The sequence below is a fragment of the Magnetospira thiophila genome, assembly GCF_054657015.1.
On the sequence record NZ_BAAHXF010000001.1, the window covers coordinates 620964 to 732895 of the forward strand.

Genomic DNA, 111932 nt, shown 5'->3' on the forward strand with positions numbered 1-111932 from the left:
GAATTACCGGCCCGGTCCTTGTATAAGGATCGGGAAGCCTGCTCGTCTTGTTCAAACCTGCTGGAGTCTTTAAGTTCATGTCCATGTCCCCTTTTCGCCCTTCCGCCGTCGATGATGTCCCCACGGCCTGTTTTTCCGTGCATGCCTCCGCCGAAGCGGGTGTGATGTCCCGGGTAATGGAAGTCTTCGCCAAGCGCGGAATGGTGCCGACCACTTGGTATAGCACCCTGCGCACGGCCCACAGCGACGATTTGCAGATCGACGTGCAGATCCGCAACGTGGGGGCGGCGGAACAGGCCAAATTAGCTGCCGCCCTACGCCAGGTTGTCGGAGTCGAAGTGGTATTGACCGCCGACAAGCGCCCTCTGGCGTTGACCGCCTGAGGGTGCCCGGGTGGCCTTGCTGCGACATCTGAAACGCTGCAACACTTGGTCCCCCGAATCCTTTGTGCCTTTTGTGGCGTCTGATCGACAGGTGGGGTGGGTGCATCGCGACTTCATCCCCGTCTGTCAAAATCATCCCGAGGCCTTCGATACCGCCACCGACCGGGTCTCGGTAAACAACAAGTGGTCCACAGTCGCTGACCGGACCCAGGCGGTGGACGCGGCGCTACGCCGGATCGCCGAAAAGGGTCATATTACGGCTTGGCGCGATGAGCCTTTCGCGGCGGTCACGGCACCGGGAGAAGCCCCGCTGCTGTTCATCGAACGGGCGGCGGCAGCGCGCTTCGGCATTCTGGGCATCGGGGTGCATCTCAATGGCTACCGCAGCGCAGCCGATGGTGTCCGGATTTGGATGGCGCGGCGGGCGGCGGATCGCGCTGTTGCCCCGGGCAAATGGGACCAGATCGTCGCCGGGGGGCAACCAGCCCATCTGTCACTGCGAGAAAATTTGATCAAGGAATCAGCCGAGGAAGCCGACCTTCCCGAGTCCCTGGTTCGTCAGGCCCGCCCGGTGGGGGCCATCTCCTACCGCATGCAACGCCCGAACGGTCTGCGGCGGGATATTCTCTACATTTATGATTTGCCCATTCCGGCCAGCGTCGTCCCCCGCAATACGGACGGCGAGGTCGAGTGCTTCGAATTGTGGTCCCTGGCCCAGGTCCAGAACGCCCTCGAAACCACCGAGGATTTCAAATTCAACTGCGCCCTGGTGTTCATTGATTTCCTGATTCGCCACGGCCATCTGCCGCCCGAATATCCGGACTACCTGGATCTGCTGAAGGGCCTGCGCGGCCACGATGGACGGCTGGAATAGCCGTCACGGGGAACAGCTCCAAGAAACCGGTCCTGGACAGGTTACGGTTTTTCGTCCAGCCAATTCTCGCGGATCACCGCCAACCCGCAATTCAGCGCCCGTTGCTCGATGCCGCCCGCTTCCTTGGTCGGCAGGAAGGCGGTAACGGCGATTCGAACCCGCCCCTCGTTGGTCATCGAGAGTCGAAGACGCGGCTCCGGGTCGCGGATGTCGATCCCGGCCCGTTTCTCGATCAATGACATGTAGCGGCGCGCCACCTCCATGTGGCCGGACATGTCGGTTTCAACCGATCCCACCAAGGCCGCGCCAATGGCCTCCACATCGGCGTTGGCATCGGCCAACAGATAAAAGCTGTGGAAGACATAGCGCTTGTAAAATCGCTCATTGGTGACCGGCGTGGTCAGGAACATACTGTTCGGCAGGACGATGGTCCGTCCGGTGAATTCGTAGGCGGCATTGTCCTTACCCAGTTCCTGGATGGTGGTGGACAACAGCGACTGATCCACCACCTCGCCCCGCAAACCGTTGATTTCAATCCAGTCTCCAACCCGCATGGCGGCGCTGCTCGCCTTGAGTACCGAGCCGCTGATGCATAGAATCAGCTCCTTGGTGGCGATGATGATGGCCACGGCGAAGGCGGTCAGGGAGAGCGCGAAAGTGCGCAGGGCCGGTGCCCAGATGAAGACCAGCCCGATGATCAGCCCCAGGACCAACAAGTTACGCATGTTGGACAACAACCTGCGTCGCTGTTCGCCCTCAATGTCCTCGCGGTGGCTCAGGTAGCGGTTGGAGAAAATCCGCACGACAAAAACCGCGATCAACAGGATGATTGTCGCCGCGATCTGATTGACGGCAATACTGTTAAGCAGAATCAATAGGTCTTTGAGATTCAAAAGCCTAAGACCTCTTTTGACCGATCCGACTTTCCTCGCCATGCCACAGGCGATGGATATTTTCCCGATGCCGGGCAAAGGCCAGCAGCCCCAGACCGCCCGCCAGGATGACCGCGTTGGCGTCGGCCAGCAGGTAGGCATAGACCGGCGCGGCCGCCAGGGCGATCAGCGCAGCCAGGGAGGAATAGCGGAACACCGCCGCCACCGCCAGCCAGGTCACGCAGGCGGCCAGCCCCACCGGCCAGGCGAAGGCGAGCAGGGTGCCCAGGGTCGTCGCCACCCCCTTGCCGCCCTGGAATTTCAACCAGATGGGGAAATTATGGCCGATCACCGCCAGCAAGCCGGCGAGCAGGGCGTATTTTTCCGCATCCACGGCTTCGGCCTCGACGGCGTAGCGGAACAGCAGCACCACGATGGCTCCCTTGCCCGCATCCAGAATCAGGGTCAGCAGGGCGGCCAGTTTGTTGCCGGTACGCAGGACGTTGGTCGCCCCGATATTGCCTGAACCCATTTGCCGCAGATCGCCCAGCCCGAAAAGTTTGGCCATGACCAACCCGAAGGGAATGGAGCCCGCCAAATAGCCACACATGGCCGCCAACTGGTGCATCAGGGTGATGGTCGGATAGTCGGCCTGGCCCATGGAGTCTCCTCGGCGGCTAGAATTGATAGACGGTGCGCCCATCGACCACAGTGCGCCGGGGGCGGCCCTGGGTCAGATGACCATCGAAAGGTGAGTTCTTGGATTTGCTGATCATGTCGTCGCGGTCGATCTTCCAGGGTTTGTCCGGGTCGAAAATCAACAAATCCGCCGGAGCCCCCCGAACCAATCGTCCGGCCCGCAGACCCAGCAGGTCGGCCGGAACACAAGTGATCAAGCGCAGCATCTCGATCAAGGTCAGATGCCCGTTGCGGACCAGTTCCAGCGAAATGGGCAACAAAGTTTCCAGGCCAATGCCGCCGAACGCCGCCTGACCAAAGGGCAGCCGCTTGGCCTCTTCGTCCTCCGGCGCATGGTCGGAAGCGATGATGTCGATGGTGCCGTCGCGCAGGCCCTCAATGACCGCCAGCCGATCTTCCTCGGCCCGCAACGGCGGCGACAGCTTGGAAAAGGTGCGATAGTCGCCGACCGCCAGTTCGTTGAGCGAGAAATAAAACGGCGCCGTATCGCAGGTGACCTGCATGCCGCGCGCCTTGGCTTGGCGTATCACATCAATCGCCGCCCCCGTCGTCACATGGCCGAAGTGCAGGCGTCCGCCGGTCAATTCGAGCAGCCGCAAGTCACGCTCAATCATCATCACTTCGGCCTGGGTCGGAATGCCGACCAGCCCCAATCTAGTGGCCATGGCTCCTGCGTTGACCACGCCCTCGCCGGCCAATCCCGGTTCTTCGGGGTGTTGGACGATCAACAAATCGAAGGTGGCGGCATATTGCAGGGCGCGGCGCATGGTCGCCGTATCGGCCACCGGCTTGGTGCCGTCGGTGAAGGCCACCGCGCCGGATTCGGCGAGCAGCCCCATCTCGGCCAGTTCCTTGCCTTCCAGCCCCTTGGTCACCGCCCCATAGGGATAGACCTTGGCCAGGCCGAGCAGGCGAGCCCGGCGGGCGACGAATTCCACCACCGAGACGTCGTCGATCACTGGCAGGGTGTTGGGCAGACAGACCATGGTGGTGATGCCGCCCGCTGCCGCCGCGCGCCCGGCCGAGGCCAGGGTGCCCTTGTGCTCCTCTCCCGGCTCGCGCAGTTGCACCCGCATGTCGACCAGCCCGGGACACAGGATATAGCCTTCGCAATCCACCACCTCTATACCGTCGGGCACCCCGTCGGCAAACAGACCGGGACCAAAATCGGCAATGCTTTCGCCCTCCGCGTAGAGCGCGCCGGGGGCATCCAGACCCGTGGCCGGGTCCATCAACCGCGCATTGACATAAGCGGTGGGGGGCGGGGGAATGTCGGTGACAGCCATCAGGAGACATCCTCGATGGGGGGCAGATTGCCGGTCAACACTTCCAGCACCGCCATGCGCACGGCGACCCCCATTTCCACCTGTTCGCGAATGACGCTGCGTCCGAAATCGTCAGCCACTTCCGAATCGATCTCAACGCCGCGATTCATCGGGCCGGGGTGCATGATCAGGGCGTCCGGCTTGGCCACCGCCAGATTGTCGTAGGTCAGACCGAAAAAGTGGAAATACTCGCGGATCGAGGGGAAGTAGTTGGCCTGCATGCGCTCCCGTTGCAGCCGCAGCATCATGACGATGTCCACGTCCTTGAGGCCCTCGCGCATGTTGGTATAGACCGTCGTCCCCAATTCCTCGACCCCGCGCGGGATCAGGGTCTTGGGCGCGATCAGCCGGACCCGCGCCCCCATGGTGTTGAGCAGGTGGATGTTGGAGCGGGCGACGCGGGAATGCACGATGTCGCCACAGATGGCCACCGTCAGATTATCCAGATGGCCGCGACGACGGCGGATGGTCAGCGCATCGAGCAGCGCCTGGGTGGGATGTTCGTGCGCCCCGTCTCCGGCATTGATCACCGCACCTTGGACCTTCTCGCTGAGCAACTTGACCGCCCCCGACTGGTTATGGCGCACCACCAGCACATCGGGGTGCATGGCGTTCAGGGTCATGGCGGTGTCGATCAGGGTTTCGCCCTTTTTCACCGAACTGGTGGCGACATTCATGGTGATGACGTCGGCCCCGAGCCGCTGCGCCGCCGCATCGAAAGAGGTGCGGGTGCGGGTCGAATCCTCGAAAAACAGATTGATGATGGTGCGCCCACGCAACAAATCGCGCTTCTTGTCGACTTGGCGATTCTGTCGCACATAGCCTTCGGATTTATCGAGGATCAATGAAATTTCGGGTGGGGTCAGCCCCTCGATGCCGAGGAGATGACGATGCAGAAAACTCGCCGGTTCTGTCGATTCGCTCATGGGTCGGCAGTCTACTCCGGCGTTTGGTCTCCGGCAACATGGCGCAGCATGCCCAGTTGCCAGAACAATCGCGCCGCCTTGCGCCCGGGACCGGGGGGCAGGGCGCGCACGATGGCAAGCGCGAGGCCGCCCAACGGGCCGTTTGGCACCAGGGCGACTTTTTGAGTGGCCGCTTTCATGCCTCAAGCATGGGGCACACCCAGCGACGTGGAATACTCGAAATGCAGAGCCTCGTCCGGATAGACCAGCGGACGGATGGCATGGGCCGCCAGGGCCGCATCGGAAAAGCCGCACAGAATGAGCTTCAGCTTATGGTCATAGGTCGCCACGTCGCCGATGGCGAAAATGCCCGGGATATTGGTCGCCATGGTCCCGGTCTCGACGGTGATGTGATGCATGTCCAGGTTCAGGCCCCAGTCGGCGATTGGCCCCAGGTCCGTGGCCAGGCCATAGAACGGCAACAGCACGTCGGCCTCCAGGCGGCGGATGTCGCCGTCCAGGGTCTTGACGTTGACGGCGGCCAGGGTCGCACCCTCTCCCTCCAGGGACTCCAATTGATAGGGCACCACCAGTTCCAGTTTGCCGGTGCCGTCCTCGGACAGCGCCTTTAACCGCTCGGCGCTTTCCGGCGCGGCGCGGAACTTGGGCCGACGATGCACCACATAGATCTTGGCCGCCAATTCATGCAGCGACAGCGCCCAATCCACCGCCGAATCACCGCCCCCGGCAATGACGATGCGCTTGTCGCGGAAGGCCTCGCGGCGGGACACCATGTAGAAGACGCTCTCGCCCTCGAACTGCTGAATGCCGTCCAGCGGGGGACGATTGGGACCGAACGCCCCGGCCCCGGCGGCGACGATCACCGCGCGGGCGTCGATTCGGGTGCCGCGGGAGGTTTCGAGCAAAAAGCGTCCGCCGTCGAGGGGAGTCAGCTTCTCCACCCGCTCCCCCAGATGATAGACCGGATCGAAGGCCGCCGCCTGACGCTCCAGGTTGGCCACCAAGTCACCAGCCTGGATGGCTGGCAGGCCGGGAATGTCATAGATCGGCTTTTCCGGATAGAGCGCCGAAAGCTGACCACCGACCATGTCCAAAGGATCAATGACGTGGCAGCGCATCTTCAGCATGCCGCATTCGAAGATGGCAAAAAGGCCGGTCGGACCGGCCCCGATGATGGCAACATCGGTGGTATGGATTACGGGTTCGGACATCAAGGAGTCTCCTGCATTCGAATTTGCTCCGTAACATGACGACCTCGGCACGACGGATCAAGGATTTACCGCCCTTGCCGCCGCTTGTCCGGACGCGATACATAGAACCGATGAACGAGAACCCCGAGATATTGACCCTCGACCTCGACGACGAGGCCGCCACCTGTCGCCTCGCCGCGCGCCTCGCCGGGCGGGTGAGGCCGGGAGATATCATTGCGTTATCCGGAACCCTGGGCAGCGGCAAGAGCGTCTTCGCCCGCGCCTTCATCCAGGCCCGGGGCTGTCGGGAAGAAGTGCCCAGCCCGACCTTCACCCTGGTGCAGGTCTACGACCTGCCCGGCGGGCCGGTTCATCATTTCGATCTCTACCGGTTGGAACATCCGCAAGACGCCTGGGAACTGGATCTGGAGGACGCCTTCGCCGAGGGAATCAGCCTCATTGAATGGCCGGAAAACCTCGGAGACCTGCTCCCCCAGACCCACCTGGGCCTGCGCCTGGACCTGGGGACCCGCCCCGAACAACGCAAAGCCCAGCTTTCCGGACCGGAAAGCTGGTGCCAACGACTGCGGGATCTATAGTCTATTTCCTGGCGGCACGGCTCATCAGAAAATAGACGAATCCGATCACGATCACCAAAGTAATGGCAACAGTGCCTAGACCATAAAAAAGAGATTCCTCAAAGCTGACAACTTCCGGCATGCCTCTCTCCCCTCGTATGGAGCCGTTGCAAGGAAGGCGATCATAGCATGAAAAGAAGGGTCCGCAAAGGTATTGTTATACTATACACGCTCGACCTCATTGCCCTCCGCCGCGCCGCTGGGTACAAACAATCCATCCACCCTCACACAGGCTTGCATCCCGTGACCAGAGACCAGATCATCGAAACATTTTTGTGCCAGGCCGGGTGGGGCGATGCCGACCGCCGACCGCTGGCCGATGACGCCTCGTTTCGCCGCTACGACCGGATCAGCGGCACCGACCGCCAGGCCGTGCTGATGGATGCGCCGCCGGACCGGGAGGATGTGCGTCCGTTTTTGCGCGTCGCCCGGCATCTGCACGACCTCGGCTTTTCGGCCCCGGCGATTCTCGCCGAAGACCCGCTCAACGGCCTGCTGCTGCTGGAGGATCTGGGCGACGATACCTATACCCGCCTGCTGGCCCGGGGTGCTGACGAGGCAGATCTCTACGCCTTGGCAGTGGATGTGCTGATTGCTTTGCATCGCCAGCCCACGACCAAAGCCCTGTTCCCCGGTCTGCCGCCCTATGACGATACGATGTTTTTGACCGAGGCTTTTTTATTGCCCGACTGGTATCTTTCGGCGGTGCGCGGTCAGCCGACGTCCGAGCCCCTGCGCGACGCCTACCGGGCCGCCTGGGCCGAGGTTCTGCCTCAGGTGCGCGGCCAGCCCGACACCCTGGTGCTGCGTGATTTTCATGTGGACAATCTGCTGCGCCTCTCCGGGCGACAGGGCGTGGCGGCCTGTGGGCTGCTCGATTTTCAGGATGCCCTGGCCGGTCCCCCGGCCTATGACCTGATGTCGTTGCTCGAAGACGCTCGACGGGACATGGACCCGGCCTTGAAGGCGCGCCTGATGGCGCGGTATCTGGCCGCCTTCCCCGATGTGGATCGCACCGCCTTCGAAACCGCCTTCACGGTGCTGGCGGCGCAACGTCATGCCAAGGTGATCGGCATCTTTACCCGCCTGTGCATCCGCGACGGCAAACCGGGCTACCTGGGGCATATCCCCAGGGTCTGGCGCTTGCTGGAGGCGGCCCTGGCCCATCCGGCCCTGGCCCCCGTCGCCCACTGGTTCAAGACCCATTGTCCGCCGCAAGAAAGAGGGATTCCCCCATGTCCGTCCGCCCCAACTTGAACCCCTTATCCTGTGGCATGGTGCTGGCCGCCGGTCTTGGCCTGCGCATGCGACCGCTCACCGAAGACTGCCCCAAGCCGCTGTTGGAAGTGGCCGGTCGGACCCTGCTCGACCGGGCCATCGACCGGTTGATCGAAGGCGGGGTGACCCGGGTGGTGGTCAACATGCATTACCTGGCCGATCAGGTGGCGCGCCAGATGGCGCGGCGCGACGACGTGGAGATCATTCTGTCCGACGAACGGCCGCATCTGCTGGAGACCGGGGGCGGTGTGACCAAGGCCCTGCCCCATCTGTTACCCGGCGGGGAGAATGGGTTTTTCGTCGCCAATTCCGATACGGTGCTGCTCAATGGGCCACATTCAGCCCTGGAACGCATGAACATTGCCTGGGACCCGGAAACCATGGACGCCCTGCTGCTGGTGCATCTGACCGCCCATGCCTTCGGCTATGACGGAATCGGGGATTTTCTGGTGGGTCCAAGGGGTAAACTGACCCGGCGACCGGAAGGAGAGGTTGTCCCGTTTCTGTTCACTGGAGTGCAGGTTCTGCATCCCCGTTTATTCAAAGACCTCCCCGAAGGCCCCTTTTCGCTCAATCTGCTCTATGATCGGGCCATTGCCGCCGGACGGGCCTATGGGATCGTTCATGACGGGGAATGGTTTCATGTGGGCACCCCCGATGCCCTGGAGGAAGTGGAGGATTTCATGGGTCAGCGCTTCCCCAAGAGCCGTCGCCGTTGAACGGCCCCGCGCCCAGGCTCTACACCATTGCCGCCGCCCGGTCCTTCGCCGATGCCCTGGCCGCCGGACTGCGCGACTTTGTCGGTGACTCACCCACCGCCCTCGCCGATACCCTGCTGCTGTTGCCCACCCGGCGCGCCTGCCGGACCCTGCGCGAGGCCTTTCTGCGCCTGAGCGGGGGACAGCCGCTGCTGCTGCCGCGCATGCTGCCCCTGGGCGACGTGGACGCGGACGAATTGGCGCTGACCGCCGAGGAGGGCCTGTCTGGATTCGAGCAGGTGGATTTGCCGCCCGCCCTGTCCACCCTGCGCCGTCAACTGCTGCTCACCCGTCTGGTGCAAGGACTCGAAGGCCCGCACTCCGCTCCCGACCGGGCGGCCCGTTTGGCGGCCGAACTGGCCCGTCTGCTTGATTCGGTGCAAACCGAGCGGCTCGACTTCGAGGCCCTGGAAAAACTGGTGCCTGAGGAATTCGCCACCCACTGGCAACAGACCCTCACGTTTTTATCCATTTTGACCAAAACATGGCCCGAGGTGCTGGAGGCCGAGGGGGCGCTCGATCCGGCCGACCGCCGCAATCGGCTGATGGCGGCCCAGGTCGCGGCCTGGACTCGCCACCCGCCGCCCGGCCCGGTGATCGTCGCCGGGTCCACCGGCTCGGTCCCGGCGACGGCGGACTTGCTGGCCTGCGTGGCCGCGCTCCCCCGTGGCGCGGTGATTCTGCCGGGGTTGGACCGGGACCTGGACGATCCCACCTGGGAGGCTCTGGACCCACCGCATCCGCAATACGGACTGAAGCGGTTGCTGTCCCGGCTGGGCGTCGCGCGGACCGACGTCCCCGACTGGCCAACCCACGAGCCCATTCCCGAAACCTGGCGGCCTGACCGTCAGCGGCTGATCCATGACGCCTTGCGTCCGGCGGCGACCACCGAAGCCTGGCGCGACGGCATGGCACCCGATCCGAAGTTGCTTGAGGGTGTGCGGCGCATCGACTGCCCGACCCCGAAAGAAGAAGCCGCCGTCATCGCCTTGTATTTACGCCACAGCCTGGAGGCGGTGGAGGAGGCACGGACCGCCGCCCTGGTCACCCCCGACCGCGCCCTGGCCCGCCGGGTGGCCGCCGAATTGCGCCGCTGGGGCGTCGAAATCGACGATTCGGCGGGCATTCCCCTCGATCAGACGGCACCGGGCGGTTTTTTGCGCCTCACCGCCCGCATGGTGGCCGAGGATTTCGCCCCGGTCCCCCTGCTGGCGGTGCTCAAGCATCCCCTGGCCTCGGGGGGACAAGAAACCGCCGCCTTCCGGTCGGCGGTACGCAAGCTGGAACGGGAGGTGTTGCGCGGCCCGCGTCCCGAAGGGGGCTTGGACGGCCTGCGCCGGGCCAGCGGCACCGACCATCCTATTATAGACTATTTGGAAAAAAATGCCGCACCGTTGGCCCAACTCTGTGCCGGAGCGCCGCAATCCCTGGTCACTTTGCTGCACGCCCATGTGGCCCTGGCCGAGGGCTTGGCGGCAACCGACAGTCTGGTCGGCGCACATCGGCTCTGGGCCGGAGAAGCCGGGAGTGCGGCGGCGACCTTCATCGCCGATTTGCAGCAAGCGGCGGACGTGATGCTGCCGCTCACCGGGGCGCGCTACGCCGCTTTGCTCGATGTGCTGATGGCCGGACAGGTGGTGCGCCCGCTGGGCGGGAGACACCCTCGGCTGGCCATTCTGGGACCGCTGGAGGCGCGTTTGCAACGGGCCGATCTGTTGATTGTCGGCGGCCTGAACGAGGGCACCTGGCCGCCCGAGACTCCGGCCAACCCCTGGATGAGCCGCCCCATGATGAGCCGCTTCGGGCTCCCATTACCGGAGCGACGGATTGGTCTGTCGGCCCATGATTTCGTGCAATGTTTCTGTGCACCCCGGGTGATCCTGACCCGCAGCCAACGAGTCGACGGCACGCCGACCGTGCCGTCGCGCTGGCTGTTGCGGCTGGAAAATCTGCTGGGCGGTCGCGCTGGGGAATCGGCCCTGCATGGCGGTCAAGACGGCTTGCATTGGCAGGCTCTGCTCGACGAACCGGACGACTTCTCCCCCGGGTCGCCGCCCCATCCGACCCCCCCCGTCTCGGCCCGCCCGACCCGGCTTTCGGTGACCCAGGTGGAAGTCTGGATGCGCGACCCCTATGCCATTTACGCCCGCCATATCCTCAAACTGCGCGCCCTCGATCCGCTTGATGCCGACCCGGGCGCGGCCGATTACGGCACCTTCATCCATGGGGCGTTGGATGCTTTTTTGACCGCTTTTCCGTCTCCCGGCCCGTTGCCCATGGATGCCGAGGCGCAGTTGCTGGCCTTGGGTCGTCAGGCCTTTGGCGATCACATGAACCGGCCCGGAGTCTGGGCTTTCTGGTGGCCGCGCTTCCAACGCATCGCCACCTGGTTCGTGACGGCGGAACAGGCCCGCCGCGCGGCCGGACTTCAGGCCACCTATACGGAAATCAAGGGCCGCATCGAGATCGCCACGCCGACCGGAATCTTTACCCTGACCGCCACCGCCGACCGCATCGACCGGTTGCACGACGGCACCATGGCCCTGGTGGACTACAAGACCGGCACCGTCCCCTCAGCCAAGGAAGTGGCCGCCGGACATGCGCCGCAATTGCCGTTGGAAGGGGCCATCGCCCAGCAGGGGGGATTCGCCACGTTGCCTGCCGCCCCGGTCTCGGCCTTGGAATATTGGAAACTGCGTGGCAGCGCCGACGAAGGCGGCAAAATGCAGTTGGCGGGCAAGGATCCTGTGGCGCTGATCAATGAGGCTCTGGAAGGGCTGCGGGTCCTGGTGGGTACCTATTGTTTCCCCGAGGCGGCCTATCTTTCAGTGCCGCGCCCGGAGGTGGCCCCCCGCTACAGCGATTACGAACATCTGGCCCGCCGTCGCGAATGGGCAACCCAGGATTCCGAGGAAGATTCATGAGCATCGCCGATCCCAACATTGCCCAGGGTCAGGCCGCCGATCCCACCGCGTCGGTCTGGGTTGCCGCCTCGGCGGGCACCGGCAAGACCAAGGTGCTCATCGACCGGGTGTTGAACCTGCTGCTCACCGGGACCGCGCCGCATAAAATTTTATGCCTGACTTTCACCAAGGCGGCGGCGGCGGAAATGGCGACCCGGGTGGCCGAGCGGTTGGGCGACTGGACCCGCGCCGATGCCCCGACCCTGGCCCGGGAATTGACCCAATTGCTGGGCCGCGAGGCTTCCGAAGGCGAGCGCATTCGGGCGCGGCGGTTGTTCGCCCTGGTGCTCGACACGCCGGGCGGTATGCGCATCGAAACCCTGCATGCTTTCTGCCAGTCCATTCTGCGCCGCTTTCCCATCGAAGCGGAGGTGGCGCCGCATTTCTCCGTCATGGATGAGCGTTCGGCAGCGGAAATGCTGCTGATGGCCCGCGAGGAGGTGCTGATTCAGGCGCGCACCGAGGTCGATGGACCCGTGGCCGAGGCCCTGTCGGTGGTCACCGCACGGGTCCATGAAACGCGCTTTCCCGATTTGATGAATGTTCTGTCGGCGGAACGGGGGCAACTGCGACAGTTGTTGGCGCGCCACGGGGACTCGGTGTCCCGAGTGACGGGCGAGATTTATCGCCGCCTGGAACTGCAAGTGGGCGTGACGCCGGATCAGGTGATCGCCCAGGCATGCCGGGACGAAGCTCTGGACCTGCTGGGCCTGCGTTTGGCGGTGAGTGGATTGACCGAAGGGTCAAAAACCGACCGGGACCGCGCCCAGGTGCTGGCCCATTGGCTGGCCCGGGACCTTGACGGACGCCGAGAGGGATTCGCCGACTATCGTCGTCTGTTCCTGACTCAGAACGATGAATTGAAAGCGCAACAAAGCATCGTCACCAAGGCGGCGATCAAGGCGGTGCCGGGCATCGACGTGATCTTGATGGCCGAGGCGCAGCGCATCTTTGAGGTCGATCAACGACGCAAGGCGGCCCTGGTGGCCCAGGCCACCGGGGCGCTGCTCACCCTCGGGGCGACTCTGTTGGACTCCTATGACCGTCACAAGGAACAGCGGGCCTTGCTGGATTACGACGATCTGATTCTGAAGACCCGGGATCTGTTGCAACGACCGGGGGTGGCACCTTGGGTGCTGTTCAAACTGGACGGCGGCCTGGATCATATTTTGATCGACGAGGCCCAGGACACCAACCCGGAACAATGGGAAGTGGTGGCCGCCCTGGCCGAGGAATTCTTCGTCGGTGAAGGCGCGCGGGACAGCCGCCGCACGGTCTTTGCGGTCGGCGATGCCAAGCAATCCATCTACAGCTTCCAGCGCGCCGACCCGGAGGGCTTCGAGCGGATGCGCCGCCAGTTCCGCCAACGGGTCCCGGAAGCCGGGCTGGACTGGCGGGAAGTGGATCTCACCGTGTCCTTCCGCTCCACCCGGGCGGTGCTGGCGGCGGTGGATGGTATCTTTGCCTTACCCACGGCCAAAGCCGGGGTGGCGGCGCCGGAGATCACCGTGCACCATGAGGCCTTCCGCGAACAGGCGGGGGGACTGGTGGAACTCTGGCCGCCGGTGGTGCCGCGCCCGGAGGACCCGCCCCCGGCCTGGAAACCGCCTTTGGAGCGCACCAGCGGCGGCACCCCGCGCAGCCGCTTGGCGGCGCTGATGGCCCGGCGCATCCGGCTGATGCTCGACAGTGAAATCCTGGAGTCCCGGGGCACCCCCATCGTCGCCGGAGATATCCTGGTTCTGGTGCGGCGCCGGGGGGCCTTCGTCGAGGATCTGGTGCGCGAACTGAAGCGCCGCGACGTGCCGGTGGCCGGTGTGGACCGCATGGTGCTGACCGATCAGATGGCGGTCATGGATCTGCTGGCACTGGGGGAATTTCTGCTGCTGCCGGAAGACGATCTGACCCTGGCCACGGTACTCAAGGGACCGCTGGTCGGTCTCACCGAGGACCAACTGTTCGAACTGGCCCATTCCAGAAAAGGCACGCTTTGGACCGCCCTGCGTCAGCGGCAGGCTGAATCGCCTGAATTTGAACAAGCATTTTATTATCTCAGCGATCTTTTGAAGCGAGTGGATTTTGTGCCCCCCTTCGAGCTCTATGCCCAGGTGCTGGGCGCGTTGGGTGGACGACGGGCGCTGATTGCCCGGCTGGGCCGCGAGGCGGAGGACCCGATCAACGAATTCCTGGCCCAGGCCGCCGCTTTCGAACGGGAGCATGTGGCCTCCTTGCAAGGTTTTCTGCATTGGCTGCGGGCTGGCGATTTGGAGATCAAACGCGACCTGGAAAACGGCGACGGCCAGTCGGTGCGGGTGATGACCGTGCACGGGGCCAAGGGGTTGCAGGCCCCCATCGTGTTTCTGCCCGACACACTGCAATCCCCGCGACAAACCCCGATGTTGCTGTGGACCGGCGAAGGGGCGGATAAACTGCTGCTGTGGGCCCCCTCCAAGGCCGCCAGCGCCCCCCTGTGTGATCGGGAACGGGATCGGGTGGCACGACGGCGCGACGAAGAATATCGCAGGCTGCTTTATGTGGCCCTGACCCGGGCCGAGGACCGGCTCTATGTGTGCGGCTGGGAAACCAAGACCAAGGCCCCCGACGACTGCTGGTATCATCTGGTGCGTCAGGGGTTGGAGGATCGGGCCATTCTGACCACCGATCCGTTTCTGACAGAGGCGGCGGAGACCGACTCAGACCAACTGTGGCGCCTGACCTCGCCGCAGACTACGACCGCCGATTCCGAGGGACAGGCCGCCCCGCTCTTGCCGCCCCTGCCCTTGCCCGATTGGGCGACCCGCCCGCCGCCCCTGGAGCCGGAACCGCCGCGCCCCCTGATGCCGTCGCGTCCGGACGACGAGTCGGAGCCGCCGGTGCGCCCCCCCTTGGGCGATGACGGGGGTCAGCGTTTCCAGCGCGGACGTTTGATCCATCGTCTGTTGCAGACCCTGCCCGACCGCGACCCGGCGGACCGCGACTCGGCGGCCCGGCGATTCCTGTCCGGGGCCGCTCACCGCCTGCCACCGGCACAGATCGACGCCCTGACGGTGGAAATTCTGGCGGTGCTCAATCATCCAGACCACGGACCGCTGTTCGGTCCCGGCAGCCGGGCCGAGGTTCCCCTGGCCGGTGTGGTCGGCGGTCGGGTGATCTCGGCCCAGGTGGACCGGCTGCTGGTCACCGAACAGGCGGTCTGGGTGGTGGATTACAAATCCAACCGCCCGCCGCCGCACAATGTGGCCGATGTGGCCCCCCTGTATCTGCGACAGATGGCGGCCTACAGGGCCTTGCTGCAAATGATTTTTCCCGACCGACCGGTCCATGCCTTCCTGCTCTGGACCGACGGACCGCGCCTGATGCCGTTGCCCGAAGAGCTGATATGCAGCCACGCGCCTTGACGGGTGGCTCTTGCGTGCCTAGATTTCGAAACAGAATTTTGTGCGACTCTAAGCGGACGCACCGGACCCCTTACTTCACGGATGGATAAAACGCATGACCAAGAATGTCACGGATTCCTCGTTCGACGCCGACGTTTTGAAGTCGGGCACGCCTGTTTTGGTGGATTTCTGGGCCGAATGGTGCGGTCCCTGCAAGCAGATCGCCCCGGCGCTCGAAGAGTTGGACTCCCAGATGGGAGAGAAAGTCATCGTCGCCAAGATCAACATTGATGAAAACCCGTCCGTTCCCGCCAAGTATGGCGTGCGCGGCATCCCCACCTTGATGCTGTTCAAGGGCGGCGAAGTGGCGGCGACCAAGATCGGTGCCCTGCCCAAGGGCAAACTGTTCGAATGGGTCGAATCCAACCTCTGATTTTTCCACTTTCTATCGACTGAAAGCCTCGCCCTTGCGGCGGGGTTTTTTGTTTTTTCGGATGATCTGTGATCCGCGTCACTGCTCAGGTTTCGTGATATGGTATCATTTTGATATCGAAACGAACATCCAGAAAGGGTCGAAAAATGATCCAGACACGACCGAAACAAGAATTCGGCACCCGGATCAAGGTCGGAAACGGTACTGCGATTTCCTGGTCGGCAATTCAAAAGGGTCAGCGCTTGCAGTTGCAGGATGTGGATTGTCTGCTGGCCATGGGGAATTCGGAAATGCGCCGCACGCTCCATGCGGTCCTGACCCGTGAAGGTGTCGGTCGCATCGTCGAGACCTGGGATCAGGCCACCACCCTGGGGCAACTGAGCCTCACTTCCCCGGATTTGATCATTATTGATCGGGCCATCACCGAGACCATCCAGGGTACGGCGCGGATTGTCCGGCAACTCCGTCATGCCGAAGCTGGCGGCAATCCCTATGCCCTGGTGCTGGCGCTGATGGATGAACCGTCCTCTGAAGAGGTCCTGGCCTGGGTCAACGCCGGTGTGGATGATCTTTTGGCCCATCCCATTTCACCGGCGCAGCTGCTCGACCGCCTGTCGCTGCAAATCGAGTCACGCAAGCCGTTCGTGGTGACCAGCGATTACCTCGGTCCCGAACGTCGCAACCGCAACCGCCCGGGTGACAGCAAGGTCGAAAGCATTGTCGTCCCCAACAGCTTCGCCGCCAAGGCGCGTGGCAGATTCAACGCCTCCCGGCACGCCGCCGACATTTCCACCATGGTCTCCCGCCTCAACACCTGCCGCATGGAACGGCATGCCGAGCGGACCATCCAGATGTTCAGGATTCTGCGTCCCCTGCTGGAGAAGCAGGAAGACAATTCCTTACGTTCCAGCCGGTTGCACCAGATGGGCCTGCTGCTGCTCGACATGGGGCGTCACCTCAGACGGACCCCCTATGCCAAGATGAGTGACCTGTGCGGCAGCCTGTACAAGACGGTCCAGCGCTTGAGCGATGGCATTCCCGACCTGCGGGACGTGCAGGCCCTGGAACAGACCCTGGGCAAATTTGCCGCTGTTTTTGAGCTCAAACTGAACGAGGAAGTAACATTCTCGCGTGCCGCCGCCGAATGATTTCAGCCGTTGGCGGCCAGCACATGCCCGGCCAGATATAGGGAGCCGCAGATCAAGATCCGGGCGGGACCGGGATTCGTCTCCAGAAGGTCCTGCACGGCTCCTTGCACGGACTCGGCGGGCCGGGCTTCCAGCAGTTGGGCGGTCGCCTTCTCGGCCAGCACGTCGGCGGGCAGACTGTTGGATTCCCCGGGAATGGTCAGGGTGCGGATTGTTTTGGATCGACCTTTCAAATTGCTCAGAAAGCCGTCGGCGTCCTTGCTGGCCAGCATGCCAAGCACCAGATAGAGCGGCTTGTCGCGCCAGGTGCGGAGCTGATTGGCCAGCGCCTTGGCGGCCGAGGGATTGTGGCCGCCATCGAGCCACAGTTCCCAGTCCGCAGGCAGCAGATCGACCAGCGGCCCCCGCTGCAATCGTTGCATCCGCCCCGGCCAATCGACGGTTTTCATGCCCAGTCCGATGGCGCCGTCGGGAATGTTCAGCTTCAGTCGGCTACGCAAGACCTCAATGGCCGTGATGGCTTGGGCGGCATTGCGCATCTGGTGCGGCCCGACCAGACCGGGGTGCGGCAGACGCATCTGGTAATTGTCAGCCCGGTAGACCATGTCGTCGCCGACCGAATGACAGCCCCAATCATCGCCTTCGATAAGCAACGGAATGTCTTGATCGCGGCACTGTTGCTTGAGCATCTCGCCGATGCTTTGCGCCTTGTGACTGCCCCGCAGGCCGCGCGGCAGCTTGGCACAGATGCAGGGCACCCCCGGCTTGAGGATGCCCATCTTTTCGACCACGATATCAGCCAGATTATGGCCCAGGAACTGCTCATGATCCTTGGAAATGGGGGTCAGGATGGTCAGCGCGGGCTGGTCGATCACATTGGTGGCATCGAGCCGCCCGCCGAGGCCGGTCTCCAGCAACACCACATCGGCCGGGGTACGGGAAAAGGCCAAAAAGGCGGCGGCGGTGGTAATTTCGAAAAACGTCACCTGGTCGTCGCCGTTAGCCGCCTCGCATTCCTCCAGCAGCGCCGCCAAGTCGGGCTCTGCAATCAGTGTTCCGGCGACCCGGATGCGTTCATGGAAATACACCAGATGGGGCGAGGTATAGACATGCACCCGCAGCCCCGCCGCCTCCAAAATGGCGCGTAAAAAAGCGATCACCGAGCCTTTGCCGTTGGTTCCGGCCACATGGATGACCGGCGGCAGCGCCTTATGCGGATCACCCAGCCGCCCCAGCAGACGAACAACCCGATCCAGGGACAGGTCGATCAGCTTGGGATGGAGGTGGCTGAGGCGTTCGAGAATGGCCTCACTTGTCATGGCCCGGTCCGCCCTCGGGACTGAGTTCGGTATATTCCGCATCGGTGACGAACATCGAGGCCCGCGCCTGAGCCGACATGTCCGTTTCGGCAATCACCGGCTCGGCCTCTTCGTCATCCATCATCAACGGCACCACGGTGGCCGAACGCCCCGGATGACGCAGCAGGCCAATGACCTTAATCAGGGTTTCGCGCAGATCATGGCGGCGCACCACCATGTCCACCATGCCGTGGGCCATCAGGTATTCCGCCGTCTGAAACTCGTCGGGCAGCTTCTCGCGGATGGTCTCTTCGATCACCCGCCGCCCGGCAAACCCGATCACCGCGCCCGGCTCGGCAATGGCGATATCGCCCAGCATGGCGAAGGAGGCGGTGACACCGCCTGTCGTCGGGTCGGTCAACAGCACGATATAGGGCAGCCCCGCTTCCTTGACCTCATCCACCGCCAGGGTGGTGCGGGCCATCTGCATCAGCGACAGAATCCCCTCCTGCATGCGCGCGCCCCCGGAAGCCGGAACGACAATCAGCGCCGCGTCCTGGACCACCGCCAGCCGCCCGGCGGCGATCAGGCTTTCCCCCACCGCGATGCCCATGGACCCGCCCATGAAATCGAAATTGAACGCCGCGACCACCACATTCATGCCGCCCAGCTTGCCATGGGCGACCACCAGGGCATCCTGGGAACCGGTGCGGGTCTGGTAGTCTTTGAGCCGGTCGGAATAGCGCTTGAGATCCTTGAATTTCAACGGGTCGGCAATGGTTTCGGGGACCTCGATCACCTGATACTCGCCGCCGTCAAAAAGAATTTCCAGGCGCTGGCGGACGCTGATGCGCATGTGATGGCCGCAATGCTGACAAACCCTGAGATTGGCCTCCAGGTCGCGATGAAAGATCATCTGTCCACAGGACGGGCAGCTCTGCCAGAGATTCTCCGGAATGTCCTTGCGACCGACGAACTCGCGGATTTTCGGTCGGACAAAGTTGGTCAGCCAGTTCATCGCTCAGTCCCTTGCTTGCCGGATGCCCTCGGCCAGGTCCCGCGTCAATTGCAGCACGGCGGCCACCGGATCGCCGGTCTCCAGATGGGCCACCACCTGACCGACCAGGGCCGAACCGACCACCACCGCATCGGCAACGCGGGCGATTTCGGCCGCCTGCACCGGTGTCTTGATACCAAACCCGACAGCGACCGGCAGATCCGTATATTTTCGAATCCGCGTCACCGCCGCCGCCACGTCCGACGCCGCCGCCGAAGCGGTGCCGGTAATGCCGGTAATGGAAACATAATAAACGAAGCCCGACGCCTTCTCCACCACCTTGGGCAGGCGGGCATCATCCGTCGTCGGCGTGGTCAGGTAAATGAAATTCAACCCCGCCTCCAGGCACGGCAGACAGAACTCCCGTTCTTCCTCCGGCGGCAGATCGACGACGATGAATCCGTCCACGCCGGCCTCCCGGGCATCGACCAGAAACCGTTCCACCCCATAGATATAGATCGGATTGTAGTAGCCCATGAGCACGATGGGCGTGTCCCCATCGGTGTTTCTGAACGAACGGACCATATCCAGCGTGCCGCGCAGGGTCATGCCCGCCGCCAGGGCGCGTTGCGACGAGGCCTGAATGGCCGGACCGTCGGCCATGGGGTCGGAAAACGGCATGCCCAGTTCGATGATATCGGCCCCGGCGGCGGGCAGACCGTCGAGGATGGCCTGCGACCGGGCACGGTCCGGGTCCCCGGCGGTGACGAAGGCGACCAAACCAGCGCGGCCTTCGTTGTGGAGCGCGGCGAAGCGCCGGGCGAGGCGGGTTTCGGGACGATTCTGGCTCATAGGGTCACCCCGTCGATGGCGGCCACCGTGTTCAGGTCCTTGTCGCCGCGACCGCTCATATTGATCACCATCAGATGGTCACGGGGCAGATCGGGGGCCATTTTAAAGGCCTGGGCAAGGGCATGGGCGGATTCCAGGGCCGGAATGATGCCTTCCATGCGCGAGCACTGGCGGAAGGCGTCGAGCGCCTCGGCATCGGCGATCGATACGTACTCCACTCGCCCCACATCATGCAGCCAGGCATGTTCGGGGCCGATGCCCGGATAGTCGAGTCCGGCGGAAATGGAATGGGCTTCTTCGATCTGGCCGTCGTCGTCCATCAGCAGATAAGTCCGATTGCCATGCAGCACTCCGGGTCGTCCGGCGTTGAGGCTGGCCGCGTGCTCTCCGGTCTCGATGCCGCGCCCCGCCGCTTCGACACCGACAATGCGCACTTCGGAATCATCGAGGAACGGATGAAACAGCCCCATGGCATTGGACCCGCCCCCGATGCAGGCGAGCAGCGAATCGGGCAGGCGGCCTTCCAGTTCGAGAATCTGTTGCCGCACCTCGTCTCCGATGACGCACTGGAAGTCCCGGACCATGGCCGGAAAGGGATGCATCCCGGCCACCGTGCCGATCAGATAATAGGTGCTCTCCACGTTGGCCACCCAGTCGCGCATGGCTTCGTTCATGGCATCCTTGAGCGTCCCGGCCCCGGCGGTCACCGGAATGACCTTGGCCCCGAGCATTTTCATGCGAAAGACATTGGGGGCCTGACGCTCGATATCCTTGCAGCCCATGTAGATGGTGCAGGGCAGATCGAACAGGGCGCAGACAGTAGCAGTCGCCACCCCATGCATGCCGGCCCCGGTCTCGGCGATGATGCGGCCTTTGCCCATGCGCCGGGCAAGCAGGATCTGGCCCATGCAGTTGTTGACCTTGTGCGCCCCGGTGTGGTTCAGGTCCTCGCGCTTGAAATAGATTTTCGCGCCGCCCAGATGCTCCGACATGCGCCGGGCATGATAAAGCGGGCTCGGACGTCCCACATAATGTTTCAAATACCCCCCCAACTCGGCCTTGAATTCCGGGTCGGTCTTTGAAAATTCGTACGCCTGTTGCAATTCCTGGATCAACGGCATCAGGGTTTCGGCCACGAACTGGCCGCCGTAGATGCCGAAATGGCCGTCTCCGTCCGGACCGGCGCGATAGCTGTTGAGCTTGGTCATGGGCCTGATTCTCATCTTTCGAAGCCGCGAGTTATAGCCCAGCCGGAGGCGCACAACCAGACCCGAATCTCACAACTCGTAGGCCGCATCGAGAAACCGTCGGATCTTGATCGGGCTCTTGACTCCCGGGGCATCCTCGACGCCCGAGGACACATCGACGAAATCGGCCCCGCTGGTCCGCACCGCCTCGGCCAGATTGTCAGCGGTGAGCCCCCCGGCCAGCATCCAGGGCTTGTTCCAATCGCTGTTGGCCAACAGGTCCCAGTCGAAGGCGCGGGCATTGCCGCCCGGACGGCTGGCCCCCTTGGGCGGTCGGGCGTCGAACAACAGGCGGTCGGCAAACCCTTCGTACATGCGGCCGATGGCCAGATCCTCGATTCCGGAAATGGGGATCGCCTTCATCACCGGCAGCCGGAAGCGCTCCCGAATTTCAGCCACCCGCCAGGCGGTCTCGGAGCCGTGCAATTGCAGAATGTCCAGGCGGACATGTTCGAGAATGCGGTCGATGAACGGATCGTCCGCATCGACCAGCAGCCCGACCCGCAGCACCCCAGCGGGCACCAATTCCACCAGCGGCGCGGCCTTCAGGGGGTCGATGTGGCGCGGCGACGGCGGATAGAACACGAAACCGCACATGGCCGCCCCTCCTTCGACCGCGCAAACCACGGTTTCCGGTGTGGTGAGGCCACAGATTTTGACATCGACCGGCACGGCGTCCCCCAGGGGCTGGATCGAAAAAGCAGACCTCTAGTCGAAACCTCACGGAGGCCCCTGTCAAGTCTCGCCGTCGTCGCAAGTCACGAAGGGTCTGAATCCTGACAGTCCCGCAGCGGGCCGCAGGCCGCCGCCAGCAACGCCGCCACGCCCGTGATGGCAATCACGTGCCAGACCACCCGCAGCAGCCCGGACAACAGGCCAAAGCCATCGAGCCAGCCCAACCCCTGTAACCCCCACAACGGCAGCAGCGTCACCACGGCCGGGCCGCCGAGCATCAGCAGCAGCGCCGCGCTCAGGGAAGTCTGCCCGCCTTTGGTGCGGTGCCAGGACCGATGCAGGGCATCGAACAGGTCCTCGGACTTGTCTATGGCCAGCAGCGCCAGGGCCAGACTGAACCGGGCCAGCAGGACCAACCCGATAAGCCCGCCGAGCCCGACGCCGATCATCAGCAGGGCGGCGGGGAGGCTGTCGGCCAGGGTTTGCCGGGCAACCAGAGCGATCAGCAGCGGGAAGGCCCCGAGAACCCCGACCCCCAGACAGGCGACCAGGAACTCGATGGCGCGCATCCCCTGGCCATAGCCCTGGCCCGACCCGAGCAGGAAAAGGCGCAGGCAGAAGATGAAATAGAACACCAGCAGCGGCACATAGAGCAGGTCGCCGATCACAGGTGCCAGCAGCCCCCGGCTCAACAGCAGCGGCAGCAGACAGAGCAGCACAATCCCCCCGACGCCGACCCGGAGCATCGGCTGCTTGATCTTCGCCCCCTGATCCCGCAGCAGGAAATGCATCTCTGCCAGCAGATCAAACAGCGTCGGACAGGGGGGGCGCGGGTCGGTCAGGGGATGGGTGCCGATCATGAGCGCGCGGCGCGGATTTCGTCGCCGATTCGTCGGGCCGCTGCCGCCGGATCGTCGGCCCCGGTGATCGGTCGTCCGATGACCAGATAATCAGCGCCCAGCCGCACCGCTTCGGCGGGCGTGACGATCCTTTTTTGATCGCCGGTGGCCGCCCATTGGGGACGAATGCCCGGGGTCAGTAACTTGAAATCCGGTCCGCAAGCGGCGCGCAGGGCGGTCACTTCGTGGGCCGAACAAACCACCCCATCCAGGCCGTTGTCCTGGGCCAGCCGGGCCAGCCGTAATACCTGGGTCTGCACCGGATCAGGGATGCCGATGGCCTGCAAATCCGCCTCATCAAGTGAGGTCAATACGGTGACGGCGAGGACCAGCGGGCGCTCCTCCCCGGCCTCGGCAGCGGCCTCGGCGGCGGCCCGCATCATCGCCGCGCCGCCGCTGGCATGCACATTGATCAGTCGCGGCTTCAACGGCAAGGCGGCGCGCAGCGCCCCGGCCACGGTATTGGGAATGTCGTGAAATTTTGTGTCGAGAAACAACGGCATGCCGCAGGCCGCTACTTTCTGCGCCCCCTGCGGACCATGGGCGGTGAGAAATTCCTTGCCCAGCTTGACCCCGCCGACCCTGCCGCGCAGGGATTCGGCCAAAGCCAGCGCCTGGGTCAGGTCGGTGGTATCTATAGCAACAAAAATGCGGTCGTGGGGGGCGTCCGGCATCTCAGGCCGCATCGGAGGCGGGAGCTTCCAGCGCCAGATGATCGCCGGTCCGCCGCCGCAGATCGGCCATCTCTTCGTCCTTGTTGCGCAATGCGCCTTCCAACTCGGCGATTCGATTGCGACAGGTCACCATCTGGCGGCTGGCGTCTTCCAACTGCCAAGCCCGATGGCGCGCCTTGGCGCGGGTGTTCGCGGCCGAGGACCAAGCGACGAAGGTGCCGACCACGAAGCCGACCACTAGACCGCCCAGGGTCAGGTAATACACCGGCACCTCGCCCAGGAACGGCAGCGGGAATAGGTCGATTCGCACGACTCCGGGATTGGAAGCCACGAAAGCGACCGCCAGGGCCGTAACCGCGAGGGTGATGAACCAAGTCAGATATTTCACCGTTAACCGCCTATTGGGTATTCAGCTTCTCACGGAGCTGCTTGCCGGTCTTGAAAAACGGAATGTATTTGGACGGCACCTCGACCGATTCCCCGGTACGCGGGTTGCGTCCGACGCGGGAATCCCGGCGTTTCACGGAAAAGGCGCCGAAGCCGCGCAGTTCGACCCGGTCCCCCCGGGCCAGAGCCGCCGCGATTTCATCGAAAATCGTGGTGACGATACGCTCCACATCCCGTTGAAACAGATGAGGATTTGCCTCCGCCAAACGGGCAATCAATTCAGACTTGGTCATGCTGCACCCTTCCCGCTACCCTCACGCCGCCGCCCCGCCGCCGCGTAGATTCACCAGCTAGGGTGCCAGAGGGCGAGCAGTCCGTCAAGTGAGAGTCGTTGGGTAAGTGGCTCTGAAAGCAGGGCTTTTCCCATATAATCCCCAGCCAGCCTTTCCCAGCCCTTTTTCGGGCGGTCGATTTCGATCTCATGGACTGGCAAATCCTTGTCGATTCCGTGGGTTTCAGCCAGCCAGGCGCGGGCATCGGTCTCATCCCCCAGGGCGTCGATCAGGCGATTCTCCAGCGCCTGACGTCCCGTGTAGATGCGCCCGTCGGCCAGCCGCCTGGCCTCCTCAAGTGTCAATTGACGGCGTTCGCGTACCATATCGACGAACATCTCGTACATATCGAGCACCAGCGCCTGAGTCGCCGCGCGGCCCTCGGGGGTCAGCGGCTCCAGGGGATTGGGCTGAGCCTTCAGCGGGCTGCTCTTGATGGCTTCCGCCTTGACGCCCAGCTTCTCGATCAGGCCGGTCAGGTCGGTGGTTTGCAGAATCACCCCGATGGACCCGGTGATGGTGCCGGAGCGGGCATAGATTCGTTCGGCGGCCAGCGCCGTCATGTAGCCCCCGGAGGCCGCCAACTGACCCATTACCGCCACCACCGGCTTGTCCTTGGCGATGTCCAGCAGCACGCGGTAGAGGGCCTCGCTGCCGACCACGGTGCCGCCGGGGCTGTCGATCTCCACCAGCAACGCCTTGACGTGATCCTTTTTCATCACCTTGCGCAGGGTACGGGTGCGCCAGGGATCATCGAGAATCACCCCCTCGATGCTCAGCCGGGCCACCTGATCCTCGCCGACCTCGTCGAGAGCGCCCCCGTCGGCGATCAGGGCGATCAGCAGCAGTGCCAGCAGCCCCACCGCCAGCAACCGCCAGCGAGTCAGTTGCCGTTTGAGCCGCCGCCGCAGCAACAGTCCATCCTGCTCCAATGTCATCTCACGGACTCCCCATGCAAAACCGGCCATCCCTGAGGGACGGCCGGTGGCAACTTACCCCGTTTTCACGGGTGGATGTCAAAGATCAATCGTCCTGGGCCTGCTTTTCCTTCAAAGCCGCCCCCAGGATATCACCCAGAGAAGCGCCGGAGTCCGTCGAGCCATACTGCTCCACGGCCTGCTTCTCTTCCTGGATCTCGCGGGCCTTGATGGACAGGCTGATCTTGCGGCTCTTGGTGTCGATGTTGGTGACCTTGGCGTCGACCTTCTCGCCCACCGCAAAACGCTCGGGACGCTGTTCGGAACGGTCGCGGCTCAGATCCGACTTGCGGATGAAGCCCAAAGCCCCGTCGCCGACCGACACTTCGATGCCGCCCTCGGTGAGCTGGGTCACCGTGCAGGTCACCACTTCGCCCTTGCGCAGGCCGGTGACACCGGCGGTGAAGGGATCGTCCTCAAGCTGCTTGATGCCGAGGCTGATGCGTTCCTTCTCCACGTCCACATCAAGCACCTTGGCGGTGACCATGTCGCCGCGATTGAAGTCCTCCATGGCCTTCTCGCCGGAGACTTCCCAGGAGATGTCGGACATATGGACCATGCCGTCGATATCGCCGGTGAGGCCGACGAACAGACCGAACTCGGTGATGTTCTTGACCTCGCCCTCGACCGTGCTGCCCACCGGATGGGTCTCCAGGAAGGCATGCCAGGGGTTGTCCATGCACTGCTTGAGGCCGAGGCTGATGCGCCGCTTCTGCGGGTCCACATCGAGCACCATGACTTCCACTTCCTGCGAGGTGGAGACAATCTTGCCCGGATGGATGTTCTTCTTGGTCCAGCTCATCTCGGAGACATGCACCAAGCCCTCGACACCGGCTTCCAATTCGACGAAGGCGCCGTAATCGGTGATGTTGGTGACTCGGCCCATGAAGCGAGCCCCGACCGGGAACTTGGCTTCAACACCATCCCAGGGATCGGCTTCCAACTGCTTCATGCCGAGGCTGATGCGCTGGTTGTCCGGGTTGAAGCGAATGACCTGCACATTGACCGTCTGGCCGATTTGCAGCGCTTCGGAGGGATGGTTGATGCGCTTCCAGGCGATGTCGGTGACATGCAAAAGCCCATCGACGCCGCCCAGGTCGACGAACGCACCGTAATCGGTGATGTTCTTGACCATACCTTCGAGAATCTGACCTTCTTCCAGGTTGGCGACCAGTTCCGAACGGGCCTCGGCGCGGGTCTCTTCGAGCACCGCCCGGCGGGAAACGACGATATTGCCGCGCGCCCGGTCCATCTTGAGGATTTGGAACGGCTGCGGATTGCCCATCAGCGGCGCGATATCGCGCACCGGGCGGATGTCTACCTGGCTGCCCGGCAGGAAGGCCACGGCACCATTCAGATCGACCGTGAAGCCGCCCTTGACGCGGCCAAAAATCACACCATTGACCCGTTCGGTGGCCTCGAAAGCCTTCTCCAACAGGGTCCAGGATTCTTCACGGCGTGCCCGTTCACGGCTCAGGACCACCTGACCGTTGCGGTCTTCGTAGCGTTCTACGAACACGTCGACCTTATCGCCGACGGCCAATTCCAGTTCCTGACCCGGCGCCTTGAACTCGCGCAAGGCGACCCGGCCCTCGGACTTGAGGCCCACATCCAGGGTCAGGGATTCGCTGTCGATGCCGACGATGGTGGCGGTGACCACCCGGCCATCCAGGCGCTCGGAGGCGCCGAAACTTTCTTCCAGAAGGGCGGCGAAATCTTCTCCGCCGAAATCTTCGTTAACTGCCAACTCATTCATATGCGATCATTCCTTTACATCTTGTATACGGGCCAGCCGGTTGTATCCGGCGGTCTTTCACCAAAAGCCAAGGCCCGATCCCGAAGATTCGGGGCGGGCCGTCGGAGAGTTCGGGTCGTCGGGCGGATCAACTTTCCGCCGGGTTCCGTGAATGGACGTAAGCCAATGCCTGGGCGAAGACGGTATCCGCATCCAGATCGGATGTATCGAGCCGCATCGCATCGTCGGCGGGCTTCAAAGGCGCGTCGGCGCGAGAGGAATCCCGCGCATCCCGTTCCTTCATGTCCTCCAGAACGCGCGCAGGTATAGCCTCGATCCCGCGCTCAAGCAACTCCTTTAGGCGGCGTTCGGCGCGCACCTCTACGGCGGCGGTCACAAACAGCTTGGCCAGCGCCCCCGGACAGACCACGGTGCCGATGTCCCGTCCGTCGAGCACCGCCCCGGGTGCCCCGTGCGGCGGCCGGTGGGCAAAGTCGCGCTGGAACTGCAACAGCGCCGCCCGCACCCCAGGCACGGCGGAGACTTTGGAGGCCGCCTGGGCCGCCGCGTCGCTCCGCAAATCCGGGTTGTCCAGATCAATCGGGTCGAGGGCCTCGGCGGCCCGGGTCGCGGCGGCGACATCTTCCGGATCGCCGCCCCCTTGCAGCACCTTCCAGCCGGTCGCCCGATACAACAGACCGGTATCCAGATAGGCATAGCCCAGATGAGCAGCCAAGCGGCGCGCCAGGGTGCCCTTGCCCGCTGCGGCGGGTCCGTCAATGGCAATAATCATGGTGCAATCTCCCGGATCGAAGCCCCCAGTCCGTTCATCAGTGCCACGAAGCCGGGGAAGCTGGTGTCGATGGGCCGTGCGTCGTCGATGGAAATGGGCTGTTCGCTCACCCCGCCGAGCACCAGGAACGACATGGCGATGCGGTGATCCAATTCGGTGGCGATGGTCGCCCCGCCGCGCGGCGGGATACCGGTGCCGTCGATTTTCAGCCAGTCGTCGCCCTCTTCCACTGCCACGCCACAGGCCGCCAGTCCGCGCGCCATCACCGCCAGACGGTCGCTTTCCTTGACCCGCAGTTCGGCCAGACCGCGCAGCATCGTGGTGCCGTGGGCACAGGCGGCGGCAACGGCCAGGATGGGATATTCGTCGATCATCGACGGGGCAATGTCCGCCGGAACATCGACCCCGCGCAGATCGGAGGCATGGATTTCCAGATCCCCCACCCGTTCCCCGGCCTGGGTACGTTCGTTGAGGATGCTGATCTGCGCCCCCATGCCCTTGAGCACGGCGAACAGGCCGGTACGGGTCTCGTTGAGGCCCACATTGGGCAGCCGGATTTCCGAGCCCGGAGTCAGCAGCGCCGCCACCGCCGGAAAGGCCGCCGAGGACGGATCGCCGGGCACCTGGATATTCCGGGCGGTCAATTCCGGCTGTCCCTGAACGGTGATGGCGCGGGCATTGCCTTCCCGTTCCTCCATGGTCAACTGGGCGCCGAAATGGGCCAGCATGATTTCCGTATGGTCGCGGGTCGGCGCCGGTTCAATGACCGTAGTCGCTCCCATCGCATGGAGTCCGGCCAGCAGCACCGCCGATTTGACCTGGGCCGAGGCCATGGGCAATTCATAGTCAATCGGGATCAGATCCGGCGTGCCGGTCACCGACAGCGGCAGCCGTCCGCCCTCGCGGGCCTGGAAGCTGGCTCCCATCTGGCGCAACGGCCCCATCACCCGCTCCATGGGACGTTGGCGCAGTGAGGCATCGCCGGTCAGATGCGCGGTGAACCCATGGGCGGCCAGAATGCCCAGCAACAGCCGGGTGCCGGTGCCGGAATTGCCCATATCAATCACATCGGCCGGTTCACGCAAGCCACCGACGCCGCGCCCATGGACGGTCCAAAGGCCATCTTCATGACGCCGGACCTCGGCCCCCAGCAGACGCAGGGCCTCGGCGGTGCGGATGACATCTTCGCCTTCCAACAGGCCCTCGATGCGGGATTCCCCGACCGCCAGACCAGCAATCATCACCGCCCGGTGAGAAATGGATTTGTCACCGGGAAGCCTTGGAGAGCCTTTGAGTATTCCGCTTTTATCGGCTTGCAGTGGAAGCGCGGGGGTCTCCATCTGGGTCATTTGGTCCTCGTCGATCATGGCGTCGTTCGGGCCGGAGCCTGCGTCCGTCATAAGGGAATTGCAAACCCTTTGTGATATTTGCTTGGCAGGGGATTCATTTTGCTTTTGACACGGCCCGGGGAACATGGCAAACGGCATGCCCGCCCATTTGAACAAGATGGGCCGTTCTCGTCGATGTTGACCAAGCTGAGGAGGGATCAGGTGGCCAAGCCCGAATGGGGAATTAAACGGACCTGTCAGAGTTGTGGAATGAAATTCTACGACATGCGGAAAGATCCTATTATCTGTCCGTCTTGCAACACGCAGTTCGACACCGAGCGGAGCATCAAGGTCAAACGAGCCCCCGCCGCAAAGGCCGTGGCCAAGGCCGCACCCGTGCCCTCGGAGGACCTGGACGATGAGATTGATACCGACGATCTCGCGGTCCTCGACGACGATATGGACGACATCGACGATGTGGAAGATGCCGATGACGACCTGATCGAGGATGTGACCGACCTGGGCGACGACAGCGGCGACATGGCCGAAGTCATTGTCAATATTGACGGTGGCCGGGACGAAAAGGAATAAATTAAGGCCCAGCGGCGAACTGGAAGGGAACGCTTCTTTTTCTCTTGCCATGCTCCGGCAAGCCGCTTATGTTCCCGGGCCTTAGGCGGCAACCGCCGCCCCCAAAACACCCTGTGGGGCCGTAGCTCAGTTGGGAGAGCGCTTGAATGGCATTCAAGAGGTCGTCGGTTCGATTCCGTCCGGCTCCACCAAGTTTCTCAAGGGCTTAGTCGTTTTCGGCTAGGCCCTTTTGCTGTTCAGATCGCCGCTTGCGGGGCGGCCCTCTTGACCCTTGTTTTTAAGAGCCATTTTCGTAAAATTATGGGTGTCTCGGGAGCAGGGGAGAACCTCTTCCTCTGCTTCCAAACAGAAAGGAATGCGATAGAGGAGGGTCAACATGCGAATTCGTCATTTTTCAAAGGCCCTGGTCCTGACGGGCCTGATTGCCGCCGGCTCCTTCGCCGCCCAAGACGCCGCGGCCTGGGGCTGGGGTCCCGGTTGGGGCAACGGCTGGGGACCCGGCTGGGGCGGCAACCGTTGGGGCAATGACGGCTGGGGCGACGGTTGGGGCGATGGCTCCGGCAGCTTCAGTTTCGGCATGAGCGGCAGCAGCCGCGCCAACACCGGCTGGAACGGCTACAACGGCTGGAACGGCTATAACGGTTATGGCCCCTACGGCTGGGGCGGCTATCCCGGCTGGGGTTATCCCGGCTATTGGGGTGCGCCCTCTTGAAATTACCCACAGTTTGTGGGTCTTGATGGATGATGGGCCACATTTAGGCTTGACTCTCAGGAATCGGCCATGATTCGTTGTTGGGCACCTCACAGTATAGGGTGCAAACATGGGATCGTGGGTGGATGACGAAACGGCAAGCTGTGATCTGGGTGATGCGCGGCTGAACCGGCGGATGGGAGCGATGCTGGCTGCCATGGGAGAGCGACCGGGTGGATCGCTGCCCACCGCGTTCCAGGACTGGGCGAATACGAAGGCGGCTTACCGCTTCTTTGCAAATGAGAATGTCAGCGAGGACAAGATCCTGGCGGGACACTTCGCGGCCACCGCGTTGCGGGTACAGGCCATAGACGGACCAATTCTCGTGCTGCAGGACACCACCGAATTCTCGTTCAAACGGAGCAAGCCCGAGAAAGTCGGTTTCACGAAGACCTCCTGCGGCCATAAAACCAAGGAAGGGCGCCATCATCAGCATACGATCTGCGGCATGCTCATGCACGTAAGCCTGGCCGTTACACCCGACGGCCTGCCGCTCGGGCTGGCCGCCGCGCGGTTTTGGTCGCGAGACAAGTTCAAAGGCACGAAGGCTCTGAAACGCAAGATCAATCCCACACGGGTTCCGATCGAACAGAAGGAGAGCATGCGCTGGCTCGACAATCTTCGACTTTCGACCGAGTTGATCGGCGCGCCCGAGCGGTGCATCCATATCGGTGACCGGGAGAGCGATATCTATGAGCTCTTCAGCCTCGCCCGGGAACTCGGCACCCATTTCCTGGTGCGCTCCTGCGTCAACCGGCTTGCCCAAGACGGGGCGACGACGATCGCGCAGGTAATGGAGGGGATCGAGCCCAGCGGTACGCATTTCATCCGCTTCCGGGATGCCACCGGCCAGCCACAGGAAGCCCAGCTGGCTATCAAGTTCTCCACCATGACCGTGTGTCCACCAATTGGGAAACAGAAAAAGTACGAACATCAACGGCTCCAGATCATCCATGCCATCGAGGTCGATCCTCCCATCCACCGGGAACCGCTGCTGTGGAAACTGATCACCAACCTTGCCGTAACCTCCTTCGAGGAGGCCGTCCACAAGCTCGATTGGTACGCTCGGCGCTGGAGTATCGAAACCTTCTTCAAGACCCTCAAGACCGGATGCCGGATCGAAGACATCCGTCTCAGCACTGCCGACCGATTGGCCAATTGCATCGCGCTTGCCAGCGTGACGGCCTGGAGGATCTCCTGGATGACGTGGCTTCGCCGTACCGAACCGGCGAGCACGCCGCGGGCCGTCTTCACAGACACGGAATTGGCGCTCCTGGATCGCACCGCGCCCGCCACTCGCCCCGGCCAAGCGCGTAACCTCGATTTCTATATCGTCGCCGTCGCCCGCCTTGGCGGCTACCTCGCCCGACGACACGACCCTCCGCCTGGAACCACCGTCCTGTGGCGGGGATTCTCCCGCCTCGCCGACCTCGTTATGGGCTTCGAAGCCGCATATGGTAATGGAAAAACACTTGTGGGTAATTGAAAGGTGCGCCCTATGGTTACGCGCCGCCGGCACCGGTGGCACCGGCCGCTCCCAAGGCCGACGACAAATAGACTCCGATTCCTTTTGACGCTCACCAAGAGACGGCGGCCCCCGTGGCCGCCGTTATCCATTAGGGAAGCATCATGCCGCGCAGCGTGTAGAATATGATCGCCGCCATGATCCCGGAAAGCGGCACGGTGATGATCCAGGCTGAAGCGATACGGATCAGGGCCGACCGCTTAACCAGTTCCTGGCGGTACACTTTGTTGAGGTCCTTGCGTTCCCGCTTGGTCATGGCGATATCGGCACGCTTTTTCTTCAACTGCCGAAGCATCTCCCCCTTTTCGTCATGGGTCGCCCCCTTGAACCTGTCCAAGAAGGCTTCCAGTTCCTGATCTTCCTCCTCCAAATGATGATCTCGGATTTCTTGAATCACGCGGGCATAGTTGGCCTTGATCGCCTCGCGCAAGAATCCGACCCCAAACACCGCGCCAATGGCCACATGGGTGGAACTGATGGGCATGCCCAGTTGGCTGGCGATGATGACCGTGATGGCTGCGGCAAGGGCGATACAAAAGGCCCGGGCCTGGTCCAGTTCGGTAATTTCCGAGCCCACCGTGCGGATCAATTTCGGCCCGTACAGGGCAAGGCCCACGGCAATACCGGATGCCCCGACGACCATGACCCATATGGGAATGCTGGCCTTGGTGCTGATTTTACCAGTGAGCAGGGCATCGTAGACTCCGGCCAGCGGCCCGACGGCGTTGGCCACATCATTGGCCCCATGGGCGAAGCTGAGTAGTGCGGCAGCACAAATCAGCGGAATGACGAACAGCTTGTTGACCCCCTCCTTGGTCGCGGGAAGTCCTGCGGATGCTTTGTAGATAATCGGTTTGACAATGAAATAGGCCGCGACCCCGGCGGCGATCCCAATGCCCATGGCGGTTGGAAAATCAATCTTGATAAGGTGTTTGATTCCCTTCAGCACCAGATAGGTCGTAAAGGCCCAGGTCATGACGGCGATCAGCAAGGGAACCACGGATCTCGCGGCGGCGATCAGATCCCGTTGATAGGTAATCTGACGCTTGATGATATAGAGAAACATCGCGGCGATCAGGCCGCCGCAGACCGGAGAAATCACCCAACTGAGGGCAATGGACCCCATTTTTCCCCAATTTGCCACTTCCCATCCCCCGGCGGCGATTCCCGCGCCCAACACACCACCAACGATCGAATGGGTGGTGGATACCGGCATTCCGTTGGCGGTGGCGAGATTCAGCCAAAGCGCCCCGGCCAGCAGGGCGGCCATCATCAGCCAAACGAAAGTCTGGGTATCTGCAATGGCCTGTGGATTGATGATGTCTTTTTTGATCGTGCCAACCACATCACCACCCGCGATCAGCGCCCCGGCGGCCTCGAAGATCGCGGCAATGATGATGGCGCCTGTCAGGGTCAGAGTCTTGGAACCCACAGCCGGCCCAACATTGTTGGCCACGTCGTTGGCCCCGATATTGAGCGCCATGTAAGCCCCGATCATAGCCGCCACCACGAGCAAATAGCTCTGGGGAACTTCGGGGAAAGCCGTGCCGGCGAAAATGACCACAGCAGCCAGAAACAGCAGCGCCATGCCAAGCCGCAACCGCTCCTGCCGCCGCGCAAGAGAAACGCTTTCCAATCGAGCCAGACTTTCGAGCTCCATGTTTTGAATTCCCCCTATCAAAGTATGAATGTTTTTTGTCAGATTATGCTTTTCTGGTCCCCAATTGAAATGATTGTGTCACATTTCTCGCCCCCAAACCGATCAAGGGCACTGAAACTAGGTCCGCCGTCCTAGAGAAAATGACTATAGGGAGATTCCGCCGTCGCCATGGTGGTGTGGCGTCTTGCCTGCGCAGAGGCGAGTCGGCCGGCGAATGCTACTCCGGGCTGAGGCCGAATTCCTTGATTCGGCGCTCCAGACGGGGCCGGGAGACGCCGAGGATGTCGCAGGCCTTACCCTTGTGCCAGCCGGTCTGTTTCAGCACATGGACGATGTGGCGGCGTTCCAGTTCCTTGAGCGACAGGGCCTCCGCCGCACCGGCGGGTCTGTCTTCGCAGGGTCGGGCGGCGCAGCGCAAGTCGTCGGACAGGTGGGTGGCGGTCAGCACATTGCCGCGCTCCATGACCACGGCCTTCATCAGCACATTGTCCAGTTCGCGGATATTGCCCGGCCAGTCATGGGATTTCAGGCAATCCAGGCAATTGGCGGTGACGCTGCGGATGCTGCGCTGCACGTCACGATTGATCCGCCGCATCAGATGCTCGACCAGCAACGGAATATCCTCGCGCCGCTCCCGCAGCGGCGGCAGACCGATGGACACCACGTTCAGCCGGTAGAACAGATCCTCTCGGAACGCCCCGCTCTCCACCTGGCTATTCAGGTCCAGGTTGGTGGCGGCGATGAAGCGGGCCTTACTGGTTTTCACTTGGCTGGAACCGACCGGAGAATATTCCCGCGCTTCCAGCACCCGCAACAGCTTACCCTGCATGGCCGGAGACAATTCGCCAATTTCATCCAGGAACAAGGTACCATCGCCGACCAGTTCCACCTTGCCCACGTGGGTGCTGACGGCCCCGGTAAAGGCGCCGCGCTCGTGACCAAACATCTCGCTTTCGAGCAGGGTTTCCACCAGGGCAGCGCAATTGACCGCCATGAAGGGCCGGTCATGGTTGGGGCTGGCCTTATGGATGGCGCGCGCCACCAATTCCTTGCCGGTGCCCGATTCCCCCTGGATCAGCACCGTCACCGGGCTCTGCGCCACCAGGGCGATTTGTTTGAAAATCTCTTTCATGACATGCGACTGGCCGACGATCATGGTCGGGTCCTCCGGCCCGACACCGATCTGCAAATCCTCGTCCAAACGGCCGGAAACCCGGGACAGCGCCCGTTCGAGGGCCGTATCCATCTCGTTCACGTCGATGGGCTTGGGGATATAATCGGCGGCCCCGCCCTGCATGGCCCGCACGGTGCTCTCCAGGTCATGGAAGGCGGTCATGATGATGACCGGGAGTTCCGGCTGGGTCCCGTGAATTTCCTTGAGCAGGGAAAAGCCGTCGCGACCCGGCATCCGCACATCGGAAACCACCGCATCCACCCCCCCGGCCCGCACATGGGGGAGGGCTTCGTCCGGCGAATGGGCGACCAGCACCCGGTATCCCCGCTGCTCGTAATGCAGTTGCAGGGTACGGCAGATGGCGATGTCGTCGTCGGTAATCAGGATGGTGGGCATGCACAATCTTCGAAGTGGTGGCTCCGTTCGAAGTATCCCCCGCGCAACGGCGCTTGGCAACGGGCAAGCTTGGACGCTAGGTTATCGGGAGCGAAGTCGGAGCCCCCATGAAAATTTCCTGGAAGATCTTTTCCTTCACCTTCCTGATCGCCACCCTCACCCTGTCGCTGGTCGGGGCCCATACGGTGACCCGCATCGTCAGCATTCTCACCAACCATACCCTGTCCAGCATTCAAAGCCATGCCAGCCGCGAGGCCAAGGTATTGGAAAACAACATTCGCGGGGCCATGTCCGACACCTTGCTGCTGGCCTCGACCTATGCGGTGCGGGAATTGCCCGCGACGACCTCGGAGGCCGCTCGCCTGGCCATCATTGGCGAGATGCAGGCCACATTCATGACCCTGCTGCACGAGAAACCGTCCTATACCCAGGTGCGGCTGATCTGCCGCACTGGGCTGGAACTGGTACGGGTCAATCAAATCGACGGAGTGGTCGAGGTGGTTGACAATGAGCACCTCCAGGACAAATCGGACCGATATTACTTCAGGGAGAGCATTAATCTGCCGCCGGGGGAACTCTACGTCTCGGAAGTGGATCTGAATCGCGAAATGGGCGAAATCGTCACTCCGCACCAGCCGGTCATTCGCATTGCCACGCCGGTCACCACAAGTGGCGGCGCGGTGGTCGGTGTCATGGTCATCAACCTGGACCTGAACACCTTGCTCGACAAGATCGCCTCCCCGCAACAAGGCGGCATTCTGGCGCTGACCAATGACATGGGAGATTATCTCTATCATCCGGATAACCGCAAAACCTTTGGCTTCGAATTCGGTCGGGAAATCCGTTTGCCCGGAGAATATCGCCTCGTTCCGCAGTGGAATCGCTGGATGCAAAGCACCGAGCCCCCGTCATCCATCCAGTTCGCCACCGACACGTCGATTATCGCCCTGCAAAAAATATTTTTGACCGGCAACATGATATCCGGGCCGGATCGCACGCTGGTCCTCGGAGTCATCGTGCCACAGGCGATGATCAATGCGGAAGGCGAGATCATGCAGCGCCATTTTCAGATCATGCTGATCCTCATCTGCATTCTGCTGGCCGCCGCCCTGGGCACGGCCACGGCTTACATCACCCGGCCCATTCGTGAACTCACCGAGGCCGCCAATCGCATCGCCGCCGGCGAACATGGGGTCCGGGTGCCGACCGGCGGGCGGGATGAAATCGGCATCCTGGCCCAGGATTTCGACGCCATGGTCACGGCCTTGCGAGAAAGCGCCCGGAGCAAGGAACTGGCGGCCCTGGGACGGATGTCGGCGATGGTCGCCCATGACCTGCGCAACGCCCTGTCATCGGTCAAGATTAATCTCCAGATCCTGTCGCAGGAATCCCGCGAAGATGACGCGCAACAGCAAAAGTACGACATTTCCCTGAACCAAGTGCACTACATGGAAAATATTCTGCAAGACCTGCTATCCTTCGCCCGGGCTGAACCGCCGCGGGCTGACTGGTGCGAAATGTCGGAAATCGTGCAGACCGCCACCGTCACCTTGTTGCCCATGGCGGCTGAAAAGGGCGGGCAATTTGTCACCCGGAACCTGGAAACCCTGCCCCGCGTGCGCTGTGACCGCACCAAAATGATCCAACTGTTCCAGAATCTGATCGACAATGCCATGAACGCCCAGCCCGAGGGCGGCGAAGTTCAGATTTTGGGACAACTTGTCCCCGGGGCGGAAGGGCCGGAAGTCCGAATCGATGTGACCGACCACGGCATCGGCATCGCCGACGATGTGCGGGCCCAGTTGTTCGAACCGTTTTTTACCACCCGGACAAAAGGCACCGGTCTTGGGCTGGCCATCGTCAAACGCATTGTCGAGGACCATGGTGGGCAGGTGGAGGTCACCTCCCGGGTTGGCCAGGGCACCACCATGACCGTGGTGCTGCCGGTGGCAGGACCCCCGGTCACAGAACTGCACGGAGAAAATTGACCTTCCTCAGGCAAGCGGGCATGCTGATTCCGCAACTTGATAGGGGCGACGGATCGGCCATGAGCAATAAAGGGCTGTTCGAGCGGGAATTCCAGATTCTGGAAAAATCGAAGGCCGAATTGGCGGCTGCCGAGGGATTGGACCGGGAATCCCATGCCACCTTGGTGGCGGAATACGCCAAGCTGTTGCGTCAGACAAGGAAGCTCACCGCCATCAGCGACCGCCAACAAATGGAACTGCGGACGCTCAATGAGTTGAAAAACAAGTTTCTCGGCATGGCGGCCCACGACCTGCGCAATCCCTGCGGCGTCGTCAGGGGATTCAGTGAACTGATCCTGATGTCCGACAATATGCCGGCGGAGAAGCAAAAGCTCTACATCGGCTACATCAAGGACGCCAGTGACCATATGCTGAATCTGCTCAGTGACCTGCTCGACATTTCGGTCATCGAGAGTGGCAAATTGACCATGAACCCAAGCGAGGCCGATCTAGGGGAAATGGTCGCCAAGAAAGTTCATCTCATGACCATGGTGGCGGATAAAAAGGGCATCAAGATTGAAACCCGGATTGTGGAGACCCCGCGTCGGGTCTTTGATGCGGACCGTCTGGGACAGGTCCTGGACAACCTGCTCACCAACGCCATCAAGTTCTCAAGCGCCGGTTCCATGGTGACGGTTTCCACGTTCGTCTCCGGCCATGAAGTGGGATTTTCCGTCGCCGATCAGGGGCCGGGCATTTCGGAGCAGGATCAGGAAAAACTGTTCGGGACCTTCCAGCGGCTTGAAAATCGACCGACCGGCGGCGAAAAGAGTACCGGATTGGGACTCTCCATCGTCAAGAAGATCGTCCAGGCCCACGGGGGACGGATTACCGTCGACAGCACCCTCGGTCAGGGCACCACCTTCAGGGTCTTCATTCCCGAAAAGTCCTGAATGATCTCATAATTTATTGTCCATCAGGTAGCGCAGGGTCGCCGCCACTTCCTCGGTATTCCAATCGGTGCCCCCGACCACGCCCCCGAGCACGAAGCCGTCGCGGCTGATCAGCAAGGTGGTGGGCAGGATCTCGGTATCGAAAATGCGCGCCAGCTTCTGCGCCGGATCGGCGTAAAGGGTCAGGGCATCCAGGCCATTTTCCTGGAGGAACTTGCGCGGCGATTTGCCCATCTGCGAGCCTGATGCCACCGCCACCACATCCAGCGGCTGACCGGCAAAACGCTTTTGCAAGGCATTGAGATCGGGCATTTCCTTGATGCACGGCGGGCACCAGGTGGCCCACAGGTTGAGCACCACCACCCGGCCCTTGAAGTCTGCCAGTTTCACCGGTTCGTCCATATTGCGGATGAACACCACCGGCGGCACCGGCGGACGGTTGACGGCCAGCCGAAAGCCGTCAATCTGGCGGGCCAGCGCCTTAAACGCCGGGTCCACCGGCGGCGCCTCTTCGGCCCGGGATACGGCGGCAGGCCACAAGATGGACAGGATCATCAACAGACGCAGCATGGGAACTCTCCAGGATCGGGACGCCCCCCTGCATAGCGCCAATGGGGCTTGCACGGCAAGGGTAGGGCGTGTCAAAACTTGGTGACCGGCCCTTCCCCACACGAGAGTCCCATGATGCGCCTAGCCCCGTTCTTCATTCTTTACGCCCTTGTCATCCTGACGGGAGTGCCTGCCGTCGCCGAGGGGGTGCGCATTTTTGAGGCCCAACAAGGTGCCTGGAAAGCCTCCTGCTACAAGGACACGGACGGCGAGGCTCCCTATTGCCATCTTATGGTGCTGCATGTGTTCGCCGACGGTTCCAAGACCGGCAACTTCGTTCGCTTTGGGCCGGTGTTCGATCGCGGCGAAAAGGGCGTGGTGGTGGCCAGCTATCTGGGGTTCGCCCGCAAGAGTGATATTTCCATTCAGGTGGATGACCGGGAGCCCTGGTCCGACCCGGCCCCGACGACCAATCATCTGGTGATCTCCGCCCAGGTCAGTGCCGAGATCCTGGCCGCCATGGCGGCCGGTCAACAGCTTCGCCTAACCTTCAAACCGGCCACCGGCGTGACCCAGGATGTCGAGGTCTCGCTGACCGATTATCGGGACCTGTTGGGTGCGGTCACCAAGGTCATGGCCGGCGAGACTGTCACCCGATAACCGTCACCTCGAACCCGACGCAGGGATCAATGGCGCTGACCAGCAGTCCGGTCCGGCGGCGCAGGTCTTCCGGCGACGCGCAGGCGGTGCCGATCAGCCCGCGCGCCAGGGGACCGTCTGGATGAAAATTCCATTCGGTCGGCGCGACGGTGCGATAGCCGGTGACCGTCTCGCCGTCCAGTTCCACCCGATGGGCCAGCAGCCCGCGCGCCGTTTCGGCCAGGCCGACACCACGGCCCGAGGCGACCGATCCGGCCTGTGATCCAGGCGGCTTCAACAGCGCCCCCGGAGCCTCCAGCACCCCGACCAGCCGGGCCACCATGCGGGCCAGCAGTCCGCGCCCGAAGGCCGTGACAATGTCGGCCACCAAAGGGTGGTCGCCGTGCCGGGCCAGTGCGCCAGTCTCCCGGGGGGTGCCCTCCCAATCGGGGAAGGCGGCGAAATGATCCGCCGTGGCCGGGTCGGCCAGCCGACGCTCGAAATCCCCCGGTTGCAGGGCGGGCAGAAAGGCCGTGTCGCCGTGTCCGAACCCGGCCAGATCCCGACGCTCCACCTCGCACAGAGCCTTGGCGATGGCCGTCGGTGCCCCCTGCCACCACAGCCGGGCCTCGGCCAGGGAGTCGGGCAAGCGCTGCCGGTCCTCGCCCAACGACAGGCGGGTCAGGCGACGGCGCAAATCGTCGATTTGGGACGCCTCGCCGGTCAGGGCGGCGATGGCGGCGCGCAGGGCTCGCAACTCGGCGTCTGCTGTTTCGGTGGCCATTGCCGTCGGCCAATCGAGGCACAGGCGAAGCAGATCCTGATCCAGCGCCTCGGCGCGGATGTGGCGTTCGCGCTGGGCCTCGGTCGCCGGGTCCGGCGTCTGCCCCCGGGCCGCCGCCACCGCCCGCGCGCAGGCCCCGGCTTGCGCCTTGCCGCAGATGCTGAACACCATGCCCATGAGACGCGGGGCCTGATCGGCCGGTCGGCCGGTCAGCAGGCGACCGGCCAGACGCGGGCGGGCCACATCGACCGCCACCTTCGCCACCCGCCCCCCCTCCAGGGTCAGGGAGATGTGCAGCCGTCCCTCATCCATGATCGAGGTCTCGAAGCAACCGTTCAAAAATCATCGAAACCCGGAACGTCCAGTTCGAAAGTCCGTCGTTCGGGACCAGTGTAAAGGAGGCTCGCCTTACGTCGTCGATCGGGACCGAAAAAAGCCTCGGTGCGCACGAAAGGCCGTGGCGAACGGATAACATTATTCAAGCGGCCGCAAAACACCCGGGCCGAGATCGGCTTGACCAGGAATTCGTTTACGCCCGCGTCCCGCGCTTCGAGAATATGGTGCTCCTCGGCAAAGCCGCTGATCATGATGATCGGCAGGAAGGCGTTGGGGCTATCGGCCATGGTGCGGATGGCGCGGGTCAGCTCGACCCCGTCGAGCACCGGCATGTACCAATTGGTGATCAGGATGTCCGGCGCGTTGAGATCCTTCATGCGGGCATAGGCCTGCGCCCCGTTCTGGGCGACCTGAATTTTCCGACAACGGAAGGTGCGCAGCAAAGTCTTGTACAGACTGAGCATATGATAATTGTCATCGACAATCATGATGGAGACTTCGCTGAGATCGAATTCCATCGGTTTCGCGCTTCCTTCCACTTTTCGCCGCCGCCATTCTTGACCATCCCGACCCGAAAATGAACAGGAAAATGCACGTATCCGTTCCCTGCCCCTGCACTCGCTTGCCCAAAACGCTGCGCTGCGTTAAATTGCTTCGCAAGTGCACAATAAATCTGGGAGATGAGTCATGATCCGAGACGCCCGTCCGCGCCGCAGTGTGTTGTACATGCCCGGCTCCAACGCCCGCGCCCTGGAGAAGGGGCGCACTCTTGCCGCCGATGGGCTGATTCTTGATCTGGAGGACGCCGTCGCGCCGGACGCCAAGGCCATGGCGCGCGAGCAGATTGCCAGCGCCGTGAGTCAAGGCGGCTACGGCAATCGGGAATTGCTCATCCGGGTCAACGGCCTCAACACCCCCTGGGGCCATGCGGATCTGGCCGCCGCCGCCCAAACCCCCGCCGATGGGGTCCTGCTGCCGAAAGTGGAAAGCGGCGACATGGTGCGACAGGCTGCCGCCGTCCTGGAGGCGGCCGGAGCGCCCTCGCACATGGCCCTCTGGTGCATGATGGAAACGCCCATGGGGATGCTCAATGCCCAGGACATTGCCGGATCGAGCCCGCGTCTGGCCGGATTCGTCATGGGCACGTCCGATCTGGCCAAGGACCTGCATTGCGCCCATACCCCGGACCGCCAGCCGATGATCACGGCCCTCGGGCTGTGCCTGTTGGCGGCACGGGCCTACGGGCTGGCCATTGTCGATGGGGTCTATCTGGATCTCAACGACGACGCCGGTTTCGCTGCGGCCTGTCAACAGGGCAAGGACTTGGGCTTCGACGGCAAGACCCTGATCCATCCCAAGACCGTCGATGTGGCCAATCAGGTGTTCGCCCCCTCCCCCGACGAAGTGGACTGGTCGCGCCGGATCATTGCCGCCCATGCGGAGGCCGAAGCCGCAGGCAAAGGAGTCGTCTTGGTGGACGGCAAGCTGATCGAAAATTTACATGTGGTCGCCGCCCGGCGGCTGGTCACCCTGGCGGACGCCATCGCGGAGATGTCCTCATGAGCACCAAAACCAACCCCGGCAATTTCTTCGAGGACTTCCGGCTCGGCCAGGAGATCATCCATGCCACCCCGCGCACCGCGACCAGCGGCGACGTGGCCCTGTATACGGCGCTGTATGGCGCGCGCTTCGCCGTGCAATCGTCGGACGCCTTCGCCCGACTGATCGGTCTGGACGGCGCGCCGCTGGACGACCTGCTCGGCTTTCATCTGGTGTTCGGCAAGACGGTGCCCGACGTATCCCTGAACGCTGTCGCCAACTTGGGCTATGCGGGAGGTGTTTTCGGGCCATTGATTCGACCCGGCGACACGCTGGCCACCCGCTCCAAGGTGATCGGCATCAAGGAAAATTCCAACGGCAAGACCGGGGTGGTCTATGTGCGCTCGGTGGGCACCAACCAGTTGGGCGAAAAGGTGCTCGACTACGTGCGCTGGGTGATGGTCAACAAGCGCAATCTCGATGCCCCAACGCCTGAGCCGGTAATTCCCGACCTGCCCGGCGCGGTGGACGTGGCCGACCTGCATATTCCCGAAGGCCTCGACCTGAGCGGCTACGACCGGCAACTGGCGGGCAGCCCGCATGGGTGGAACGACTACGCCATCGGCGAAAAGATCGACCATGTGGACGGCTTCACCCTCGAGGAAGCCGAACACATGATGGCGACCCGCCTCTACCAGAATACCGCCAAGGTGCATTTCAATCAGTTCGAACAAAAGGACGGGCGCTTCGGCAAACGGCTGATCTATGGCGGCCATATCATCAGCCTGGCCCGCTCCCTCAGCTTCAATGGCCTGGCCAATGCCTTCCGGGTGGCGGCGATCAACGGCGGCGTCCATTGCAATCCGACCTTCGCCGGAGACACCATCCATTGCTGGTCAGAGGTGCTGGACAAGATGGCGCTTCCCGGACGATCCGACATGGGGGCGCTACGCCTGCGCACGGTGGCAACCAAGGACCTGCCCTGCGCCAGCTTCCCCCACAAGGACAAGGATGGCAAATATCCACCTGCCGTTGTGTTGGATTTTGATTACACGGTGCTGATGCCGAAATGACGACAACAAATAAAATCAACCCCGAATAACTGATTCACTTTTATTGTCGTCTCCAATCCCCATATGGTATCCTGCGGAGCCATGGACGAGATTGGCCGAATGGAAAAAAATAACAATAATCAGTTCTCTGTGTTATGGACAACCGATATTTTCGGCTGGCTGTCCGGGTTCATACCCAGGGACCGCAATTCAACCCGCCAATACATTTTCGTGTCCGTGCTCATGGCGGTGGCCCTTGCGGCTCGCATGCTCATCGCGCCGATTGAGGGCGGCATTCAGTACGTGACCTTTTTTCCGGCGGTCGCCCTTGCGGCGGTGGTCGGTGGCCTGTGGCCCGGCCTGTTCGCGGCCCTTATCGGCATAGTTCTGGCGACCTATATATTCTGGCCGCCCTATCAGGCCTTCAGAGGTGGCCTGGGAAATTCAGACAGGGGGTTAAGTGGATTTTCTGCCTGAGAGCGGCGATGATGCCGTTGATCGGGAGGAACCATGACGAAGCGTACACGGCGGAACCACACAGCGGCTTTCAAGGCGAAGGTGGCTTTGGCGGCGATCAAGGGAGACAAGACGCTGGCCGAGTTGGCGCAGCAGTTTGATGTGCATCCGAACCAGATCACGACCTGGCGAGGGCAATTGCTGGAGGGGGCATCGGGGGTTTTCGGCGCGAGCCGATCCCAGGCGACGGTGCCGGTTGATCTGAAGGAGTTGCATGCCAAGATCGGCCAATTGACGTTGGAGAATGATTTTTTGGCCGGTGCGCTCGACAAGGCCGGCATGTTGAGCGTAAAGCGATGATCGACCGTGACCATGCCCTGCCGCTGAAACGGCAGGCGGAGGTGCTGCGGCTTAGTCGCGCCAGCCTCTATTACCAGCCCCGACCGGTGTCTGCCGCCGATCTGGCCATCATGCGTCGGATCGACGCATTGCACCTGGACTTTCCGTTCGCAGGCAGCCGGATGCTGCGCGATTTCCTGCGCAACGAGGGCGTTGAGATCGGCCGCGATCATGTCATCACGCTGATGCGGCGCATGGGGATCGAGGCCTTGTACCGGCGACCAAACACGTCAAAACCAGCAGCGGGACACAAGATCTATCCGTACCTGCTGCGCGGCCTACCCATCCTGCGTCCCAATCAGGTATGGGCGATGGACATTACCTACATCCCCATGGCGCGGGGGTTCGTCTATCTCTGTGTGGTGCTCGACTGGTGCAGCCGCCGGGTTCTGTCTTGGCGGGTGTCGATCACCATGACCGTGGATTTCTGTCTGGAAGCGGTCGAAGACGCGCTGGCCAAGTATGGCAAGCCGGAGATCTTCAACACCGACCAAGGCAGCCAGTTCACCAGTGCCCCATTCACCGGCCTGCTGCTGGACAACGGCATCGCCCTCAGCATGGATGGCAAAGGAGCTTGGCGGGATAACGTCTTTGTCGAACGGCTGTGGCGCTCGGTGAAGTACGAGGAGGTCTATCTTCGGGCCTACGACAGCGTTGGCGAGGCGCGGACCTCGCTCGGCCGCTATTTTGACTTCTACAATGGCAAGAGGCCACATTCGAGCCTCGGTCGGGTGCCGCCGGATAGGATCTACTTTGACAACCAGCCCCAGGCGGTGGCAGCATGACGTTCACTGCCGATGCGGGGCCCCACTCCAGTCGGGCTACGCCCTCCCTGCGTGAGGCCCCGCATCGGCGATACAACACGGCAACCGGCAGAGGCTCCACTTATCCAACGCCAAAAACTGTCTGAACAATCCCGGCCAGCTCTTTCACCTTTGAGTTTTCCCGCCACATGGTGATATCCAACGTGGTGTTTCTCATCGACGCCGTCCTGGTTTGTTCGGCCGTCGAAGCCATGCACCGCTACTATCAGAGATTTAAGCATGTGAAAGAGGAACTGCGTCTTGCGGCCAGCGTCTTTCACAATTCGGCCGAAGGCGTGATGATCACCGAACCCAATGGCACCATTAAGTCCGTCAATCCGGCCTTCACCCGCATTACCGGATATGCGGCGGAGGAGGTGGTCGGTCGGCTGCCGAGCGTCCTGCGGTCCAATCTTCACGAAGGTAAATTTTATGGCGACATGTGGAACAAACTGCACCAGGAGCACCACTGGGAAGGGGAGATCTGGAACCGACGCAAGGGCGGGGAATCCTATCTCCAATGGATGCTCATCAATGCCGTCCCGGGAAGAAATGGCAAACCGATCAGCTTCGTTTCCGTATTCCACGATATCACCGAGGCCCGCAGCAAAGACGAGCGCATCCGCTATCTGGCCTTTCATGACGCCTTGACCGGGTTGCCCAACCGGGTGTTGTTCCAGGAGCGCCTCGAACATGCGGTGGATCGTTCGCGCCGCGACGGAATCCGCCTGTCGGTCTGTTTCATTGATCTGGACGGTTTCAAGGCGGTGAACGATTCCCTGGGGCACGACATCGGCGATTTGCTTTTGAAGGCGGTGGCCGAACGCATTCAGGGCAGGCTGCGGCGCGGAGCCGATACCGTGGCCCGCCTGGGGGGTGACGAGTTCGTCGTTCTGATGGAAGACCTCAAGAGCGCGGAACAATGCGCGCATCTGGCGAACGAGATCATCGCCGACATCTCCCAGCCCCTGACCTTGCGGGGCCAGACCGTCCAGGTCGGGGCCTCCATGGGCATGGCGCTTTTTCCCACCGATGCCGACAGCGCGGCGGAATTGATGAAAAGGGCCGATGCCGCCATGTATGCCGCCAAAGCCGCCGGAAAGGGGACTTATCGGTTCCATGCCGATACACAGATGGATCATCATCATGGTTAGGCGCTCGCCGTGACGGACCGTCGCCTCAAAAAACAGGAAAGGCGGGTGCCCTATACAGCCCGCCTTTTCCATTGAAAGCCTTGGTGCCCCCAGCCGGACTCGAACCGGCACGCCCGTAAGGACAACAGATTTTGAGTCTATCGCGTCTACCAATTCCGCCACAGGGGCCCGTGACTTCAGGGCGCCGATCATAGACAAGGATGAGCGGCGGTCAATAGCTTCCTGGGGGTGCTTGTGTCGCTTCGTGCAGGCTGCTACACCAAGTCCTCCACCGAGGTCGATAAAAGGACGCTCCCGTGCTGCAACGGATGTATGACTGGACCATGGGCCTGGCGGCTCACAAGCACGCGCTGCTGGCCCTGGCCCTGATTTCCTTTGTCGAAAGTTCGGTGTTTCCCATTCCGCCGGATATTCTGCTGATTCCCATGGTGTTGGCAGCCCGCGAACGGGCCTGGCGCTATGCCCTGGTCTGCACCATCGCCTCGGTCATCGGCGGCATGTTCGGCTACGGCATCGGCTTTTTCCTGTTCGAACAGGTCGGGCGTCCGGTGCTGGAGCTGTACGGCTATGCGGACAAGTTCGCTATCTTCCAGGCCAAGTACAACGAATGGGGCGCCTGGGCGGTATTCATCGCCGGAGTGACGCCATTTCCCTATAAGGTCATCACCATCCTGTCGGGGGTGACGCAGCTCGATCCGACTATTTTCAGCGTCGCTTCGGTGGCGGCGCGCGGACTGCGGTTCTTTGTGGTCGCCGCCCTGCTGTGGCAGTTCGGGCCGCCGGTCCGCGACTTCATCGAACGGCGACTGGGGCTGGTCTTTGCGATTTTCGTCATCGGACTGGTGGGCGGCTTCGTGGTGGCGAAATACATCATATGAGGAACCCATGATCATTCTCAGATCTTCCACCGTGGCGCTGTTCGTGCTGCTGGTGTCCGTCGGTTCCCTGGCCTTCGCCTATGGGGCGCAATATCTGTTCGATCTCCAGCCCTGTATTTTGTGTCTGTATCAGCGCATTCCCTTTGCCGTGGCCGGGGTGCTGGCGCTGATCGCCCTGCGCTTGCATGGGGGCTGGGCATCGGCTCCGCTCTATCTGGCCGCCCTGGCGTTTATGGTCGGCGCCGGAATTGCCGGTTATCACGTGGGCGTCGAACAGCATTGGTGGGCCGGGACGGAGGGCTGCACCGGCGAGATTCATACGGGGCTGTCGATGCAGGATCTCCAGGCGCAACTGATGGCCACCCCGCTGAAACGCTGTGATGAAATCACCTGGGCCATTTTCGGCATCTCGATCACCCTTTATAATGTGGTCTGGTCGCTGCTGCTGGCGGGGGCGACTCTGTACGGTATCCAGGCTTTCCGACGGGAGAGACGACATTGACCCTTTCCGAACAACCCCTGCGCCCCAAACGGATTCCCGGCGACGCGACCGGTCGTGAGCGAATCGCCCGCATGTTGCGGGTCGATCATGCGGGCGAATACGGGGCCGTGCGCATTTACCAGGGCCAGTTGGCGGTGCTCGGCAAGTCCTCCGACAAGGCCGATACCGTGCGTCACATGCTGGCCCAGGAACAACAGCACCTGGAGACCTTCGAACGCATGGTCAGCACGCGCCGGGTGCGCCCGACCCTGCTCACCCCGTTGTGGCATGTGGCCGGATTCGCCCTCGGGGCCGGTACGGCGCTGCTCGGCGAACGGGCCGCCATGGCCTGCACCGTGGCGGTGGAAGAGGTCATCGACGAACATTATGCCGAACAGATCCGCGACCTGGAGCAGGAAGAACCGGACCTGAGCCAGACCTTTGAAACCTTCCGCCAGGAAGAGTTGGAACATCGCGACATCGGCCTCAGCCACGGGGCCGAACAGACCCCGGGTTATGAACTGCTGAGTTCGGTCATCAAGAACGGCTCGCGGCTGGCCATCTGGCTGAGTACCCGGATATGAGACGCCTGCTGCTGGCCGTCTTCCTATTGGCCCTATGGTCCCTCCCGGGCGGGGCGGCGGAACCGCGCAAGATCGAACTGACCCTCGATACCTCGCCCATGAACTGTCTGGCGGCGGTCATCACGGCGCGGGACATCTATGCCGAGGCGGACGACTTCCTGTTTCAGGGCGACCGCGCCGGCAAGCTGGAAAACAAGATTCTCTACATGATCGGCTCGGGGTTCGAGACCCTGTACCTGGAGGATGTGGCCGGGGGATTGGCCCATAACGTCAAGACCTTCATGGTCGGCGTGTCGCGCTTCGATTCCATGCTGGAGGCCATGAAAAAGACCCCACTGGCCAAAGACTCGCGCAAAATGGAATATTTCCTGGCCGACTGTCAGGTCGCCATCGACGACGCCCTGGCGGCGGAAATCCGCGAATTACGCGCCTTCCGCAGCGGCGCCATCAAGGGGTTGGCTGAGACGCCCCGGAACTAAATCTTCGGGTGGCGCAGACAGGCTACGACGCCGCGCAGGGAGCGGACTTCCTGTTCGGTCAACCGGGCGCGTTGAAAAAGATTGCGCAGATTGCGGATCATCGCCGGGGCCTTTTCCGGCGGATAGAGGAAGCCGCAGGTCACAAGTTCCCCCTCCAGATGTTCGAACAGGCCCTGCAAATCTTTCTTGTCGGCCGGACGGGTCTTGTGCAGGACCAACTCGCTGTCTGGACTGAGATCGCCGGACTGATACCATTCATAGGCCGCCAGCAACACCGCCTGGGCCAGGTTCAACGAGGTGAAGGCGGGGTTTAGCGGCACCTGCAAGATGGCGTCGGCGAGCACCACGTCCTCGTTGGTCAGGCCCTTGGATTCGCGTCCGAACAACAGGCCGCAGCGGTCGCCCTGACCGATGAGGGTGCGCATCTCGGCGGCGGCATGGCGGGCCGTCACCACATCCTTGATCATGCCGCGCGGGCGGGCGGTGGTGGCATAGACCCGGTTGAGATCGGCAATCGCCGCCTCGGTGCTGTCGAAAACTTCTGCCCGGTCGAGCACGATGGTCGCCCCCGACGACGGATTGATCGCCTGCTCATTGGGCCAGCCGTCACGCGGATTGACCAAGCGCATTTGGGTCAGCCCGCAATTGAGCATGGCGCGGGCGACCATGCCGATATTCTCCCCCAGTTGCGGCTCGACGAGAATGATCACCGGGCCGTCGGAAAGCGCCGGGTCCTTGGTCGCGTCAGTCCCCGCCATGGCTCTGGAACAGCTTGTAGATGATGGCGTCGCGCAGCGCGTTGTAGGAGGCGTCGATGATGTTGGTCGAGACCCCGACGGTGGTCCAGCTCTCGCGTAGGGCATCGGTGCTTTCGATCATCACCCGGGTGACCGCGCCGGTCCCCGCCTGCGGGGTCAGGATGCGCACCTTGTAGTCCACCAACTGGATATCGGCGAGCACCGGATAGATCGGCGTCAATACCTTGCGCAGGGCGGCATCGAGGGCGTTGATCGGGCCGTTGCCCTCGGCCACCGACATGTAGGGTTCCCCCTTGGCCTCCAGCTTTACCGTGGCCTCGGACAGGGTGATCAGTTCGCCGCGCGCGTTCCAGCGTCGTTCGTCGATGACCCGGAAACTGTTGCAGCGGAAATAATCGGGCACCCCGCCCATAGCCTGGTGAGCCAATAATTCGAAGCTGGCCTCGGCGCCATCGTAGGCATAGCCATCGAATTCCCGCGCCTTAACTTCTTCGAGCAGCTTGCGCACGTTGTCGTTGCTGTCATCCAGATGGATCCCCAGATCGCGGAACCGGGACAGGATGTTGGAGCGTCCGGCCTGATCGGAAATGACGATATGGCGGCGATTGCCGACCAGTTCCGGCACCACATGCTCATAGGACCGGGGGTCCTTCTCCACCGCCGACACATGCAGGCCGCCCTTGTGGGCGAAGGCGCTCTCACCCACATAGGGCGCGCCGCGCTGGGGTTGCCGGTTCAGCCGCTCTTCCAGGGCGCGGGAAACATGGGTGAGCTGGGTCAACTGGTTGGGGCCGATGCCGGTCTCGTAACCCATCTTCAGCATCAGCGACGGAATGATCGACACTAGGTTGGCATTGCCGCAGCGTTCCCCCAGTCCGTTCAGGGTGCCCTGGACCTGACGCGCCCCGGCCCGCACGGCAGCCAGACTGTTGGCCACCGCGTTGCCGGTGTCGTTGTGGCAATGGATGCCCAGATGGCTGCCCGGAATATGCTGGGCGACCGCCGTCACGATCTCTTCGACCTCGTGCGGCAGACTGCCACCGTTGGTATCGCACAGGACGATCCAGCGTGCCCCGTTTTCATAGGCTGCCTTCAGGCACTCCAGGGCGAAGGCGGGATTGTCCTTGTAGCCGTCGAAGAAATGCTCAGCATCAAACAGGGCCTCTTCCTTGCGTCCTGCCGCATGGCGGATGGAATCGGCGATCAGGCTGACATTTTCCTGTTGGCTGATACCCAGCGCCACTTCCACATGAAAATCCCAGGTCTTGCCGACCAGACAGGACGTCGGGGTATGGGCGTTGAGCACCGCCTGCAAGCCGGGATCGTTTTCCACCGAACGCCCCGGACGACGGGTCATGCCGAAGGCGCTGAAACGGGCGTGATGCAGCGGGGGCAAATCGGCGAAAAAGGCGTCATCGGTGGGATTGGCCCCCGGCCAGCCGCCTTCCACATAGTCAACGCCCAGGCGGTCCAGATCCTGGGCAATGGCCACCTTGTCGGCGGCACTGAAATCAACCCCCTGGGTCTGCGCCCCGTCGCGCAGGGTGCAGTCGTACAGATAGACCCGTTTATCACTCATTTTTCCGGTCCCTTTCTCGGCGTGAGCGGGAGAATGCCCAATCCGGCAGGGCGACTCAAGCCTCATCGGGCGCAAAACGCCTTGGCCTGTGCTTTTCAAGCGGATATGGTTGCTTTTCCATCTTCCGCCGGTCAGGAGGCATCTTCGGCGTGGGCGACAACGACTACCAAATCTGGCGCGCCCGGGTGGAAGGGACCAACATCAGTCCCCAAACCCTGTTGGCGACCGACTACATGAATCACTTCAACGAGATCATCATGTTGTTGGAGATGATTCCCGACATGCCGGATCTGCTCGACGATGCCAGCAATTGGAGCCCCAAAAGCTATACCGAGCATTTTCAGGACAGCCATTTCTCCGACCGGGAATTAGCCATCCAGGCCTATGCGCATGTACCAGTCCGCTACCGGGAGCGCTTCGAAATCACCATCCAGCAGTTGGACCATGTGGTGCTGACCTGCCTGGATCAATTCCGGGAGGTGTTGCAAACCCGGGACCCGGAGCGGATTCGAACCCGGGTGACGACCCTGGTCGAGCTGTTGCATCAATTGGCCGATGTGGCCAACGGCATCATCCATGGCAGCGAGACCGTCATGGATCAGGCGGATATTGATGCCATTATGGGAGTCTCCCCGACCCCGACCGATCGCTCGGAGGCGTTATATATTCAGGACAACAAATGTAAGCCCACTCTCGTCACAAGCTGATTCTGCCAACATAAGGACTGTCCGATGCTTTTCAAGAAAATTGCCGCCGCCCTGGGCGGGCTGGCCGCCCTGGCCACCGCCGCCTGCGAAGAAGCGCCCTTTCAGACTGTGGTGGAATACCGCTTGGGCGGTGACAATTTCTCCTTTTTTCAGTACGCCACATCCCGTGGGCCGTTCTGGATCGACCTGCACGGCAACCCGTTCGGAGGCGACCTCGCCATTCTGGAAGAAACGGTCATTGGGGCATTCAAGAAAGGTGTCCCTCAATTAGCCGGGGTCCGCTTCACCACCGACAAGGCACAGGCGGCCCAACCGGGGCAGCGCCTCGTGGTGATTTTCGGTGCCCCCGCCGATTTAACCCCGTTGCGGATCTGCAATGGGCAGATCCCCGAAGCGCTCGGCGGTCTGGGCAGCAACGGCGAGGTTCATGCCTACACCATCTATTGTTCCGACGAGCAACCCCGCATCGTGGTCAGCGGCAAGGCGCGCGGCGTCACCGGCCCGGACGACCAGAACCTGAAAAAGATGCTGAGCCTCACCCTGCGCGAAATGTTCGCCCCGAGTGCCCTGTAATGAGGTGACTGAAGTCGATTTCCCTACCCTTCCAGGCTCACGATGTTCGCACCCTTTGAATCTCCTCATCCTGAGGTGCGCGTGAAACGCACCTCGAAGGATGAGTGGCCCCAAACGACGCTTTTATGTCGCCTGTCAATTTCCGACAGAGGTTGACAATCGGGGCCGCCTGTCGCAAGCCTCGGAGCCATGCGCCTGCCCCTGTCCTTTCCCCTGGCCGTTGCCATTGTTGCCGCCCTCACGGTGGCGCGGATCGCCGGGCTGTTCCTGAGCGATCTCAATTTGCACGGGGACGAAGCGCAGTACTGGTTCTGGTCCACCACCCCCGACTGGGGCTATTTCTCCAAACCGCCGATGATCGGCTGGCTCATCGCCGCCACTTCGGCGCTGGGCAAGGGCGAGGCCTTCGTGCGGCTGGGCGCGCCGCTGCTGCATGGGGCAACGGCATTGCTGCTCTACGGGGTCGCTGCGTCCCTCTATGACCGGCGGGCGGCCTTCTGGACAGCGATGGTTTATGCCACCCTGCCCGCCGTGAGTTTCTCTTCGGCGCTCATATCCACCGATGTGCCGTTGCTGTTTTTCTGGGCGCTGGCCCTGCTCGCCCTGGACCGACTGCTGGCGACCCGGGGGCGGCCTTGGGCGGTGCTGCTGGGACTGGCCATCGGGCTGGGGCTGATGAGCAAGTACGCCATGGTCTATTTTCTGCTCGGGCTGGGGCTTTATCTGGTCTTCACGCCCTCCCAGCGCGGGCTGTTGCGCTCCCTGCGGCTGCTTGAGGTGCTGCTGATCGCCGGGCTTTGTCTATTGCCCAATCTGCTGTGGAACATGGATCATCACTGGGTCACCGCCGGTCACACCGCCTCCAACGCCAACTGGACCCAGGCCTTTAGCCATCCGGGCAAGGGGCTGGAATTCGTCGGCGCGCAGTTCGGGGTGTTCGGGCCGATTCTGCTCGGGGCGTTGCTCATCCGACTGGGGCGTTGGCGGCGCGATCCCTTGAGCGAGGCTGACAGACGGCTGCTGTTTTTCTCGCTGCCGGTGCTGCTGCTGGTGACGGCGCAAGCCTTCGCCTCACGCTCCCATGCCAACTGGGCGGCCACCGCCTATGTGGCGGCGACACCGTTGGTCACCGCCTGGCTGCTGCGGGTCGGGCCGCGCTGGCTGAGCCTGTCCACTGCCTTACATGGCTTGGGCGTGTTGGCAATTTTGGTGGTTTTCTCCGGGGCCGTGGCCCTGCCCTTGAAAAAGGACCCCTTGGACAAGCTGCGCGGCTGGGCCGAGGTGGGGGCGCGGGTCGCCGCTGTGAGCCGCCCGCTCCATCCCACGGCGATCCTCGTCCATGACCGGTTGCTGATCGGCCAACTGCTGTATTATCTGCCCGATTCCCCGGCCCCGCTACGCATGTGGCCGGGCGATGCGGCGATCCATAATCATTACGAACTGACCCTGCCGCTGACCCCGGACCTGGGCGGGCGGGTGTTTTACCTAACAGAGAAGGGCGAGGACACCTCCATTCCGCCGCTGGCCCGCCGGATCGCGGCGACCGGCGAGATGGAAATCCCTTTGACCTCGGGGACAGTCCGGGCGTTCACTTGGTATCTGTTGGAAGATTTGCGGAAGTTCTGATGTCGAGCCTGACCCGAACCACCATTGTTCTGTTGATCCTCACCGCCGTCCTGGCGGAGCTGTTTCATCTGCTGCCCAACATTGATCTGTGGATTGCGCGGGCGATCTATGAGACGGCGCGCAATGCCTTTCCCTGGCAGAACACGCCGCTGGGGGAATTCATTGATCAGGATCTGCGCAAGATCCTGGTGGTAGTGATGGTCCTGTTCGTGCTCGACGGCATCCGGGGCTGGATGGGGCGGCGGACGCTGCTCGGCCTGCCGCCGCGCGGCTATCTGTTCGTGCTGGTCAGTCTGGTTTTAAGCGCCGGGCTGCTGGCCAATGTGCTGCTCAAGGATCATTCCGGGCGGGCCCGGCCCAAGGATCTGGCGGAATTCGGCGGTCAGGCCACCTACAGCCCACCGCTGACCCTGGCCCATCAATGCCAGAAGAACTGTTCCACCGTCGCCGGAGACGCGGCCTTTGCCTTCAATGCCCTGGCGCTGGCTCTGCTGGCCCGACGGCGGCGACCAATGTGGATCGGTATCGCCACCGGAGTCGGCCTGTTCGCCGCTGCGGCGCGGGTGATGCAAGGCAAGCATTTCTTCACCGACGCGGTGTTCGCCAGCCTGTTCACGGTGCTGGTGGTGCTGGTGCTTTATGCGGTGATGATCAAGCGTTCGGCACCCAGCGCCGCAACAACGCCGCCATCATGATGGCGATCCCGGCGGCCAGCACGGCATCCCCCAGATAGACCTCCCCGGCGAATACCCGCAACAGCGACGTGACCCCGCCGACCATCAGCAACGGGGACCGCCAGGAGGCGGGCGCGACCACCAACGCGGCAGCCAGCAGGCCCCACAGGCCCTCCGCGTTCTGACTCAGCAAGGGCAGGTCGGCAGCCCGATCGGTCGCCCCGGCGCCGATCAAGGCTTCGATGGCGGCGCGGGGTTGATAGTACCCGACGACGATGGACAACAGGTTCATCATCAAGGTGGTGGCTGCCCAGACCAACAGCACGAACAGCACCCGCGCCCCGACCGCTCCACGCCGGAAAAGGCCCCACAGGACCCCCAGCCCGACCCAGGGCAACGGCAGACCGAGCAGCGCCGCCATCCCCAGAGCCTGTCGCACCGGAGGGCTGTTGAAATCCCGGGCCTGGGCCATCAGGCCCGGGTCCACGAAGGCGGCGCACAGCAGCCAGACCGCCAGCGCGCCGAGCAGCAACCGCGAAAGGGGATGATGGAACAGGGTGTTGAACATGCGGGCGATCCTAGCCGCACATCACGAGCGGTGCTAGGATGAAATCATGAGCCATCTTGTTGTGCGCTTTTTCGGTCTGTTGGTGACGTTCCTGCTGCTGGCCGGGAGCGCGGCCCAGGCGCTGACTCCGCCCGACACCCCGGCTTCCTGCCGCGAGAGCGGGCTGCGCCTGCTCAGTGAAATGGCTTTCAACGATCCCCTGGCCCCACCGAGCGAGGAAGGTACGCCGGTGGTGGTCGATGTGGGGCTGTTCCTGCATCGCCTGACGGTGCCGGAAGGGCAACGGCAAAATCTGGATCTTGATGTTCTGATCACCGAAGTCTGGTGCGATCCCCGACTGGCCTCGGTGGACATGACGCCGCAGGTCCTCGACCGGGAGCGGGCAGAACAGTTCCTGCGCGCCCGCTGGTCGCCGGATCTGGCATTTCTCGGAGCCGTGGAATCGCCGCGACGACTCAATCTGGAAGTGGTGGTGCATCCGGATGGCACTTTGGAGAGCCGCGAACGGCTGGCGGTGAGCACCGACGTTCGATTCGACCTGCTGCACTATCCGTTCGACCGGCAGAACCTGAAAATCGCCCTGGAATCCTTTGCCTGGCCGGCGGTTGTGCTGACCCTGAACCCGGACCCGGCGCGCAGCGGCGTGGCGGTCACCGCGCCCCCCGCCGACTGGCGGCTGGATGACCTGTTGAGCCGTCCGGATCTGGTGCGCGAAGTGCGCGACCCGGCCCTGTTTTCCCGGCTGGTGTTTTCCCTGCGCATGCAGCGCGATCCCACCTCGGCCCTGGTGCGGATCGTGCTGCCGTTGCTGATCGTCGTCGGGGGGTCCTGGCTGGTCTTCTGGATGGGCGGCGAGACGGGCCGTCGTCACCTGATGTCCATAAGCTGGATGCTGGCCGTGCTCGCCCTGCGCCTGCTTTCCGAACCCGCCCTGCCCCGCCCGGGAGGGTTGAGCTATCTGGATGCGGTGACCCTGTGGGCCTTCACCATGGTGACGGCGACCCTCGGCGTGAATGTGCTTATCGGTCGGTTGCACACGGACCTGCGCCTGGAAAAGGCCCGGTCGCTGGACGACCGGGCCAAGGTGGTGATGCCTGTGATCTTCATTTCCGGTCTGGTGCTGCTGACCGGCCTGTTCTTCGAGTGACTACAGCAAGGTCAGCGCCCCCACGTTGAGCAGGGCGAAGACCAGCAGGAACAGCCCCAGGGCGATGATCGCATATCCGCCCATGAAGTAGAGGATACGCAACGGCACCGGCGGTTCGGGAACCATCGCCGCCTCAAGCCGCCCTTCGCGTTCCAACCGGGCGACCCATTCCGGATGCTCTTCACGGGCATGGTCGAGATCCATGGTGCCGTCGAACATGGCGGCATTGAAGGGCAGGGCCGTGGGCCGGAAGTGTTCCACATAGAAGTGGACGGTGAAAATATGGCCCATGGCGAGCACCGCCTCGATGCGATGGACCCACAGGGCCACATTGAGCAACCAGCCGGGCATGAAGTCGCTGGACAGCACCGGGTCGTAGAGCATCAACCCGGTGACGCCGACGATGATCAAGCCCCACCAGACGGCCCAATAATCGAACTTCTCCCACCAGCTCCAGCGATCGAACCGGGGGGCCTCGGCCAGCCCGAAAATCCACAGGAAATGTTGGACGAAGCCTTTCACATCGACCCATTGATAGACGATGGTCTCGGGGCCGAACAACGAGCCCGGAAAGCGCGACCAATCGACGCGGGTCAACAGATAGAGAATGTGCGAGACAAAGCCGAACAGGAAAATCAGCCCGGCGATGCGGTGCCAGTACAACACCCCCTGCCAGCCGCCAAACGGGGCGGCCAGCGAGCGGCCCCAGGCGGTCTCGATGAACATCCAGGCCAGCCCGGTCACCCCCATGGTGAGAAACAGGATGATCAGGGCGAAATGCCACAGACGTTGTCCCGCCGAGAAGCGTTTCAGCCGCCGTTGATTAGCTGCCATGACCGGCCCTCCCCCGTAGTTTGTCGAGCAGTTCCCGCAGCCCCCAAAGGGCCACATAGGGGATGAAGAAGGCGAACACACCGCCCGCCAACAGGACCATCACCCAGGTGGCGTAATAAAGCAGAGGAAAGTCTTCCCGCGTCGTCCCGGCCAGGGGATTGGGTTCGTGCACCACATAGGAGGCGAACGACGGGCTCGCCCCTTCGTGACACTTGGCGCAGACATAGGCATGGCGGCGGATCGGATTCATCGCCGAGTAGTAATGATTCACCCCGGCGATGGGACTGTCGCGATGGCACTGCACACAGGTGATTCCCATGCGGGTCATGTGCATGTCGCGGAAGTAGTCGCGATGACAATCGGTGCACAGGCTGCGCGGACTGTAATCCGCCACATCCTGATGGGCGTCGGCCTTGAACGACGACCGGCGGACGCCTTTTTGATAGGGGCCGCCACCCCACAGCCAGTCGAGTTTCTTCGGCTGCTGCTGATAGAGGCGGTAGGACCCGGGCAGGGTATCCTGGTCGCGGTAGAATCCGCTATTGGACCCGGCCAGTTCGGCCCCGGTGGTCGGCGCCATTTGCGCCGCCGCCGGGAGGGCCATCCAAAGCCCCGCTGCCATCGCCCAGAGAATAAGGCGTAGGACCATGACGATCTCTCCTTCTTTCAGGTCAGAGGGGCCGTCAGTTGGAACCCATGCCGTCCATTTTCACCCCTGAAGCGGCGGACTTCCGAGCTGTCAGATCATCCCATTGCTTCTGCAATTCCGCCGGGTCCGCGTCCTTGTGGTGGTGGCAGGTCTGGCAGGAGTTGGGAATGCCGATTTCGAGGGTCATCTTCGGCAGGATGGCCTGGAACACATGGCTGCGGATATCGCCGGACTCGGCACTCTTGGCGATGCGCGGCATATGGCAGTTGGTGCAGTTGCCGAACGAATGGACCGAGTGCGCGCCGACTTGTGACGTCTGCTCATGGCAGGACAGGCACAATTGGTCGCCCTGGACCTTGGTCTTGCCGCTGAACGTCGGGTTGCCCAGTTCGTGGACCACATGGCAGTCCACGCAATCAATGTTGCTGGCCGCATGGCGCGACTTGGTCCAGTCGATGTATTGCTGGTGATGCCCCTTGGAGAACTCATTGGAATACAGGTGCTTGTCGCCAGTCTGGATGGATTGATAGTAGCTTTCCAGTGCCTTGCCGGGCAGGAATCCGACCGGCCATCCGGCCCCTTTGTGCTGGGTCGCCTTGCCCCGGTTGTGACAGGACCCGCAAATTTGCGTTGCCACGCCGCCGGTCAGCTTGGCCGGATTGACGATGGTGGCGCGTTTTTCGAAGGTTTCGGTGACCGGCAGGGCGGCATGATGCGACCCCGGACCATGGCAGGCCTCGCAGCCCACGCCAGGTTCATTGAATGTCTTTTTCTCCAGATCGACGCCGGTGGCATGACAGCCACCACATTTCAACAGCCAGGGCCGTTTGTCCCAATCGGCTTCCTCGTAATTCACCCAGGTGCCGGAGTCGATGTTGAACTGGGTCGGGGCAATGTAATAGTCACCATCCTTTTTCACGAGGTAACGCTGCTTCCATTGAGAACCGATGGTGTAGTGAACATCTTCCATTTTCGGCACATACATTTCCGCCGATGGAACTTTAAGCTTATCCTCGATTTTTGCCAGATCGGCCCGGATGACGGTTTCGTCCAACGTCGTCACAAAAGCGTCGGCGTTCGCCTTGACATCTTGCAGCATCTTGCTGTGCAGCGTCTTCTTCCAGGCATCGTAATGCTCCAGATGGCAGGTCTTGCAGACCTCGGTGCCGATATAGGTCTTGGGTTGCGCCAACAGCTTCTTGGCGTCGAGTTCTTGTGCCTGAACGCCCGAAGCCAGGGTGATCCCCCCCAACGCCAGAATGATGCCGCCGAGCGCAGCAAAAAGATGCCCCCTCATGTACGCCTCCCTGAAATGTTGCCTACTTGAATTTTATTTAGGGAGTATAGAATATTTTTTATTGCTTTTGAATTGTTTAGCTTAATTTATTTTGGAAATTATATAGCTTAAATAGGTTATATTATAATAATGCATTAATGTCAGAGCATTTTCATGATGTATTTATTTGGTAATTTATTTAAGTCTATCGAGAGTACATGAGTAATTTGCGCATGTATATATTTCGACAACCGGTTCCACTTTTTGACCAGAGCCGGATCGTTTGGCTTCAGGAGGATCGCAGCAGGATCACCGCCACCAGAGTCGCCAACAGGGCCAGCCAGACGGTCACGGTCAGGCGCAAGGCCCGTTTGGCCCGATGCACCTCGAACCAGATGCGCGGCCGAATGCCGCGTACGAAGAACACCAACTGGGCCGCCAGATTCACACAAACGATGTTGACCGCCAACAGGGTCGCCGCGCCGAGCGCCAGATCCCAGCGTCCATCACCGGCCATCAGCCCGAAGGTGGCCGTCGGGGGCAACAGGGCCACCGCCACCATGACCCCGACGAGAGTCGCCGACAGACCGCTGGTCAGGGACAGCGCCGCCGCCGCCCCGGAGGCCAGGGCGAGCACCACACCGTCGATTTCAACGCCGGTTCGGGCCATTAACTGGGCGCTGCCCAAATCCAGGGGGATGGTCGCGCCCATGGCGATACTGATCCCCAGACAGAGCACCAAGCCAACGGCGTTGGCCCGGATGGAGCGCCAGAACAGTTCCGCGTCGCCGATGGCAATGGAAAACGAAAGCGCCAGATTGGGGCCGAGCAGCGGCGCGATGACCATGGCCCCGATCACCACCGCTACATCGTCCCCGAGCAGGCCGATGGCGGCGACGATTGTCGAAAGAAAAACCAATATGAGGAAGATCGTATCCGCCGAAGCCCCCTTGGACACCACCTGATACAGTTCCTCCCGGGTGGCACCGCTTGATCCGACCTTTTCCTTTTTGCGCTCGCGGGCGGCCTTTTCCGCCTCCTCTTCCGTGGGAAGAGGCAGGATCGCCTCGACGGGAAGAATTATGATGCGCCAGTCATCCGTCCCCGAAAGCGCCGATTGCAATAGGTCGAGAACTTCCTGCCGCCCCTTTTCCCCGACCACGATCCGGGCCGAATAGCGTCCGTCCGCTTGGTCGGAACCCGTTGTAAAATCCATCACCGACTCGTGCGCCCCAATCCCATTCAGGAGAGATTCGCATTGGCGGTTGGCGATGATTTCGTAAATCTTTCCAGGCAATGCCTTGTTTATCCCCAGGTCTTTTCAGGCGACGCGCGAAGGCTTGCCTTTCCGGTCGTATATTAGCATAACTTCAGACAACCAAGCATCCGATAGAGGGGGAGGAGTAGATCATGAGTACCTTCAAGACCATTGATACACTGGACGTGGCCGGCAAGCGGGTTTTCGTGCGCGCCGATTTGAACGTGCCGATGAAAGACGGCGTGGTCACCAATACCACCCGCATCGACCGCACCGTCGCGACACTGAAAGAGCTTTGTGACAAAGGGGGGCGGGTCATCGTCACCAGCCACCTGGGTCGCCCCAAGGGCGAGCGCAATCTTGACTTCACCATGAAGCCGGTGGCCGATGCCCTGGCCAAGGCCATGGGACGGGACGTGCCGTTTGCCAGCGACTGTGTCGGCGATGCCGCCAAGTCAGTCATCAACGCCATGAAAGACGGCGACATCTGCATGCTGGAGAACCTGCGATTCTACAAGGGCGAGGAAAAGAACGATCCGGCCTTCATCGCCCAGTTGGCCGAACTGGCCGACGTTTATGTGAACGACGCCTTCTCCACCGCCCACCGCGCCCATGCCTCCACCGAAGGTCTGGCCCGCAAGCTGCCCGCCGCCGCCGGTCGGCTGATGCAGGCGGAACTGGAAGCCCTGTCCAACGCCCTCGACAAGCCGCAGCGCCCGGTGGCCGCCGTGGTCGGCGGGGCCAAGATCTCCACCAAGCTGGAAGTGCTGGGCAACCTGTCCAAGCGGGTGGACGTGCTGATCATCGGCGGTGGGATGGCCAATACCTTCCTCAATGCCCAGGGCATCAATGTCGGCAAGTCCCTGTGCGAGCACGATCTGGCGGAAACCGCCCGTGAAATGCTGGCCATGGCCGCCGAAGCGGGCTGCACGGTGCTGCTGCCCATCGACGCGGTGGTGGCCAAGGAATTCGCCGCCAATGCCGCCAACGAGACGGTGGATATCAACAAGGTGCCCGCCGACAGCATGATCCTTGATGCGGGGGCCAAGTCGGTCGCCGAATTGAGCGCCAAGCTGGCCGAATGCAAGACCGTGGTCTGGAATGGACCGCTCGGGGCCTTCGAGATCGCGCCCTTCGACAAGGCCACCGTGGCCCTGGCCCAACAGGCCGCCGAACTGACCAAGGCCGGCAAGCTGTTGTCGGTGGCCGGGGGCGGCGATACCGTGGCGGCGCTGGAACATGCCGGGGTGAAGGACGACTTCTCCTATGTCTCCACCGCTGGCGGGGCGTTCCTGGAGTGGCTGGAAGGCAAGCAGTTGCCGGGCGTCGAGGTGGTGCGCGCCTGACGCGACGGAGCACTTTACCCGTGCCATGAGGCATGGCACTGTTGCCGGGGCGTAGGGAAACCTGCGCCCCGTTGCCGTGGAACCCGAAGGGATTGAGATGATTGAATGGACCAATGATCTCAGTGTCGGCATCGAGAAACTCGATGACGAGCACAAACAGATCATCCAGATGATCAACGCTTTCATCGCGGCAGTGGACGAGTCCCTGGGCATCGGGGAAATTCACGACCGCTTCCGCGACCTGCAGAAATTCGTCTACTTCCACTTCGGCGAGGAAGAAGACATGATGCTTCAGGCCGCCTTTGAGGATCTGGAGGACCACAAACGCCATCACCAGGACCTGGCAAGCCAGATGGACGCTTTGTGGGACAAGATCATGCTCGACCCGGTCTTCAAGTCCGACGACGGCATGAGGGAATGGCTGGAAAGCTGGCTGTTCCGCCACGTCAAAACCCATGACTTCCAGTATCGCGCGGCCATGTGGCGGCTCCAGACGCCGTACTGACATTCTCCGCTTGCCGGAGACCTGCCGCTTTTGTCACACTGGACCCATGACTTGGTCCTCCATTCCCTATGGGCGTCGTGGCACGCCCTTTGTCGCGGCGGTCCCGGAAGGGGACGACCGGGAACGGCTGGTCTGTCCCGATTGCGGCTTCATTCAGTATCAGAATCCGAAAGTCATCGTCGGCGCGGTCTGTACCTGGGGTGACAGGCTGCTGCTGTGCCGCCGGGCTATCGAGCCCCGCCTGGGGTTCTGGACCATGCCCGCCGGGTTCATGGAAATGAACGAGACCATGGCCGAAGGGGCGGCGCGCGAGGTGTGGGAGGAGGCGCGGGCGAAGATCCATATGGACGGCCTGCTCGGCATTTACGAAATCCCCCGCATCGGCCAGGTCTACATGATCTATCGCGCCCGCATGGTTTCCGCCGCCTGTGCGGCGGGGCCGGAGAGCGCCGAGGTGGGGCTGTTCGACTGGGCCGACATTCCGTGGAACGATCTGGCCTTTCCCAGCGTCCAGTGGGCCTTGGAACTCTCCCGCAAGCCGCCCGGGCCACCGGAATTCACGGTCGCCAACTAGGCCGTTTGCTGCTACCATTGTTGATGTTCTGTTAACCGCCCAGGGATAATCTGGCTCCATGGACCCGGTCACAAAAAGCCTTGATAACGCCCTTCGCGACCTGGATTCGGCGAAGGCCGCCGCGGGGACCCGCCCGCGCGGCTATCAGGCCGCCCGCGACGTGGAAAACCGGGCTCGCACCCTGTCCCAGGAAACCACCGAACAGGAACGCTATGCGTTCATGCGCCTGGACAGGGTCCTCTCCTCCGGCGAAGCCCTGCGCTCCGACGTGCCGCGCGGCTATTACCTGAACCTGTTGGTTTAGCGCTTTGCTTTACAGGTCGTGATTTGCGGCGATCCATCCTTCGACAAGCTCAGGATGAGGAATATGAATAAACACCTCATGCTGAGCCTGGCGAAGCATGAGCCTGTCGAAGCATGAGCCTGTTGAAGTTCATCTGTCCCTTGTTTATGCGGTCTATTAGAGCGGGATGAATTTAGGTTGGTCCATATCCGGCGTTTCTGACGAGGTTGGCGCATTCCTGCGGCGGGAAGGCATCGAGTAGCCTTCCGATGGCCTCGCAGAGCGCATCGACGGTGCGCGCGGCCTCCTTGCGCAGCAGATGCTTGAGTTTGGCAAAGACCTGCTCGATGGGGTTCAGGTCGGGGGAGTATTTCGGCAGGAAGAACAGCTTGGCACCCGCGCCTCGGATGAGGCGGCGGATGGCTTCGCCCTTGTGGCTGCCGAGATTGTCCATGACCACGATATCGCCGGGCTTGAGGGTGGGGATGAGCACCTTCTCGACATAGACCCGGAAGCGTTCGCCATTGATCGGCCCGTCGAGAACCCAGGGCGCCTCAATGCGGTCGTGGCGGAGCGCGGCGAGGAAGGTCATGGTTTTCCAGTGGCCATACGGCACCTTGGCGTCGAGCCTTTGGCCGACCGGCGCCCATCCCCGGAGCGGCGCCATGTTGGTCTTGGTCCAGGTTTCGTCGATGAAGACTAGGCGATCAATGGCCACCCGGTCCTGATACGCCTTCCACTGTTCACGCTTACGCGCCACGTCGGGCCGATCCTGTTCCCTGGGAAGGACGCTTTTTTTTGAAACTCAGTTTTTCGGCATGCACGAATTCCCAGACGCTGCGGTAGTCGACCATCACCTTGCGCTCGGCCAGTTCCGCCACCAACCCACGCAACGTGAAGTCCTTCTCCTTGCACCGCTGGATAAGCCAATCACGGTGTTCTCCTCGGATTGTCTTCGGCCGGTTCCCTCCCATCTTGTCGGGCGCAACACTGCCCGTCTCGCGGAAACGGGTCACCCAGCGGATGACCGAACTGACACCAACGGCAAACCGCGCCGCAGCTTGGTGCCGAGAGAGGCCGCCTTCCTCAACGGCGGCGACCACACGCTCGCGGAGATCGTTCGAATAGGGTTTCGTCATCCATACTGGCCTCCTTTTCCAGCCAGTATGTTGAATCAGAATTGCGAGACTTTGGGAATCCCCTTTCGATTCACTCCGGCTTCATCCCGCTCTAAATCCTTTCCGCCTCGACCACGAACCGCATCGGGCCGCCGGGCACCAGGGCCTCGAACGGCCAGCAGGTGAGCAGGATCAGGCGCGGATCGGCGGGGTCGCTGCGTGCCCGCGCCTGATCCTTGTGCACCACTTGGGTCCCCCTCACCCGATAGACGACCGCCTTACCCGAAGCATCTATCAATCGCAGCCGGTCGCCCGGATGCAGGTCTTGCAGGAAGGCCATATGGGTATCCCGGTGTCCGGCGAGGACGCTGGTGCCGGGACCATTGGGGGCCGCGCTGCCGTCCTGATGGCCCGGCCCCCAGGCGATGGTCCGCCCGGTGGCCCCGGCCAGCACCACCAGATCGACGCCTAGGCGCGGCACCTGTAACCGGGCGACCGGCCAGGTATCGGCCCAGGGCCAGGGTTTTTGCGGCATCCCCTGGGCCAGCCCCTCGGCCCAGGCAGCACGGATCAGATGCTGACCGAGCCAGGCCTTGCCCTCGATCAACAGGCCGGAGCCGACCTGCCAGAGCCCCAGCCCCAGCAGCACCGCCCCGAGGGCCAGCCGCCGACGCCCACTCATGCGCTTTGCCTCCGTGCCCGACGGCCCGACAGCCACAAACCGCCCCCCAACAGCAAGGCCAGCAGCCCGGCGATCATGTGCAGGTCGGCCGCCGTCGCCCCTTGGGCGCGGAACAGATCCTGCGCCGCTTCTTGTTGCATCGGCAGATTGGGAGACACCGGGGCTCCGAACAGTTTGTTTAGATTCCAACCATGCGGCGGCAATTGCGGCACGGCCTGATGTGTTACGTTCTGATCCAGCGGACGGGCCGGAGTCACATCCACCGCCACCAGACTGGTATAAGCGCTGACCAATTGATGAGTCAGGGCCACATCCAGTACATCGAGCCGGATTTCTTCCTCCGAGCGGCCCTCGTATCGCTGGTCGGTCAGGCCCTCGATCTTGCCGCGCGCCCACAGGCGGGCGATGCCGGGGGCCGGTTTTGCTTGCGCCAGTGGCAGGGTGAGGCTCCAGTCCACGCCGCCCAGCCACCCGCCGAGGCTGATTCCGCCTGCCAGATCCTGCACCCGCACCGCCAGCAGCAAGGGCTCGCCCGCGTAGAGGTCGGGCAGTTGTCGCGGCCAGGCTTCGGCCCGCGCGGCGGGAGAGAACGTGGCGCGCAGGTCGCTCAGTACCGGGGCCTCCAGTTTGGCGAACAATTGGGTCATCCCCTGTTCCACCTGGGACTCGTTGTCGATGAAGGTATAGGTGCCGTGCCCCAGTTCTGCCGCCTTGCGCATCAGATAGCTGTTGGGGGCCGAGCCAATGCCGATGGTGAACAGCCGGGAATCCCCCAGCCCACGGCGCACGTCGCGCAGAATTTCCGTCTCGTTGCCCACCGCGCCATCGGTCAGCAGAATGATCTGTCGCACCCGTCCCGCATCGAAGCGGCCATCCAGGGCCAGATGCAGGGCGCTCAGAATTTCCGTGCCGCCGTCGGCGGACAAACTTTCGACAAAGCCTCGGGCCTGCTTCAGGTGGCGCGGGTCGGCGGGCCGGGGCCGGTCGAACAGCGGCGATGCCTCATTGGAAAAACGAATGATGTTGAATCGGTCGCGCGGCCCCAGCCCGTCCAGCGCCTTGCGCAGGGCCGCCTTGGCCCCGTCCATGGACAAGCCGTCCATGGAGCCCGAGGTGTCGATGATGAACAGCACTTCGCGCGGCGGCAAGGTCTCGCGCCGGGCTTCCGCACGCGGCGGCTGGACCAGGGCCAGCAGGTAGTCGGCCCCATCGGCCCCGGTCTCGCGGAACAGCGACATCCGCGGCTCATCCCCCGCCCGGGGCGTCCAGGTCAGGACGAAATCCCGATCCGCCGGAACCGTGCCGTCCTTGAGAGTCACGGTCAGTCGACCGCCTTCGTCCGGCGTGACGACGATCTCATGACTGGGGCTGGAGATTCCCTCCAGGGGAACGCCCGCGTCCAGATGAAGGGTGAACGACAGGGGATTCATCATCTGGCCCTGGGGCAGAATCAACGGCGGCGTGATGCGCTCCGCGTCGGGCACCTGATTTGTATTCTTTCCCCAGCCGCTCCCCGCCGCGCCGAGAATTTCCTGCTGGCCGGGAATATAGCGCGGCGTCATCACCGCCGGGAAACGCAGCTCGTAGTGACCATCGGTCCAGCGCAGCACCTCCTGAAGGCCGATCTCGATGGCCACATGACCGCCCGGCGCGATATTGGCGACGGCGGTGGTGAAGATGTTGGGCCGTTCCTGGGTCACCAGAGAGGCCCGTTTGCCCTGCCGCTTGGCTTGTTCATAGGTTTCCCGGGCCTGTTGTTTTTCGCGCACCACGCCCTGGATCACCTTGTCATCAACCACCATGCGCAGACTGTCCACGGCGGCATCCTCGGGCAGCGGGAACACGTAGGTGCCCTCGACCCACTCGGATTGTGCATTGACGAACAGCTGACGGACCTGAGTCCGGGCCAGCGGGCCGGTGATGTCCATTTGGATCTGCGTCGCCACCAACGGGGCGGCGACGGCGGCCCGATCGAGCGGCACCCCTTCCGCCGACAGGGGCCTTAGCCACAGGCCATCCGCCGCATGAGCGGCGGCGGCGACCACCGCCGTGACCAACAGGGTCACCAGACAAAACAAAGTCACGGCCAAGGCCGCGACCGGCGCCCGACGGCGCGGGACGGCGTAGCCGACACGAAAACCCGGAAAATGTGTCATGACGAACCCCTGTGCTGAATCATGTTTACGAGGGTCCACTCCACACCCGCTCCGTGGCCGAAGCGGGGTCGGAATATGGTCATTCCACGATCAATTGCGGCGAAAGGGTGACTCCGTCAAAAAATCATCACATTGCTTTTTCCGCTGCTTGCCCTAGCTTGCGGGCTTCGAAGAAGGAGAACGCGGACATGACCATCAAAATCGGGATCAATGGCTTTGGGCGGATGGGGCGATTGGCTTTCCGGGTCGCCTGGGATCGTCCGGACCTGGAAATCGTTCATGTAAATGAGATCAAGGGGGGGGCCGCCTGCGCCGCCCATCTCCTGGAATTCGACACGGTGCATGGCCATTGGCCCCACGCCCTTGAGGTGCCCGGCCCCGATTCCTTTATCGTCGATGGGCAGACCATCGGCTTCAGCGACGCCGCCGCGCCCGGTGACGTGCCTTGGGGGGCCTTGGGTGTTGACCTCGTTCTTGAATGCTCAGGCAAATTCCGCTCCCCGGAGCTGTTGCAGCCCTATTTCGACGGCGGTGTGAAGAAAGTCATCGTCGCCGCCCCGGTCAAGCAGGGGGCGCTCAATGTGGTTTATGGGATCAATGATCATCTGTACGAACCGGCCCGGCATCATCTGCTGACCGCCGCGTCTTGCACCACCAACTGTCTGGCCCCGGTGGTCAAGGTGGTGCATGAGAATCTGGGCATCGTGCATGGCTGCATCACCACCATTCACGACATCACCAATACCCAGGTGGTGGTGGACGCGCCGCACAAGGACCTGCGCCGCGCCCGTTCGGCGATGAATGCGCTGATTCCCACCACCACCGGCTCGGCCACCGCCATCACGCTGATTTACCCGGAACTGAAGGGCAAGTTGAACGGCCATGCGGTGCGCGTCCCGCTGCTCAATGCCTCGCTGACTGACTGCGTGTTCGAGGTCGGGCGTCCGACCAGCGCCGAAGAGGTCAACGCCCTGTTCCAGGCCGCCGCCGAGGGGCCGCTGAAGGGCATTCTGGGCCTGGAAATGCGGCCGCTGGTCTCCACAGACTATGTCAATGACACCCGCTCTTCCATTGTCGACGGCCTGTCGACCATGGTCATCGACGGCACCCAGTTGAAGATCTACGCTTGGTACGATAACGAATGGGGCTACGTGAACCGGATGGTCGATCTGGCCGACAAGGTGGCGGCCTCCCTTTAGGACCCGTCCATGGCCGACCTGCGCAATTACGCCGCCGTCACCGCCGCCTACTGGGCCTTTACCCTGACCGACGGGGCCTTGCGGATGCTGGTGCTGCTGCACTTTCACAAGCTGGGCTATACCCCGCTGGATCTGGCTTTTCTGTTCCTGCTTTACGAAGCCATGGGCATCGTCACCAATTTTTTCGGCGGCTGGATCGGGGCGCGCTTCGGCTTGCGGGTCACCCTGTTCGCCGGCTTGTTCTTGCAGATCGGTGCCTTGCTGTTGCTGTCCCTTGTCGATCCCGCCTGGACCCTGGCCCTGTCGGTGAGTTGGGTGATGGGCGCGCAGGCGCTGTCCGGGGTGGCCAAGGACCTGACCAAGATGAGCTCCAAATCCGCCGTCAAGCTGGTCGTCAAGGAAGAGGCACACGGCCTGCTGTTCAAGTGGGTGGCTTTGCTGACCGGCTCCAAGAACGCCCTGAAAGGCTTTGGTTTCCTGCTCGGCGGCCTGTTGCTGACTTGGTTCGGCTTTGCCTGGTCACTCTATGGCATGGCCGGGATGCTGGCGGTGGTGCTGCTGCTCGCCGTGACCTCGATCAAGGGCGACCTGGGCAAAGCAAAGCAAAAGGTCACCGGGCGCGACCTGTTTTCCAAGACCCGTGAAATCAACTTCCTGTCCGCCGCGCGGATCTTTTTGTTCGCCTCGCGGGATGTCTGGTTTGTCGTCGGCGTGCCGGTGTTTCTGACCAGCACGTTCGACTGGTCGTTCGATCAGGTGGGCGGCTTCATGGCGTCGTGGATCATCGGATACGGGATCGTGCAGGCTTTGGTGCCCCGCCTGCTGCGCCGGACCACCGATGCCGCCGAGGGGGCGCGGGCGGCCAAGATCTGGGGCGCGGTACTGGCCCTTTTGCCCGTGATGATCGCCCTCGGTTTGTCGCCGCAAATCCTGGAGCAGGTTGGACTGGCGGTTTCCGCCACCCTGGCCCCCTATGTCCTGGTCGGCGGACTATTGCTGTTCGGGGTGGTTTTCGCCATCAATTCCGCCGTCCATTCCTACCTGATCGTCGCCTATTCGGACCATGACAAGGTGGCGCTGAACGTGGGCTTTTATTACATGGCCAACGCGGTGGGACGGCTAGGCGGCACCTTGTTGTCCGGGCTGGTGTTTCAGTATTGGGGACTGGTGGCCTGCCTGTGGACCTCGGGCGGACTGATCGCCCTGGCCCTGGTGTTGACATTGCCCCTCGCCGGGCGCCGATCAACACACTCCACATTAAGATAATTCCTCGAAGCACGTTGGTCGTGTTAATATGACACCTCGTCGGGTGGCTCCGCCGCCCGGACTCCCGAGGGTCTATACGTGCTTCCGTCCCGCCTGTGTTTCCTGCTGCTCTTTGGATGGCTGGCCCTGATCCCCCAGGCCCGGGCCGATCATCCCTTGCGCCTGGCCCTCTCGATGACCCCGCTCTCGGCCCCGTTCATCATCGCCCTGGAGAAGGGTTTTTTCGATGATCAGGGATTGGAGGTCTCGGTGCTGCGAGTCCAGGGCGGTCATCGAGCCGCCCGAGAGATGCTCGATGGGCGGGCCGATGTGGCCACCTCGTCGGAAACCGTGGTCATGTTCAACAGCTTCGAGAACAGGGATTTCGGCATTGTCTGCACCTTCGTCAACACCGATAACGATATCAAGCTGATCACCCGGCGGGACACCGGCATCCGAACGGTCGACGATCTGGCCTTCCACAAGGTGGGCACCATTATGGGGGCCTCGGCCCATTTTTTCCTGGATGAAGCTCTCCTGCTGCACCAGGTGGATCGCAGCACCGTCGAGATCGTCAAACTGCAACCCGAGGAGATGGCCGACAGCCTGTTGGCGCACAAGGTCGATGCGGTGGTCGTCTGGGAACCCTTCGCCCATTTGATACTCAAGCGTCTGGGGGAGGAGGCGGTTGTGCTGCCCCACGACCGGACCTATATCGAAACCTTCAATGCCCTGGCCACCCGGCACTATGCCCAGGGGCATGCGAAGAACCTGGAAAAGATGGTGCGCGGATTGTTCTCGGCGACCCGCTTCCTGTTCGAGCATGAAGGTGAATCCCAACGGATCGTGGCCAACTATCTGGGCAAGAACATGTCGGTCATCCAGCCCCTGTGGGAGGATCTGAACTTCGAAATCAGCCTGCATCAATGGCTGATCACCACCCTGGAACGGGAGGCGCGATGGGCCATGTCCCACCAGTTGGTTGAGGGAAAGGAAATGCCCAACTATTTGCAGTTCCTGTATCCGGAAACTTTGGACAGCATCCGCCCGCGGGCGGTGACGATCTTTCGCTAACGACGAGTCCGCCAAATCATGCGCATTCACACGCTCTTCAAAATCGGTGCTTTGAGTTCCGTGCTCGTGGCAGGAATCATCGGCGGCGGTCTGGTCCTGACATTCAGGGATTACCGAGCCGCATTTACAGCGGAGGAATTCGCGCAATCCGTGGATATCGCAGCTTTCCAGCTCAACTCGCTGACCGGCGACTATATCCTGCACCATACGTCCCGGGCCGCCGAGCAATGGCGGCAACGCCACCGGAGTCTGGAGAAAATTCTCGCCTCGCCCGGCACCCTTGCCCGCACCGATCATCAGATGCTGGAGCGGATTGAACAATACCACGCCAAGGCGTTGATCCTGTTCGAGCGCACGCAAACGGTCCTCAACCGCATTCAGATGGACCCCGAAGGGCCGCTGACCTTCACCCCGGAACTGCGCAGTCTGGTCGGGCAGTTGCGGACGACCACCCAGGCCATCGCCACCCAATCGGTGCGCTTTTCCCAGCGCAGTTTTGCCCATCTGGATCTGGTCACCCAACAGCTCAACCTGCTGGTCATCGGACTGGTCATCGGCATGGTGCTGTTCACCGTGCTGATCTGGCTGTGGATCGGGCGGCGCGTCATCCGTCCCATCCAAAAACTTCAGGACGGCATCGAAATCTATGCCCGAAAGGACCCCGCATTCCGCTTCTTGGCAAACCGTCGGGACGAAATCGGGGAAGTGGAACGCACCTTCAACGCCCTGGCCGCCTCCCTGGCCGAGACAACCGTGTCCCGCGATTTGCTGCTGGAAGAGGTGGCGGAACGGCGGCGGGCCGAAAATGCCGTCGGTCTGGCCATGGAAAAGATCCAGCGCTCCAATACGGACCTGGAGCAATTCGCCTATGCCATTTCCCACGACCTTCAGGAACCCCTGCGCATGGTCCGCAGCTATGTCGGGTTGCTGGAGCGGCGCTGCGAGGGACAGATCGACCAGGATGGCCGGGAATTCATCACGTTTATCGTCGATGGGTCGGATCGTATGAAACGCATGATCACCGACCTGCTGGAATATTCACGCATCACCACCCGGGGTCAGGAGCCGGAACCGGTCTCCATGGATGAGGTTGTCTCGGAGGCGCGGCAGAACCTCCATCTGGCTTTTCAGGAATCGGGAGCGCAACTGTCCGTCGGGCCGCTGCCGCCGGTGATGGGCGACATGAGCCAGCTGGTGCGGCTGCTGCAAAACCTGCTCGGCAATGCGATCAAATATCGTGCGCCGGACCGGGTTCCCCTGCTGGCAATTGCCGCCCGGTACAGCGGGGAGATGATCGAATTTTCCGTCACCGACAACGGCATCGGCATCGACCCGCAATTTCACGAGATCATCTTCGGGGTGTTTCAACGCCTACATGACCGGGAAACCTACGACGGCACCGGCATCGGGCTGGCCGTCGCCCGGCGCATCGTCGAACGCCACGGGGGCAAGATCTGGCTTTCTTCAGGGGTTCCGGGGCGCACGGAATTCCTGTTCACCCTCAAGGCCGCCGCCATCGAAGACGACGCTAATCCATGAACTCCCCGCCGCCGTTGCTGTAGGTCACAACCATATTGGCGGCGCTGAAGTCTTCGGCCACATCCCCCCCTTGCAGATTGATCGTCGCAACTTGCGAGTAGGAGTTGGAGGTGCCGTAATACAGCGTACCCTGGGAACTTTCGGTGCCTTCGCTCATGAACAGAAAGATCGGAGACTCAACCTCGCCATAGCGCGGGGCTTCGCTGAACAGGGTCGGCAATTGAGCGACACTGACGCCCGATCCGGCGTTATAGAAAAAGCCCACGGATGAACCTTCGCCGCTCTGATAATTTCCTTCACCCCCGAACAAGAAAATGCTCGCGGAGGAGGTCAGGATCAGGTTGCTCCCCAGTTCAATCTGCAACAGGTCGTCATTCAGATCGAAGTCCAAGATCGTATCGCCGCCTTCGTCAACGATATCGTTGAGCAGATAGCTGAAGACGTCGTTGCCGTCGCCGCCGGTCATGGTATCGGCCCCGATCCCGCCGTAAAGTACGTCGTTGCCGCCCAAGCCGTCAATCACGTCATCCACATCGGAGCCGATCAGCACATCGTCGTCGGCGCTCCCGATCAGATCCAAAACCCCTTCGTTCACATCATAGTTGCCATGCAACTGAATGCTGTCGATCTCTTCCCAATCATTTAGGTTGGAATCAAGGTCTACATAGATCTTCAGTCCGGTGGTCAGGTAACTGGTCTCCTCCCAGGACACTTCGAAATCATAAGGCGTGCCGCTGGGGCTGGTGTCGGTTCCGCTCCAGACTGTATGAGAGACCCCGTTGATATCAATGGCGTCGATTTGCGTTACAAAGCCGTTGCCCAAGGTCTCGCGGATCGTCGCGCCGGTGGAATAGACCGGCATCTGGAATTGCACGGCGACAAAATCATCCGCTGCTGCGGTCCCATCACCATTTTCGTCCTCAGAGGACCAGGCCGTTGGGATATCTTCGTATTCGAAGGTGTTGGGAACGCCCAGGACCTGATAGGCCGCCCAATCATGGGTATCGTATTCGGAGCCAAAATCCAAAACCTTGGAAGCATATTGCGATAGGGCCACCGTTTCGAGGTCATCATTCGTTTCGGTTGTTTCGGTCGTTGTGAGGGGCGCTTCGCTCCGTGTTCCACCGGTCGTCCCGCTGCTATTAGCGGCCCCGGTGCCACCCGTTCCCGAAATTGTGCCTGTTCCGGTACCGGTGCCTGTCCCGGTGCCTGTGGTCAGACCATTGATAATATTCAGACCGTTATTGCCGGAGCCGCCGGTACCGCCGGTGTCGCCGGTATTACCCGCATCGCCACCGGCCGCCGTATCGAAACTGTCCAGACCATCGGTCAGCCCGTCGCCTTCCGTCAGATCCACTTTGTAGCCGAGCTTATCCTCGACCTCTTTCACGGCCTCTTCCAACTGCGCGGCGGCTTCTTGTTCCTGAGCTTCCAGTTCGGCGGCCCGTTCCTCGTCGCCCGCCTCACGGGCGGCAGCGGCCTCGGCGCGGATCTCGTTGACCCGATCCATCAGGCTCACGGCCTTCTCTTCCAGGGTCTTGGGCAGAAAGTTGGTGACCTGGGAGACGATGTTGGACACCTGCGCCGCATCCATTTGCAGCAGCGACGGGGTCGCCGAGGCGGAAGGCGTCCATTGCCAGCCGCCGCCGAAGCTGTTGATGGTGCCGAGCATGGCACCGGACGGGCTCATCAGCACGATTTCGCCGACCGTCTCGCCCTTCAGGGTGGTTTCCGGCAGGTTGACCGCCTGGATGGACTGGCCGTCGGTCTCCAGGAACACCTTGGTGCCCCGGATGCCAATGGTCGCCACCGGGGTCTTCACCACCATGGCGTCCTGGCCGAATTTGGCGATCTGGCCGGAGACGAAAGTCGCCGCGCCGGTCAGCAGGGCGAACGAGGCCGAGCCTTCCTGGCTGCCCGGATCATAAACCATTTCGTCGAGCACCATGCGCCCGCTGTCGCTCAGCGAGAATACCGAATTGTCGGCCAGCACGATGCCCACCGCGCCGTCGGCGGAGGTTTCGAGAATGTCGCCCTGGAACACCGAGTCGCCCTTGGCCAGCGTCTCTTTGGTGCCGTCGGCATGGGTCACGGTCACCGTGCCGTCCACCGTGTCCACCTGACCGATGGGTTCCTGACCCGTGGTCGCGGCCACTTCGACGGCCTGCGCCACCTGACCGGGGGCCAGCGGTCCGGCCAATTTCGCCGCCACACTGCCGGCAATCTCGGCCCCGTCGGGCGTGGTCAGGGTGGCCGGGGCGCCATGGGCGAAATAATCCACCAGGGTGACCTGCGCGCCATCGGACCCGGTCAGCACCAGGTCCGACCCTTCGCGGCCATAATCCGCCGTTGCCATGGGGAATTCCGCCGGCAGAACAATCTGTTCCGTTCCGGCGTCCACCGTCGCGGTCATCACGCTGCTGCCAGATGTCCCGCTGAAACCCGTGTCCATGATGTTCATGTCAGACCCCAATCCCTTGCCAAGCCTACCGCGCCCAAAGCGCGTCTCCCTATTCTGCGATGATAATAACGGAGGCGGACCGACCCCATAAGTGATAGCGGTCACTCCATGGACGAAAACCCTGCTATTTTCTTTGTATATTATAATAAGCTTATATCAACCATTTGATATATTTAGATAAATATAATATGAAAAAATCGCGTGAGCGACCCCTTGATTATCATGTATGGTCCGGCCCTCGGATTCACACGTCAAACCGTTCGCCATACAGGAACCCCTACGGATGTCCCGCCTGACCGATGAAGTGGCCCGCAGGCGCACTTTCGCCATCATTTCCCACCCGGATGCGGGGAAAACCACCCTGACCGAAAAGCTGTTGCTGTTCGGGGGGGCCATTCAGGCCGCCGGGGCGGTGAAGGCGCGCGGAGAGCAGCGCCGGGCGCGCTCCGACTGGATGAAAGTGGAACGGGAACGCGGCATTTCGGTCACCTCGGCGGTGATGACCTATGACTATGCCGGCAAGACCTTCAATCTGCTCGACACACCGGGTCACGAAGACTTTTCCGAGGATACCTACCGCACCCTGACAGCGGTGGATTCAGCGGTGATGGTGATCGACGGGGCCAAGGGCATTGAAAGCCAGACCCGCAAGCTGTTCGAGGTCTGTCGGTTGCGGGACATGCCGATCACCACCTTCGTCAACAAGATGGACCGGGAATCCCGCGACCCGTTCGATATTCTCGACGAGATTGAGCAGAACTTGGCCATCGAGGTCACCCCGGCCAGTTGGCCCATCGGCATGGGGCGGCATTTCCTCGGCGTCTATGACCTGATCCATGACCAGTTGATCCTGATGCACCGGACCACCCGCGACGGCATGCCGATGGAAGGCGAGCCCTGTACCGGCCTCGACGATCCCAAGCTCGACACCCTGCTGCCCGCAGAGGCTGTCGCCACCCTGCGCGAACAGGTGGAAATGGCGCGAGGCCTGTGTCCGGAATTCGATCCACAGGCCTATCTGGACGGCAATATGACGCCGGTCTATTTCGGCAGTGCCATCAATACCTTTGGGGTGCGCGAACTGCTCGATGGGCTGGTCACCACGGCCCCGCCGCCGCGTCCGGCCCCGGCCGGGGCGCGCCAAGTACGCCCGGACGAGGAAAAAGTCAGCGGTTTTGTTTTCAAGATCCAGGCCAACATGGACCCCAAGCACCGGGACCGCATTGCCTTTGTGCGGCTCTGTTCGGGACATTTCAAGCGGGCCATGAAACTTAAGCATCCGCGTTCGGGCAAGATTCTCAATATCCACAATCCGCTGCTGTTCCTGGCCCAGGATCGGGAACTGGCGGAAGAAGCCTGGCCCGGCGACATCATCGGCATTCCCAACTACGGCAACCTGCGCATCGGCGATGCCCTGACCGAGGGCGAGGACCTGCGCTTCACCGGCATTCCCAGTTTTGCCCCGGAACTGTTGCAGACCGTCCGTTCCAAAGACCCGTTGAAGGCCAAGCATCTGGGCAAGGCATTGCAGCAACTGGCCGAGGAAGGCGCGGCCAGTGTGGTCAAGCCGATGATCGGGGCCGACTGGATCGTCGGCGTGGTCGGTGCCCTGCAATTCGAGGTGCTGGCCGACCGCATCCGCACCGAATATGATCTGGATGTATTGTTCGAACCGACCTCGCTCTATACCGCCCGCTGGGTATCGGCGGCCACGGATTTGGTGCTGAAGGGCTTCATTGACGCCAATCGCGGCAGTCTGGGCGAAGATCACGACGGCGACCCGGTGTTCCTGGCCCGCAACGCCTGGCACCTGAACAAGGCGCAGGAGGACTACCCGAAAGTCGCCTTCGCCAAGACCAAGGAACATATGGAAGGAGGGTCCGCCCCATGAGTGGTGATTTCGAACTGCATGAGAAACTGGCCGCCGACACCATGGCCCTGGGACAGATGATGCTGTCCGACGTGCGCATCATGAACGACCGGCGCTTTCCCTGGCTGGTGCTGATCCCGCGGCGCGGCGGCCTGTCTGGCCTGCACCACCTGGAACGCACCGACCACATGCTGATCATGCAGGAAGTCGCCAAGCTGTCGAAGCTGCTCGAAGGGCTGTTCGACTGCGACCGCATCAATGTGGGCGCGCTGGGCAACATTGTGCCGCAACTGCATGTGCATGTGGTGGCCCGCCGCCAGGGCGATGCCGCCTGGCCTGGCCCGGTATGGGGCGCGGGCCAGCCGGAACCCTATGGCGCCGACGATCCGATGCTGCAAAAAATCCGCGCCGCCTTCGAGGATCTGTAAGCGACCGATGGCCGATCCGACCCCCGAAGAACGTGCCGATTTCGTGGTCCGCCTCTTGGAGGACCAGATCCGTGACGCCAAACAGGCTTCGGTGCAGGGCATGTCCTTTCGCAAGTGGCAGCAGATCGCCCGGGTGGAAATCGCGCTTGCCATCGCCGACGCGGAACGCAAACTGCGCACCGGCGAGAAGATCAAACTCTATCTGGTGGTGACCCTGGCCACCGCCATGGTGACCATCGGCTTCTGGGGCGTGGTGATCTCGCGCACGGATATGTTCAATACCTTTGCCGCCGTCATCATGGGGCTGTCGGGTCTGGTGATCTTCGCCATCGTGCTGGGCCTGTTGACCCATGCCGCCGTCAAGCGGTGGGAGACCAACAACCGGCATCGGGACTGGAGCGGCGTACTCGAACTCAGCCGCCGCATCCAGATTCTGCGCCTCAAGCTGGAAAAAGAGGAAGAGAAGCTCGAGGAAGAATTGAACAAGTCATAGCCAACCGCCCTACCCGCATTTGGAATAGCCGCAGGAGGTGCAGCTATCGCAGCCTTCCTGCTTGATCAAGGTGGGCTGATTGCATTTGGGGCAGTGGCGGGCGCGGATTTTGGGGCGAGAGTCCTCAACCCGTTCCTTGCTCTCACCGGACCGACTGTCGGTGCCGGTCATCTGAACCACCTGCGCTTGATGTTCCGTCTCGGGAGTGAGGCTTTCCGGTCGGCCCATGAAGCCGATGGCGATCATGTGTTGCTCGATGACCTCGCCGATGGCGGCCAGCAGCGAGGGAATGTAGCGTCCGCCCATCCAGTGGCCGCCGCGCGGATCGAACACGTTTTTCAATTCCTCGACCACGAACGACACGTCGCCGCCGCGCCGGAACACCGCCGAGATCATCCGCGTCAGGGCGACGGTCCAGGCATAATGCTCGGTATTCTTGGAATTGATGAATACCTCGAACGGCCGCCGCCGCCCCATGTCGTCGATCAGGTCGTTCAGGGTGACGTAAATGGCATGGTCGCTTTCCGGCCAGCGGAGTTTGTAAGTCGCTCCGGGCAGGGCCTCCGGGCGGTCCAGAGGCTTGAACATCTGATGCACCTTGGCCCCCTGATCGCCGGTGTTTTTGGAATGGGCGCGGGCGGCCGGTCGTTCCAACGGCAATTCCGGTTGATCGCCGATGCTTCCCTTGGTCTTCGGCAGGGATTTTTTATCGGGCGTGGTTTGCAGCACCGAGCCGGTGACGTCGTTGGGCCGATAGGTGGTGCAGCCCTTGCAGCCCAACTCATAGGCCTGTTGATAGACGTCTTTGAACGACTCGAAGGGCATGTCCTCGGGCACGTTGATGGTCTTGGAGATGGAGGAATCCACATGCTTCTGCACCGCCGACTGCATGACCAGATGGTCCGACGGGCTGAGTCCCTGGGCATCGACGAAGTAATCGGGCAGCGGTCCCTCGCCTTTCAGGCGGCGGTACAGACGATAGGCATAATCGCTGACCTGTTCTTCCTTGCGCGAGCCGTCGGGCATCAGCACGTTGCGCGAATAGGTGAAGGAGAACACCGGCTCCAATCCCGAAGACACATTGTCGGCGAGCAGGGAGATGGTCCCCGTGGGCGCGATGGAGGTCAGCAGGGCGTTGCGGATGCCCTTGTCGGCGATGCCCTGGCGCACCTCGGCGTCCAGTTGTTTGACCGTCTCGCCGTTGAGATAGCGTTCGGCGTCGAACAGCGGAAAGGCCCCTTTCTCCCAGGACAGATCCACCGAAGCCAGATAGGCGGTGCGTTCGATGGTCGCCATCCAGGATTCGACCAGTTGCACCGCCCGCCGTCCGCCATAGCGCGCCCGGCACAGAATCAGCGCATCGGCCAGTCCGGTCACCCCGAGTCCGATACGGCGCTTGGCCTGGGCTTCTTGTTGCTGCTGCGGCAACGGAAAGCCCGACAGGTCGATGATATCATCGAGAAACCGCACCGCGACACGCACGGTCTGTTGCAACGCCTCCAGGTCGAGGGTGGCATTCTCTTCAAACGGATTTTGGACGAAGCGGGCCAGATTGATCGACCCCAGCAGACAGGCCCCATAGGGCGGCAACGGCTGTTCACCGCAATTGTGGACGTAAAGGCCGTTGGCGTCAAAGGCATGGACCCCCGGGATTTGAACATCGTACACATCGGTCGTTGGGGCCGGATCGAGAGACGCGACTTCGGCAACGAAAGTTTCCCTGTTCAGCGCCCTTTTATAGCCGGACAAGGCCTGATCCAACCGCCCGCGTTTGTCCGAATCGCAAAATCCGATGCGCGATTGAAAGCGCACCATGTTGGCTCGGGAAATGACCAATTCATGATTTGCCTTGCAGTCGTAGGAAGACAGCCCGCCATGACCGTTGGGAAGCGGTCGCGGGGTCGCCGGTCGTCGGCCTCGATACAGAGTGGAGGCGATGCCCAGGCGCAGCAACATCCGTTGTGCCGCTTCCAGGGTTTCCAGGTTGCTCTGGCTGAGACGGATGCTGACGCCTTTTTCCTGGTCGCCCTGAACGGACCCGTCCGCATCGAACAACCCGCGCAAGACTCCGCAATGGAAGGCGGAAGATTCGCGCTCCATCGCCGGAGTAATGGCTTTGTGTCCCGGTGCCATGCCCAAGCCCACGGCCAGGGATTTGAGCGCCCCCGTTGCCATTCGGTATTCTCCACGGCCCGGAACCGCCAACCAGCCTCTGAAATCCGAACGATGGGGGAGGCTCCGAGCGGCACTTTCCGCCCGTTCCATGACCTCGGCCACGCCGGGGCGCTCATGGCTCCCGTTGCAGGCCAGGGCACCCGGCCAGCAAGACAGAACGGCCTTGTCCGACTTCAGGGTTCCATCGCCGAGCAGCAGTCCGATCAGGTAGCCCTCCGCCTCGCCAAGGGTTCCCGGCCAGTTGACGTGATCGCCATGGTCATGCAGCAAAACCAGATCCCCCGGCACCAGATCCCCGGCCTTCGTCCAGCATGTTTCCTTCCGCCAGCGGGTGTTCACCGTGACGCGACGGACCAGATGATCGGCGGTCAATCTGAGCCGGTAGCCTTGCTTCAATTGCAGGTCGAACGTTTCCTTGGTGCCGGTCCGGAAAAAACCGGCGGGAGCGGACGCATGGGCTTGGCCATCGACCAAGGCCTCGAACGGCTGACCGATTAACTCACCGACCTGACGGGGACCGGCGGTGGTCTGAACCCACGTATCACCGGTGACGCAGGGATTGGTCGCCTGGATGGATTCGCAATAGGACAAGTTGTTGAGCCGGTTGATGCGGTCGATGAAGATGACGCCGGGCTCGGCGAAATCGTAGGTCGCCCGCATGATCTTGTCCCACAATTCGGCGGCGGGCAGGGTCTTGTAGACCGTGCCGTTGAATTGCAGGTCCCAGGAGGCCCGGTCGCGCACCGCCTCCATGAAGGCGTCGGAGACCAGCACCGAGAGATTGAACATGCGCAGGCGGCCCGGCGTGCGCTTGGCCTCGATGAAGGCTTCGATGTCCGGGTGATCGCAGCGCAAGGTCGCCATCATCGCCCCGCGCCGCGACCCGGCGCTCATGATGGTGCGGCACATGGCGTCCCACACGTCCATGAACGACAGCGGCCCCGAGGCATCGGCCCCGACCCCCTTGACCAGGGCGCCCTTGGGTCGCAGGGTGGAGAAATCATAGCCGATGCCGCCCCCTTGCTGCATGGTCAGGGCGGCCTCGCGCAGGGACTCGAAAATGCCCGACATGTCGTCCGGCACGGTGCCCATGACGAAGCAGTTGAACAGGGTCACCTGACGGGCGCTGCCCGCCCCGGCGACGATGCGACCGGCGGGCAGAAAGCGGAAATCTTCCAATATCTGACGGAATTGCGGCTCCCAGACGTCGGGCTCGGCTTCTGTTTCCGCCACCGCACGGGCAATGCGGGCCCAACTCTCGCCGATGGTTTTATCCACAGGCCGCCCTTCGGCATCCTTGAGGCGGTACTTCATGTCCCAGATTTGCTGGGAAATGGGGGCGATGGGGGGCTCTGCGGTCATGGGGCTTCGAAGTCCTGTTGCCGTCAATCTGATTCTAGAGGAGCAGAGGCACGATGCACATTTGAATTATTCCGCCAAATTCAAGCCTGTCCCTATGAAAAGGCTATGCCCCGACGGCCCCGGGGTCAAGGGTGATGTTCTTATTATGTTTCAACAGAATTCTCCCCTGTTGTGCGGCAAGGCAAGCGCTTGGCGCAACAGGGCAAATGTGACTCCTCCCCGGGATTCACAGGGCCGCCGTTTTTTGCTCCACATCGTTATCCACAGGTAGGGGGCGTTCGGACTCGGCGATCAGCCGCGCGGTGGCGGTCTCAATGCGCCGTTCCAACTCGGCCATGAACGGCTTGCGCTTCATCCCGGCAGGCATGGGGGGCAGGATCTCCATGACCACGGTGCCGGGATAGCGCATAAACGTTCGACGTCCCCAGAACAGCCCGGAATTGATCGCCACCGGCACCACCGGCTGTTCGATGGCCCCATAGATGGCGGCAACTCCCGGCTGATAGGGCTGAAAGACCCCTGGGGTGGTGCGGGTGCCCTCGGGGAAAATGATCACCTGCCGTCCCAACGTCATGCGGTCCTTGACGTCCTGCACCAGCTTTTTCAATGCCGACGCCCCGGCATTGCGATCGACCGCAATGGCCCCGGCCTTCATGGAACAGGTGCCCCACAGGGGAATCCGGGTCAGCTCGATTTTCAGTACATAATTGGGGTCGGGCAGGAACAGGTAGAAGGCGAAGGTGTCCCAGGCCGATTGGTGCTTGCAGGCGATGACGCAGGGACCAGCGGGAAGGTTTTCCATGCCGCGCAGCTCGAAACGGATACCGGCGATCCAGCGCATGGCCCAGCGCAGGGCCCTGGCCCACCATTTGGTGATCCACTGAATGGCCGGTTGCGGAAACGGCACCGACATATACATGATCAGCACCGCCAGCGCCTGAACGACGACGAAAAAGATATTGAACACCAAAGATCGCAGAATTCTCATGGTGCCTCCTCCAGGGGGCGATAGGCCAGACGCTGCAAGAACAGGCGCAGATGGGCCAGCAGATATTTATTGTATTCGCCGATGATCAGCTTTGCCGTGCCCGGCCACATCCACCAGTGGTCCTGTTTGACCTGATCGGGAAAAACCGCATGGGGGATCAGCGTCAAGCCGGGCAGCGTATGATGAAATTCGAGCAGGGTGCGCGGCATGTGATAGCTGGCGGTGACCACACGTAGCGAGGTGACGCCGTTGGCCTTGGCCCATTCGGCGGTTTCGGTGGCGTTGCCGATGGTATCGCGCGCCCCGTGACCCAATTCGATGCAGCAAGCCAGGGCCTCGGGCGTCTGACGGGACAGACTGAGCAGTTGTTGCACATCGACACCGCGATAGACTCCCGAGACGAACAGTTTTTTCGCCCGACCGGCGGCCAGCAGGTCAAGCCCCGCCCCCAGACGGTCGCTGCCGCCGGTCAGCACGACGATGGCATCGGTGGGGGTGTCGGGCTGTTCCGGAGCCTCGGGGAGTTGACCGGCGAACCAGAGCAACCCGCCGCTCCAGGGAGTCAGCAATATCACCGCCAGCACCAGCAGACCCTTCAGGCCGCCCCTTTCCGGTTTGCGTGAATAGTTCGATCGTCTCATGGGCCGTCAAAACATGTGTCTCAGGGTGGAAAGGACCGTGCGATGGGCGGCGATCATGGCAGTCACGCCGGAAACCAGGGGCAAAGCGGCGATCAGCCCCATATCAAGACCGGACAGCACAAGATCCGGCAGCATCCGCTCGCCCAGATGGGCCGCCAGTTGGCCTAGCCCCCACAGGGTCGGGGCGGCCAGGACAAGGCCGATCAGACCACCCTTGATACCCAACATCAAGGCCCGTTCGGCGAACTGGCGGGCGATATAGGAATCCTGGGCGCCGGTCAGATGCAGCACCTCGATCACGTCTTGATGGATGGCCAGTCCGGTGCGGGTGGCAAAAACGATGGTCGCCACCATGGCCAGACCGATCAGGGCGACCACCACGGTGGCCACACCTTCCACCGTGCGCATCAGGTTGATCAGCCGATTGAGCCAGACCTGATGATCGTCCACCGTCGCCCCGGGGACCTTCTCGGCAATGCCGAGGGCCAGATCCTCGACCTTGAGCGCCGTGTGATCGGCCAGCTTGACGTCGATGAGCTGCGGCAACGGCAGATCCCCCAGGGACTCCGGCGGCCCCAGCCAGGGAGCAAGCAACTGCAGCAGGCTCGCCTTATCGAGCACTTGAACCTGCACCACATCGGGCAGATCGGCCAGCATGCGGCGCACGGTATCGACCCGACGATTGGTCTCGGCGACTTTTTCCGCCGCCGGAATCTGAATGGTCAGGGTGGCTTCGACACCTTGGTCCCAACGTCCGGCGATCCGCTCCAGGGTCAGCGACCCGGCCAGGGCAAGGGCCGACAGAAACACCATGAAGGCGATCAGCCAGGGCAGAAAACGTCCGCTGCCATCCATGTCCAGGGGCAGGTCGGTGCGCCGGACGCCCATCTCAACGACCTCCCGGGCGGCGCACCATCGCATCCTGGGCGGTGGTGAAATCCAGATGGCCGATCTCCAGCCGAATGACCGGATAGCTGCGGCTGCGGATGAGATTTTCGTTGTGGGTGGCGACCACCACGGTGGTACCCAGGCGGTTCAATTCCTCGAACAGATGGACTAATCGTTCGGCAATGCGGTCATCCACGTTGCCGGTCGGTTCGTCGGCCAGCAACAGGCGGGGCCGGGCAATGACGGCGCGGGCGATGGCCACCCGTTGCTGCTGGCCGCCCGACAGGGTCGGCGGTCGGGCTTTCATGTGATCCTGCAATCCGACCCAGGCCAGCAGTTCTTCCACATGGCGACGCACCTCCACTTCGCGAATACCGGCGACGCGCAGGGGCAAGGCCACGTTATCGAAAGTGCTCAGATGCTTGAGCAAACGGAATTCCTGAAACACCACGCCGATGCGGCGGCGCAATTCGGGCATTTTATCGCGCGGCGTGGTGGCCACGTCCCGATCAAACAAAGTGATCAGTCCGCGCGAGGGTTGCAGGGCCAGATACATGAGCTTGAGCAGCGACGACTTGCCCGCCCCGCTGGGGCCGACGAGAAAATGAAAAGATCCGGCGTCGAGAGTGAAAGACAGGTCCTGCAACACTTCCGGACCGAGGCCATAGCGTAGTCCGACATTCTCGAACCGCACCACTTTTTCACCGCTGGGGTGCATCTTTTTCGCCTGTATTTCCATATTTGCGGGCCACCTCGCGCTGCCCCGCACTTTCGCACGCTCGGGGCGTCCCGTCCAGGGGGCAGGGGTTGGTTTCAGAAAGCCTCGCAGCGTCTTGCCTTTGTTCGTTTAAAAGCCTATAAGGATTGGAAACTTAGGAAGGTTTTCGCGCTCGATGATTATTTCTTGTCCCAATTGTTCAACAAGCTATTCCATCGACGTGGCGACGCTGGGCGCGGAAGGCCGCACGGTGCGCTGCTCCAATTGCGGCCACAACTGGCACCAGTCGCCGCAGGAGGCCCATCGCCCCGCGCCGCCGCCGCCGCCGCGACCGCCTGAACAGGCCTATCCCGGCTATCCGCCGCAGGGGGCCTACGCCCCCCCCTACTATCCGCCGCCGCCCGGGGCCTATTATCCGCCCCCCGGCGGATATCCGCCTCCTTATGGAATGCCGGGGCCGTTTCCGGGGCAGATGCCCGGTCAGATGATGCCTGGGCAGATGATGCCGGAGCCCGTGCCGGAGCCGGAAGAAGAGGACGAGATTTCCTTCAGTCTGCCCGAAGAGAGCGCTCCGGAGCCGAAACAGCCGCCGGTCAAGCAGGCGCCGCCCCCTCCGGAGCCGGAACCCGAACCGGAGCCGGAGCCCGAGCCCGAGCCGGAACCGGAGCCCGAGGAGATGCCCGAGGAACTGGCCAACGTGCCGGACCCCGAGCCCATGTCGTCATTTGCGGATGCTGACGAAGAGGATGACGAGGGCGGCGATTTCGAAGAATTTGAAAAAATGCCGGATCCGGAGCCCATTCCGCAGGTCTTCACCAGCGATCTGTCCAAACCCGAAAAGACGTCGAAGGGGGGCGGCGGAGCCCTGCGCGCTGTGCTCATTCTGGTGGCCGTGCTGATGGTCGCGGGGGGCATGGGGGCCTATTTCTTCCAGGACAAACTGGGCGATGTGATGCCGGGCTCCGAGGGTCTGTTCGAGGGCATGGCCGGAGAGGAAGAACTCGGCGCGGGACTGGAGATCCAGGATACCCGGACCGAATTCGGCGACGAGGGCGGTGTCCAGGTGATGGTCGTCCGCGGCGAGATCGTCAACGTCTCGGAAAAGCCGCGCAAGGTCCCCAACATTAAGCTCTCGCTGGTCGATGGGGCGGGCGCGGAAGTCTCCAGCATGGTGATCAAACCGGCGCAGGAGGAAGTCAGCCCGGGCGGCAAGCAGCGCTTCAAGGCGGTGCTGCGCGACCTGAGCGCCGACGCCCAACGGCTGGAAGTGCTGTTCACCAAGGACCCGGCCGCGCCAACACCCTAGGGGATAAAATCCAACACAGAGTCCCTGTGCGATCTGTTTTTCCGATTTCCCGGCGAGAGAGATTGCGCGGGTGATTCCGGAGTGAAGTCGAAGAAGATGGGTCGTGCTTTCTCCCCCCCCTTTATCCCGTTAGGACTGGCGCATGAAGTTCCGCTTCCCCATTGTCATCATTGATGAGGATTTTCGCTCAGAGAACTCATCGGGTTCAGGCATTCGCGCCATGGCGCAAGCCATCGAGAACGAAGGGTTCGATGTGCTTGGGGTGACCAGCTATGGCGACCTGTCGCAATTCGCGCAGCAGCAGTCGCGGGCCAGCGCCTTCGTCCTGTCCATTGACGACGAAGAGTTTACGCCCGGCCCCGACCTCGATCCGGCGGTGCTGAACCTACGCACGTTCATCGAGGAGGTGCGCTGGAAGAACGCCGACGTGCCGATTTACGTCTATGGCGAAACCAAGACCAGCCGCCACCTGCCCAACGATATTTTGCGCGAGTTGCACGGCTTCATCCACATGTTCGAGGACACGCCGGAATTCGTGGCGCGCCACATCATACGCGAGGCCAAGAGTTATCTCGAAGGCATTCAGCCGCCGTTTTTCAGGGCGCTCCTCGACTATGCCGAGGACGGCTCGTATTCCTGGCACTGCCCCGGGCACTCGGGGGGCGTCGCTTTCCTGAAAAGTCCGATCGGCCAGATGTATCACCAGTTCTATGGCGAGAACATGCTGCGGGCCGACGTCTGCAACGCCGTCGAGGAATTGGGTCAACTGCTGGACCACAATGGCGCCATCGGGGCCTCCGAACGCAATGCCGCGCGTATTTTCAATGCCGATCACTGCTTTTTCGTGACCAACGGCACATCGACCTCCAACAAGATGGTCTGGCACCATACGGTCGCGCCTGGCGACGTGGTGATCGTCGACCGCAATTGCCACAAGTCGATCCTGCATTCGATCATTCTGACGGGAGCGGTCCCGGTTTTTCTGAAGCCGACCCGCAACCACTACGGCATCATCGGCCCCATTCCGCGGGCCGAGTTCGAGGTCGAGGCGATCAAGGCCAAGATCCGCGACAATCCCCTGCTGGGTGACGAAGCCGATTCCGTCAAGCCGCGCATCCTGACGCTGACCCAATCCACCTATGACGGGGTGCTCTACAACACCGAAACCATCAAGGGCCTGCTCGACGGCTATGTGGACAACCTGCATTTCGACGAGGCCTGGCTGCCCCATGCGGCCTTCCACCCGTTCTACGGCACGTTCCATGCCATGGGTCGCAAGCGCGGGCGCACCAAGCATTCGGTTACCTACGCCACCCAGTCGATCCACAAGCTGCTGGCCGGCATCAGTCAGGCCAGCCACGTGCTGGTGCAAAACAGCCAGGACACCAAGCTGGACCGGCATCTGTTCAACGAAGCCTATCTCATCCATACCTCGACCAGCCCGCAATACAGCATCATTGCCAGTTGCGACGTCGCGGCCGCCATGATGGAGCCCCCGGGCGGCACCGCGCTGGTCGAAGAGAGCATTGCCGAAGCGCTCGATTTCCGGCGCGCAATGCGCAAAGTCGACGAGGAATTCGGCACCGATTGGTGGTTTCAGGTCTGGGGTCCGGACGCACTGGTCGACGAAGGCATCGGGCGCGCCGAGGATTGGGTGCTCAGACGCACGGATGCCGACGGCGTGCATTCCTCCGATGGCGAAGATTCCTGGCATGGCTTCGGCGACATGGCCCCCGGCTTCAATATGCTCGACCCGATCAAGGCCACCATCATCACGCCGGGCCTGAAGATGGACGGCCTGTTCCAGGACCTCGGCATTCCCGCCTCGATCGTGACCAAATATCTGGCCGAGCACGGCGTGGTGGTGGAAAAGACCGGCCTCTACAGCTTCTTCATCATGTTCACCATCGGCATCACCAAGGGCCGCTGGAATTCGCTGCTGACCGCACTGCAACAGTTCAAGGACGACTACGCCAAGAACCATCCCATGTGGCGTATCATGCCCGAGTTCTGCGTCAAACAGCCGCGCTATGAGCAGGTGGGGCTGCGCGATCTCTGTCAGCATGTGCATGCGCTCTATGCCAAATACGATGTTGCCGTGCTGTCCACCGACATGTACCTGAGCGATCTGACTCCCGCCCTGAAACCCAGCGACGCCTTTGCCCATATCGCGCAACGAACGACGCAGCGGGTACCGATCGACGATTTGGAAGGCCGCATCACGACCAGCCTTGTGACGCCCTATCCGCCAGGCATTCCGTTGCTGATCCCGGGCGAGGTGTTCAACCGAAAAATCGTCGAATACCTGAAATTCAACCGCGACTTCGCCCGCGAATGCCCAGGTTTCGAATCCGATATCCATGGCATCGTGCAGGAAGTCGGGCTGGATGGTCAGGTGCACTACTTCGCGGACTGCGTGGCGGCGTAGCGCCAAAACCCGCCTGTTACGCCGCATCGCTCAGGGTTCCGTCGCTGCTGGCGGAAGCGGGGAGGGCCGCCAGAAGGGTCTGTCGCGACTGGGATATTCCAGATCGGGATTCACGCGGCTCGGCCTCACCAAGGGACGGAAATTATCAGGCAATTTTCACGCCAGAAATGGGGTGCGGGATCACCCTGCTGAGACATTGACAGTTTTCCGACATCGCCGTATTGTGCAGGTGCGAAATAACAACGTTGAAATCAATCCATAAGGGGCTCGGGGCGTTCATGAAAGTTCTGGTCGCGATCAAGCGGGTCGTCGACTACAACGTCCGTATCCGTGTTAAAACGGATGGGACGGGAGTCGAAACCGCCAACGTCAAAATGTCGATGAATCCATTCGACGAAATCGCCGTCGAGGAGGCCGTGCGGCTTAAAGAAGCGGGCACGGCCAGCGAAGTCATCGCCGTTTCCATGGGCGTCAAGCAATGTCAGGAAACCTTGCGCACGGCGCTGGCCATGGGGGCCGACCGGGGACTGCATGTGCTGACCGACGACGACTTGCAGCCGCTGGCCGTGGCCAAGCTGCTCAAGGCGCTGGTGGAACGGGAAAACCCGGACCTGGTGCTGCTCGGCAAACAAGCCATTGATGACGATTCCAATCAGACCGGACAGATGCTGGCTGCCTTGCTCGGTTGGCCGCAGGGTACGTTCGCCTCGAAGCTGGTGCTGGCCGATGGGACGGCCCAGGTCACCCGTGAAATCGACGGCGGCCTGGAAACCCTGGCCCTGACCCTGCCCTGTGTGGTGACCACCGATTTGCGACTCAACGAACCGCGTTATGCCACGTTGCCCAACATCATGAAGGCGAAGAAGAAGCCCATCGAGGACGTCACACCCGCCGACCTGGGCGTCGATGCGGCACCACGCCTGGAAATCCTGTCGGTGGCCGAACCGGCGAAGCGGCAGGCCGGGGTGATGGTTGACGACGTGGCCGGGTTGGTGGACAAATTGAAAAACGAAGCGAAGGTGATTTGAGATGGGCGTTCTGGTCGTTGCCGAGCATGACAATGCGGTTCTCAAATCCGCCACCCTGCATACGGTGACCGCCGCCCGACAACTGGGTGAGGTGACGGTTCTGGTGGCCGGGTCCGGCTGCCGCGCGGTGGCCGAGGAAGCGGCGAAAATCGAAGGCGTGGGCAAGGTTCTGTTGTGCGACGATGCGGCCTATGCGCACCCCCTGGCCGAAGCGCTGACCCCACTGCTGGTCGGATTGGCCGACGGCTATAGCCACCTGCTGGCCCCGGCCTCGACCTTTGGCAAGAATCTTTTGCCCCGGGTCGCGGCGCTGCGCGACGTGGCGCAGATTTCCGATATTTCCGCCATTGTCGACCAGGACACTTTCATCCGGCCCATTTACGCCGGCAACGCCCTGGCGACGGTCAAAAGCAGGGATGCCCTCAAGGTCATCACCGTGCGCGGCACCGCCTTCGAGTCCGCCCCCTCCACGGGCGGTTCGGCGGCCATTGAGGATCTGGCGGCCGGTGAAGCTCAGGCGCTCTCCAGCTTCGTCGGTCACGAACTGACCGTTTCCGCGCGTCCCGAACTGACCTCGGCCCGGGTCATTATTTCGGGCGGTCGGGGCATGGCCTCCAAGGAGAATTTCGCCCTGCTCGAAGACTTGGCCGACAAGCTGGGAGCCGCCGTGGGGGCCAGTCGCGCCGCCGTCGATGCGGGATTTGCACCCAACGATTACCAGGTCGGTCAGACCGGCAAGATCGTCGCCCCGGAACTCTATCTGGCGGTCGGCATCTCCGGGGCCATTCAGCACTTGGCGGGCATGAAGGATTCGAAGATTATCGTTGCCATCAACAAGGACGAAGAGGCCCCCATTTTCCAGGTCGCCGATTACGGCTTGGTAGCGGACCTGTTCGAGGCCTTGCCGGAACTGTCCAAGGCATTGGACGGATAACAGAATCGGGTTGCAATTCCCGTGGACCAAGGAGAGCACAAGAATGATTGAGAAAATTGGGGTGATCGGTGCCGGCCAAATGGGCAGCGGGATCGCCCAGATTTGTGCCTTGGGCGGCTATGATGTCTATATCTCCGACGTCAGCCAGGACGCCCTGGACAAAGGCTTGAAGGCCATCCGGAAGAATCTGGATCGAATGGTCAATAAAAAGAAAATCTCCGCCGAGGACGTCAAGGAAACGATGGCGCAGATTCAGACCAGCACGGATTATGCCTTTTTCTCAGATTGTGATCTGGTCGTCGAGGCGGCTTCGGAAGTCGAGCCGGTCAAGCGGGCCATTTTCGACGCACTTTGCCCCGTGCTGAAGCCCGAAGCGATCATCGCCAGCAACACCTCGTCGATCTCCATCACCCGTCTGGCCGCCCATACGGACCGTCCGGGCAAGTTCATCGGCATGCATTTCATGAATCCGGTGCCGGTGATGAAACTGGTCGAAGTCATTCGCGGCATCGCCACCGATGCCAACACCTTCCAGCAAATCACCGATCTGTCCCTCAAGCTCGGCAAGTCCCCGGTCAGCGCCGAGGATTTCCCGGCCTTTATCGTCAACCGCATCCTGCTGCCGGCCATCAACGAGGCGGTCTATACCCTTTACGAAGGCGTCGGCTCGGTGTTGAGCATCGACACCGCCATGAAACTGGGCGCCAACCACCCCATGGGGCCGTTGGAACTGGCCGATTTCATTGGGCTGGATACCTGTCTGGCGATTATGAACGTGCTGCACGAGGGTCTGGCCGATACCAAGTACCGACCCTGCCCGTTGCTGGTCAAATACGTGGAAGCCGGATGGTATGGCCGCAAGACCGGCAAGGGCTTCTACGACTACTCCGGCGACATTCCCGTCCCGACCCGGTAAGCGTCTGCGCGGCGGTATGGAAGCGGCTTACGTTTCAACCTTCCGCCGCCATCTGCGGCAGATGATTGACCAGGCCCTGACCGAGGGCACTCCGGTGGTGATTTCTGATCTCCACCGAAGGGTTGGTTTGGCCGCCGATGGCCTGATGGCCGCCCTGCACAACCTTCTGCCGCCACACCCCGCCCCGGCTTGCGGTCCGGGGTGTGTCCATTGCTGCCACCAGTACGGAATAGCCGTTGCCCCCCTGGAAGCCCTGGCCCTGGGGCACCATATTCTGCACCATTTCACCCCCGGTGACCGACAGGCCCTGCGCGCACGCCTGCTCGAACGGGAGCGAGAACGTGTATCGCATCCACTGGGTGCGTTGGTTCTGCCGCGCTTCCCTTGCCCGTTATTGCGGGAAGATTCCTGTTGCAGCGTCTATGCAGTGCGACCGATTGTTTGCCGGGGTGTGAATGCGCTTTCCGCCGCAGCTTGTGAACGGGCGCGCAGGATGACGCAGAGCGTGGCTATTGTCCGACGCTGGAGGCCGCCGATGGATATTGCCGCCGCTGCCGCGCAGGCGATGGGCGAGAGTTGCCAATCTGCCGGATTGGTAGCCCACAGTCTGCTGCTCACGCCAGCCTTGATGCTGGTGCTGGATGATCCGGATTTGGAGCGCGACTGGCTGGCGGGCAAGGATGTTTTTGCCGCCGTGCGACTGCGTGACCTTGCCCCCGCCCTGTGGGATTACGGGGCATCCGCGCCGTAGGTCATGGCGACCACCTCCAGCGGCATGCGTCCGGCCAACCTTGAACAGGGCGCGGGCGATGGGGGAGCGCCCGGATTGACGGAGCATAAATAAATGCACTGTAATCCCATTTCACCCTCCATCACCTGGAACGCCCTGTATTATGAAACGAAATACTTAGAAATCTAAAAATCAAATATGCGCATGAAAGCGTTGATGAAATAAGAAGCGTTGTATACAAGTATATATTTGGCGGAATCAAATAAAGTATCCAAGTATTAAATGTTGATGTTAGCGTGCCCTTCTTAACGAGAACCACAGTGCAAACAATAGATGCGAATATTAAAAAAATGCACATCATTATTGAAGCAATATGTATATAAATATCACTAAAACTGAGGCTATATTTCGATATCCTTTTCGCATACAACAAATGGCATCTATAAATATGCACCATTGATGAAAGTAAAAAGAAATAAGATAGAAACATAACAACGGAAATTTCTGGTGATAAAATGCCCCCACCAGTTAACCAATTCGTAGCATAATATACGATAGAATAATCATTTGATTGGATCTGTGAGCCAAATATTCCTTCAATTTGATTTAATTCAAAAAATAATGAAATAATCATATATGACCAGTACCTATTCATAAATACTGGCTTGAATTCCAACATAATATACTTTTGGTCTATTTCCCATTTATCCAGTATTTGGTTGATATATATTTTCCTATAAACCCGTTTGTTTTGAATGGCCACAGCAATAAGAATAATCGTTGATAAATACGCCAGTTCGACGCTAAACCCACATGACTCTCCTATGGCGCCAAGAAATATTAGCGCGAGAACAATATCGCATATATATATGAACTCAACTCTATTCATCACTCCCCTTGCTCCACAATTTTAATTATTCTTCCACTGCAATATTTCGGTTACGGTGGTTACGGTGACACCATGAAGCACTAAGAGAGACTACTCCCCTTTCTTGCCAATCTGTAAATCAGATGAAATACAGAAATACTTGACGATATAAACAACATCATAAACACAAATATTACAGATGGGCCAAGGTATATTATAGATAGAATATTTACGTCATGGACTTCAATTTTTTTGATTAAAATACTTAGAGATAAACCCATCACAGTAAACGCCGAAAATAATGCAATCTGCACTATTATTGGAGCATATAAATCTTTTCTAGACACATGTAATAAAGAAATTCTTTTTGAATATGTACTGTATACATGAGGGATGTGGAGGGACGCAGACAAAATGAAATAAATTAGTAAAAATATAACAACTGATATCTTGTTGGATAAAACACCCCCACCGATAGCCCAATCCGTCAGATAAAAAATAATTGATCTATCCTTGGATTCAATAGGAGCGCCAAACATTCCAACGTTTTGATTTATAACAAGAAACATTGAAGCAATTGCATATGGCCAAAATCTTCTCTCCACTATTTTAGTAAATTCTATCATAATGTACTGCTTATGTCGCTCCCCTGATCGTTTAAAAAAATACCTATCCATGCTTTTCAACTGTTTTATATTTTGATGCACAGAAATTGAAAAAATAACTACATACAAATAAATAATTGATAACATTTCATCACAGGATAATAAAATAGTAATTATTGTTACTATTGATATTAAAAAATCATAAAAAAATATTTTTTTATAGGCAACCATGTCATTAACTAACCTTTATGCATACTTATGGGTTACGGAGTTACGGTGACAGAGTTACGCTGACAGTGCATTCAACTATCTTTTGGTCGGGAAATTCCGATGCCCGCCTTGGCTAAAAAGAGACTCTACCAGCATCATGCAACCATGTCAGTAATTCGCCAGCTTGTGAACAGGCGCGTTGGAACACTGAAAGCATTGATCTGGACCGGCGCTGAAAGCCCCCGATGGGGATTGCCCTCGCACGGAGGGATTACGGGGCGTCCGCGCCGTAGGTAATGGCGACCACTTCGAGCGGCATGCGACCGGCGGGGGTCTGCACGTTGACCACATCGCCCTCCCCGGCCTTGAACAGGGCGCGGGCGATGGGGGAGCGCCAACTGATCCGCCCCCGTGCCATATCCGCCTCGTCCACCCCGACCAGAGTCACGGTGATCTCTTCGTCGCGCGGATTGACGTAGGTGACGGTGGCCCCGAAATAGACCCGGTCCAGATGCGCCTGACGGGCCGGATCGACCACCTCGGCCTTTTCCAACCGCTTGTTCAAAAACCGGATGCGGCGGTCGATTTCGCGCAGTTTTTTCTTGCCGTAGATATAGTCGCCGTTTTCCGAGCGGTCCCCATTGCCCGCCGCCCAGGAGACGATTTCCACCACCTTCGGCCGATCCTCGTGTAGCAGCCGGTGCAGTTCCCGTTCCATGTGGGCAAAGCCTTGCGGCGTCATGTAGTTCTTCACCCCGGGCGGCAATTCCGGGATGTCCTCCTCATCATCGTCTTGGGAGGGATCAGGCGTCACCGGCGAGGAAGGGCTTGTACTTCATGTCTTCTCGCAGGATGTGCCGAATCAGCCAGTCGGAGAGGAAGTTCATCAGCTCCAGGCTGCCTTTTTCGTCCAGGCCGCGTTCGACCAGTTCCTGGTGCTTTTCGGCGACCTTGCCACCCATGACCTTATGCAGTTCCTGATGGGCTTCCAGATTCGGATAAGCGGCCAGTTTCATCAGCCGTTCCTCGGCCTCGAAATGATAGCGGACGTAATCGAGCAATTCGTCGAGGGTCTTGGCCAACACTTTTTGGTCGCCCCCACCTTCACCGGCCACCGCATGGACCCGGTTGAGCAGATCAATCAGAATTTTATGATCGTTGTCGAGGGTCTCGACGCCGACACTCATCTTGTCATTCCAAACGATCATCGCCATGAAAGTGCTCCCGCCTTTAAGCCTACCATACCGTCGCAACACGGCTTTATATGCTCCAACCCTATACGGACCGCGCGGCGGAGACAAGATGGCAACACAGCATTTGTGGTCCGTTCAGGGCTGGGAGAGAAGATTTCTAAAGAGTGCCACCGATTCCGCATCGTCCCATTCCGCAGTGCCCAGCAAACGAGCCACTTCACGGCCCTGCTTATCGACCAGCAGCGATGTGGGCAGGTTGCGCGCCCCGACCTCCCGCGCGACAGCGCTGCGGTCATCGAAATACAGATCCAGATGGGTCAGTTTTTTCTCGACCATGAAGGCCCGCGCCTTGTTCTGATTTTTCTCCCCCCGATCCTGGGACAGGGTGAGCACGACCAGCCCTTCGTCCTTCAAGAGACCCTGCAACCGATCCAGGGCGGGCATCTCGCGGACGCAGGGCGGACACCATGTGGCCCAGAAGTTCAACAACACCACTTTGCCCCGGAACGCGGCAATGCTACGTTGCTCCCCCGTGTCGTCCAGAAACGGGATGTCGGGCACGGGTTGGGGCGGAACGGTCCGCACCAACTTATCCAGGCCGTTGGTCCGTTCTCCGGCGTTGCCGGTCGAGGGGGAAAACGGCCCCACCAGAACCAAAGCGGCGAGCAGCGCCATTCTTGCGAGATTCTTGAAAACCATGACGTATTCTTTCTCCTTTTCCGCGACGCCCCAAAGGACCCGGTCATGAGCGGCGGCAGCAGCATCTGGGGCGGTCGCTTCGGCGGCGGTCCGTCCGACATCATGGAGGAGATCAATGCCTCCATCGGCTTTGATCAGCGGCTCCACGCCCAGGATATTGCCGCCTCCATGGCCCATTGCCGGATGCTGGCGCGCCAGGGGATCATATCCGAGGCCGACGCCGAGTCCATCCTTGATGGATTGTCAAAAATCGCCGATGAAATCGCGGTCGGCAAGTTCCACTTCCAACGCGCCCTCGAAGACATCCATATGAACGTGGAATCCCGTCTGAGTGCGCTGATCGGCGAGGCCGCCGGACGACTGCATACGGCGCGCTCGCGCAATGACCAAGTGGCGACCGATTTCAAGCTGTGGGTGCGCGACGCCCTGGATCGCCTCGATTTGGGGCTGGCCGCCCTGCAACAGGCGCTCCTCGACCGGGCCGAGACCCACGCCGCCGACGTGCTGCCCGGTTTCACCCATTTGCAGGCGGCGCAGCCGGTCACCCTCGGTCATCACCTATTGGCCTATGTGGAAATGGCCGGGCGCGACCGGGGGCGGGCCCGCGACGCCCGGACCCGGATGAATGAATCACCGCTCGGGGCCGCCGCCCTGGCCGGGACCTCGTTTCCCATCGACCGTCACATGACCGCCGCCGATTTGGGCTTCGACCGCCCCTGCGCCAATTCCCTGGATGCGGTGTCGGACCGGGATTTCGCCCTGGAATATTTGTCCACCGCCGCCATTGCCGCCGTTCATCTGTCGCGGCTGGCCGAGGAACTGGTGATCTGGTCGAGTGCCCAATTCGGCTTCGTCAAACTGCCCGACAGTTTTTCCACCGGCAGTTCGATCATGCCGCAAAAACGTAATCCGGACGCCGCCGAACTGGTGCGCGCCAAGGCCGGGCGGGTGATCGGCGATTTGAATGCCTTGTTGATCGTCATGAAGGGCCTGCCGCTGGCCTATTCCAAAGACATGCAGGACGACAAGGAACCGCTGTTCGAGGCCGCCGACACGTTGGATTTATGCCTCGCCGCCATGACCGGCATGATTTCCGAAGTCACCTATGACACGGCCAAGATGCGCGCCTCGGCCGAACTGGGATTCATCACCGCCACCGATCTGGCCGATTGGTTGGTACGGGTGCTCGGCTTGCCCTTCCGTCAGGCCCATCATGTGACCGGTTCATTGGTCAAGCTGGCCGAACAAAAAAATGTCGATCTGGAGCAGCTTTCCCTGGCCGAGATGCAGTCGGTGGAACCGGGCATCACCCAGGATATCTATGATGTGCTCGGCATCGAATCTTCGGTCGCCAGCCGCACCAGCTTCGGCGGCACCGCCCCGGACAATGTGCGCGCCGCCATCGTCGAGGCCCGTCGGCGCTTTTTCGAAGGGGAGGGACAGTCATGATCAGCCGCCGCCGTTTCCTTCGCATGCTGGCTTTTGCGTTGCCCGTGTTGCTGCTTGCGGCCTGTGGCAAAAAAGGCCCGCCCCAGCATCCCGAAGGCAGCCAGTACCCCCGCAAATACCCCAGCGAATAAGAGTCTCAAAGATGGATCATTTTCAATACCGCGATGGCCGCCTGCATGCGGAAGACGTGCCCCTGGACACCCTTGCCGAGGCCGTCGGCACACCGTTTTACTGCTATGCCACCGCCACCTTGGAACGGCATTTTGACGCCTTCGCCCAGGCCTTCGAGGGGCAGCGGGCGCTGGTCGCCTTTGCGGTCAAATCCAATTCCAACATTGCCGTCATCCGCACTCTGGGACGGCGCGGCGCGGGCGCGGCGCTGGTCTCCGGCGGCGAACTGCGACGGGCGCGGGAAGCGGGGATTCCCGGCGCACGGATCGTCTTTTCCGGTGTCGGCAAAAGCCGTGCCGAACTCATTGCCGGGCTCGACGCAAAGATCTTGCAGTTCAATGTGGAATCGGAGCCGGAACTGCGTCTGTTGTCGGAAATCGCCGCCGCCCGTGGACAGCGCGCGCCGGTGGCCCTGCGGGTCAATCCGGATGTGGATGCCGGGGTGCATCACAAGATCACCACCGGGCTGAAGGAAAACAAGTTCGGCATCGAATGGACGGCGGCGCGAGAGATCTATGCCCGCGCCCGCGATCTGCCGGGGATCGAGATCGTCGGCCTGTCGGTGCATATCGGCTCCCAGTTGCTCGATCTGGAGCCGTTCCGCAAGGCATTTCTGAAGATCCGCGATCTGGTGGTCATGCTGCGCCAGGACGGCCACGACATCCGCCATCTGGATCTGGGCGGTGGCCTGGGCATTCCCTATGACGGCGGTCCCTCTCCGGCCCCCGCCGCCTACGGCGCCTTGGTCAAGGAAACGGTCGGCGATCTGGATTGCCTGCTGGTGCTCGAACCGGGACGCATGATCACCGGCAACGCCGGGGTGCTGGTCACCCGGCTGCTGTATCGCAAGGAAGGGGCCACCCGCACCTTCTATGTGGTCGATGCGGCGATGAACGATCTGATGCGCCCGACCCTTTACGACGCCTACCACCATATGGTGCCGGTACTCGAACCCCCGGCTGACGGTGAGACCTTGTTGGTGGACGTGGTCGGCCCGATCTGCGAGACCGGCGATACCTTCGGCAAACAGCGCGCCCTGCCTGCCATGGCGGCCGGGGACCTGCTGGTGCTGCGCACCGCCGGGGCCTATGGGGCGGTGATGTCTAATACCTACAACACCCGGCCAGGCATCCCTGAAGTGCTGGTTTCGGGCGACCAATGGAAAGTGGTGCGGCGGCGTCTGGAAGTGGCCGACCTGCTGGCCCTGGAATCCTTGCCCGACTGGTTGGAGGCGGATGACGAGCACCCCTGAGTCCCCTCTCGACCGTCTGCTCGCGCGGGCCCGCGCCGGGCTGTTCTGGGAACAGCTGTGGCCCCGCCTGTGGGTTCCCTTGAGCCTGCTCTATCTGTTTCTCGCCCTGGCCTTTGCCGATCTGTTGCCGGGATTGCCCGGGTTGCTGCATCTCGGATTCCTCATCCTGTTCGGGTTGGCCGTGCCGGTGGCTCTGTGGTGGGGTTTGCGTGACTGGGCGCGGGTCACACCGTCGGAGGCCCGGCATCGGTTGGAAGAGGATAGCGGCCTGGTCCACCGACCACTGACCGCCTTGCAGGATCGTCCCAGCGCCTCCGGCAGCGACCCGCGCACCGCCGCCCTGTGGGAGGCCCATCGGCAACGGGTGCGCGCCAGTCTGACCCGGTTGCACCTGAATCCGCCGCGTCCCCAGGTGGCCCGGCGCGATCCCTGGGCCTTGCGCACCCTGCCGCTGCTACTGCTCTGTGCCGCCATGATGAGCGGCTGGGGGGAACTGGTGCCGCGCCTGGAACGGGCTCTGACCCCCGCCCTCGGTACCGACCCGCCGCTGCCCGCCCGACTCGATCTCTGGATCACGCCGCCCGATTATACCGGCCTGCCCGCGGTGCATCGGGATCTGGCCGGGCTGGGACCGCTTGATGTGCCCCAGGGAAGCCAGTTGCTGATCCAGGTAGCCGGAAGCGACATGCCGCTGGTTCTCGAACAGGGCGGCACCGGGCTGCCCCTGGAGGATCTGGGCGACGGCACCCGACGCGGCAAGATGGTGTTGCGCCATCCCGGGGACATGACCCTGAAGACGGAAGACGAGGTGGTGGCCGCCTGGCCGCTGACTCTGATCATCGACCAGCCACCCGAGATTTCCTTTGCCGAACCGCCCGAGGGAACCGAACAGGGACGGCTCAATGTCGCCTATCGGGGTCACGACGACTACGGCATCCGGCAAATGGATTTGGTCCTCAGCCTGCCGGGCACCGATCAACCGGCCCGGCGGCTGGCCCTGGCCCCGCCCACGGCGCGCGACCCGGTGGGACAACTAAGCCAGGATCTGGCCCGTCACGACTGGGCCGGGCAGACCGCCAGTCTGCGGCTCTGGGCACGTGACGCGGCGGGCAACGAGACCTTCACCGATGGCCTGCTGGTCAAGCTTCCGACCCGGATATTCACCCATCCGGTGGCGCGCGAACTGGCACGCCTGAGGAAGCGCTTGGGGGCCGACCGGGAAAGTCGGGTCTCCGTAGCCCTGGGCCTCAATCGTCTCAAGGGGGCACCCGAGGCCTTCGACCATGACCTTGTGGTCTATCTCGGCCTCAGCGTGGCCCAGTCGCGGCTGCTGATCAACAAGGACCCGGCGATCCTCGGTCCGTTGCGGGACCTGTTTTGGGATCTGGCCCTGCGCCTGGAAGAAGGCCACATTGGCCTCGCCCGGCGCGACCTGGAGGCGGCCCGGCAGGCCTTGTTGGAAGCCCTGCGCGACAATGCCAAGGCGGACGATCTGGCCGCCCTCGAAGCCCGGTTGCGGGCCGCCATGGACCGCATGATCCGGGCCATGGATCAGGCCCTGCGCGAGCTGCCGCCGGATCTGCGGCCCTTGATGGAGTCCACCCGCGTGGTCACCGCTGGCGACCTGCAACAGATGCTCGACAAGCTGGCCGACCTGATCGCCCAGGGCAAAACCGATGCCGCCATGGCGCTGCTCGGCGACCTGGGACGGCTGACCGCCGCCCTGGAAAGCAATCCGGCCGGCGGCATGGATGCGCAAACCCTGCGCGCCGCCCAAGAGTTGCTTGATGACTTGCGGCAGATGGAAGCCGACCAGCAGCGGGTAATGGACGAGACCTTCCGTACCCTCCCGGCCGATGAGGACTCGGAATTCCTGGACCCGCAACAGGCCCGTCCGGCCCCCCGGACGCCCCCCATTCCCCTGGACGGACTGGCCAAGCGGCAAGAAGACCTATCGCGTCAACTGGCCGCGACCCGCCAGAAAATCAGCGCGTTGCTGGGCGCTTTTCCGCAGGAACTGGAGCAGGCCGGACTGGCCATGGACCGCGCCGGTCGGGCCTTGCAGGCCGGGCGCGCCCGCACCGCCCTACCCCGGGAATCCGAGGCCCTCGACGGCCTGCGCCAGGGGCTGAAGAAGATGATGCAGGCCCTGGCGCAACAGGCCGGGGGAGAAGGGGGGCCACCGATGATGGGACGCGGGCCGGGCCAGGACCCGTTCGGACGGCGCGGCGATTCACCGCTGGGGGAGGGCCAAACCGGCCCGCTGGATATTCCCGAAGCGGGCGCGGCGGAACGGGCCACCCGCCTGCGCCAGGAAATCCAGAAACGGGCCAACCAGCCCCAACGACCGGCCGTCGAGCGCAGCTACCTGCAACGGCTGTTGGAGCGGGACTGAATAAAAAAGACGAAAGGCTTCAGGCCGTCACCACCCGATTTCGGCCCAGTTCCTTGGCCTTGTAGAGGGCCGCGTCCACCCGCCCGATGAGCTGTTCGGCGGTCTCTTGTTCCGGGCGCATGACGGTTATGCCGATGCTGACGGTCACGGTCACCTCGCCCAGATCCTGGGGCAGGGAAATGGGGTCCACCGCCACCTGCTCGCACAATCTTTCGGCCACGCTCTGCGCCACCGTCAAATCCGTATCGGGCATCAGGACGAGGAATTCCTCGCCGCCGTAGCGGGTCACCAGATCAAACCCGCGGACGTTGCGGGCAATGCGATTGGCCAATTCGCGCAGCACCACGTCGCCCGCCGGATGTCCATGGACATCATTGACCTGCTTGAAATGATCCACATCAATCATCAGCACCGACAACGGACGCCCCGACTCCCTTGCCCGGTTGACCAGGGTGGACATATGGGATTCCAGATAACGGCGGTTATGCAGACCGGTCAGGGTATCGGTCACGGCCAGGGAGAGGTTTTGCAGAAAATTGGTGCGCAGGCGTTCCTGATACCTCTTGCGGCGCACCTGGGAGCGCACCCGCGCCTTGAGCTCGACCTTGTCCAGGGGCCGCACCAGATAGTCATTGACCCCGATGTCCAGGGAGCGCACCAGCCGCGCCATGTCATGCTCGCCGCCGACCAGCAGGATCGGCATAAGTCGCGTGGATTCTGCGGAACGCAGGACGGAGCATAGCCGCAGCGGATCCTCGTCCTCCACATCGAGACTGATGATGGCCAAGTCCGCTTCCTGGAACACGGTCGAACCGCAAGCCTCGGTCACCGTCTTGATGAACACCAGATTGTGGCCGTCCTCGGCCAGACTGGAAGCCAGGGTCCGCGCCTCGATCGGACTGTCTTCCACCACCACCAGGTTGGCGTCGTTGCCGTCGGCGGAGGTCAGCAGAATGTCGCTCGATGGCAGACCCAGTTCCCGGGAGGTCTCTTCGCGCAGTCGCCACTGATCGAGCAGTTGTTTCATGCGGATCATCGACCGCACCCGGGCGAACAGATTGATGTCGTCCACCGGCTTGGTGAGAAAGTCGTCGGCCCCGTTTTCCAGGGCCCGCACCCGATCATCGGTTTCACTCAGCGCGGTGACCATGATCACCGGAATATGGGCGGTTTGACTGTTGCCCTTGATGCGGCGACAGACTTCGAACCCATCCATGCCCGGCATCATGGCATCCAGCAGCACCAGATCCGGCGGCTGATTCCCGATGATCTGCAAGGCGGAGGGACCATCGTTGGCGCTCAGGACCTCGTAATACTCCGAGGACAGCTTGGCCCCCAGCATGCGCACGCTGGGCATCATGTCATCAACGATCAATATGCGCGCCGGCATCGTCTGGGCTACCGATCAGGCCAGAAATTCGGAAATGGTCGCAATGAATTCCGGCACCGAGATGGGCTTGGCAATATAGCCGTCACAGCCGCCCTGGAGGATCTTTTCCTCGTCGCCTTTCATGGCAAAGGCGGTGACCGCGATCACCGGAATGTCCTTGAGCGCCGCATCTTCCTTGAGCATGCGGGTCACTTCGAGGCCGGAAATCTCGGGCAATTGAATATCCATCAGAATCAGGTCCGGGCGTTCGGCCCGCGCCAACCCGACCACGGCACGCCCGTCCTGGGTCTGAACCGTGTCGTAGCCTTGGGCCTGCAAAAGGTCGTTGAATAGTTTCATGTTGAGGTCGTTGTCCTCGACAATGAGGATTTTCTTTGCCATTCGGCCCCTGCCTTGATTAGAGCTCCATCACCGGGAGCGGAACGGAGACCCCCTTCGCCCCCGCAGCTCAACGCCCTATCTGAGTTGCGGAAGTTTGGCCCATTCTCAACGGCAAGTCAAACGACGGATCAATCACCGCGCACCTGCTCGACCATGTCTTCGAGCTGCAACAGGTCGGTGATGACCAGCGAATCCTTGCGCCGCTCGACGATTCCCTGGCGCGCCAGATCGTTCATCACCCGCGCCACGGTTTCCCGGGTGGTGCTGACGCGGCTGGCGATATCCCCATGCACGGGGATGGGGCTGAGCACCGCCTCTCCGGTTTCCTCATCGGCCACCAGACGGGCCTGACGCAGAAGTTCGGCGTGCACCCGGTTGTTGGCCCCCAGGGTGCTCAGATCCATGATCCGGTCGGTCGAGGTGCGGATGATCCAGGCCAGCCGCCGCAACAGGGTCAGGGTGACATCCGGATGACGTTCCAGCAGTTGAATGAAGGCCTTGCGGGGCAGAAAGGCAATCAGCGATTTGCTCAAGGCCATCACCGACGCCGAGCGCGGTTCGCCATCAATGGCCGCCAGCTCGCCGAAATGACTGCCCTCGACCACGTCGTCGAGGGTGATTTCGCGACCGGTCAGGGAATAGTTGACCACCCGGACCCGCCCTTCGACAACAAAGCAGACGTCCTGGGATTCACTTTGACGATCCAGAATTTGTTCATGCGGCCCGTAATGCCGCCAGGAGCAGGCACGTTCCAGCTCCTCGCGCTCCTTGTCGCCGAGCGTCGCCAACAGGCTGATCCCGGCCAACGAATTGGTTTCGGTCTTCGACACGGCAAACCCCATCCCCGCCTAATGAAAGGGCTGTTTCCCCACAGCATTGGCATGGTACATGTTTTGACATTGGAATGCGAGAGGGTAGGAATTTCAGTTCCGCCCACGACGAGAGGCCCGATGAGCACGCCCGCCAAAACCCCCAATCCGGTCCTGGCCCCCGTCCTGGCTGTGGTCGTTCCCTGCTATCGGGAGACGGCGCATATCCTCGATGTGCTGGCCGCCATCGGTCCCGAGGTCAGCCGGATTTTCGTGATTGATGACGCCTGCCCCGACGGCACCGGGGCGCATGTGCGCGCCCATTGCACCGACCCTCGGGTCGAGGTGACGGTGCTGCCGCAAAATGCCGGGGTTGGCGGGGCGACCATTGCCGGATACCGACAGGCCATCGCCGCCGGAGCCGAGATCATCGTCAAGCTGGACGGCGACGGGCAGATGGACCCGGCCTTCATTCCCAAGCTCATTCGCCCCATCGTCTCCGGTCGCGCCGACTATGCCAAGGGCAACCGGTTCTACGACCTTGAAAACCTGGCCGGGATGCCGAAGGTGCGGATTTTCGGCAATCTGGGCCTGTCCTTCGCCAGCAAGCTGTCGTCGGGCTATTGGGATATCTTCGATCCCACCAACGGCTATACGGCGATCCATGCCAAGGTCGCGGCGCGCCTGCCGCTGGACAAGCTCCGGCGCGATTTCTTTTTTGAATCCGACATGCTGTTCCGTCTCGGCACCATCCGCGCCGTGGTCTGCGATGTGCCCATGGCCGCAAAGTATGGCAGCGAGACCAGCAGCCTGCGGGCGCGGCGGGTGCTGTTGCCCTTCGCCTGGCGACATTACGTCAATACGGTGAAGCGGATTTTCTATGCCTATTTTCTGCGCGATTTCAATGCCGCCTCGGTGGAGCTGTTCGTCGGCAAGCTGATGTTGCTGTTCGGCCTGCTGTTCGGCCTGTGGCAATGGCGGGTCAGCGTGGTCAGCGGCGTTCCGGCGACGGCGGGCACCGTGTTGCTGGCCGCCCTGCCGGTGTTGTTGGGCAGTCAGTTGCTGATCGCTTTTCTGAATTTCGATACCCGCAATCAGCCGCGCGAGCCGCTGCATCCGTACCTTTAAAGAACCCGCGCCGCGCCGCCGCGCCTTGGATCGCCGACCCCCAGGAAGTCCCCCTTCGCGCCCTGGGCAACCGCGTGGACGCCGCCGAAAAACAGGTTGAGATCCTCCCAGACCCGAAAGTCTTCGACCAACGGCCCGTCGGTCAATTGGGCGAGGATCTCGGCGGCAAACCCCGGCTCCACATCGAGCCGCCCCCGCTCGAAATGCAGGCGCGGGGCGAGCACCGCCGATTCCGGGTCCCTGCCGAAATGCTGCACATTGAGCAGCACCTGGAGCAACGCCGTGCGGATGCGGTTGGAGCCCCCGGAGCCCAGGACCAGCCGACTGCCTTCGGGCCGCAACAGCAGCGACGGCGCCATCATGGACGCCAGGCGCACATCCTGTGGCCACTGGTGGAAACCGTGCGGATTGATGTCCTCTTCGCCAAGCATGTTGTTGAGCACGATGCCCGTCCCCGGCAGCGCGTAGCCACTGCCCTCGCCGTTGCTCACCGTGGCGCTGGCCGCGTTGCCCGCGCCGTCGAGGACGCTCACATGGGTGGTGCCGCGCTGCACCGCCGGTCGGTCCAGCACCTGACGTCGATAGCCTTCCAGCAATCGGGGATCGAGCAGACGGCGCACCGGGTCCTCGTCGTCATGCAATCCGCTGTCGATGCGCGCCTTGTTGGTCAGCGCCATGGCCCGGGTCAACCGGTCGAGATGGGTCCAGCCGCCGAAGCCGTCGCGGATCAGACTTCCGTCGCGCAGCAATTCCAGGGCAAAGGCAATCAGCAACCCGCCCGAGGATGGCGGCGGATTGGTCAGCAACCGGGCGCCGCCCCAGTCCAGGGCCAGGGGGGCGCGGCGGAACACCTCGTAGCCCTCAAGATCGTCGCGGGTCAGATGGCCGCCACGATCCCGGCAGTCCGCAGCCAGCCGTTGCCCCATCTCGCCGCGATAGAACAGGTCGGCCCCCTCCCGCGCCAGGACCTCCAAGGCGTCGGCCTGATCGTCCGAGCGGTAGATATCGCCCTCGCCGCACAGGGCACCGGGCTGTGAAGCGCTTTCAAACTGTTTCAGAATTTGCGGATTGGAGCGATAGATCGGCCCGACCACTGAAAAAATGTAGGCCTGCAAGCGGTTGAGCGGCACCCCCCGTTTGGCCAGGGACGCGGCAGGCGCCAGGATATCGGTCATCGGCATGCGGCCCAGGTCTTCGTGCACCTGGAACAGTCCCTTGACCACCCCCGGTGTGGCGATGGCCCCCATGCCGATATGGAATTCCTGCTGGGTGGTGCCGAAATCGGCGACGATGGGGAAGAATCCCACCTCGTCTTCCCGGCGGCAGGATTTCGGCGTTTGGGCAAAAAAATCATACAGCACCGGTGCCCCATGGGCCGGTTGTGCGAGCAGGAATCCGCCGCCCCCCAGGGAGGACAACACCGGCTCGCAGACCGTCGCCGCAGCCAGGGCGGCCAATACCGCATCGAAGGCATTGCCGCCCTCGCGCAGCACCGCTTCCGCCGCCCGAACCGTCTCCTCGTGGCCCGCCGCCACTGCGCCCCTGATCGCCGCCATATTGCCCCTTCCGCAAGTGAATCAGGGGGTAGCGGCTTGCTCCGAACCTGTCAACTCACTCCGGCACGAACAACTGTCCCTTGAGCAGCGCGCCGAAGGTTCGCAGCAACACCCACAGCACCACCACCGAGGACAATCCAAGCAGTCCCCAGGCCAGCCCCTGGATCAACGGACTGTTGGTCAGCGCCCCATATTGCAGGGTGGCAATGGCCGCCGCGTCGAGCGGGAAGGTGAAGGCCCACCAGGTCAGCGCAAAGGGCACGCTTAGGAATCGACGTCCCATGCTGACCAGCAGGAACACCAGGAACAGTGCGAAAAAGAACAGGATGCGGGCGAAGGCATCGACGGTTCCGCCGACCAGCAGCACATAGCCCAGAAAGCCAACCGCCGGAGGCGGAATGAAGATAAACAGGGTCGGCACCAGCTTCGGCGGCATCTGGGTATGAAACACGATGCGATAGAACACGATGGTGAACAGCACCACCCAGAACACCAGCCCGACGGCGAAAAAGAACCAGGAGGTTTCCAGATGACCCAGTTTTACCCCGGCCAACGGCACCAGCAGATTGCCCACCACGGGAATGAACCAAGCCGGATTGGAATGCTGAATCTCGTAGGACTCAAAGATCCAGCGACGGAGCATATGCAGGGTGATGACCAGTTGCAGGGTTGCGCCGAGCATCCACAGGCCATCGGCCACCGACCTGTTCCAGTTCAACGCGACCGAGGCCATCAGCAGGATGCTGATCGAGATGGCGGCCCCGAAATTGGCTTTCACCGGATGAGTCATCTCGGCTTTGACCTCGCCGGGAAAGCGCAGCAGCTTCAGCCCGTAGAGCAGCAGGATGACGACGAACAACAAGCCGCCGAACAGACTGACCGCCTCGCCGGGCAGGGAATCGACGGCATACAGTTCATGGGCCTTGCGCCAGGCCAGGCCAAGCCCGACCACACCCATGACCACGGCGAACAGGGGCACCGGCACATGGGCCAGCCAATGCAACTCGGTGTGTTTATTTGAATCGGACATCTGCGAAAATCCCAATATGAATGAAACTTAATATCATATTAGCATCAGCTAATGTTTTTGCAAGGGCCGCCTGTCGACGTCCAGGCATTGACCCGACGCCGGCGAAAGCCCAAATTCCAGGGGACCTCGAACGCCGCCATGAAAGTTTGCCCATGTCCCGCGCCCTTGCACTCGCCGCCCTTCTCCTGTTTGTCGCGCCCGCCTGGGCCGAGACGCCGCCGCCCACCTGCGCGCCGGTGGGACAATGGGTCCGCGCCAGCGATGGGCGGTTGTTGGACTCCTCGTCTTTTCTGCTCAACCTGTCGCGCAAGCCGGTGGTCCTGCTGGGGGAATCCCACGACAACCAGGAGCACCACCGCTGGCAACTGGACGTCATCGCCGGATTGCATGCCCTGAACCCCAACATGGTGCTTGGCTTCGAGTCCTTTCCCCGCCGGGTGCAGCCGATCCTCAACCAATGGACGGCCGGACAACTGAGCGAGGATCAATTCCTGAGCCGTGTCGAATGGGGCACCGTCTGGGGCTATCCGGCCGAACAATACATGCCGCTGTTCGACTTCGCCCGCCGTCACCGCATTCCCATGGTCGCCCTCAATGTGGATCTGAGCGTCATCCGCAAGGTGCGCACCGACGGCTGGGACGCGATCACCCCCGCCGAGCGGGACGGGGTGGGCACGCCCGCCGCCGCGCTGCCCGCCTATCGCGACCGGTTGACCCGTTTCTTCCGCCGCCATGAGGACATGCGCAAGGCCCGCACCCAGGGTCATGGGACCGAGGCCGCCGCCCCAGAGGCCCCTGAAGCCGAAGCGGACGCGCCCTTCACCGAAGATGAACAAACCCGCCTGGATCGTTTCATCGACGCCCAACTGCTGTGGGACCGGGCGATGGCCGAAGCGCTCGCCACCACCCATCGCGGGGGCGGCACGCCGTTGGTGGTCGGCATCATGGGTTCCGGCCACCTGAGCGGTCGCCTGGGGGTGCCGTATCAGTTGGCCGAACTGGGACAGAGGGACGCCGCCGTGCTGTTGCCCTGGAGCGCCGAAGACGCCTGTGACGAATTGGCCGAGACCGGGGCCGACGGGGTGTTCGGCCTGGAAATGTTGCCGCAGCCGCCCCGACCGCCCCGCATGCTGCTCGGCGTCTTTATCGAGGGCTCCGAAAAGGGGGTGCGCATCACCGGCGTGTCCGAAGGCAGTACGGCGGAACAAACCGGCATTTTAGTCGATGACCTGATCACCAGGGCCGCCGGCCATCCGGTCCGACAGGCCAAGGAACTGAAAGAGATCATCAGCGGTCTCTCCCCTGGCGTCTGGTTGCCGCTGGAGATTCTGCGCGGTGACGAAACCCTCAATCTGATTGCGAAATTCCCGACCGAGCCATGATTCAAACGACCGTTCGCCTGTGCGTCACCGGGCTGCTGCTGGCCCTGACGCCAACCGCCGCCCGGGCCTTGGACGTGCAATCACACGACCTGTCCGTCTCCATCGACCCGGAAAGCCGCCTGATCTCGGCTCAGGATACCTTGGACCTGAAGGGGGGCGGCACCGCCACCTTCTATCTGGCCGACGGGTTTCTGCCGGGCATATTGATGGTCGATGGCGACCCGGGCACATTCCGCCGTGACGGGGCATACTGGTCGTTCGACCTGGGAAAGGACGGTCCGCACCATGTCGTCATAGGCTACCGGGGCTTTGCCACCCCGATGAACAAACCCGCCGCCGACACGGTGCCGCGCAGCGGCCCCGAGGGCACCCTGCTCTCGGCGGGCAGCGGCTGGTATCCGCAGTTCGACGACGGCGACCTGTTCACCTATCGGGTGGAAGCGGATGTCCCGGAACCGCACAAGGTGGTCGGGTCGGGCAAGCTGGTCGAGGAGCGGGAACTGGGCAGTCGCTATCTGGCGACGTTCGAGTTCGATCACCCGACCGACGAAATCTCCCTGTTCACCGGCCCCTGGTTCATCACCGAGAAACAGCACAAGGGCATTCGCCTGCGCACCTATCTCGATGCCTCGGTGGCGGGCATGGCCGACACGTATTTAGGTGCCGTCGGTACGTACCTGGACCTCTACAGCGCCCGCCTGGGGCCTTATCCCTTTTCCGCCTTTCATATCGTCTCCGGGCCGTTGCCGGTGGGCTGGGGTTTTCCCGGCTTGACCTATATCGGGTCGCGGGTGCTGAAACTGCCCTATGTGCTGCAACGTTCGCTGGGTCATGAAATCCTGCACAACTGGCTCGGCAACGGCATTTATACCGACTACGCCCATGGCAACTGGGCCGAGGGCCTGACCACCTATCTGGCCGATTACGCCTATGCCGAACGGGACTCCGCCGCGCAGGCCCGCGAGATGCGGCAGTCCTGGCTGCGCGACTTCGCCGCCCTGCCGCCCGAGCGCGACATGCCGCTGACCGCCTTTCGGGCCAAGCTGCACGCCGCCTCGCAGGTCATCGGCTATAACAAATCGGCTTTCGTCTTTCATATGTTGCGCCAGGAAATCGGCGAACAGGCCTTCGATGCCGGGCTGCGCCTGTTCTGGACCGACAACCAGTTCGCTGTCGCCGGATGGGAACAACTGAGGTCCGCCTTCGAGGGGGCCTCGGGCAAGGACCTGAAACAATTCTTCGCCCAGTGGCTGACCCGTCCCGGCGCGCCGTCTTTGCGGTTGGTCAAGGCGGATGTGCAAAACGACCAGCTCACCGTGACCGTGGCCCAGGAGGGAGATTACGCCCTCACCGTCCCGCTTCAAGTGACCACCGAGAGCGGCAGCCACATGTCGAGCCTGGCCCTCGGGGCCACCCCGGCCAGCATCACCCTGCCCCTGGATGGGCCGCCGGTCAGCCTGAGCGTCGATCCGGATTTCGACCTGTTTCGCCGTCTCGACCCTTCTGAATCGCCGCCCATTCTGCGCGATGTCACCCTGAGCGAAAAAACCCAGGTGAAGCTGTTGACCGACGACGACGACGAAAGCAACCACGGTGCCCTGCAACTGGCCTGGCGGATGATGGAGGGGGCCCCGAAGCTGATGACGGAGGACGTGGTCAGCGCCACCGACCCGATGCTGATCATCGCCATCGGCCCCGGACGCGCCAAGACCTATCTGGCCGAGGCCAAGCTGCCGCCGATGCCCGACTCACTGGCCGGGAGAGGCACCGCCCGCGTCTGGGTCAACCGTCGCGACAACGGCCTGCCGGTGATGGTGATTGAGGCCGACGATGCCACGGCCCTGGCCGCCCTGTTGCGCCCGTTGCCCCATTATGGTCGCCAGAGTTTTTTGGTGTTCGAGCAAAGCAAGGCGCAGGACAAGGGGCTGTGGCCGATGACCCGCGGACCGTTGTTCCGTGACCTGCGTCCGCCGCCGCCCGCGCCCCCCGTCCCGGAAAAAGCCGAAGCCGAGGTCCCGGCGGCTCCGACGCCGGACCCGACACGTTGACAAGCCCCAAGGGAGGCTCCATCATTCCCTCTCCGGCCTTTTTGCGAGGAACCGTCATGCGTCTGCTTGCCCTTCTGTCCATTCCGGTCCTGACCCTGATGCTCGGGGGCGGCACGACGGCCCTGGCCGATGGTCTGGTCAGCAGCCAAAGCTATACCCAAATCCCCTACGGCACCCCGATCGACGTGCGGATGCTTAACGATTCCGGGGACAATCCGTTGATGCGCGAGGAATTCATCGGCCATCTCACCTCCGCCGGACATCGGGTTGCCGAGGGCGCGCCGGTGGTGCTGACCTTCGACAGCCATGGGGCCTTGGGCACCTGGGGCTCGGATCAACGCTATCTGGTCGAGATGCACGCCCGCGGCGGCGATGAAGGGGGCGAGGACGCCGCCGTGCGCCTGAACCTGTTCGACAGCTCCAAGGGCGGCCTGTTCAACAAGGGTACCGGCGACGTTTCCGGTTCACCGACCCGCTATCGCCTTGATGCGGTGCTCGAAGACCGGGCCAGCGGCAAGCGCCTGTGGCACGGCTGGGCCACTGCCCGTCTGGAACGTGCCGGTCAGGGCGATCTGACCCGTTCGATGATCGCGCCGCTGGTCTCGGCTCTCGGGAAGACCGTGCGCAAGCAACCGTTCGCGACTCCGCAGTGAGGTCCCCATTGCCTCATACGGTGCTGTTTCTGGTCAGTCTGCTGCTGGCCGTGCCTGCCTGGGCGAACGATATCGTCGGCATGGCCAAGGTGGTCTCCAGCAATGTCCTGCGCATTGGCCAGTCGGAAATTCAGTTGTACGGGATCAAGGCCCCGGAAAGGGGTCAGGTCTGCACTCCGTTCAACGGCGGCGCCAAAATACCCTGTGGCAACATGGCCTTTCAGGCCCTCAGGAAGCTGATTCCTGAAGCGCCGGTGTCCTGCGCCCCGACCGGCAAAACCCGCAACAACAGAATCCTTGCCCAATGCCGCTATCTGCAAAAAGACTTCAACAAGCTGATGGTCCAGGGGGGCTGGGCGCGCGCCGTGCCCGGGGAAGGGCTCGCCTACATGAACCTGGAAAAAAACGCCGTCCTGGAACGAAAGGGACTGTGGCAATTCCTCATCGGCCCGCCCGCCCCATGACGATTTCCTTTGCCCGTTCGGGCAATTCTCGGTACTAACCCCAGGTTTTTGACACAGTCGGCAACGTCATCCATGAACCAGAGCGTCAACAAGGCCCTGCTGCCCGCCGGTCTGCGGGACATCCTGCCGCCCAATGCCGCCCACGAGGCGCGCGTGGTGGAACGCCTCATCGCGACTCTGGAGCAACGTGGCTACGACCGGGTCAAACCGCCGCTGATCGAATTCGAGGACAGCCTGCTCGACGGCACCGGCGTCACCCTGGCCGAGGGCAGTTTCCGGCTGATGGACCCGGCTTCGCACCGCATGCTGGCGGTGCGTCCCGACATGACCCTGCAAATCGCCCGTATTGCCGCCTCGCGGCTGCACAAAGACCCCCGCCCGTTGCGGCTGGCCTATGCCGGGGAGATTCTGCGCGTGCATGGCTCGCAACTGCGCCCGGAACGGCAATTCGGACAGGTCGGAGCGGAATTGATCGGGGCCGACGGACCGAACGCCGATGCGGAAATGATCCTCATGGCGGTGGCCGCCCTGCGGGCCGTCGGCGTGGCGGGACTGTCGGTGGATCTGGGCCTGCCCACTTTGGTTCCCGCCCTGTGCGACGACCTCGGATTGGATAGCGAGACCGCGCACACCCTGCGCGCTGCCCTCGACCGCAAGGATGCGGGCGAAGTAGCCGCCCTGGCCCCCCGACTCGGCCAGACCGTGGCCGACCAGTTGCAGGCCCTGTTGACCGCTGCGGGACCGGCCCAGCGGGCCTTGAAGATCCTCGATACCTTAAGGCTGCCCGCCGCCGCCGCCGAGACCCTGGCCATGTTGGCCCAGGTCACCCAACGGGTCCAAGAGGGCGCGCCGGACCTGACGGTAACCATAGATCCGGTGGAAAACCGCGGCTTCGAATATCATACCGGCGTCACTTTCGCCTTTTTTGCCCGGCACGGACGGGGCGAACTGGGGCGCGGCGGACGCTATCTGGCTGCCGGGAATGCCCACGAGGCGGGGGAACCGGCCACCGGGTTGACCCTGTTCATGAACGCGGTGCTGCGGGTGTTGCCCGACCCGCAACCGGAACGGCGGGTTTATCTGCCCCTCGGGACGGCGTTGGCGGTCGGCGAGACCCTGCGCGCCGAGGGCTGGGTGACGCTCGCCGGTCTGGAGGCGGTGGCCGACCCGGCCGGTGAGGCGCGCCGCTTGCGCTGTTCCCATTTCTGGTCGAAAGATCGACCCGTGGCACTTTCGGACAACGGACAAGCATCAACATAGGGGAATGAACATGGCCAACGTCGTCGTCGTCGGCTCTCAGTGGGG

The 111932-nt window shown here is 62.1% G+C and carries 107 protein-coding genes and 2 tRNA genes (1 of these 109 only partly in view); 58 read left to right on the forward strand and 51 right to left on the reverse strand.

The genetic code is table 11. The annotated features are described in order from the left end of the window. Positions 1-77 precede the first annotated feature (77 nt). Together ACYQ1P_RS02955 and ACYQ1P_RS02960 are read left to right on the forward strand one after the other, a co-directional pair. Positions 78-383: a hypothetical protein gene (locus tag ACYQ1P_RS02955; protein WP_460018888.1), complete on the forward strand. Its 306-nt coding sequence runs from the start codon at positions 78-80 to the stop codon at positions 381-383. Positions 384-393: 10 nt separating this feature from the next. Beyond that, the gene (locus tag ACYQ1P_RS02960; RefSeq protein ID WP_460018889.1) at positions 394-1257 is read left to right on the forward strand and encodes an NUDIX hydrolase; all 864 of its coding nucleotides are present in this window, start codon (positions 394-396) and stop codon (positions 1255-1257) included. Between the two features lie 41 nt (positions 1258-1298). Here ACYQ1P_RS02960 and ACYQ1P_RS02965 read toward each other — a convergent pair whose 3' ends face one another. The 6 genes from ACYQ1P_RS02965 to ACYQ1P_RS02990 are packed head-to-tail and all read right to left on the reverse strand — an operon-like array spanning position 1299 to position 6290. Then, on the reverse strand, positions 1299-2150 hold the full coding sequence (locus tag ACYQ1P_RS02965) for a mechanosensitive ion channel family protein (protein WP_460018890.1): 852 nt from the start codon (positions 2148-2150) through the stop codon (positions 1299-1301). A 4-nt stretch (positions 2151-2154) separates the two neighbouring features. Continuing rightward, a complete protein-coding gene (gene plsY, locus ACYQ1P_RS02970) occupies positions 2155-2790 on the reverse strand; it encodes a glycerol-3-phosphate 1-O-acyltransferase PlsY (RefSeq protein ID WP_460018891.1) in 636 nt (211 codons plus the stop codon). A 16-nt stretch (positions 2791-2806) separates the two neighbouring features. After that, positions 2807-4114, reverse strand: a complete 1308-nt coding sequence (locus tag ACYQ1P_RS02975) for a dihydroorotase (protein ID WP_460018892.1) — start codon at positions 4112-4114, stop codon at positions 2807-2809. Next, on the reverse strand, positions 4114-5079 hold the full coding sequence (locus ACYQ1P_RS02980; protein ID WP_460018893.1) for an aspartate carbamoyltransferase catalytic subunit: 966 nt from the start codon (positions 5077-5079) through the stop codon (positions 4114-4116). Before ACYQ1P_RS02980 ends, ACYQ1P_RS02975 begins: the two co-directional genes overlap by 1 nt. 11 nt (positions 5080-5090) lie before the next feature. Further along, on the reverse strand, positions 5091-5258 hold the full coding sequence (locus tag ACYQ1P_RS02985; RefSeq protein ID WP_460018894.1) for a hypothetical protein: 168 nt from the start codon (positions 5256-5258) through the stop codon (positions 5091-5093). A gap of 3 nt (positions 5259-5261) precedes the next feature. Then, positions 5262-6290 (reverse strand): NAD(P)/FAD-dependent oxidoreductase, encoded by a 1029-nt coding sequence (locus tag ACYQ1P_RS02990; protein WP_460018895.1) that lies wholly within the window; start codon positions 6288-6290, stop codon positions 5262-5264. A 110-nt stretch (positions 6291-6400) separates the two neighbouring features. Here ACYQ1P_RS02990 and tsaE point away from each other — a divergent pair, with 110 nt between their 5' ends. The 7 genes from tsaE (at position 6401) to ACYQ1P_RS03025 (ending at position 16864) form a co-directional block, all read left to right on the forward strand. After that, positions 6401-6868 carry a tRNA (adenosine(37)-N6)-threonylcarbamoyltransferase complex ATPase subunit type 1 TsaE gene (gene tsaE, locus ACYQ1P_RS02995; RefSeq protein ID WP_460018896.1) on the forward strand — a complete coding sequence of 156 codons (468 nt, stop codon included), beginning with the start codon at positions 6401-6403 and terminating at the stop codon, positions 6866-6868. Between the two features lie 282 nt (positions 6869-7150). Continuing rightward, a complete protein-coding gene (locus ACYQ1P_RS03000) occupies positions 7151-8164 on the forward strand; it encodes an aminoglycoside phosphotransferase family protein (protein WP_460018897.1) in 1014 nt (337 codons plus the stop codon). Continuing rightward, complete coding sequence (locus tag ACYQ1P_RS03005) at positions 8143-8904, forward strand: nucleotidyltransferase family protein (protein WP_460018898.1); 762 nt, start codon at positions 8143-8145, stop codon at positions 8902-8904. The genes ACYQ1P_RS03000 and ACYQ1P_RS03005 overlap by 22 nt, the downstream gene beginning before the upstream one ends. Then, a complete protein-coding gene (addB, locus tag ACYQ1P_RS03010) occupies positions 8901-11867 on the forward strand; it encodes a double-strand break repair protein AddB (RefSeq protein WP_460018899.1) in 2967 nt (988 codons plus the stop codon). Before ACYQ1P_RS03005 ends, addB begins: the two co-directional genes overlap by 4 nt. Continuing rightward, positions 11864-15304 (forward strand): double-strand break repair helicase AddA, encoded by a 3441-nt coding sequence (gene addA / locus ACYQ1P_RS03015; protein ID WP_460018900.1) that lies wholly within the window; start codon positions 11864-11866, stop codon positions 15302-15304. The genes addB and addA overlap by 4 nt, the downstream gene beginning before the upstream one ends. 94 nt (positions 15305-15398) lie before the next feature. Then, positions 15399-15716: a thioredoxin TrxA gene (trxA, locus tag ACYQ1P_RS03020; RefSeq protein ID WP_460018901.1), complete on the forward strand. Its 318-nt coding sequence runs from the start codon at positions 15399-15401 to the stop codon at positions 15714-15716. 146 nt (positions 15717-15862) lie between these two features. Then, the gene (locus ACYQ1P_RS03025) at positions 15863-16864 is read left to right on the forward strand and encodes a PleD family two-component system response regulator (protein ID WP_460018902.1); all 1002 of its coding nucleotides are present in this window, start codon (positions 15863-15865) and stop codon (positions 16862-16864) included. Between the two features lie 2 nt (positions 16865-16866). Here ACYQ1P_RS03025 and ACYQ1P_RS03030 read toward each other — a convergent pair whose 3' ends face one another. The 13 genes from ACYQ1P_RS03030 to aroA all read right to left on the reverse strand — a co-directional run bounded on the left by ACYQ1P_RS03030 (position 16867) and on the right by aroA (position 29070). Then, entirely contained in the window at positions 16867-18183 is a 1317-nt protein-coding gene (locus tag ACYQ1P_RS03030; RefSeq protein ID WP_460018903.1) for a bifunctional folylpolyglutamate synthase/dihydrofolate synthase, read from the reverse strand. Next, complete coding sequence (gene accD / locus ACYQ1P_RS03035; protein WP_460018904.1) at positions 18173-19180, reverse strand: acetyl-CoA carboxylase, carboxyltransferase subunit beta; 1008 nt, start codon at positions 19178-19180, stop codon at positions 18173-18175. The genes ACYQ1P_RS03030 and accD overlap by 11 nt, the downstream gene beginning before the upstream one ends. A 3-nt stretch (positions 19181-19183) precedes the next feature. Beyond that, positions 19184-20011 carry a tryptophan synthase subunit alpha gene (gene trpA, locus ACYQ1P_RS03040; RefSeq protein ID WP_460018905.1) on the reverse strand — a complete coding sequence of 276 codons (828 nt, stop codon included), beginning with the start codon at positions 20009-20011 and terminating at the stop codon, positions 19184-19186. After that, on the reverse strand, positions 20008-21219 hold the full coding sequence (gene trpB / locus ACYQ1P_RS03045; protein WP_460018906.1) for a tryptophan synthase subunit beta: 1212 nt from the start codon (positions 21217-21219) through the stop codon (positions 20008-20010). Before trpB ends, trpA begins: the two co-directional genes overlap by 4 nt. Before the next feature lie 69 nt (positions 21220-21288). Further along, positions 21289-21930 carry a phosphoribosylanthranilate isomerase gene (locus tag ACYQ1P_RS03050; protein WP_460018907.1) on the reverse strand — a complete coding sequence of 214 codons (642 nt, stop codon included), beginning with the start codon at positions 21928-21930 and terminating at the stop codon, positions 21289-21291. 86 nt (positions 21931-22016) lie between these two features. After that, a complete protein-coding gene (locus ACYQ1P_RS03055; RefSeq protein ID WP_460018908.1) occupies positions 22017-22793 on the reverse strand; it encodes a hypothetical protein in 777 nt (258 codons plus the stop codon). Further along, the gene (pyrF, locus tag ACYQ1P_RS03060; protein ID WP_460018909.1) at positions 22790-23506 is read right to left on the reverse strand and encodes an orotidine-5'-phosphate decarboxylase; all 717 of its coding nucleotides are present in this window, start codon (positions 23504-23506) and stop codon (positions 22790-22792) included. The genes ACYQ1P_RS03055 and pyrF overlap by 4 nt, the downstream gene beginning before the upstream one ends. Before the next feature lies 1 nt (position 23507). Further along, on the reverse strand, positions 23508-23894 hold the full coding sequence (locus ACYQ1P_RS03065; RefSeq protein WP_460018910.1) for a hypothetical protein: 387 nt from the start codon (positions 23892-23894) through the stop codon (positions 23508-23510). 10 nt (positions 23895-23904) lie between these two features. Next, positions 23905-24186, reverse strand: coding sequence for an integration host factor subunit beta (gene ihfB / locus ACYQ1P_RS03070; RefSeq protein WP_460018911.1), 282 nt, complete (start codon positions 24184-24186; stop codon positions 23905-23907). A 50-nt stretch (positions 24187-24236) separates the two neighbouring features. After that, positions 24237-25163, reverse strand: coding sequence for a signal peptide peptidase SppA (gene sppA, locus ACYQ1P_RS03075; RefSeq protein ID WP_460018912.1), 927 nt, complete (start codon positions 25161-25163; stop codon positions 24237-24239). A gap of 85 nt (positions 25164-25248) precedes the next feature. Further along, positions 25249-26958 carry a 30S ribosomal protein S1 gene (rpsA, locus tag ACYQ1P_RS03080; RefSeq protein WP_460018913.1) on the reverse strand — a complete coding sequence of 570 codons (1710 nt, stop codon included), beginning with the start codon at positions 26956-26958 and terminating at the stop codon, positions 25249-25251. Between the two features lie 127 nt (positions 26959-27085). After that, complete coding sequence (gene cmk / locus ACYQ1P_RS03085; protein WP_460018914.1) at positions 27086-27730, reverse strand: (d)CMP kinase; 645 nt, start codon at positions 27728-27730, stop codon at positions 27086-27088. After that, complete coding sequence (gene aroA / locus ACYQ1P_RS03090) at positions 27727-29070, reverse strand: 3-phosphoshikimate 1-carboxyvinyltransferase (RefSeq protein ID WP_460020125.1); 1344 nt, start codon at positions 29068-29070, stop codon at positions 27727-27729. Before aroA ends, cmk begins: the two co-directional genes overlap by 4 nt. Positions 29071-29328: 258 nt before the next feature. On the opposite strand from aroA, the gene ACYQ1P_RS03095 reads away from it, so the two are divergent. The 4 genes from ACYQ1P_RS03095 to ACYQ1P_RS03110 all read left to right on the forward strand — a co-directional run bounded on the left by ACYQ1P_RS03095 (position 29329) and on the right by ACYQ1P_RS03110 (position 31886). After that, positions 29329-29649, forward strand: a complete 321-nt coding sequence (locus ACYQ1P_RS03095; RefSeq protein WP_460018915.1) for an FYDLN acid domain-containing protein — start codon at positions 29329-29331, stop codon at positions 29647-29649. Between the two features lie 115 nt (positions 29650-29764). Then, positions 29765-29840, forward strand: a tRNA-Ala gene (locus tag ACYQ1P_RS03100). Between the two features lie 185 nt (positions 29841-30025). Beyond that, a complete protein-coding gene (locus ACYQ1P_RS03105; RefSeq protein ID WP_460018916.1) occupies positions 30026-30361 on the forward strand; it encodes a hypothetical protein in 336 nt (111 codons plus the stop codon). Positions 30362-30470: 109 nt separating this feature from the next. Continuing rightward, the gene (locus ACYQ1P_RS03110; RefSeq protein WP_460018917.1) at positions 30471-31886 is read left to right on the forward strand and encodes an IS4 family transposase; all 1416 of its coding nucleotides are present in this window, start codon (positions 30471-30473) and stop codon (positions 31884-31886) included. A gap of 130 nt (positions 31887-32016) precedes the next feature. Here the strand turns inward: ACYQ1P_RS03110 and ACYQ1P_RS03115 are convergent, their stop codons facing one another. Both ACYQ1P_RS03115 and ACYQ1P_RS03120 read right to left on the reverse strand, forming a co-directional pair. Then, complete coding sequence (locus ACYQ1P_RS03115; RefSeq protein ID WP_460018918.1) at positions 32017-33585, reverse strand: inorganic phosphate transporter; 1569 nt, start codon at positions 33583-33585, stop codon at positions 32017-32019. A gap of 217 nt (positions 33586-33802) precedes the next feature. Then, on the reverse strand, positions 33803-35155 hold the full coding sequence (locus ACYQ1P_RS03120; RefSeq protein WP_460018919.1) for a sigma-54-dependent transcriptional regulator: 1353 nt from the start codon (positions 35153-35155) through the stop codon (positions 33803-33805). 107 nt (positions 35156-35262) lie between these two features. Here ACYQ1P_RS03120 and ACYQ1P_RS03125 point away from each other — a divergent pair, with 107 nt between their 5' ends. Together ACYQ1P_RS03125 and ACYQ1P_RS03130 are read left to right on the forward strand one after the other, a co-directional pair. Continuing rightward, complete coding sequence (locus ACYQ1P_RS03125; protein ID WP_460018920.1) at positions 35263-37143, forward strand: ATP-binding protein; 1881 nt, start codon at positions 35263-35265, stop codon at positions 37141-37143. 59 nt (positions 37144-37202) lie between these two features. Then, on the forward strand, positions 37203-38075 hold the full coding sequence (locus ACYQ1P_RS03130) for a sensor histidine kinase (protein WP_460018921.1): 873 nt from the start codon (positions 37203-37205) through the stop codon (positions 38073-38075). Positions 38076-38081: 6 nt separating this feature from the next. On the opposite strand, the gene ACYQ1P_RS03135 is transcribed toward ACYQ1P_RS03130, so the two are convergent. Beyond that, positions 38082-38645 (reverse strand): TlpA family protein disulfide reductase, encoded by a 564-nt coding sequence (locus tag ACYQ1P_RS03135; protein ID WP_460018922.1) that lies wholly within the window; start codon positions 38643-38645, stop codon positions 38082-38084. Between the two features lie 111 nt (positions 38646-38756). On the opposite strand from ACYQ1P_RS03135, the gene ACYQ1P_RS03140 reads away from it, so the two are divergent. Continuing rightward, complete coding sequence (locus ACYQ1P_RS03140) at positions 38757-39284, forward strand: invasion associated locus B family protein (protein ID WP_460018923.1); 528 nt, start codon at positions 38757-38759, stop codon at positions 39282-39284. Here the strand turns inward: ACYQ1P_RS03140 and ACYQ1P_RS03145 are convergent. Both ACYQ1P_RS03145 and ACYQ1P_RS03150 read right to left on the reverse strand, forming a co-directional pair. Continuing rightward, positions 39274-40359 carry a nickel-dependent hydrogenase large subunit gene (locus tag ACYQ1P_RS03145; protein WP_460018924.1) on the reverse strand — a complete coding sequence of 362 codons (1086 nt, stop codon included), beginning with the start codon at positions 40357-40359 and terminating at the stop codon, positions 39274-39276. The genes ACYQ1P_RS03140 and ACYQ1P_RS03145 overlap by 11 nt on opposite strands. 23 nt (positions 40360-40382) lie before the next feature. Beyond that, complete coding sequence (locus ACYQ1P_RS03150) at positions 40383-40901, reverse strand: response regulator (protein ID WP_460018925.1); 519 nt, start codon at positions 40899-40901, stop codon at positions 40383-40385. Between the two features lie 169 nt (positions 40902-41070). On the opposite strand from ACYQ1P_RS03150, the gene ACYQ1P_RS03155 reads away from it, so the two are divergent. The 5 genes from ACYQ1P_RS03155 (at position 41071) to ACYQ1P_RS03175 (ending at position 45786) form a co-directional block, all read left to right on the forward strand. Then, positions 41071-41946: an HpcH/HpaI aldolase/citrate lyase family protein gene (locus ACYQ1P_RS03155; protein WP_460018926.1), complete on the forward strand. Its 876-nt coding sequence runs from the start codon at positions 41071-41073 to the stop codon at positions 41944-41946. Continuing rightward, a complete protein-coding gene (locus tag ACYQ1P_RS03160; protein WP_460018927.1) occupies positions 41943-42995 on the forward strand; it encodes a MaoC family dehydratase in 1053 nt (350 codons plus the stop codon). The genes ACYQ1P_RS03155 and ACYQ1P_RS03160 overlap by 4 nt, the downstream gene beginning before the upstream one ends. A gap of 99 nt (positions 42996-43094) precedes the next feature. After that, positions 43095-43451, forward strand: coding sequence for a DUF4118 domain-containing protein (locus ACYQ1P_RS03165; protein WP_460018928.1), 357 nt, complete (start codon positions 43095-43097; stop codon positions 43449-43451). Between the two features lie 33 nt (positions 43452-43484). Further along, a protein-coding gene (locus ACYQ1P_RS03170) for an IS3 family transposase (protein WP_460018929.1) occupies positions 43485-44614 on the forward strand; the annotation gives its coding sequence in 2 pieces (ribosomal slippage) (positions 43485-43746 and positions 43746-44614; 1131 coding nt in all). 167 nt (positions 44615-44781) lie between these two features. Continuing rightward, positions 44782-45786, forward strand: coding sequence for a diguanylate cyclase domain-containing protein (locus ACYQ1P_RS03175; RefSeq protein ID WP_460018930.1), 1005 nt, complete (start codon positions 44782-44784; stop codon positions 45784-45786). A gap of 81 nt (positions 45787-45867) precedes the next feature. Here the strand turns inward: ACYQ1P_RS03175 and ACYQ1P_RS03180 are convergent. Continuing rightward, a tRNA-Leu gene (locus ACYQ1P_RS03180) sits at positions 45868-45954 on the reverse strand. Positions 45955-46082: 128 nt separating this feature from the next. Here ACYQ1P_RS03180 and ACYQ1P_RS03185 point away from each other — a divergent pair. From ACYQ1P_RS03185 to ACYQ1P_RS03200, 4 genes are read left to right on the forward strand one after another with little or no spacing between them, the layout of a single operon-like run. Continuing rightward, positions 46083-46664, forward strand: coding sequence for a YqaA family protein (locus tag ACYQ1P_RS03185; RefSeq protein WP_460018931.1), 582 nt, complete (start codon positions 46083-46085; stop codon positions 46662-46664). 7 nt (positions 46665-46671) lie between these two features. Further along, positions 46672-47166 carry a disulfide bond formation protein B gene (locus ACYQ1P_RS03190; protein WP_460018932.1) on the forward strand — a complete coding sequence of 165 codons (495 nt, stop codon included), beginning with the start codon at positions 46672-46674 and terminating at the stop codon, positions 47164-47166. Continuing rightward, a complete protein-coding gene (locus ACYQ1P_RS03195) occupies positions 47163-47729 on the forward strand; it encodes a demethoxyubiquinone hydroxylase family protein (RefSeq protein ID WP_460018933.1) in 567 nt (188 codons plus the stop codon). Before ACYQ1P_RS03190 ends, ACYQ1P_RS03195 begins: the two co-directional genes overlap by 4 nt. Further along, positions 47726-48208 carry a hypothetical protein gene (locus ACYQ1P_RS03200; RefSeq protein ID WP_460018934.1) on the forward strand — a complete coding sequence of 161 codons (483 nt, stop codon included), beginning with the start codon at positions 47726-47728 and terminating at the stop codon, positions 48206-48208. Before ACYQ1P_RS03195 ends, ACYQ1P_RS03200 begins: the two co-directional genes overlap by 4 nt. On the opposite strand, the gene ACYQ1P_RS03205 is transcribed toward ACYQ1P_RS03200, so the two are convergent. Both ACYQ1P_RS03205 and cimA read right to left on the reverse strand, forming a co-directional pair. Continuing rightward, entirely contained in the window at positions 48205-48966 is a 762-nt protein-coding gene (locus ACYQ1P_RS03205; RefSeq protein WP_460018935.1) for an RNA methyltransferase, read from the reverse strand. The genes ACYQ1P_RS03200 and ACYQ1P_RS03205 overlap by 4 nt on opposite strands. Then, positions 48953-50545 (reverse strand): citramalate synthase, encoded by a 1593-nt coding sequence (gene cimA / locus ACYQ1P_RS03210; RefSeq protein WP_460018936.1) that lies wholly within the window; start codon positions 50543-50545, stop codon positions 48953-48955. Before cimA ends, ACYQ1P_RS03205 begins: the two co-directional genes overlap by 14 nt. A gap of 149 nt (positions 50546-50694) precedes the next feature. On the opposite strand from cimA, the gene ACYQ1P_RS03215 reads away from it, so the two are divergent. The 4 genes from ACYQ1P_RS03215 (at position 50695) to ACYQ1P_RS03230 (ending at position 54146) form a co-directional block, all read left to right on the forward strand. Next, positions 50695-51252 (forward strand): hypothetical protein, encoded by a 558-nt coding sequence (locus tag ACYQ1P_RS03215; protein ID WP_460018937.1) that lies wholly within the window; start codon positions 50695-50697, stop codon positions 51250-51252. 24 nt (positions 51253-51276) lie between these two features. Next, positions 51277-51825 (forward strand): hypothetical protein, encoded by a 549-nt coding sequence (locus ACYQ1P_RS03220; RefSeq protein ID WP_460018938.1) that lies wholly within the window; start codon positions 51277-51279, stop codon positions 51823-51825. Positions 51826-52014: 189 nt separating this feature from the next. Further along, positions 52015-53451, forward strand: coding sequence for an ArnT family glycosyltransferase (locus ACYQ1P_RS03225; RefSeq protein WP_460018939.1), 1437 nt, complete (start codon positions 52015-52017; stop codon positions 53449-53451). After that, a complete protein-coding gene (locus tag ACYQ1P_RS03230) occupies positions 53451-54146 on the forward strand; it encodes a phosphatase PAP2 family protein (protein ID WP_460018940.1) in 696 nt (231 codons plus the stop codon). The genes ACYQ1P_RS03225 and ACYQ1P_RS03230 overlap by 1 nt, the downstream gene beginning before the upstream one ends. Here the strand turns inward: ACYQ1P_RS03230 and ACYQ1P_RS03235 are convergent. Then, positions 54103-54693, reverse strand: coding sequence for a hypothetical protein (locus ACYQ1P_RS03235; RefSeq protein ID WP_460018941.1), 591 nt, complete (start codon positions 54691-54693; stop codon positions 54103-54105). The genes ACYQ1P_RS03230 and ACYQ1P_RS03235 overlap by 44 nt on opposite strands. Positions 54694-54739: 46 nt before the next feature. Between ACYQ1P_RS03235 and ACYQ1P_RS03240 the strand changes: the two genes are divergently transcribed. Next, entirely contained in the window at positions 54740-55840 is a 1101-nt protein-coding gene (locus ACYQ1P_RS03240) for a ligand-gated ion channel (protein ID WP_460018942.1), read from the forward strand. On the opposite strand, the gene ACYQ1P_RS03245 is transcribed toward ACYQ1P_RS03240, so the two are convergent. The 4 genes from ACYQ1P_RS03245 to ACYQ1P_RS03260 form a co-directional block, all read right to left on the reverse strand. Then, positions 55841-56674 (reverse strand): formate dehydrogenase subunit gamma, encoded by an 834-nt coding sequence (locus ACYQ1P_RS03245; RefSeq protein WP_460018943.1) that lies wholly within the window; start codon positions 56672-56674, stop codon positions 55841-55843. Continuing rightward, on the reverse strand, positions 56664-57323 hold the full coding sequence (locus ACYQ1P_RS03250) for a hypothetical protein (protein WP_460018944.1): 660 nt from the start codon (positions 57321-57323) through the stop codon (positions 56664-56666). Before ACYQ1P_RS03250 ends, ACYQ1P_RS03245 begins: the two co-directional genes overlap by 11 nt. A gap of 34 nt (positions 57324-57357) precedes the next feature. Beyond that, entirely contained in the window at positions 57358-58620 is a 1263-nt protein-coding gene (locus tag ACYQ1P_RS03255) for a multiheme c-type cytochrome (protein WP_460018945.1), read from the reverse strand. Positions 58621-58888: 268 nt separating this feature from the next. Continuing rightward, positions 58889-59815 carry a TIGR00341 family protein gene (locus tag ACYQ1P_RS03260; protein WP_460018946.1) on the reverse strand — a complete coding sequence of 309 codons (927 nt, stop codon included), beginning with the start codon at positions 59813-59815 and terminating at the stop codon, positions 58889-58891. A 194-nt stretch (positions 59816-60009) separates the two neighbouring features. On the opposite strand from ACYQ1P_RS03260, the gene ACYQ1P_RS03265 reads away from it, so the two are divergent. The 4 genes from ACYQ1P_RS03265 (at position 60010) to ACYQ1P_RS03280 (ending at position 62586) form a co-directional block, all read left to right on the forward strand. Next, positions 60010-61203 carry a phosphoglycerate kinase gene (locus ACYQ1P_RS03265; protein ID WP_460018947.1) on the forward strand — a complete coding sequence of 398 codons (1194 nt, stop codon included), beginning with the start codon at positions 60010-60012 and terminating at the stop codon, positions 61201-61203. A gap of 97 nt (positions 61204-61300) precedes the next feature. Further along, positions 61301-61708 carry a bacteriohemerythrin gene (locus ACYQ1P_RS03270; protein ID WP_460018948.1) on the forward strand — a complete coding sequence of 136 codons (408 nt, stop codon included), beginning with the start codon at positions 61301-61303 and terminating at the stop codon, positions 61706-61708. Positions 61709-61754: 46 nt separating this feature from the next. Then, positions 61755-62282: an NUDIX hydrolase gene (locus ACYQ1P_RS03275; protein WP_460018949.1), complete on the forward strand. Its 528-nt coding sequence runs from the start codon at positions 61755-61757 to the stop codon at positions 62280-62282. Between the two features lie 58 nt (positions 62283-62340). Next, on the forward strand, positions 62341-62586 hold the full coding sequence (locus tag ACYQ1P_RS03280) for a hypothetical protein (protein ID WP_460018950.1): 246 nt from the start codon (positions 62341-62343) through the stop codon (positions 62584-62586). A gap of 172 nt (positions 62587-62758) precedes the next feature. Here the strand turns inward: ACYQ1P_RS03280 and ACYQ1P_RS03285 are convergent. The 3 genes from ACYQ1P_RS03285 to ACYQ1P_RS03295 all read right to left on the reverse strand — a co-directional run bounded on the left by ACYQ1P_RS03285 (position 62759) and on the right by ACYQ1P_RS03295 (position 66521). Further along, positions 62759-63704, reverse strand: a protein-coding gene (locus ACYQ1P_RS03285) for an IS630 family transposase (protein ID WP_460018340.1) whose coding sequence is annotated in 2 segments (ribosomal slippage) — positions 62759-63364 and positions 63366-63704 — 945 coding nt in all. Because the reading frame shifts where the segments join, the coding sequence is not laid out codon by codon here. A gap of 91 nt (positions 63705-63795) precedes the next feature. Then, positions 63796-64365 carry a class GN sortase gene (locus ACYQ1P_RS03290; RefSeq protein ID WP_460018951.1) on the reverse strand — a complete coding sequence of 190 codons (570 nt, stop codon included), beginning with the start codon at positions 64363-64365 and terminating at the stop codon, positions 63796-63798. Beyond that, positions 64362-66521 carry a marine proteobacterial sortase target protein gene (locus ACYQ1P_RS03295; RefSeq protein ID WP_460018952.1) on the reverse strand — a complete coding sequence of 720 codons (2160 nt, stop codon included), beginning with the start codon at positions 66519-66521 and terminating at the stop codon, positions 64362-64364. The genes ACYQ1P_RS03290 and ACYQ1P_RS03295 overlap by 4 nt, the downstream gene beginning before the upstream one ends. A gap of 188 nt (positions 66522-66709) precedes the next feature. Between ACYQ1P_RS03295 and ACYQ1P_RS03300 the strand changes: the two genes are divergently transcribed. The 4 genes from ACYQ1P_RS03300 to ACYQ1P_RS03315 all read left to right on the forward strand — a co-directional run bounded on the left by ACYQ1P_RS03300 (position 66710) and on the right by ACYQ1P_RS03315 (position 71578). Continuing rightward, complete coding sequence (locus ACYQ1P_RS03300; protein ID WP_460018953.1) at positions 66710-67720, forward strand: ArsJ-associated glyceraldehyde-3-phosphate dehydrogenase; 1011 nt, start codon at positions 66710-66712, stop codon at positions 67718-67720. A gap of 9 nt (positions 67721-67729) precedes the next feature. Then, the gene (gene arsJ / locus ACYQ1P_RS03305) at positions 67730-68986 is read left to right on the forward strand and encodes an organoarsenical effux MFS transporter ArsJ (RefSeq protein WP_460018954.1); all 1257 of its coding nucleotides are present in this window, start codon (positions 67730-67732) and stop codon (positions 68984-68986) included. A gap of 78 nt (positions 68987-69064) precedes the next feature. After that, positions 69065-70039 (forward strand): ABC transporter substrate-binding protein, encoded by a 975-nt coding sequence (locus tag ACYQ1P_RS03310; protein ID WP_460018955.1) that lies wholly within the window; start codon positions 69065-69067, stop codon positions 70037-70039. A gap of 150 nt (positions 70040-70189) precedes the next feature. After that, positions 70190-71578, forward strand: a complete 1389-nt coding sequence (locus ACYQ1P_RS03315; RefSeq protein WP_460018956.1) for a sensor histidine kinase — start codon at positions 70190-70192, stop codon at positions 71576-71578. Here the strand turns inward: ACYQ1P_RS03315 and ACYQ1P_RS03320 are convergent. Continuing rightward, a complete protein-coding gene (locus ACYQ1P_RS03320; protein WP_460018957.1) occupies positions 71568-74039 on the reverse strand; it encodes a FecR domain-containing protein in 2472 nt (823 codons plus the stop codon). The genes ACYQ1P_RS03315 and ACYQ1P_RS03320 overlap by 11 nt on opposite strands. Before the next feature lie 283 nt (positions 74040-74322). Between ACYQ1P_RS03320 and ACYQ1P_RS03325 the strand changes: the two genes are divergently transcribed. From ACYQ1P_RS03325 to ACYQ1P_RS03335, 3 genes are read left to right on the forward strand one after another with little or no spacing between them, the layout of a single operon-like run. After that, the gene (locus ACYQ1P_RS03325; RefSeq protein WP_460018958.1) at positions 74323-75930 is read left to right on the forward strand and encodes a peptide chain release factor 3; all 1608 of its coding nucleotides are present in this window, start codon (positions 74323-74325) and stop codon (positions 75928-75930) included. After that, positions 75927-76337 carry an HIT domain-containing protein gene (locus tag ACYQ1P_RS03330; protein ID WP_460018959.1) on the forward strand — a complete coding sequence of 137 codons (411 nt, stop codon included), beginning with the start codon at positions 75927-75929 and terminating at the stop codon, positions 76335-76337. The genes ACYQ1P_RS03325 and ACYQ1P_RS03330 overlap by 4 nt, the downstream gene beginning before the upstream one ends. Positions 76338-76344: 7 nt before the next feature. Then, positions 76345-76830, forward strand: coding sequence for a hypothetical protein (locus ACYQ1P_RS03335; RefSeq protein ID WP_460018960.1), 486 nt, complete (start codon positions 76345-76347; stop codon positions 76828-76830). A 9-nt stretch (positions 76831-76839) separates the two neighbouring features. Here the strand turns inward: ACYQ1P_RS03335 and ACYQ1P_RS03340 are convergent, their stop codons facing one another. The 5 genes from ACYQ1P_RS03340 to ftsE all read right to left on the reverse strand — a co-directional run bounded on the left by ACYQ1P_RS03340 (position 76840) and on the right by ftsE (position 83623). Then, positions 76840-80367 (reverse strand): LAGLIDADG family homing endonuclease, encoded by a 3528-nt coding sequence (locus tag ACYQ1P_RS03340; protein WP_460018961.1) that lies wholly within the window; start codon positions 80365-80367, stop codon positions 76840-76842. 226 nt (positions 80368-80593) lie between these two features. After that, positions 80594-81355, reverse strand: a complete 762-nt coding sequence (locus ACYQ1P_RS03345; RefSeq protein WP_460018962.1) for a lysophospholipid acyltransferase family protein — start codon at positions 81353-81355, stop codon at positions 80594-80596. Then, positions 81352-81996, reverse strand: coding sequence for a YdcF family protein (locus ACYQ1P_RS03350; RefSeq protein WP_460018963.1), 645 nt, complete (start codon positions 81994-81996; stop codon positions 81352-81354). Before ACYQ1P_RS03350 ends, ACYQ1P_RS03345 begins: the two co-directional genes overlap by 4 nt. A 6-nt stretch (positions 81997-82002) precedes the next feature. After that, positions 82003-82884 (reverse strand): cell division protein FtsX, encoded by an 882-nt coding sequence (locus ACYQ1P_RS03355; protein WP_460018964.1) that lies wholly within the window; start codon positions 82882-82884, stop codon positions 82003-82005. 1 nt (position 82885) lies between these two features. Beyond that, positions 82886-83623: a cell division ATP-binding protein FtsE gene (ftsE, locus tag ACYQ1P_RS03360; RefSeq protein ID WP_460018965.1), complete on the reverse strand. Its 738-nt coding sequence runs from the start codon at positions 83621-83623 to the stop codon at positions 82886-82888. Positions 83624-83777: 154 nt separating this feature from the next. Here ftsE and ACYQ1P_RS03365 point away from each other — a divergent pair, with 154 nt between their 5' ends. The 5 genes from ACYQ1P_RS03365 (at position 83778) to ACYQ1P_RS03385 (ending at position 90214) form a co-directional block, all read left to right on the forward strand. Next, positions 83778-84908: an MJ0042-type zinc finger domain-containing protein gene (locus tag ACYQ1P_RS03365; protein ID WP_460018966.1), complete on the forward strand. Its 1131-nt coding sequence runs from the start codon at positions 83778-83780 to the stop codon at positions 84906-84908. A gap of 142 nt (positions 84909-85050) precedes the next feature. Beyond that, positions 85051-87336 (forward strand): Orn/Lys/Arg family decarboxylase, encoded by a 2286-nt coding sequence (locus ACYQ1P_RS03370; protein WP_460018967.1) that lies wholly within the window; start codon positions 85051-85053, stop codon positions 87334-87336. Positions 87337-87614: 278 nt separating this feature from the next. Then, a complete protein-coding gene (locus ACYQ1P_RS03375) occupies positions 87615-88364 on the forward strand; it encodes an electron transfer flavoprotein subunit beta/FixA family protein (RefSeq protein ID WP_460018968.1) in 750 nt (249 codons plus the stop codon). A gap of 1 nt (position 88365) precedes the next feature. Next, complete coding sequence (locus ACYQ1P_RS03380; protein ID WP_460018969.1) at positions 88366-89298, forward strand: electron transfer flavoprotein subunit alpha/FixB family protein; 933 nt, start codon at positions 88366-88368, stop codon at positions 89296-89298. A gap of 43 nt (positions 89299-89341) precedes the next feature. Then, positions 89342-90214 carry a 3-hydroxybutyryl-CoA dehydrogenase gene (locus tag ACYQ1P_RS03385; protein ID WP_460018970.1) on the forward strand — a complete coding sequence of 291 codons (873 nt, stop codon included), beginning with the start codon at positions 89342-89344 and terminating at the stop codon, positions 90212-90214. A gap of 34 nt (positions 90215-90248) precedes the next feature. Here ACYQ1P_RS03385 and ACYQ1P_RS03390 read toward each other — a convergent pair whose 3' ends face one another. Beyond that, on the reverse strand, positions 90249-90566 hold the full coding sequence (locus tag ACYQ1P_RS03390; RefSeq protein WP_460020150.1) for a hypothetical protein: 318 nt from the start codon (positions 90564-90566) through the stop codon (positions 90249-90251). On the opposite strand from ACYQ1P_RS03390, the gene ACYQ1P_RS03395 reads away from it, so the two are divergent. Continuing rightward, positions 90459-90965 (forward strand): YkgJ family cysteine cluster protein, encoded by a 507-nt coding sequence (locus tag ACYQ1P_RS03395; protein WP_460020126.1) that lies wholly within the window; start codon positions 90459-90461, stop codon positions 90963-90965. The genes ACYQ1P_RS03390 and ACYQ1P_RS03395 overlap by 108 nt on opposite strands. A 948-nt stretch (positions 90966-91913) precedes the next feature. Here the strand turns inward: ACYQ1P_RS03395 and ACYQ1P_RS03400 are convergent. The 4 genes from ACYQ1P_RS03400 to ACYQ1P_RS03415 all read right to left on the reverse strand — a co-directional run bounded on the left by ACYQ1P_RS03400 (position 91914) and on the right by ACYQ1P_RS03415 (position 94519). Then, entirely contained in the window at positions 91914-92648 is a 735-nt protein-coding gene (locus ACYQ1P_RS03400; protein WP_460018971.1) for a hypothetical protein, read from the reverse strand. 250 nt (positions 92649-92898) lie between these two features. After that, complete coding sequence (greB, locus tag ACYQ1P_RS03405) at positions 92899-93441, reverse strand: transcription elongation factor GreB (RefSeq protein WP_460018972.1); 543 nt, start codon at positions 93439-93441, stop codon at positions 92899-92901. Beyond that, positions 93431-93841 carry a bacteriohemerythrin gene (locus ACYQ1P_RS03410; RefSeq protein ID WP_460018973.1) on the reverse strand — a complete coding sequence of 137 codons (411 nt, stop codon included), beginning with the start codon at positions 93839-93841 and terminating at the stop codon, positions 93431-93433. Before ACYQ1P_RS03410 ends, greB begins: the two co-directional genes overlap by 11 nt. 114 nt (positions 93842-93955) lie before the next feature. Further along, positions 93956-94519, reverse strand: a complete 564-nt coding sequence (locus ACYQ1P_RS03415; RefSeq protein ID WP_460018974.1) for a TlpA family protein disulfide reductase — start codon at positions 94517-94519, stop codon at positions 93956-93958. Between the two features lie 45 nt (positions 94520-94564). On the opposite strand from ACYQ1P_RS03415, the gene argH reads away from it, so the two are divergent. Genes argH through ACYQ1P_RS03435 form a run of 4 tightly spaced genes read left to right on the forward strand, consistent with a single transcriptional unit; the run spans position 94565 to position 99786 of the window. Then, the gene (gene argH, locus ACYQ1P_RS03420) at positions 94565-95968 is read left to right on the forward strand and encodes an argininosuccinate lyase (RefSeq protein ID WP_460018975.1); all 1404 of its coding nucleotides are present in this window, start codon (positions 94565-94567) and stop codon (positions 95966-95968) included. Further along, positions 95965-96099 carry an LPS translocon maturation chaperone LptM gene (gene lptM, locus ACYQ1P_RS03425; RefSeq protein WP_460018976.1) on the forward strand — a complete coding sequence of 45 codons (135 nt, stop codon included), beginning with the start codon at positions 95965-95967 and terminating at the stop codon, positions 96097-96099. Before argH ends, lptM begins: the two co-directional genes overlap by 4 nt. Positions 96100-96110: 11 nt before the next feature. Further along, the gene (gene lysA / locus ACYQ1P_RS03430) at positions 96111-97391 is read left to right on the forward strand and encodes a diaminopimelate decarboxylase (protein WP_460018977.1); all 1281 of its coding nucleotides are present in this window, start codon (positions 96111-96113) and stop codon (positions 97389-97391) included. Next, a complete protein-coding gene (locus ACYQ1P_RS03435; protein ID WP_460018978.1) occupies positions 97375-99786 on the forward strand; it encodes a DUF4175 domain-containing protein in 2412 nt (803 codons plus the stop codon). Before lysA ends, ACYQ1P_RS03435 begins: the two co-directional genes overlap by 17 nt. A 19-nt stretch (positions 99787-99805) precedes the next feature. On the opposite strand, the gene ACYQ1P_RS03440 is transcribed toward ACYQ1P_RS03435, so the two are convergent. From ACYQ1P_RS03440 to ACYQ1P_RS03450, 3 genes are all read right to left on the reverse strand, one after another. Further along, entirely contained in the window at positions 99806-101176 is a 1371-nt protein-coding gene (locus ACYQ1P_RS03440) for a PleD family two-component system response regulator (protein WP_460018979.1), read from the reverse strand. 15 nt (positions 101177-101191) lie between these two features. Continuing rightward, on the reverse strand, positions 101192-101557 hold the full coding sequence (locus ACYQ1P_RS03445) for a response regulator (protein WP_460018980.1): 366 nt from the start codon (positions 101555-101557) through the stop codon (positions 101192-101194). Between the two features lie 128 nt (positions 101558-101685). Next, the gene (locus tag ACYQ1P_RS03450) at positions 101686-102387 is read right to left on the reverse strand and encodes a Crp/Fnr family transcriptional regulator (protein WP_460018981.1); all 702 of its coding nucleotides are present in this window, start codon (positions 102385-102387) and stop codon (positions 101686-101688) included. 120 nt (positions 102388-102507) lie between these two features. On the opposite strand from ACYQ1P_RS03450, the gene ACYQ1P_RS03455 reads away from it, so the two are divergent. Then, positions 102508-103494, forward strand: a complete 987-nt coding sequence (locus ACYQ1P_RS03455; RefSeq protein WP_460018982.1) for a glycosyltransferase family 2 protein — start codon at positions 102508-102510, stop codon at positions 103492-103494. On the opposite strand, the gene ACYQ1P_RS03460 is transcribed toward ACYQ1P_RS03455, so the two are convergent. Together ACYQ1P_RS03460 and ACYQ1P_RS03465 are read right to left on the reverse strand one after the other, a co-directional pair. Beyond that, the gene (locus ACYQ1P_RS03460; protein WP_460018983.1) at positions 103491-105050 is read right to left on the reverse strand and encodes a gamma-glutamyltransferase family protein; all 1560 of its coding nucleotides are present in this window, start codon (positions 105048-105050) and stop codon (positions 103491-103493) included. The two genes, ACYQ1P_RS03455 and ACYQ1P_RS03460, sit on opposite strands and share 4 nt — an antisense overlap. Before the next feature lie 55 nt (positions 105051-105105). After that, on the reverse strand, positions 105106-106080 hold the full coding sequence (locus ACYQ1P_RS03465; RefSeq protein ID WP_460018984.1) for an SLAC1 anion channel family protein: 975 nt from the start codon (positions 106078-106080) through the stop codon (positions 105106-105108). A 152-nt stretch (positions 106081-106232) separates the two neighbouring features. Between ACYQ1P_RS03465 and ACYQ1P_RS03470 the strand changes: the two genes are divergently transcribed. The 6 genes from ACYQ1P_RS03470 to ACYQ1P_RS03495 all read left to right on the forward strand — a co-directional run. Further along, positions 106233-107462, forward strand: a complete 1230-nt coding sequence (locus ACYQ1P_RS03470) for a ChaN family lipoprotein (protein WP_460018985.1) — start codon at positions 106233-106235, stop codon at positions 107460-107462. Beyond that, complete coding sequence (locus ACYQ1P_RS03475; RefSeq protein WP_460018986.1) at positions 107459-109510, forward strand: M1 family metallopeptidase; 2052 nt, start codon at positions 107459-107461, stop codon at positions 109508-109510. The genes ACYQ1P_RS03470 and ACYQ1P_RS03475 overlap by 4 nt, the downstream gene beginning before the upstream one ends. 56 nt (positions 109511-109566) lie before the next feature. Further along, complete coding sequence (locus ACYQ1P_RS03480; RefSeq protein WP_460018987.1) at positions 109567-110163, forward strand: hypothetical protein; 597 nt, start codon at positions 109567-109569, stop codon at positions 110161-110163. Positions 110164-110171: 8 nt separating this feature from the next. Beyond that, a complete protein-coding gene (locus ACYQ1P_RS03485) occupies positions 110172-110627 on the forward strand; it encodes a thermonuclease family protein (protein WP_460018988.1) in 456 nt (151 codons plus the stop codon). A 72-nt stretch (positions 110628-110699) separates the two neighbouring features. Next, entirely contained in the window at positions 110700-111887 is a 1188-nt protein-coding gene (locus ACYQ1P_RS03490; protein ID WP_460018989.1) for an ATP phosphoribosyltransferase regulatory subunit, read from the forward strand. A gap of 10 nt (positions 111888-111897) precedes the next feature. Continuing rightward, positions 111898-111932, forward strand: partial view of an adenylosuccinate synthase gene (locus ACYQ1P_RS03495; RefSeq protein ID WP_460018990.1) — the 5' portion only. 1258 nt of this gene lie beyond the right edge of the window; only the first 35 of its 1293 coding nucleotides appear in the window; it begins with the start codon at positions 111898-111900; its stop codon lies off the right edge, out of view.

What these genes read in the sequence shown, in the direction of transcription:
- ACYQ1P_RS03005 (WP_460018898.1), top strand. Translation starts at nt 8,143, where the DNA reads ATGTCCGTCCGCCCCAACTTGAACCCCTTATCCTGTGGCATGGTGCTG.
- ACYQ1P_RS03255 (WP_460018945.1), bottom strand. Translation starts at nt 58,620, where the DNA reads ATGAGGGGGCATCTTTTTGCTGCGCTCGGCGGCATCATTCTGGCGTTG.
- ACYQ1P_RS03030 (WP_460018903.1), bottom strand. Translation starts at nt 18,183, where the DNA reads ATGACAAGTGAGGCCATTCTCGAACGCCTCAGCCACCTCCATCCCAAG.
- addA (WP_460018900.1), top strand. Translation starts at nt 11,864, where the DNA reads ATGAGCATCGCCGATCCCAACATTGCCCAGGGTCAGGCCGCCGATCCC.
- ACYQ1P_RS03330 (WP_460018959.1), top strand. Translation starts at nt 75,927, where the DNA reads ATGAGTGGTGATTTCGAACTGCATGAGAAACTGGCCGCCGACACCATG.
- ACYQ1P_RS03465 (WP_460018984.1), bottom strand. Translation starts at nt 106,080, where the DNA reads ATGTCCGATTCAAATAAACACACCGAGTTGCATTGGCTGGCCCATGTG.
- ACYQ1P_RS03235 (WP_460018941.1), bottom strand. Translation starts at nt 54,693, where the DNA reads ATGTTCAACACCCTGTTCCATCATCCCCTTTCGCGGTTGCTGCTCGGC.
- tsaE (WP_460018896.1), top strand. Translation starts at nt 6,401, where the DNA reads ATGAACGAGAACCCCGAGATATTGACCCTCGACCTCGACGACGAGGCC.
- ACYQ1P_RS02955 (WP_460018888.1), top strand. Translation starts at nt 78, where the DNA reads ATGTCCATGTCCCCTTTTCGCCCTTCCGCCGTCGATGATGTCCCCACG.
- trpB (WP_460018906.1), bottom strand. Translation starts at nt 21,219, where the DNA reads ATGACCAAGCTCAACAGCTATCGCGCCGGTCCGGACGGAGACGGCCAT.
- ACYQ1P_RS03160 (WP_460018927.1), top strand. Translation starts at nt 41,943, where the DNA reads ATGAGCACCAAAACCAACCCCGGCAATTTCTTCGAGGACTTCCGGCTC.
- ACYQ1P_RS03240 (WP_460018942.1), top strand. Translation starts at nt 54,740, where the DNA reads ATGAGCCATCTTGTTGTGCGCTTTTTCGGTCTGTTGGTGACGTTCCTG.
- ACYQ1P_RS03440 (WP_460018979.1), bottom strand. Translation starts at nt 101,176, where the DNA reads ATGCCGGCGCGCATATTGATCGTTGATGACATGATGCCCAGCGTGCGC.
- lysA (WP_460018977.1), top strand. Translation starts at nt 96,111, where the DNA reads ATGGATCATTTTCAATACCGCGATGGCCGCCTGCATGCGGAAGACGTG.
- ACYQ1P_RS03475 (WP_460018986.1), top strand. Translation starts at nt 107,459, where the DNA reads ATGATTCAAACGACCGTTCGCCTGTGCGTCACCGGGCTGCTGCTGGCC.
- ACYQ1P_RS03225 (WP_460018939.1), top strand. Translation starts at nt 52,015, where the DNA reads ATGCGCCTGCCCCTGTCCTTTCCCCTGGCCGTTGCCATTGTTGCCGCC.
- ACYQ1P_RS03470 (WP_460018985.1), top strand. Translation starts at nt 106,233, where the DNA reads ATGTCCCGCGCCCTTGCACTCGCCGCCCTTCTCCTGTTTGTCGCGCCC.
- ACYQ1P_RS03095 (WP_460018915.1), top strand. Translation starts at nt 29,329, where the DNA reads ATGAAATTCTACGACATGCGGAAAGATCCTATTATCTGTCCGTCTTGC.
- ihfB (WP_460018911.1), bottom strand. Translation starts at nt 24,186, where the DNA reads ATGACCAAGTCTGAATTGATTGCCCGTTTGGCGGAGGCAAATCCTCAT.
- argH (WP_460018975.1), top strand. Translation starts at nt 94,565, where the DNA reads ATGAGCGGCGGCAGCAGCATCTGGGGCGGTCGCTTCGGCGGCGGTCCG.
- ACYQ1P_RS02975 (WP_460018892.1), bottom strand. Translation starts at nt 4,114, where the DNA reads ATGGCTGTCACCGACATTCCCCCGCCCCCCACCGCTTATGTCAATGCG.
- ACYQ1P_RS03480 (WP_460018987.1), top strand. Translation starts at nt 109,567, where the DNA reads ATGCGTCTGCTTGCCCTTCTGTCCATTCCGGTCCTGACCCTGATGCTC.
- ACYQ1P_RS03250 (WP_460018944.1), bottom strand. Translation starts at nt 57,323, where the DNA reads ATGGTCCTACGCCTTATTCTCTGGGCGATGGCAGCGGGGCTTTGGATG.
- ACYQ1P_RS03025 (WP_460018902.1), top strand. Translation starts at nt 15,863, where the DNA reads ATGATCCAGACACGACCGAAACAAGAATTCGGCACCCGGATCAAGGTC.
- ACYQ1P_RS03110 (WP_460018917.1), top strand. Translation starts at nt 30,471, where the DNA reads ATGGGATCGTGGGTGGATGACGAAACGGCAAGCTGTGATCTGGGTGAT.
- accD (WP_460018904.1), bottom strand. Translation starts at nt 19,180, where the DNA reads ATGAACTGGCTGACCAACTTTGTCCGACCGAAAATCCGCGAGTTCGTC.
- arsJ (WP_460018954.1), top strand. Translation starts at nt 67,730, where the DNA reads ATGGCCGACCTGCGCAATTACGCCGCCGTCACCGCCGCCTACTGGGCC.
- ACYQ1P_RS03265 (WP_460018947.1), top strand. Translation starts at nt 60,010, where the DNA reads ATGAGTACCTTCAAGACCATTGATACACTGGACGTGGCCGGCAAGCGG.
- ACYQ1P_RS03350 (WP_460018963.1), bottom strand. Translation starts at nt 81,996, where the DNA reads ATGAGACGATCGAACTATTCACGCAAACCGGAAAGGGGCGGCCTGAAG.
- rpsA (WP_460018913.1), bottom strand. Translation starts at nt 26,958, where the DNA reads ATGAATGAGTTGGCAGTTAACGAAGATTTCGGCGGAGAAGATTTCGCC.
- lptM (WP_460018976.1), top strand. Translation starts at nt 95,965, where the DNA reads ATGATCAGCCGCCGCCGTTTCCTTCGCATGCTGGCTTTTGCGTTGCCC.
- ACYQ1P_RS02990 (WP_460018895.1), bottom strand. Translation starts at nt 6,290, where the DNA reads ATGTCCGAACCCGTAATCCATACCACCGATGTTGCCATCATCGGGGCC.
- ACYQ1P_RS03120 (WP_460018919.1), bottom strand. Translation starts at nt 35,155, where the DNA reads ATGCCCACCATCCTGATTACCGACGACGACATCGCCATCTGCCGTACC.
- plsY (WP_460018891.1), bottom strand. Translation starts at nt 2,790, where the DNA reads ATGGGCCAGGCCGACTATCCGACCATCACCCTGATGCACCAGTTGGCG.
- ACYQ1P_RS03155 (WP_460018926.1), top strand. Translation starts at nt 41,071, where the DNA reads ATGATCCGAGACGCCCGTCCGCGCCGCAGTGTGTTGTACATGCCCGGC.
- ACYQ1P_RS03400 (WP_460018971.1), bottom strand. Translation starts at nt 92,648, where the DNA reads ATGGTTGCCTATAAAAAAATATTTTTTTATGATTTTTTAATATCAATA.
- ACYQ1P_RS03125 (WP_460018920.1), top strand. Translation starts at nt 35,263, where the DNA reads ATGAAAATTTCCTGGAAGATCTTTTCCTTCACCTTCCTGATCGCCACC.
- ACYQ1P_RS03055 (WP_460018908.1), bottom strand. Translation starts at nt 22,793, where the DNA reads ATGATCGGCACCCATCCCCTGACCGACCCGCGCCCCCCCTGTCCGACG.
- ACYQ1P_RS03490 (WP_460018989.1), top strand. Translation starts at nt 110,700, where the DNA reads ATGAACCAGAGCGTCAACAAGGCCCTGCTGCCCGCCGGTCTGCGGGAC.
- ACYQ1P_RS03460 (WP_460018983.1), bottom strand. Translation starts at nt 105,050, where the DNA reads ATGGCGGCGATCAGGGGCGCAGTGGCGGCGGGCCACGAGGAGACGGTT.
- ACYQ1P_RS03165 (WP_460018928.1), top strand. Translation starts at nt 43,095, where the DNA reads ATGGAAAAAAATAACAATAATCAGTTCTCTGTGTTATGGACAACCGAT.
- ACYQ1P_RS03380 (WP_460018969.1), top strand. Translation starts at nt 88,366, where the DNA reads ATGGGCGTTCTGGTCGTTGCCGAGCATGACAATGCGGTTCTCAAATCC.
- ACYQ1P_RS02985 (WP_460018894.1), bottom strand. Translation starts at nt 5,258, where the DNA reads ATGAAAGCGGCCACTCAAAAAGTCGCCCTGGTGCCAAACGGCCCGTTG.
- ACYQ1P_RS03190 (WP_460018932.1), top strand. Translation starts at nt 46,672, where the DNA reads ATGATCATTCTCAGATCTTCCACCGTGGCGCTGTTCGTGCTGCTGGTG.
- ACYQ1P_RS03455 (WP_460018982.1), top strand. Translation starts at nt 102,508, where the DNA reads ATGAGCACGCCCGCCAAAACCCCCAATCCGGTCCTGGCCCCCGTCCTG.
- ACYQ1P_RS03410 (WP_460018973.1), bottom strand. Translation starts at nt 93,841, where the DNA reads ATGGCGATGATCGTTTGGAATGACAAGATGAGTGTCGGCGTCGAGACC.
- ACYQ1P_RS03150 (WP_460018925.1), bottom strand. Translation starts at nt 40,901, where the DNA reads ATGGAATTCGATCTCAGCGAAGTCTCCATCATGATTGTCGATGACAAT.
- ACYQ1P_RS03355 (WP_460018964.1), bottom strand. Translation starts at nt 82,884, where the DNA reads ATGGGCGTCCGGCGCACCGACCTGCCCCTGGACATGGATGGCAGCGGA.
- ACYQ1P_RS03320 (WP_460018957.1), bottom strand. Translation starts at nt 74,039, where the DNA reads ATGAACATCATGGACACGGGTTTCAGCGGGACATCTGGCAGCAGCGTG.
- ACYQ1P_RS03375 (WP_460018968.1), top strand. Translation starts at nt 87,615, where the DNA reads ATGAAAGTTCTGGTCGCGATCAAGCGGGTCGTCGACTACAACGTCCGT.
- ACYQ1P_RS03390 (WP_460020150.1), bottom strand. Translation starts at nt 90,566, where the DNA reads ATGCGATACACGTTCTCGCTCCCGTTCGAGCAGGCGTGCGCGCAGGGC.
- ACYQ1P_RS03340 (WP_460018961.1), bottom strand. Translation starts at nt 80,367, where the DNA reads ATGACCGCAGAGCCCCCCATCGCCCCCATTTCCCAGCAAATCTGGGAC.
- ACYQ1P_RS03275 (WP_460018949.1), top strand. Translation starts at nt 61,755, where the DNA reads ATGACTTGGTCCTCCATTCCCTATGGGCGTCGTGGCACGCCCTTTGTC.
- ACYQ1P_RS03385 (WP_460018970.1), top strand. Translation starts at nt 89,342, where the DNA reads ATGATTGAGAAAATTGGGGTGATCGGTGCCGGCCAAATGGGCAGCGGG.
- ACYQ1P_RS03270 (WP_460018948.1), top strand. Translation starts at nt 61,301, where the DNA reads ATGATTGAATGGACCAATGATCTCAGTGTCGGCATCGAGAAACTCGAT.
- ACYQ1P_RS03280 (WP_460018950.1), top strand. Translation starts at nt 62,341, where the DNA reads ATGGACCCGGTCACAAAAAGCCTTGATAACGCCCTTCGCGACCTGGAT.
- pyrF (WP_460018909.1), bottom strand. Translation starts at nt 23,506, where the DNA reads ATGCCGGACGCCCCCCACGACCGCATTTTTGTTGCTATAGATACCACC.
- ACYQ1P_RS03365 (WP_460018966.1), top strand. Translation starts at nt 83,778, where the DNA reads ATGATTATTTCTTGTCCCAATTGTTCAACAAGCTATTCCATCGACGTG.
- ACYQ1P_RS03145 (WP_460018924.1), bottom strand. Translation starts at nt 40,359, where the DNA reads ATGGATGAGGGACGGCTGCACATCTCCCTGACCCTGGAGGGGGGGCGG.
- trpA (WP_460018905.1), bottom strand. Translation starts at nt 20,011, where the DNA reads ATGAGCCAGAATCGTCCCGAAACCCGCCTCGCCCGGCGCTTCGCCGCG.
- sppA (WP_460018912.1), bottom strand. Translation starts at nt 25,163, where the DNA reads ATGACATTGGAGCAGGATGGACTGTTGCTGCGGCGGCGGCTCAAACGG.
- ACYQ1P_RS02980 (WP_460018893.1), bottom strand. Translation starts at nt 5,079, where the DNA reads ATGAGCGAATCGACAGAACCGGCGAGTTTTCTGCATCGTCATCTCCTC.
- ACYQ1P_RS03105 (WP_460018916.1), top strand. Translation starts at nt 30,026, where the DNA reads ATGCGAATTCGTCATTTTTCAAAGGCCCTGGTCCTGACGGGCCTGATT.
- cmk (WP_460018914.1), bottom strand. Translation starts at nt 27,730, where the DNA reads ATGATTATTGCCATTGACGGACCCGCCGCAGCGGGCAAGGGCACCCTG.
- ACYQ1P_RS03220 (WP_460018938.1), top strand. Translation starts at nt 51,277, where the DNA reads ATGCTTTTCAAGAAAATTGCCGCCGCCCTGGGCGGGCTGGCCGCCCTG.
- ACYQ1P_RS03335 (WP_460018960.1), top strand. Translation starts at nt 76,345, where the DNA reads ATGGCCGATCCGACCCCCGAAGAACGTGCCGATTTCGTGGTCCGCCTC.
- ACYQ1P_RS03205 (WP_460018935.1), bottom strand. Translation starts at nt 48,966, where the DNA reads ATGGCGGGGACTGACGCGACCAAGGACCCGGCGCTTTCCGACGGCCCG.
- ACYQ1P_RS03230 (WP_460018940.1), top strand. Translation starts at nt 53,451, where the DNA reads ATGTCGAGCCTGACCCGAACCACCATTGTTCTGTTGATCCTCACCGCC.
- ACYQ1P_RS03300 (WP_460018953.1), top strand. Translation starts at nt 66,710, where the DNA reads ATGACCATCAAAATCGGGATCAATGGCTTTGGGCGGATGGGGCGATTG.
- ACYQ1P_RS03200 (WP_460018934.1), top strand. Translation starts at nt 47,726, where the DNA reads ATGAGACGCCTGCTGCTGGCCGTCTTCCTATTGGCCCTATGGTCCCTC.
- ACYQ1P_RS03140 (WP_460018923.1), top strand. Translation starts at nt 38,757, where the DNA reads ATGATGCGCCTAGCCCCGTTCTTCATTCTTTACGCCCTTGTCATCCTG.
- ftsE (WP_460018965.1), bottom strand. Translation starts at nt 83,623, where the DNA reads ATGGAAATACAGGCGAAAAAGATGCACCCCAGCGGTGAAAAAGTGGTG.
- ACYQ1P_RS03135 (WP_460018922.1), bottom strand. Translation starts at nt 38,645, where the DNA reads ATGCTGCGTCTGTTGATGATCCTGTCCATCTTGTGGCCTGCCGCCGTA.
- ACYQ1P_RS03115 (WP_460018918.1), bottom strand. Translation starts at nt 33,585, where the DNA reads ATGGAGCTCGAAAGTCTGGCTCGATTGGAAAGCGTTTCTCTTGCGCGG.
- ACYQ1P_RS03175 (WP_460018930.1), top strand. Translation starts at nt 44,782, where the DNA reads ATGGTGATATCCAACGTGGTGTTTCTCATCGACGCCGTCCTGGTTTGT.
- ACYQ1P_RS03325 (WP_460018958.1), top strand. Translation starts at nt 74,323, where the DNA reads ATGTCCCGCCTGACCGATGAAGTGGCCCGCAGGCGCACTTTCGCCATC.
- ACYQ1P_RS03445 (WP_460018980.1), bottom strand. Translation starts at nt 101,557, where the DNA reads ATGGCAAAGAAAATCCTCATTGTCGAGGACAACGACCTCAACATGAAA.
- ACYQ1P_RS03245 (WP_460018943.1), bottom strand. Translation starts at nt 56,674, where the DNA reads ATGGCAGCTAATCAACGGCGGCTGAAACGCTTCTCGGCGGGACAACGT.
- trxA (WP_460018901.1), top strand. Translation starts at nt 15,399, where the DNA reads ATGACCAAGAATGTCACGGATTCCTCGTTCGACGCCGACGTTTTGAAG.
- cimA (WP_460018936.1), bottom strand. Translation starts at nt 50,545, where the DNA reads ATGAGTGATAAACGGGTCTATCTGTACGACTGCACCCTGCGCGACGGG.
- ACYQ1P_RS03415 (WP_460018974.1), bottom strand. Translation starts at nt 94,519, where the DNA reads ATGGTTTTCAAGAATCTCGCAAGAATGGCGCTGCTCGCCGCTTTGGTT.
- ACYQ1P_RS03130 (WP_460018921.1), top strand. Translation starts at nt 37,203, where the DNA reads ATGAGCAATAAAGGGCTGTTCGAGCGGGAATTCCAGATTCTGGAAAAA.
- ACYQ1P_RS03290 (WP_460018951.1), bottom strand. Translation starts at nt 64,365, where the DNA reads ATGAGTGGGCGTCGGCGGCTGGCCCTCGGGGCGGTGCTGCTGGGGCTG.
- ACYQ1P_RS03435 (WP_460018978.1), top strand. Translation starts at nt 97,375, where the DNA reads ATGACGAGCACCCCTGAGTCCCCTCTCGACCGTCTGCTCGCGCGGGCC.
- ACYQ1P_RS03260 (WP_460018946.1), bottom strand. Translation starts at nt 59,815, where the DNA reads ATGGATTTTACAACGGGTTCCGACCAAGCGGACGGACGCTATTCGGCC.
- ACYQ1P_RS03295 (WP_460018952.1), bottom strand. Translation starts at nt 66,521, where the DNA reads ATGACACATTTTCCGGGTTTTCGTGTCGGCTACGCCGTCCCGCGCCGT.
- ACYQ1P_RS03370 (WP_460018967.1), top strand. Translation starts at nt 85,051, where the DNA reads ATGAAGTTCCGCTTCCCCATTGTCATCATTGATGAGGATTTTCGCTCA.
- aroA (WP_460020125.1), bottom strand. Translation starts at nt 29,070, where the DNA reads ATGGAGACCCCCGCGCTTCCACTGCAAGCCGATAAAAGCGGAATACTC.
- ACYQ1P_RS03345 (WP_460018962.1), bottom strand. Translation starts at nt 81,355, where the DNA reads ATGAGAATTCTGCGATCTTTGGTGTTCAATATCTTTTTCGTCGTCGTT.